We start from the raw sequence: 115,343 nt of genomic DNA on the forward strand, positions 1-115,343 counted from the left end.
ATACCAATCCTCACTGATCAGAACGCATGGGCCCATCGGCGCAGTCCGATGGACATGAGGCGCCAGGGTTGGGCGATGATCTTGTTCCAGGCATCGCAGCAGTGATCGAGGATGTCGTCGTAGGATTGGAAGATCCGGTTTCCGATCCAGTTGTCCCGCATGAACTGCCAGAGGTTCTCGACCGGGTTGAGTTCGGGTGAGCGCGCCGGCAGGGACAAGAGGGTGATGTTGTCGGGAACCGGCAGCTTGAGCCACGGTCGCCGAAATCTCTTCGAGATGATGGGCCATCGCTGACGTGGTGCAGCGGGGCATGACCAAGCCTGCCCCGACGCCCCGGGCCGGGCAGATCGCCCCGAAGATGTAGGCCGAGGCCGTGCGCTGGTCCTTGGGGGCCGAGGGTCGCGTTCCGCCCTTGGCCCAGCGTCGGGTCAGGGTGTTCTTCTGGCCGACACGGGCCTCGTCRCAGAACCAGACTTCTACCGGCTTGCCGCCGACAGCCTGCGCGATGTCCGCCAGACGGTCGGGGAAGTCTTTTTAAAAACAGCCGCGGCGCCCGGATCYTGGGCGTGATGGCGCGRGCGGGCCGAGAGCTTGSSGTAGCCCATGGCCCGCAAGACCCGGCTCAAGGTCTGCTCGGAGACCGACACGCCGTGATCCTCGGACRTGATTTGGGCCAGATCGCACAACCGCCACCGCACCACACCGTGTACGGCCGGCGTCGGTCCCTGTTCGACCAGYGCCTTGAGGACATCGCGCTGGTCGGCGTTCAGGCGCGGACGGGCCCCGGGGGCCTTGCCATCGATCAGCCCGTCCGGTCCATCGGCGTTGAAGGCCACGACCCAGTCGCGCACCGTTTGCAGCCCGACCCCGCCGATCTCGGCCGCCTCCGAKCGCAGACCACCCGCGGCGATCACCGACAGCGCCAACAGGCGGCGGGTCTGCGCCGGATCACGCGACCCCTTGRCCAGACCGCGCAAGGCTTGCGCATCGAAGTCCGATCGCAGCGGCACCGGAGCAGCCATCGCATCCTCCTCAGGCTCCAAACCCAGGAATGAATCACGACCGAGATGCCGACGCTACCCCGCGTGAGTCCTGCTCAGCGAGGCTTGGTATNAGGCTTGCGCATCGAAGTCCGATCGCAGCGGCACCGGAGCAGCCATCGCATCCTCCTCAGGCTCCAAACCCAGGAATGAATCACGACCGAGATGCCGACGCTACCCCGCGTGAGTCCTGCTCAGCGAGGCTTGGTATTATCCCTCTCGGAGAAAAATCGTCGTCGCGAGGGGCGGAATCGTCAGGGACACGGAATAGGGCTGGCCGTGGCTCGGCACGGCTTCGGCCTGAACGCCGCCCATGTTGCCGACGTTCGAACCGCCGTAACGCTCCGCATCCGAGTTGATCGCTTCTCGATAGAACCCCTCAGCGGGAACGCCGACCCGGTATCCCTCGCGCGGCACTGGCGTGAAGTTGGACACCACGACCGCAATCTCATTGTGCTCGCGACCTTTCCGGGCCCAGGCGATGACGCTGTTGTCCTGATCGTCCGACACCAGCCACTGGAAGCCACCGGCCTCGGTGTCCCGGCTATGGAGGGCCGGCGTCGCCGTGTAGAGGTGGTTCAGGTCGCGGATCAAATCCTTGACGCCCTGGTGCAGCCCGTCTTCCAACAGGTGCCAGTCGAGGCTTTGGTTGTGGTTCCACTCCTTCTCCTGGCCGAACTCGCAGCCCATGAAAAGCAGCTTCTTTCCAGGATGGCCCCACATGAAGCCGTAGTAGGCGCGAAGGTTCGCGAATTTCTGCCAGCGGTCGCCCGGCATCTTGCCGAGGAGCGAACCCTTCCCATGCACCACCTCGTCGTGGGACAGCGGCAGGATGAAGTTCTCCGAGAAGGCGTAGAGCAGACCGAAGGTCAGGTCGTGGTGGTGGTAGCGCCGGTGGATCGTCTCCTTCGAGACGAAGTTCAGGGTGTCGTGCATCCACCCCATGTTCCACTTGAATCCGAAGCCGAGGCCTCCCGTATAGGTCGGGTGCGAGACGCCCGGCCAGGAGGTGGACTCCTCAGCCACCGTCAGAGTGCCGGGTGCATGGGCGTAGGTTGCCTCGTTGGTCTTGCGCAGGAACTCGATGGCGTCGAGATTCTCGTTGCCACCGTAGCGGTTCGGAATCCACTCGCCCTGACGACGGGAGTAGTCGAGGTAAAGCATCGATGCGACGGCATCCACGCGCAGGCCATCGAGGTGGTAATGCTCGAGCCAGAACCGTGCATTGGCGGCCAGAAAGCTGGATACTTCCGTCCGGCCGAAATTGTAGATGTAGGTGCCCCAATCCTGGTGGAAGCCCTGCCTTGGGTCGGCGTGCTCGTAGAGGTGCGTACCGTCGAACTGGCCCAGGCCGTGTGCATCGAGGGGGAAGTGGCCCGGGACCCAGTCGAGCATGACGCCGATCCCAGCCGCGTGGGCCGCATCCACGAAGGCGGCGAAGTCGTCCGGCGTACCGAAGCGACTCGTCGGCGCGAACAACGACACCGGCTGGTAACCCCATGATCCGTCGAAGGGGTACTCCGTGATCGGCAGCATCTCGATATGGGTGAAGCCCATTTCCTTCACGTAGGGAATCAGGCGTTCACCCAGTTCCTGGTAGGTCAGGTAGCGGTTTCCCTCCTCGGCGACGCGCGCCCAGGAACCGAGATGAACCTCGTAGATCGAGATGGGGATATGGCGCGGGTCCTTCGCCCCACGCGTCGCCATCCACTTCTCGTCGTGCCACGCAGGATCGTTCGTACCCTGGAGAACGGAGGCGGTCTCGGGCGGCTTCTGGGCCGCGAAGGCGACGGGATCGGCCTTGAGGGGCAGAAGCGATCCATCGGCGCCACGGATCTCGTACTTGTAGTGCGCGCCGGCCTTCAGGCCGGGGATGAACAGCTCCCAGATCCCGCCATTCTGCCAGAGCCGCATGGGATGCCGACGGCCATCCCAGTTGTTGAAATCGCCAACGACGCTCACACGGCGGGCATTCGGTGCCCAGACCGCGAAGCGGAACCCATCGATGCCGTCGACGGGGCGATGCTGCGCACCGAGGATGCGGTAGGTGACGTTGCTGCCGACCTCGCGCAGGTTGTCGATGTCCTCCTGGCGCAGGGAGGAGCCGAATCCATAGGGGTCATGGCGCGAGCGCTCCACGCCATCCCAGGTCTCGACGGACAGTTCGTAGAGCGGGCGCCCCTCGCTCGGCAGGCGTGCGATGAAGAAGCCGTCCGGGTGCTTGCGCTCGAATGGGATGCGCCGGCCGCCCACGAGGAGGCTGGCGGATTTTGCCTCGGGCAGGACGGCACGGATCTCCCACTGACCCGGACCGACCTGATGGGGGCCCAGCACCGAGAACGGATCGCCATGGTTCGCCGCCATGATGGCGGCGATCGCGTCCGGGTGGAGAGAACCGGTCTCGGGCGCCGCCGCCTGCGGCGCCCGGGTGGCAACGGGCGCAACGTCCGCCGATTTGGAGGTGCCGGACGCTTGGCCCGTCCTGCTCGCGAACGTCTCGTCGATGCCCATCATTCAAACGCCTTTCTTGATCTCGTCCAGAATGTTGAGAACCCCACGGGCGGGGATTTCGATCCAGTCCGGACGGTTGTTGGCTTCGTAATCGACCTCGTAGAGCGCCTTCGTCAGCAGGGAGAGTTTGAGGAGGCGGCTCTCGGTCTCGGGATCGGTCACCGCGGCCCGGCTCACCGAGACGGCCTCGCGGTAACCGTCGAGGAAGGCGGCATCGATCATGCCGCGCCAGGCGATCGAGGCCCGACGGGCCCGCTCCTCGGAATCCGAGAAGCGGGCTGCGATTCCGCGAGTCACGGTCTCGGCGCCATACGCGAAGGAGCGCAGCATGCCGGCGACGTCGCGCAGGGGCGTCGATTTGATCCGGCGCTCGTCGGCCGGCCGCGAAGGTTCGCCCTCGAAGTCGACGATGATGAGATCGGCCTCGGCCGCCAGCACCTGCCCGAGGTGATAGTCACCGTGGATGCGGGTCTTCATGGCGCCCTGAGGTGCCTTGGCGGTGAGGGTCTCGATCGCCGCCTCGACCTCGTGGCGGCGACCCGCCAATTCGGTGCTCGCCGCGTTGGAGGCGCGGCCCGCGAGGCCGTCGAGACCGCGGAAGGCCCGCTCCGCCTGGCGGCGGGTGTCATCGCCGAGGGCGTAGAGGTCGGCGTGGTCGAAGGGCTCGGCCGCGAAGGCCGGGTCGTCGGTCTCGACCGCGAACGCGTTGTGCATCTCGGCCGTGCGGCGACCGAGCAGGATTGCCCAGCGCAGATGTGTCTCGAAGGCCTCGGCCGGGGACGGAGCTTCGCTCTCCGGAGCCAGCACTACGGTATCGAAGTCGCGGCGCAGGCCTTCCAGCATGAGCGTCCAGGCGTCGCCCTGGTTCGGCACGAATTTCTGCAGCACTGCGAGCGCCGTGCGGGTACCCCTTGCGTCGACGTGCTCGAGAACGCCGAGGAGCGCCGGCGTGTTATGGAAATGCGCGGTCTCGGTGAGGAAGCGACCGACCTCGATCTCCGGATGGATTCCGGTCTGCAGGCGGCGCAGCAGCTTGAGCATCATCTTCGATCCGATGGCGATCGAGGTGTTGCTCTGCTCGGCGTTGAGCGACCGGACTTCGCCGGCCTCGACGGTGACGTTGCTCTCGAAGGCGGAGGTGGTCGAGAACACGAGGCGCCCGGTCTCGGTGGGGATCTCGCGACCCTCGCGCATGCTCTCGATCATCGCGACCGCGAAGCTCGGCGAAGCCGCCGCGCCTAGCAGCAGGCCGGTGCGCGGACCGCGGCGTACGCGGGCCACGGCGTGCTGAAGCATCGCCTCGTCCTCGCGGCCCTCATCGACGGCCACCGGTACAAAGTAGTCCTGCCGCTCGCCGGTGGAGAGGTGGACCGCGACGCGGGGCAGAAGAAACTTCGCCTCGCCGGTGCTGTCCTTAAGCGCCGCGCTGTCGGTGACCTGCACCGACTTGATGCGCGAGCCCTTGGCGGCGAACCAACGGCGGGTGGCGATGAAGCGCGGAGCGACGGTCCGTTCGAACGCCGTGCGCTCGCGCCCGGCCATCAGGGTCTCGATGCCGCCGGTGAGGACGAGGGTGAAGAGTTCCGGCAGTTCCGGCTGCGGGCCGATGCTCCCGGCGTTGGCCGCGCTGAGGGAGAACCAGTAGAAGCCGTAGGACGGCAGGGTGAGCAGATAGGGTAGTTCGCCGATGGCCGGGAACTCCGAACCGCCGGTCAACTCGATCGGCACAGCGCTGCGGAGTTCCGACAGGTCGAGCTGCACCGCCTGCGGCGCCCGCGACAGGTTGGCGACGCAGAGGACGCGCTCGCCCTCGAACTCGCGAATCCAGGCCAGGACCTTGCGGTTCGAGGGATACAGGAACTGCATGCCGCCGCGGCCCAAAGCCACCGAATTGTTGCGGATCGCGATCATCCGACGCGTCCAGTTCAGCAGGCTGGTCTGCGACTGGGTCTGTGCCTCGACGTTGATCGCGTCGAAGCCGTAGATCGGGTCCTGCACGGAAGGCAGGAACAGCTTCTGCGGGTTCGCCCGCGAGAAGCCGCCGTTGCGGTCCGGCGACCACTGCATGGGCGTGCGCACGCCGTCGCGGTCACCGAGGTAGATGTTGTCGCCCATGCCGATCTCGTCGCCGTAATAGAGCACCGGCGTACCGGGCATCGACAGGACGAGGGACTTCATCAGCTCGATCTTGCGGCGGTCGTTCTCCAGCAAGGGTGCAAGGCGGCGCCGGATGCCGAGGTTGATGCGGGCGCGGCGCTCAGCGGCGTAGAACGACCAGAGGTAGTCGCGCTCTTCGGCCGTGACCATTTCGAGGGTCAGCTCGTCGTGGTTTCGCAGGAAGATCGCCCACTGACAGCCCTCGGGGATCTCCGGCGTCTGGCGCATGATGTCTGTGATCGGATGCCGGTCCTCCCGGGCGATCGCCATGTACATGCGCGGCATCAGCGGAAAGTGGAATGCCATGTGGCACTCGTCGCCGTCGCCGAAATACTGCGCGGTCTCCTCGGGCCACTGGTTGGCCTCGGCGAGCAGCATGCGGTCGGGATAGCTCGCGTCGAGCGCGGTGCGGATGGCCTTGATGACCGTGTGGGTCTCGGGAAGGTTCTCGCAGTTCGTGCCATCCCGCTCGATCAGGTAGGGGATCGCGTCGAGGCGCAGGCCGTCCACGCCCATGTCCAGCCAGTAGCGCATGACCTCGATGACCGCCTCGAGCACAGCCGGGTTGTCGAAGTTCAGGTCCGGCTGGTGGCTGTAGAAGCGGTGCCAGAAGTACTGCTTCGCGACCGGGTCCCAGGTCCAGTTCGAGACCTCGGTGTCGAGGAAGATGATGCGCGTGTCCGAGTACGGCGTGTCGGTGTCCGACCAGACGTAGAAGTCGCGCTCCGGCGAACCGGCCGGCGCCTCGCGGGCCCGCTGGAACCAGGGGTGCTGGTCCGAGGTGTGGTTGATGACGAGCTCGGTGATCACCCGCAGGCCGCGCTCGTGCGCGGCGTCCACGAACTTCCGGAACTCCTCCATCGTCCCGTAGGAGGGATTCACCTCGCGATAGTCGCCAATGTCGTAACCGTCATCGCGCAGGGGCGACGGATAGAACGGCATCAGCCAGATGGCCGTGACACCGAGGTCGCGGACATAGTCGAGCTTCTGCGTCAGGCCCTCGAAATCGCCGATCCCGTCGTTGTTGGAGTCGAAGAACGACTTGACGTGGATCTGGTAGATGATGGCGTCACGGTACCATTGCGGATCGCTGCGATCGATCATCGCGTCGTTGCCTCATGCGTCGAGTTCAAGGGCGTGTCCGGGGCATCCGCACCACTCTCAGCGGTGAGACTGGCGAGCGCGGCGTCCATCGGCGGGGTAGGCGCCGACAATCGGGCGACACGACGACGGCCCGCCTGGGCCGCCGGGTTTTTTGCTGACACGGGCACGCGGCTTACGCAACCCGGCTCGGGGCGCGAAGGCGCCAGATCACCGCCGAGCGCTCTGCGGGATCGAGAGCGATCCGGTGCGATTTCCCACGCAGCGCGAACTTGTAGCCGAGGAGCAGATCCTCGACCTCGACCGCGCCGTCATCGGGCTGTCCGAGCAGCCAGAGCGGCACCTCGTAGGTGCATTCCTGACGGTTGCGCGGGTCGAGGTTGACCAGCACGAAGATGCAGTTGTCCCCGTCCGGCGTCACCTTGGCGTAGCCGATGATCTGCTCGTTGTAGGCGCCGGTGAAGACGACGTTGCGGAAGTCCCATAGGGCCGGGTTGTCGCGCCGGATCTGATTCAGCTTGATGATGTGGTCGCGGATGTTGCCGGGGCGGTGGTAGTCCCAGGCCTTCAGCTCGTACTTCTCGGAGTTGAGGTATTCCTCCTTGCCTGGGTAGGGCTCGGCCTCGCACATCTCGAAGCCGTTGTAGATGCCCCAGACGCTCGACAGCGTGGCGGCGAGGGTCGCACGCACGACGAAGCCCGCCCGTCCACTGGTCTGCAGGTAGATCGGATTGATGTCCGGCGTGTTGGCAAAGAAGTTAGGGCGATAATATTCGCCCATCTCTCCGGCTAGCTCGGTCGAATAAGCAATCAGATCCTGCTTGGTGTCGCGCCAGGTGAAGTAAGTGTAGCTCTGCTGATAGCCGGCCTTGGCAAGCTTCTTCATCATCTTCGGCCGGGTGAAGGCCTCCGCGAGGAAAATCACGTCCGGGTAGCGGGCATTCACCTCGGCGATCATCCACTCCCAGAACGGGATCGGCTTCGTATGCGGGTTGTCGACGCGGAAGATCCGGGCGCCGAGCTCGGCCCAGCCCATGACGATGTCGCGCAGCTCGATCCAAAGGGACGGCAGCGCGCCGCCGTAGAAGTGGACGTTGGAGATGTCCTCGTACTTCTTGGGCGGATTCTCGGCGAACTTCAGCGTGCCGTCGGGGCGCCACTCGAACCATTCGGGGTGGTTCTTGATCCAGGGATGGTCGGGCGAGCACTGGATCGCAAAGTCGAGGGCGATCTCCATCCCGTAGGCGTGGCTCGCCGCCACGAGGCGGCGGAAGTCGTCGAGGGTGCCGAGATCCGGGTGCACGGCCTCGTGCCCGCCCTCTTCGGAGCCGACCGCGTAGACCGAGCCCACATCCCCGGGCAGGGCCTTGAGGGTGTTGTTCTTGCCCTTGCGGTTGGTCTTTCCGACGGGGTGTATCGGCGTGAAGTACAGCACGTCGAAGCCGAGTTCGCGGATCTCCGGCAAGCGTCGGATCACGTCGTCGAAAGTGCCATGGCGGTCGACGTCCATCGACTGGGAGCGCGGGAAAATTTCGTACCAAGCCGAGAATCGGGCGGCGAGACGGTCGGCGATCACCGGCACCTTCACCGGATAGCGCGAGAGGTTGTTGCGCGGGGCATGCCGACGGATCAGGTGCGCGTTGGCGGGCGCAAGCATGAGGTCGAGCTGCGCCGACGAGCCAGTCGGCTGCGCCGCGAGTTCGCGCACGAGCGCCTTCAGTCGGTCGCCGTCCGGGCCCTCGGCGTTCTCCACCGCGCCCATCACGAAGTCCACGCCCTCGATGGTCTCCAGACGGACGTCGACCCCGGCGTCGCGCTTCTTCAAGGTGTCGCGGACCCAGGACGAATAGCCATCGCGCCAGGCCTGGATCGTAAACTCGTAGCGGGCGTTGCGAAGGAGCGGGAAGTGGCCGCCCCAGCGATCGTTGTCCACGAAGACCATGCGGTCGGCCCGCCATTCGGTCTCGCCGACCACCCGCGAGAGAATCTCGGCGTCGATGATCTCGTGGCCGTCGCTGAAGATGTCGGCGGTGACGTGGACGCTCTCGCCGACGACGCGTTTGACCGCCGACCGACCGCCGTCGAGTTCCGGCATCACTGCCTCGATCACCACCCGTCCCTCACCGGTGGGCGTGCTCGGCTCCGGCTCAACCTGTACGTCCGCGCGCTCCGCGGCGAGAATGCGGACTTCTCCCGACGCCAGAGTCAGGGCGACGCCCGGGCGTAAATCGATGGGCTCCGCCTCAGGGGTCCGATCGACGAAATCGCCGAGCATGCCACCGGTCCGGGCCAGAAGGACACCGGGCTCCACTGGCACCGGAGCCTCCGTCGGATTGTACAGGACAAGCGTGGCGCTGCGCGCGGAGGCGCCATGTCCGGTGTCGAAGCGCAGCAGAGCCGCATAGGGCGCGTCCGGCGAGGAGATGCGCGCCTGGGCGCCCTCGACGTTGGCAGCCGGAAGTTCGGCCCGCAGTGCGTTGATCGCTGCGATCGAAGCCGAGATGTCGATTCCGGTGTTCGATTCCCGCGCTTCCGGCGTCGTGTCGACCACATGCAGGGCACGCTGGTAGCCCCATTCGTACCCGATCGGCATCAGCACACCGGCCGAGAAGAACGCCGACAGCGCATAGCGTGCCGTGAGATGACGGGCGATGGCCGCCGCGTCGCCGTCGAGGTCAGCCGCCAAGCGGGCCATGTCGTGGTTCTCGGGGAAAGCGATCGAGGGCGCGATGACGCGCAGGCGCTCGTACTGGTCCAACGCCCAGGATGCCTTCAAGTCCCACCAGGCGAAACTGTTGAAGAGGTAATCGAACCCGGCGCCGGCGGTGGATTGCGCCTCCTCGAAGGTGCAGCCGAGTGTCTCGGCCGCGAACAGGCAATCCGGCTCCAGCGCCTTGGCAGCACCGATGAGGTCGCGCCACACCGTAGCCGGGACCTTGTAGGCGGCGTCGCAACGGAAGCCCTGGACGCCGAGATCCTGCAGCCGATTGACGTAGCCCGACCAGAAGGCGGTGAGTTCGCGACGCGAACCGTCCGAATGATAGTCGAGTTCGGCAAGATCGCCCCAGACCGTGCGTATCGACGGATCGTCGGGGTCGACCGCGTAGGGGCTCTCGATCTGGCCTTCGGCATCCCGCACGAACAGGTCCGCACGCTGGCTGGCAAGGGGGCCATCCATCGCGGTATGGTTGATCACGAGGTCCGTCATCACGCTGAGACCGTGCGCCGCAGCAGCGGCGCAGAACCGACGGATCTGCTCGTCGTCCGAAGTTCCGTCCTGGTCGCGGAAGCGCTCGTCCAGACGGTCCGGATCGGCCACGGCGTAGAGGCTGCGCGACCCACCGGTCTGGTGGAAGGGATTGAGATAGACCCAGTTGAAACCGAGGGCGGCGATCCGAGGCAGTTCGGCGGTCCAGGCGGACACCCGGCCGACGAGAAGCGGGAAGAGGTTGTAGATGCGGGGCCCCTCGGCCCGGGGCGCGAGGGCGGCGGGAAGCGGCACCTGACCGGCGGCGGTCCGCTGGGCGGCGGTCGTTGCGGGACTGGGTGCGTTCATGCGTGCTCCATTTCGTCTCTGCGTGCACGGCTCTGGACCCCGGCAGGGACCGCTTGAACCGGCGAGCGGCTGTCCCAAGAAGGCGAAGCCGTGACGGGGAAGGCCGATCCCTCCCCCGTGTCGATCGTGTCGGTGCGCCCTCGCCATGCGAGACGCGTTCGACGCGCCGTCAGCGGATCCGCTTCAAGACGGCATAGGGCAGACGCGCGAAGGCCCGTCCGAGTTCGATCCGGCCATCCTCGGCAGCAATCTCGTCGCCGGTGACGAGATCGATCCAGGCCGAGGCCGGCGTCACCGCCACGCCCGTGCCCGCAAAAGCCTCACTCGACCAGAGGTCCTCGCCGACGAGGCCCGAGACAAGGCGCGGGACCGCCACGACGAGATCGCCTTCGCCCGTCGTCGCATCGGACCGTGTGAATGCGATGACATGCTCCGCCTGCGGACCGGACGCCGGAAGTGCCTGATAATCGGCGTCGGCGTAGAAGCTCGGGCGAGCGGCGCGATCGGCCAGAAGTCTGGCAAGAGTCGCCTGCTTGACGCGCCCGTCCGTCCAGTGTGCCAGCAGGTCGGCGGCGGGCAGGCCCTCCTCGAGCGCACGGGCCAGGGCCGGATAGTTCACGGGGCGCCGGTTGTCGGGATCGACGAACGAGAAATCCCAGAACTCGGTCCCCTGGTACGTGTCGGGCAGGCCCGGTAGGGTCGCCTTCAGCACGGTTCGGCCAAGACCGGCAATTATGCCGAGATGGGCAAGGCGCTTCGCGAAGGGGCGCAGCTGAGCCAGGAACGCCGACCCCGGCGCGATGAGCTGAGCGAAGAGGGCGTGGACCGCGCCCTCGTAGTCCTCGTCGACGTTGACCCAGCTCGACCGGCGCTTCGATTCACGCAGGGCCTTCTCGGCATAGGCGTCGAGGCGATGACGGAAATCCTCGATCGCCACGGGATCGTCCGTGTCCAAAAGCTCCAGCGGCCACGCACCGAGGATGGCCTGGAAGAACATCCACTGGTCGTTGGCGTCCGGCACCGGCTCCTTGTCGATTACCGTCAGGTGAGGCTGGGCGAGGTTCGTCCAGGCCTCCCACGCGGCGGCCCAATCCTGCGGGATTTCCGACAGGGCGAGCAGGCGGGAGCGGGCATCCTCACCGCGCTTGGTGTCGTGGGTCGCGGTTGTGATCATCGCGTTCGGCCAGTCGCGCGCCCGCGCCGCCTGGAGCGCATGGAAGTGCTCCGCGTCAAGGCCGTACTCGCCCGGATCGCCACCGACCTCGTTGAGGGCGAGGAGCTCCGCGAAACGGTAGAACAGCGTATCCTCAAGGCTCTTGGCCATCACCGGGCCAGTGAGCTGCTGGAAGCGGCGGCGGAAACGCAGGATCACCTCCGGGTCCGGCCTGCCCGGGCCCATCACGTCGATGCGGCCGAGCATGGCGTCGGCGGCGAAGTCGTGCACGGAGCGGTCCGGCAGCGCGCTCCAGCGCTTGGCCTTCTTCACCGCCGTCTCGATGAGGTGGATATCCTCGTCCTCGACATCGCTCTCGTCGAGGTCGCCCGGCAGGTAGCTGCGATAGGTCGGGAAGCGGGCGATGGTCTCGATGAGCGCCCGCCGGATGGCGTTCACCGAGAAGTCACGCGTCCGCCGGTCGGCATCTGCCACCGCCTTGAGGTCGGAGGTCATCACCTCGAGCTCGGAGGCGAAGCTGATCTCAAGGATCTCGGCCTTGGCGGCACGAAGCATGAACTTGTAGGGCTCGTCGAACTGCGTTCGGCTCTCGTAGAGCTTGCGGATCTCCGCGCGCTTACCCTTATCGACGAGAATACCGTCGAGCTGGTTCAGGACGTCGTAGCCGGTGGTGCCCGCCACGGGCCAGGGCCGCAGGCGCTCGCCGGGTTCGAGGATCTTCTCCACCACCACGTAGAAGCCCGGGCCGATGGCGGCCTGAAGAGCGCGCGCGTAGCCAAGGGGATCTGCGAGCCCGTCGATGTGGTCGATGCGCAGCCCATCGATCCGCCCGGCCGCGATGTGGTGGAAGATCGTCTCGTGCGATCGCCGGAACACGTCTGACTTCTCGACGCGCAGGCCGGCGAGGCCGTTCACGTCGAAGAACCGGCGATAGTTGATGTCGCTCGCGGCGATCCGCCAATGGGCGAGGCGGTAGGATTGCTGCTCCAGCAGGCGGTGCAGCGGGCCGAAGCTGTCGGGGTGCCCCTTTGCGCCGTTGAGAAGCTTCAGCGTGCGGCCGATCGCGGCCGCGATGGCTGGCGAGGCCTCAACGGCCTCCACGAGGCGATCCTTCAATTCCTCGGCCTCCGCCGGGAAGGTGCGACGGCGCTCGTCGGTCGTTTCCTCGCCCATGAGGCGCAAGCGCTCGGAGATGCCTAAGACTTCCAGGGCAGCTGCGTCCTCGATGTCGCCGAGGGCCGCAAGCGAGCGGTTCAGGATCGTCGGATACTGCAACGGGCAGATCGGGAATTCGTGCTCGTAGTGCCAGATGCTAAAGGCCCCCTTCTCCGGGTCGAACTTCAGCGCCAAAGTCCCCTTTTCCAGGGCCTCGCCGTAGCGGTCGCCGAGGAAGGGCACCACGAGCTTGTTCTTGGCGCCGAGCCGTGACCAGTCGATGTCGAAGGCCTCGGCCGAGGGGGAGAGGCCTCCCCATTCAAGCACGGAGAGCCACCAGGGATTGTCGGCGCCGCCCACGCCCATATGGTTCGGGACGATGTCGAGGAGGAGCTTGAGTCCGGCACCGTGCAGCGCGTCCGAGAAGCGGACGAAGTCCTCCTCGCCGCCGAGCTCCGGGTTGATGGTGGAGTGGTCGACGATGTCGTAGCCGTGCGTCGAGCCAGGCCGGGCCTTCTGGATCGGCGAGGCGTAAACGTGGCTGATGCCGAGCTTGGCAAGGTAGGGGACGATCTTCTCCGCATCCGCGAAGGTGAAATCCTTGTGGAACTGAAGGCGGTAGGTCGATCGGGGGGGAGCCGATGCGAGGCGCGCGGCGCCCGAGCGCGGCCCGCGATCCTCGGCGGCAAGGGAGGCGGCGAGCTTAGCGAGCGGCCCCCCTGAGGCGGCGATGCTCTCCAGGGTGCGATCGAGCTTACGCCGCCAGTTCGGATAGCCTTCCGTCGAGCCCGGGACGTTGGCTTGGGACAGCTCGGACACGACGTCTTCGTACTGGACCGCCGTCAGCATGGACGGCGCGCGCCCAAGATAACGGGCAGCAGCTTCGAACGGCGCGGCTTCGGGCGGATCATAGCTCGGCAGCAGCTGTTCAGCAGCGAGCGCCTCGGTGAGGCGGGCGCGCTCCTCGACGCGCTCGCGTCGCTCCGCATCGGCCCGCTCGGAATCGTAGAGTCCCAGCGCCTGACGTGTGTCGGTGTCGACGCCCCGCCACCATCCGACGAACGTCGGCAGGTCGTGCGTGGTGATGGCCGTGAGGGCATCGCGGGGATAGGCTGCCGGGGGCTTGAAGCGGGCGCCCTGCTCGCGCTCGAAGGCGAGGATCCGGTAGCTCAGGATGCCGGCCTGCATCAGGGCGTCTGAGAAGCCCTCCGGCGCAGTGCCAAGATCTTCCGCGATCACGAGGCACTTGGCGCGGTGGCTTTCCAGGCGCAGGACCGCGAGCATCGGCTCGAAAGGCATCGCGACGTAAGCCCCCTCCTTGGCAGATCGGCCGACCGGGATCAGGAACAGGCGCGCGAGCTGGAAGGCGTGGTCGATCCGGATCGCGCCGGCGTGGCGCATGTTCGCCACCACCAGGGCGCGGAAGGCCGCGAGCCCGTCGCGCTCCATCTCCAGGGGATGGAAGGCTGGCAGGCCCCAATCCTGACCCTTCGGCGCCAGAAGGTCCGGCGGTGCCCCGATGGAGACGCCGTTCGCGAACCGCTCGGGATGCGACCAGATCTCCGAGCCGCCGCGGTCGGCGCCGACGGCGAGATCGCGGTAGAGCCCGAGACGCATGCCGGTGGCGAGCGCGGTGTTGGATGCGTCCTCCAGTTGGCGATCCGCAAGGTACTGCAGCCAGATGTGGTAGGTCACGGTCTCGGCGTGGGCCTCGGCGAAGGCGCGCACGGCGGGCGTCCCGTTGCGGCGCATCTCTTCCGGCCAGTCACCGAGCCACTGGGCGCCCTGTGCCTGATAATGCTCGGCGAGCGCCTCGAAGGTGCCGTGGGCTTCGAGATCCGGGCCGCCGGCGGCCCGGAAGGCGATAAAGCCCGCGTCCATCCCGTCGCGCGCCGCGGATTCCTGCCAGAGGGCCTGAAGCACCGGCGAGAGCACGGCCCAGATGCCAGCATGCTCGACGAGCTTGGCCTCGCGCAGGCTCTCCACGCGATCCGCCATGGAGGCGAGGAGAGCGGCCGCCTTCGAGCCGACGAAGCCCGGCAGGACACCGGGCTCGATGAACAGGGTCTCGAGAAAGAGCCGTGACGACGGCGAGTAGGGCGAGATCTTTGTGCGGTCGGTGGCGAACAGCGCGTGGACGGGGCTGAGGCCCAGGAAGGACGCACCGCGCAGGCCCGCAGCCCTCGCTGCCCGCCCCGCATCGGCGTAAGAGCCGATCCCGAGGTTGTCGGGTGAGCGCAGGCCATAGAGTTGTGCCGCGAGCCCCCAATCGCGGGCTCCCTCATCGGCGTAGGCCCGCGGGCGCCAACAGCGCTGCGGCGCCGAGATCACCCAAGCATCCGAGCGATGCTCACCAAGCGCGACGGAAAGGCGGTGATAGCCGGGAGTAAGTGGCGGCAACTCGAAGCTGGAGCCCGTGACCGCGACACGACCCTCGCGGTGATGTCCACGCTCGTCGACCAGACGCCAGGACAAGGTCCCGCCGGCGCCTGCCACCTGGATCGGGACACTCGTGGCGCGGCGGGCCTCGGCTGGCAGCAGCGGCGGGATCAACCCGCTCCGCACGGCCGAGACTTCGGAGAGGCTCGCGGCGATATCCGCATCGGTCTCGGCGGGATAGCCGAGGGCGGTGATCATCCCGCGCCGGACGTCAAGAGCGGTCTCCACCGGCTGCCCGAAGGCGTCGGTGTAGCCGGCGGCGACGCCAAGGAGGTCGGCGAGGCGTTCGAGGTCGCGGCTCATCAGTTCACACCCGTCAGGAAAACACCCGTCCAAGACGGAAGTACGATCGATCCGTTGCCCGACCCGCTCGACCAGATGACCTGACCGCTCCCACGCTCGACGGTAAAATCCTCGCTGCCGACATTGGCCACGAAGCGAAGCCAGCCGCCCGCGTAGGTCCAGGTGCAGTCAACGATGTCGGGCCGCGGGAGGGTCGTCTTCGCGCCGAGGTAGCGGTTCTTCGTCAGCGGCACCACGCTCTGATGACGGATCTGAAGCAGGTTGCGCGTATCGGCGAGCACCGCGCGGTGCGGCGCATCCGAGCGCTCGGACCAGTCGATCCGCGAATCCGTAAACGTATTCGCTTCGGTGGGGTCTGGGATCACCGACGTGTCGTCGGCGAAGGCGGCGAAGCTCTTGAACTCCCGGCGGCGGCCCTCACGAACGGCCTTGTTCAATTCCCCGTCCGGCGCGAAATCGACGAAAAACAGGAACGGCGCGGTCGCCGACCACTCCTCGCCCATCCACAGCATCGGGATCTGCGGGCTCAGGATCAGCCCGGCCCGGGCAAGCGCAAGCTTCTGCGGATCGCAGAGGTCGCTCAGTCGCTCACCCAACGCCCGGTTTCCGACCTGATCGTGGTTCTGCAGGAAGGTGACGAAGGCCGAGGGCGGCAGGTGCGCTGAAGGCTCGCCGCGCGGATGGTTGTCGAGGGTCGGGAACGACTCGCCCTGATAGGCGAAGCCTTCCGACAGGCAGCGAGCCAGATGCTCAACCGGCTTGTCGGCGAAGTTAGCATAGTATCCGGCATCCTCGCCGGTCAGCAGCACATGCCAGCAATGATGCAGATCGTCGGCCCATTGTGCGTTGTGCTGGATCGCCTCACCCTGCGGATCGCGCTCAAGCCAGCGGGCTTGGTTCGCTTCGTTCTCGAGAACAAGGTGAATGTGGCGGCCGGGCAGCCTTGCGCGGATCGTCTCAGCGAGTTCTCCAATGAAGTGCTTCTCGGAATCGTCGAGAATCGCATGGACCGCGTCGAAGCGCAGACCGTCGAAATGAAACTCCTCGAGCCAGTACAGGGAATTCTCGATGAAAAAGTCGCGGACAACGCGTCCGCTGGTCTCGCCGTCGAAATTGATTCCGGCGCCCCAGGGCGTCTGGTGTCGTTCGGTGAAGAAGGTCTTGGCGTAAGCGTTGAGGTAATTCCCAGCCGGGCCGAAATGGTTGTAGACGGCGTCGAGGAATACCATCAACCCGAGGGCGTGCGCCTTGTCGATGAGGCGCTTCAGGTCGTCCGGTCGGCCGTAGACGCTGTCCGGCGCGTAGGGCAGCACCCCGTCGTAGCCCCAGTTGCGGGTGCCCTTGAAGTCGGCCAGCGGCAATAGTTCGATGGCCGTGACGCCGAGGTCGCGCAGATCCTCGAGCTTGCCCTCCAGCGCCGCGTAGGTGCCTTGCGGCGTTGCCGTCCCGACATGGAGTTCGTAGAGCACGACCTCCTCCCAGGGGCGTCCGGTCCAGGCACTGTCGGTCCAATCGTAGGCGCGCGGATCGATCACCTCGCTGAAGCCGGAGACGTCGTCGGGCTGAAACCGCGATGCCGGATCCGGTACGACGAGATCGCCGTCGATGCGATAGCCGTAGCGCGCACCACCGCCGGCGTTCGGAACCGTGAGCCGGCGCCAGCCTGCACCGGCTTCCGGCATCGGATGGTCGGCCCCGTCGAGGACCAGGCTCACTTCCTGGGCCGTCGGCGCCCAGAAGGCGAAGCGAACCCCGTCCTTCGTCACTTCGCTGCCGAAAGCCATGCTGTGGGCGCGCTGCATCAAGCCACCATCTTCCGTCTCTCGCACGCTTCGGGGGACATGAGCGTCCGTCGCACCTTGCAGAAGCCGGCGCGCACCGTGTTGTTCCCTGCGGGATCACCGTCGAGGTAAGGCGTGGCTCGGGAGCGACAACCACCGGCCGAAAGAGTTTTGTGCACCGCACCGGCTTCTCGGCGTCAATACGGGCACGGTCCGACATTTGCCTTATGCGCGACGGACACGCTCGCCCCTGCTCTTAGATCCGAAATGAAAGAAACTGTTGCAGTCCTGGTCCTGGAGAGGGCCAAGCTCAATTTCGCCCGGAAGGGTCACGCAGAGCGATGCTGGGACGCCGACGGCGCCGACGCCCACCCGACCTCCGAATGCGCTTTGCTACCGCTTTCGAATTCCGAACGCGAAGAGTTCCTCGAACAAGCGCGTCATCAGCTGTGCCATGAGGGATCGGCGGGATGAGCCCTCGTCCTAGCCCCGGCGACGATTTCGATCCGCCCTGCGCTTATACCCGATAGGCAGAAGCCGGCCTCGCGCGCAGGACGTAAATTGCCTGCGAATCGAGGCGGATCCCGGCCCCTGGCGGAAACAGAGCCTGTCCGGCCGGTACCGCACCGGTCTGTTTGGTGGTGTCGAAAACGAGCGTCCAGGGGCCGCCGATGATCGGCGCCAGGGTGAAGTCGCAGGGCTCCTCAGCCGCGTTGACGAGGATCAGCAGGCGATCCGCCTGCGGTAGGTCATTCCCGATCTGCATGCCGAAGGCTTGCCGCTCGGAATCCTCCCAATCGCAATCCGCCATCTCAGTCCCGCCCGGGGCAAGCCAATGAACGTCCCGTAGAGGCCCGTCATCGACCAGTGCTCCAGTGAGATAGTCGCGCCGACGAAGGGCGGGCTGCTCGCGGCGAAGGCGTGTCAGGTTGCTGACGAAGGTCGTGAGGCTCAGATCGGGATCGTTCTCCCAGTCCATCCAGCTGGTTTGATTGTCCTGCGCGTAGGCATTGTTGTTGCCGCGTTGGCTGCGCGAGCGCTCATCGCCCATAAGCAGCATCGGCACGCCCTGCGCGAGGAACACTGTCGCCAGGAGATTGCGCTTCTGACGGGCCCGCAGGTTAAGGATGACTGGATCGGTGGTCTCGCCCTCGACGCCGTAATTACGCGAGAGATTGTGTCCATGGCCGTCGCGATTGTCCTCACCATTCGCGAGGTTGTGCTTCTCCTCGTAGGCTACGACGTCGGCCAGGGTGAAGCCATCATGAGAGGCGGCGAAGTTGATGCTCGACAGCGGCCACCGCCCGGAGGCCGCGAAGATTTCGCGTGAGCCGGAGAGACCCTGCGTGACCTTGGCAAGGGTGCCGCGATCGCCGCGCCAGAAGCCCCGGATGCTGTCGCGGAACTGATCGTTCCACTCGCTCCAGCCGCGGGGATAGCCTCCGAGCTGATACCCCCCTGCGCCGATGTCCCAGGGTTCGGCGATCATCTTCACGTGGGCGAGGACGGGATCCTGCGCGACGGCCTGAAAGAAGGCCGCCTTGGGGCTGAAATCATACGGGTTGCGACCGAGACTCGTCGCCAGATCGAAGCGGAAACCTGCGACGCCGTAGGCGGTCACCCAGTGCCGCAGGGAGTCGAGCACCATCTGCATGACGCGCGGATGGTCGAGGTCGAGGGTGTTGCCACAGCCGGTACAGTCGATTTCCTCGCGGCGATTGTCCGGTTTCAGCTTGTAATAACTGGCGTTGTCGATGCCGCGGAACGACAGGGTTGGGCCGGTGTGATCGGCCTCCGCCGTATGATTGTAGACGACGTCGAGGATCACTTCGATCTCGGCGGCGGCGAGCTCGCGGATAGCCGCCCGCAGGCCGCCGATGCCGGCCGGGCCGCGGTAGCGTGGATCGGCGGCGAAGTAGTTCAGGGGCGAGTAGCCCCAGAAATTCACGAGGTTCTTCTCGACGAGGAAACGGTCGTCGGCGAAGGATTGAATCGGTAGGAGCTCGATGGCGGTGACGCCGAGTTTCAGAAGATGCTCGATGATCGCCGGATGGGCGAGCGCCGCATAGGTCCCGCGTGCCGCCTCCGGCACGTCCGGATGGGTCTGCGTGAGTGCCTTGACGTGCGCCTCATAGATCACCGTCTGCGACAGCGGTCGTCGAACCGGGCTCACCGCGAGGTCGGGCACCTCCGGCGGCGCCACGATGCCACGTGGCATGAATGCGGCACTGTCGCGCCGGTCGATCTGCTCCGCGCGCTGGAGTCCGCGGCGGTGACCGTAGAGCGAATCATGCCAACGGATGCGGCCTTGAATGTCTCGGGCATAGGGGTCGAGCAGCAGTTTGGCTGGATTGAAGCGGTGGCCCTGAGCCGGATCCCAGGGACCGTGGACGCGGTAGCCATAGAGCTGGCCCGGGAATACGCCGCGCAGGTAACCGTGCCAGACGTCGTCGGTGCGACAGGGTAGCCGGATTCGACGAGTTTCGTGGCGTTCGCCAGGATCGAACAGGCACAGGTCGACGGCCGTGGCATTCTGCGAAAACAAGGCGAAGTTGACACCGCGCCCGTCGAAATGCGCGCCGAGCGGCGCCGGCACGCCGTCATCGACGCCGATCATGTGGTCAGTTGCGATCAAGAATCTGGTGTCGTCCCGGGTTTAGGCGTCGCCGGACGACGCCGACAGATCATTCCGCAGCGGCGGCGGTACGGGGCGGCTCACGCTCGATCGTTCGAAAGTTCTCGAGTTCCGCCATGAAATTGCGCGCCCACCAGTCAACATCCTCGCGCGTCATACGCTCGACCATGGGCTTCCAGCGCTCGAGGCGCTCACCGCGTGGCATGTAGAGCGCGGTACGAATCGCCTCCGCGACTTCGAAGCGGTCATAGGGATTGACGAGAAGCGCCTCGGGCAACTGTCGGGCCGAGCCAGCGAATTTCGACAGCACAAGAACACCGGGATCCTCTTCCGTCTGCGCGACGACGTACTCCTTGGCGACAAGGTTCATCCCGTCGCGCATCGGCGTAACGAGACCGACGCGTGCAGCCCGATAGAGTCCGGCGAGGACAGGACGGGGATAGGCCTTGGTGACGTACTGGATCGGCGTCCAGTTCGGCTCGCCCAGTGTTCCGTTGATGTGTCCGACGGTCTCGTTCACCTCGCGGCTGAGGTCCTCGTATTCCGGAACTTCGGTCCGGGATTTCGGGGTGATCTGAAGATAGACCACGTTCCCGCGCTGGTCCGGGTTGGAGGCGAAGAAACGGTCCACCGCCTCCATCCGCTCCGGCACACCCTTGGAATAATCCAGGCGGTCGACGCCGATCAGCAGCTTGCGCGTCCGCAGGCCCGCCATCGTCTCGCGGACGGTACGGTTGGACCCGGCATTCTCGGCCGCTTCCTTGAAGCCGGCCACATCGATCCCGATCGGGAAGCTGCGGATGCGCGTGCGGCGGCCGTCCACCATGAGGGAGCCACCGCCGAGGGGAATCGCTCGAAGCTCGTCGATGAGATTGCGTGTCAGGTTGTGGACGTCCGGATCGGTCTGCAGACCGATCAGATCGTAATCCGCGATGCCGCGCAGAAGATCGCCACTGGCGGGGAGCGTGTTGAACACGTCTGCCGCCGGCCACGGGATGTGATGGAAGTATCCGATCGGATTGGCGATCCCGAGCCCGCGAAGCTCGGAAGCCAGGGGCAACAGGTGGTAGTCGTGCACCCAAATGATGTCGTCGGGTTCGACGAGGTTCGCGAGAGCTCGGGCGAAGATGCGGTTCACACGCTGATAACCGGCATAATCGGAGCGCGAGAAGGCTCCAAGGCCGAGCCGGTAATGCATGATCGGCCAGAGGGCGCGGTTGGCGAAGCCGCTATAATACTCCCGATGGTCCTGCGGTGACAGATCGACCACGGCGTAACTGATATGCCCCCGATCGATCAGGGTCGGTTCGCTGGATGGATTCTCGACGACATTGCCGCTCCAGCCGAACCAGAGGCCTTCATAGGCGGTGAACGCCTCTTTGACGGCCACCGCGAGGCCACCTGCCGCAACGGCTTTTCCCCCTTCCTCGGGGATTGCAACGCGGTTCGATACGATGACGAGACGTGCCACGAAGCCGGCTCCGGTCCTCACGGGTCCCGCGCAGAATTGCGCGCGACCAGACTGATACATTGGGTGAACGCGCGGAAGCCGAGCGCGATCCGTCGGTGCAGCCAAGCGCGTTCGATGGACCCGGGTCAAGACCTGAATGCGTGGGGTTCACGGCAAACAAACCCAGTTCAAAACCCGTCCTGTCTCATTCCGGCGCCCGGCGTTGCATCTCGCAGACATCGCCAAACACCCTACCGAACACCGCAACGCTCAAGCTTTCGCGCCTTGCCAGACCGCGGCTGAACGGAGCCTGACGCCGGTCGTCCCAGGCCTCGTCCGAGACGCGGTACCCCAAGGCGGAACCCTGTCTCTTCCGCTGCTGTTTAACCGTCGCAAATGCCGTTTCTTTTCAACTCGTGCCGAGGAGTATCACCGTGACCGCAAACCAACCCCCAGGCCCCATGGGCGCGGAGCCGGCGAACCAGGCGGCCGATTGGAAGACTCTGCGCGGCGATGTCGAGGGGATCGCGGATGTTGCGGCGGAGCGTGGCCGCAGCTTCGTCGAAGCGGCTCGTTCGCACGCAACCAACTACATCGACCAGCGCAAGGGCGACGCCGCGCGCTCCGTGACCGACCTCGCGACGTCCGTCCGGGAGTCCAGCAAGACCTTCGAGGCGCAGCCTAACATCAGGGCCTTCTTCGACAGTGCCGCCGATGGTCTCGAGCATCTCGGCACTTCGATCGAGGAACGCAGCTTCTCGGAATTCTACGAGGATGCAGAAGCGTTCGCACGGCGCGCTCCCGTGGCGGTTGCGGTCGCGACTTTCCTTACCGGCTTCGTGGTGGCCCGCTTCATCAAGTCGACGAGTGCCGCACCTCTGAACAGTACCCATCCGACCTCCCATCGCCTCTGAGGACCGTTCGATGACCACCGGTCCGCAATCCAGTATCCAGGGCCTGATCGGCGACGCCCTGCGGGAAACCAACGAACTTGCACGGAAGGAGATTGCCCTCTTCCGCAATGAGATGACCAGCAACGTCCGAGCGCTGTTCATCGGCCTTGGGCTCCTCGTCGGCGCCGCCGTCTTCGGCGTCGTCGCCCTCTTCGTCCTCGTCGATGCCTTGGTGAAATGGCTTGCCACCATGGTTCACTCGGAGGCGCTCGCCGCCTTGATCGTCGGCGGCGTCCTCCTCGTCGTCGCTGTGGCGCTTGCCTTGATCGGGCGAAATGCCATGTCGCTCTCGACCCTCGCCCCCGTGCGCACGACCCGCCAAGTCCGCGAGGACGCCCGTACATTGTCTGAGAGGGTCTCGGGATGACCGAATCGTTGAACGATCTGGAGAAGGACATCGAGGCGAGCCGTGCCCGTCTCGACCAGACCATTGACCAAATTCAAGAGCGGCTTTCAGTCTCCAGCATCGTCGACGAGATGCTGGGCAACGCTCGGCGTACGCCGCTCAGCGGCGCCTATGACGGGGCTCTGGAGGCGGTGCGGCGCAATCCGGTTCCGGTGCTCCTCATCGCCGCCGGAGTCGGCTGGCTTATCCACCGCATGTCGACCAATCCGACGACGCCGGGAATCCGCCGGCGCGCGCGCCTCGCGGTCGACGGCCTTCCAGTGACGAAGACGGGCGCCGACCGCGTCTACGATCCGGATCTTCCGACTCAGCATCCCGTCAACCATCTCGCCAGCGAAACCCAGATCTAGGCCCTCGCGGACAACCGCACGTGACCCGATCCGGCCCATGCGGCCTTCGGCGACTCTCAGGAGCAACCCATGAGTTCGACCCAGAAACCCGGTGACGAGCACCGCTCGCTCCCCGACGATATCGCTCTCGCCGCCGGGATGCCGCGCGGCCGTCAGGCCGAAGGCTCCCTGCACGATGTGCCGAGCCCGGGCTCCCACCACTCCGGCACCGAGGCACACAGCATCTACACGACGGAGGGCAGCCATGGCTCCTCGACCACCGACGAGGTGAAGGCCCGCGCCAGCGACCTCCGCGACCGCGCGGCTGAGACCGCAGGCGACGTCCGCGACCGCGTTTCCGACACGGTTCAGGACCTGCGTGAACGGGCTTCGGATGTCTACGACGACGCCCGAGGCTGGGCATCGGATACCCGCCAGGAGGGGCGCCGCCGCATCAACGATCTCAGCGAGCGTAGCAGTGCGCGCCTCCAGGATGGCCGCTCGGCCGTCGAGGACTTCGTATCTGAAAACCCGCTCCTCGTTGGCGTCGTCGGACTCGCGGCCGGTCTCCTCATCGGCGCTCTGCTTCCGCGGACCCGCACCGAGGACGAGAATGTCGGTCCCTGGGCGGACGAAGTGCGTGACCAGGGCCTTCGCTACGCCCGCGACGTTACCCATCGCGGACGGGACTTCGTCGCGAGCGCCCTCGATCCAGAGAACCTCAACGCCGCCGTTCAGCGGGCCGCCGGCAACGAGCAGCCGGAGACCGGCGCTCCGGCACAAGCTCGGTCACCGTCCTCCGCGCCCAAGGCGCATTGATCGATCACGCGGATCTTTCGCGTCAGGCACGAAAGGGGCGGCACACAATCGTGCCGCCCCTTTCCACATCGAGAATTTCGAACGACTCGACGACGCGGAGCCCCGCCGGTATCGCAGAGCCATGAAGATTGCCGACTGCGAGATCCTAATTTTGCCGGGCTATGCCGGCTCTGAAGGCGAGCATTGGCAGGCTCGCTGGGCCGATCGGCTTTCCACGGGTCGAATCGTTGTACAAGACGACTGGCATCACCCTGATGCTCAAGCTTGGCGCGCGCGGATCGTCGGGGCTGTGAACGGCGCGACCCGCCCCGTGATCCTGATCGCGCACAGCCTCGGCGTCGTGGCCGCGGTGCAGGCCGCCTCGGACTTCGCGCCGGGCGTTGTGCGCGGTGCGCTTCTCGTCGCCTTCCCGGACGTGGAGACGACGCCGAACCTGCCCGCCAGCGTCACCGCCTTCGCACCGGTGCCGCGCTCTCCCTTGCCCTTCCCGTCCCTGGTGGTCGCCAGCCGCAACGATCCCTATTGCAGCTACGCCCGTGCCGAGGACTTCGCTTATGCCTGGGGTGCCGTCGTGGTCGATGCGGGGGAGGCCGGGCACATCAACGTGGCGAGCGGGCACGGTCCCTGGCCGGAAGGCCTGATGCGCCTCGCCGGCTTCATGAAGACCCTGTAGCGATCAGCCCTTCGCCTCATCCGTCAGCGGCTTGAGCAGTTCGCCCGCCACGTCCGAAAGTCGCGGCGGCGCCTCACGCACGAACGGCAGCGGCCGGCAGACCGCCAGCGCGGCAAGGCCGAAGCGGGCCGTCATCAGGCCGTTAAGGACACCCTCGCCCAGCTTCGCCGAGACGCGGGCGGCGAGGCCGAGGCCGAGTACCTGCTGGATCATGCTTTCGCCGACCGCCATGCCCCCCGTCACGGTGAGATGGGCGAAAGCGGCGCGCGCCAAGCGCAGGAAGCCAAAGAAGCCCGGGCGTCCGCCATAGATCGTGGCGATCCGGCGCAACAGGCGCACGGCGGCAAAGATCACGAAGGCGACGTCGACGATGGCACGTGGGCTCAGGGCGGTCACCGCCGACACCTGCTTGGCCGAGGCCGCGATGGCGTTGCGAGCCTGGCGATCGAGGGGCGCGAGCAACTCGTGTTCGGCGAGGCCGATGCGGTCATCCACATCGAGGATCGCGTCGCCGAGGGTGGCGAGACGAGCACGGCCCGCCGCCAACGCGGTACGCTCGGCATAGAGACCCGTCAGGTCACGCACAACGGCCTGCGCGGCGGAATGGTCGCGGGTGGCAATCGCCTCGATCGCCTTGGCGCGGACCCGCTCGATCTGGCGCTCGCGCCAGATCCCCGACAACTCCCGGGCGACGAGGGCCAGGAATGCGACTGCCGCGACGGCCAGCAGGACCAGGGCGACGGTGCCGAGCCAGGGGGCGGCGCTGAACAGGTCTGCGATCAGGCGCTCCACCGACAACCCGACGCCGAGGGATACGAGACCTCCGAGAGCGATGAGAAGCAGGCTGAGCCACGGAGCGCGCGCCTTGGGGGCGACAGGCACCGCAACACCGTCGGCCGCATCGACGACCTCGAAGGGCTCCTCGACGATGCGGACATGGGCCGCCGCCGCGGGAGACGGCGCAATGCCGTCGGCGATCTCCTCGGATCCGCTCGGCGGAATGCGAAAGGCACGGGGGCGGTTGCTCGAGCTCATGACTGGGACATCCCGGAGGTCTTAGGCGAGTTTGTCGCCGATGAGGAACTGCATGGCGCGATCGAGCCGGATCTGCGGCAGGTTACCAGGCCGGCCGAGGGCATCGGGTTTCACGAGGGGCGGTCGGAAGCGGGGAAACCGTAAGGACCCGGGAGGGACGGCTCCTTCCAATACCAATTCCGGGCGCTGCGGCAGCTCACCGGGGAAGATCGCCGCCTCGCTCAAGCCGTCGAAGATCTCGTCCCCGACGCGCTCACCCGCTTCCGGCGTACCGGATACGGCACGGAGGATCTCGTCTCCGTCATGCACGGTGGTCTCACGCGTTGCCCGGACCGAGGCCAGGGCGACGGTGCCGACCCGTGCGCCCGCCGCCTCCGTCCGCCGCATCGCCCGCGAAACGAGCAGCCGTAGCAGGGCGTCGAGGCGATCGTGGCTCGTCTGGTGCAAATGGTCAGCCTTGGTGGCGGCGAACAGGATCCGCTCGGCGCGTGGCGCAAACAGCCGGGACAGAATCGTGTTGCGCCCGATGCGGAAGCTGAGAAGCACGGCATCGAGCGCCTCCTCGAGCTCGGCCAGCGCGGCCGGCCCGGCATCCACCGCCGCCAGGACATCGACGAGGACGATCTGCCGATCGACTCGCTGGAAGTGGTTGCGGAAGAACGGCTCGACGACCTTCGCCTTGTAGGCCTCGAAGCGGCGTTCCATGAGTCCGGCGAGACTGTCCGGCGCCAGGATCTCAGGCAGGTTGTCGAGGGGCGCGAAGGTCAGGGCCGGCGAGCCGGCGAGATCGCCAGGCATCAGGAAGCGTCCGGGCGGCGTGGTCGCCACGGCTTCGGGACCGGCGCGTAGGGCCGAGAGATAGGTCTTGAAACCGGTGCTGGCGCGCTCGGCCACCACCTCATCAAGGGGGCCGTGCGGGTCGAGACCCCTCAGCATCTCGAGCCAGGGCGCGGCCATCGCTCCGCGGCCACTTCGGCGCGTGCCCGCGATGGTGGCGCGCGACCAGGCGGTGTAACTCTGATCGATCAGTGCGAGGTCGAGAAGCCACTCACCCGGATAGTCCACGACATCGAGCATCAATGTGCCCGGACCGGAGCGCCAGCCTCCGGATCTCTCATACTCGATGGCGAGGCGGAACTGGCTGATCCGGTCGGTCGAGCGCGGCCAGAGTCGCTGCTCGGTCAGGGCAGCGTAGTGGTCCTCATAGGGAAAGCGCGGAATGTCGTCGTCCGGCTGCGGCACGAGGCGCGCCCGGCGCAGGCGGCCCTCGTGGGCCGGCGCAAAGGCCGGAAGGGCATGGGCTTCGACGAGGTGATGGATCAGGGCCGTCGTGAAGACGGTCTTGCCCGATCGTGCGAGACCGGTGACGCCGAGCCGCAGGGTGGGCTGGATCAGCAGGTCGCTCGATGCCTCGGCGAAGGCCTTGACCGCGGAACCCGCACGCGCGGCGAAGCTGTTCATGGCAACCTTCTCATGGGGCGGGTTGGGAAAGGCGAGGCTGGACGCCGCAGCGGTGTCGCTGAGGTGGCGCGACCACGACGCCGCTGCAAGACGTGCGGGTCAAGCCTCGCTGCTCAGGGTGCCGTGACCGGTGCGTTGGCGGCGGCAAGGGTGTTGGCATCGAGACGCTCAATGGCGGTCTCCACCAGGGCCGGGGCAGCGCGCAGGGCCCCGAGCTCCACGCTCGACATCGCCTGCATGACCGGGCGCAGGTTCGGCAATGGACGTCCGTCGGGTCCGAACAGCTCGAGGTCGTCTTCGACTTTCAGGCCGACGCTGGCGGCGATCCGCGTGGCATAGTTGCGGATGCGGGTCTCATCGTTGCCGCAGACCGGCGCCGGCACGCTCAGATCGAGAAGCGGCAGGCTCGACGCGCCCGCCGCAATCGCCGGCAGAGCGGCGGACTCCGCCACGAAACGCTCCTGAAGACGCGCCACCGACCCGGCTTTCGGGGGCGGCACACGCCGTTGGCCCGTCGATGCGGCACTGAGAACAGCGCTCGGCTCGACGAGAAGCACGGATGGCCTGGCGATCATCGTCGAGGGCTTCACCAAAATTTCGGAAGGGCGGACCAGCAGTGCCGATTTCGATGGGGTCGCCGCTGCCAACTTCGTGAAAGCTGGACCTTTGGCTGTCTCGCGCACCGGGCTCGGACGCCCCCGTAGGCGCGCCAGGGGCGACCAAGGCTGAATCCGCAGAGGGCCGCCCCGTCCCACAATGGCCGCGCGGGAGATGCCGCCGCGCGAATGGCGAGCCAGGAAGCGGGCCCGGAGCGTGCCGCCGATCCCGCGGGGCGCGATCTCCGGAGAAATCCTCGTGCCCGTTCGACGGCTCGCGAGGGGTGCGACCGACCCGCCGATCCGGCACTCTGCGGGAGCCCAGCGCCGCACGATGGCGAGGGCCGACCGGCGGCCGAATTCGCGATAGTAGCGCCGGAGCAGCTGCGCCGCCGCATCGGCGCCATCGGCCGCGGTGGCGAATCCGGTATGACCCTCGCTGTCCGCGCCGATCTCTCCGTTCCAGCGGGCCTTCTTGATGCACCAGTAATTGTTCAGCTTGACGCAACGGGCGACGAAGGCCGGGGCGCCGGACGTGTAGCGGGCCACTAGAGCGAGTGAGGCGGGGCGCAGGCTTTCGGCTGCCTCATAGCGCCAGTTCGAGACGGCCCGGCCCTCGGATTCGAAGACCGGGAAGGGCGCAGAATTCCTTTCGGATGCCGCAGATGCCATCCGCCAGCGCGTCGCGTCCGGTCGAAGATCTTCGATCGTCCCCTCCAGGCGCGGCAGCAGCGTCGAGAGGACGAGGAGCGTGGTCAGGAGCACGGGATCTGCGAAGCTTGTTCGGGATCAGGGCAACGGCGTCCGGGCCAGAAGGGTTCAATCCGCGATGTCGATGTCCCTCGGGGCGACGAACCGCTCCAGCCGTCCCATCCCGGCAGCGACCGCATTCCAGGCGTCCCCGTCGAAATCCAGGACCACCACGGAAGCGGTGGGAAACTCCAGCGCCAGCCGCTTGCGCCCGTCCTTGTCGCCGGAGCCGGCCAGCCGCATCGCCAGACCCTGCAGGCCGGGATTGTGACCGATCATCAGGAGGCTCCCCTTCATATTCGGCGTCGACCGCACGACGGCGAGCAAGGCCGTTTCCGGCGCCTCGTAAATCGATGGGACGATCTCGGCCTCGGGCCCCTGCAGGGCGCTCTGTATCGCATCCCAGGTCTCGCGGGTGCGCTGCGCCGGAGACACGACGACCGCCTCGGGAATCAAGCCTTCGGCCGAAAGGTACGCCCCCATCTGCGGGGCGGCGCGCTTGCCGCGATTGTTCAGCGGGCGATCGAGATCGGCGATGCCGGGCGGACGGTCGGACTTAGCGTGACGCAGGAGGATCAGGCGACGCATGCGGGCTTGGACTTTCAGGTGAATCCGACGACGGGATGCGGGGTATAGGGCGCTTCGAGGGCACTCACCTCCTCGCTCGTAAGGTCGAGATCAAGAGCCGCGACGGCATCCGCGAGATGGCTCGGCTTCGACGCGCCGATGATCGGCGCGGTCACCACCGATTTCTGGAGCAACCAGGCCAGGGCGACCTGGGCGCGCGGCACGCCCCGCGTGGTGGCGATGGTCGAGACCTGGACGACGATGGCCCGATCGGCCGCATCCGCGGAGGCGTAGAGATGCCGGCCGACCTCGTCGCTATCCTGACGCGCGCTGCGCACATCCCAGTCGCGGGTCAGCCGACCCCGGGCCAGAGGGCTCCAGGGCAGCACCGCGATGCCCTGATCCAGACAGAGCGGCAGCATCTCGCGCTCCTCTTCCCGGTGCAGCAGGTTGTAGTGGTCCTGCATCGTGGCGAAGCGGGTCCAGCCGTAGCGGTCGGCCGTGAAGAGCGCCTTGGCGAACTGCCAAGCGTACATCGATGAGGCGCCGATGTAGCGGGCTTTTCCGGCCTTCACCACGTCGTGGAGCGCTTCCAGCGTGACCTCGATCGGCGTCCCGTAATCCCAGCGGTGGGTCTGGAAGAGGTCGACATAGTCGGTGCCGAGGCGCTTGAGACTGGCATCGATGGAGGCGAAGATCGCCTTGCGCGAGAGTCCACCGGCATTGGGCTGGCTCTTCAGAGGAAAGAAACACTTGGTGGCGAGCACGACGGCGTCGCGGTCGGCATAGTCGTGCAGGGCGCGCCCGACGATCTCCTCACTGGTGCCGTCCGAATAGGCATTGGCGGTGTCGAAGAAGTTGATGCCGAGATCGAGCGCCCGCTTGATCATCGGCCGGCTCTCGTCCTCGCGCAGGGTCCAGGGATGGGGACCGCGCTCGGGAACCCCGTAGGTCATGCAGCCGAGGCAGAGAGGCGAGACGTCGAGGCCGGTGCGACCGAGCTTCTTCAGATTCATCGGAAGCGTTCCACTGGAGACGAACCTTGCGCGGGCCACCCGATCTATCTGGGTTCCGCCGATGCGCCGGGCCAGGGGCCGACGCCCGATGGTGCGGCTTAGTCACCGCGCTGCTCGCGCCGCATGAGGAAGGCGAGCTTCTCGAACAGCCCGACATCCTGCTCGTTCTTCAGGAGCGCACCGTGCAGCGGCGGGATCAGCTTGCGCCCATCGCGCTCGCGCAGGGTCTCGGGCGCCACGTCTTCGGAGACGAGAAGCTTGAGCCAGTCGAGTAGCTCGGAGGTCGAGGGCTTCTTCTTCAGACCCGGGACCTCGCGGGTCTCGAGGAAGACGCGCAGGGCCTCCTCGACCAGACGGTGCTTGATGCCCGGATAGTGTACCTCGACGATGGCCTTCAGGGTCTCGGCGTCGGGGAACTTGATGTAGTGGAAGAAGCAGCGCCGCAGGAAGGCGTCCGGCAGCTCCTTCTCGTTGTTCGAGGTGATGATGACGATCGGGCGCCGTTCGGCCCGAACCGTCTCGCCGGTTTCGTAGACGTGGAATTCCATCCGATCGAGCTCGGTCAGGAGGTCGTTCGGAAATTCGATGTCGGCCTTGTCGATCTCGTCGATGAGCAGCACCGGGCGCTCGGGGGCGGTGAAGGCCTCCCACAGCTTGCCGCGCCGGATGTAGTTGCCGATGTCCGAGACGCGCGGGTCGCCGAGCTGGCTGTCGCGCAGGCGCGAGACCGCGTCATATTCGTAGAGGCCCTGCTGCGCCTTGGTGGTCGACTTGACGTTCCAGGTGAGGAGCGGCGCACCGAGGCCCTTGGCGATTTCCTCGGCCAGCACCGTCTTGCCGGTACCGGGTTCCCCCTTCACCAGCAGCGGTCGCTCCAGCACGATGGCGGCGTTCACCGCCGTGGTCAGGTCGGAGGTCGCGACGTAGTCGGCGGTGCCGGTGAAGCGCATGGCGGAACTCGCGGGATGGGGACGCTGAGACATCCGGGGTTAGAGCGCGGCCGGGATCCCCGCAAGGCACCGTCCGCGGCCGACAAAGACCGGTCGTGCTAGAGCGTCTTTCCGTCGTGCCAGACGCAGTTCGATGCCAGGATGCCGAGGTTAACGTCGGATTTCTGCGGTTGGGGCAGCGTCTTTCCGTCCATAGCGAGATCGATCTTGATCTCGACCTGCCCCTTCGCCTCGTTCTGGCGCCGGGAGAAGTAGCAGTATTGCTGGAACGGCTGGTCTTCGTTCGCACGAAAGTTCCAGCCGGTGACGATTTGGCCGTCCATGTAGGGCACCTGCTTGAACACGGTGAAGGTGGTGTTCACGGGGGCCTTCGAGGCCGGCGCGGCGTCGTTGCCGAGCTGCGCCTTCGTCGGAATCGGCGCTCCACCCGCCTTCGGCACCCCGCCCTCGAGCTTGAGGACGTTATCCGTCAGTGTGACCTCGCCCTTGGTCTTCAGGGTCACGTCGGACAGGGCCGCCTGCATCGCGGCCGCAATCTTCTCCGCCGCCGAATCGAACTGGTTCATGTAGGCATAGCCGTAGGACGCCGCGCCAAGTCCGGCGCCGGCGAGAAGCAGGAAGGCGCCTGCCCCGATGGAGCGGAACAGGAAAGCGCGCGCGGCGATGATGCGCGCCTCGGCCCGAAGGCGTCCGTTCACGCTCTGAGCGAGGACGACATTCTCGGGGGTGCCGGAGGTATGGATGCTCACGCGCCGGCTCCTGCGCTTGCGGCCTGTGTCGAGCCACGTCGATCGATCGGGATTACCGCGCCGCCGGCCGCGGCCGTTGCCGGAGCAGGAGCCGCGGGGGCCGGCGCCTGGGCAGCGACGGAAGGCTCATCCGGCACGCCTCGAGGCTGGCTCAAGGCCATTTCCTGGCGCAGGGCGTCGGTGATCGAGTCGAGCATGTAGGGGGTCGCGGCCGGGTCGACGGTGGCACCGAGGTCATCCTCGTCCATGAAGGTCTTGCGCACCGACACGGCGCAGAGGGCGAGGATCGTCGACGCGAAAGCGGCACAGACCGCCGGCACGAACACGAAGATCCGCAGGAAGGCGTGGACCTGCGCCTCGCTCACGTCGATCGGGTCGACGCCGTAGACCATGGCGGTGAAGGAGTGCAGCTGCGAGCGGTTGACCGAGTTGCGATAGGCCTGCTCGGCGTCGGCGACCTTGCGCTCCGCCGCGCCCCGATCGAGGTCGCCGCGGGCCTTGCGTGCCTCTTCGAGCATCTTCGTCACGGCGCCCCGGTCGGAGCCGGCCTTCGCGACGCTCGCATTGAGGGTCGCCGTGCGCGGATCGGTGACGCACTTCATGTTCGAGTAGCGCTGACCACGGCTGTTGGTGCCGTAGACGCGTTCGCAGCGCTGCGCCGGCAAGCCGGCGAGCTGGCTGGCGTTCTCGGCAGCGCGCTTCTCGATCTGATCGAGCTCGGTCGTGTACTGCGCGACCCGCGCATCCGCCGTGGCGATGCGGTTGTCGATGGTGCCGCGATCAGCCTGTGCGTCCTTCAGGGCGGTCTTCGCCTTGGCGGCGTCCATCAGGCGCGGATGAAACATCATTTCGCCGAGCTGGGACACCGACTTGGTGGTAACGCCGGCAGCGAAGATGATGCCGACGATCGCCAGCGCGCGGATGAAATAAGAGCGCTGCGTGCGGGCCAGAATCCCGAGGGGGACGCGGCACAGCTCCACCGCCGCGTAGACCAGCGGGGCGAGGAGCATGAAGTAGAACGCCTGCGAGTCGCCGTCGCTGTAGACGCCAGCGAACAGCCACGCTCCCCAGAGCGAGGCACCGATGACCATGAACTCGACGAGATAGGCGATCGCGACGTAGCCCCACTTGATGCGGTAGCCCCTCTCGATGTGTCGTTCGTGAGTCCAGCGGTCGGACTCCCGGCGCCAGTCTCGGGCTTCACGTTGCACGTCGCGGTTGGGCGGCGTCTTTCGCATGGGGCACTCGTGTCTCGAAACGCGACGCTGCGCGCTTAACCGTCCGTTAAGGCTTTGCCTTATGCGCATATTGTGCCGTTTTTGCGCCGCATCAGCGGTGCTGACCAGCACGGTCTCCCCATCCGAATGGTCGCAGCCGACCATTTTGTTGTTTCCGCGTGTGTGCGCTGTTGCGCCGGGATGGCCCCGGTGCCCATGGTCATGGACGGACTGGGCCGGGGCGCGCCCGTCCATTGCTCCGGCCGCTGGAGACATCCCCGACTGATGACGGACGTGCACGCCGGCTCCTACAAGGAAGCGATCCTATTCCTCGTCACCGCGGGCGTGGTGGTGCCGTTGTTCCATCGGCTGCGCATCAGTCCGGTGCTGGGCTTCATCGGGGCGGGCGCACTCCTCGGTCCCTTCGGTCTCGGACGCTTCGCCGAGACGCACCACTGGGTCTCGACCTTCACCATCGCCAACCGGGCGGAGATCGCGCACCTCGCCGAGTTCGGCGTGATCTTCCTCATGTTCATGATCGGCGTCGAGCTCTCGTGGGAGCGTCTGCGAACGCTCCGCCGCCTCGTCTTCGGCCTCGGCTCCATCCAGGTCCTTGCCTCCTCGGTCGTGATCGGCCTGATCCTCCTGTCCCTGTCAGTGCCGCTCGCCGCCGCGATCATCGTCGGACTGGCCCTCGCTCTGTCCTCGACCGCGATCGTGCTGCCGGTCCTGGCGGACCAGAAGCGACTGAATACCCCGGCGGGCCGCGCAAGCTTCGCGGTCTTGCTGTTCCAGGACCTCGCGGTGGCCCCGGTCCTGTTTGCCATCGCGGTGCTCGGCAGGAACGACGGCTCGGATGTGGGGGGCGCCCTCGCCCTCGCTCTCGGTCAGGCGGCTGTCGCCATCGTGGTAATCGTCGTGGTGGGACGCGTGGCGCTGCGGCCGCTGTTCCAACTGGTGGCCCGAACGCGCTCGCCCGAGCTGTTCATGGCGGCCTGCCTCCTGGTCATCATCGGCACCGCCGTGACGGCTGCCGCCGCCGGGCTCTCGATGACCCTCGGCGCCTTCGTGGCCGGGCTGTTGCTGGCGGAGACCGAGTATCGCCGCGCGATCGAGGCGACGATCGACCCGTTCAAGGGCCTGCTGCTGGGGGTATTCTTCGTCTCCGTGGGCATGAATCTCGATCCAGCCCACCTCATGTCGGCCCCGGGCGCGGTGCTGGGGCTCGCCCTGGCCCTGATCCTCATCAAGGGCGCCATCATCGTCATCGCCGCGCGTTTCCTGAAGCTGTCCCGGGCAGTGGCCGTCGAAGCAGCCCTTCTGCTGGGTCCCGGCGGCGAGTTCGCCTTCGTGCTGATCGGTGGCGCCTTGGCGGGCGGGCTCGTGCCCGAGGAGGTCGGGCAGGCCGCCCTGGTCGTGACCACGGTGACCATGATCGCGATCCCGGCCCTCGCAGTGCTGGCACGACGCCTCGGCAAGCGGCTCTCGACCGCGCAGCTCGGCCGGGCGCGGGCCGAGCCGGTGCCGGATCGTCAGCAGAACCGGGTCATCATCGCGGGATACGGCCGCGTCGGGCGGCTCGTTGGCGAGATGCTGGTCCGACACAAGATCCCATATCTCGCCCTCGACGCGGATGCGGCCCGAGTCTCGGAACATCGGCGTCTGGGTAATCCGGTCTACTTTGGGGATTCGGCCAATCCCGAGCTGCTGCGCCGCTGCGACATCGCCAATGCCCGGGCCCTCGTCGTTACCCTGGACAATCCCAGGGCCGTCGAGGCGGTGGTGGAAGCAGCCCGGGCCGAGCGGCGCGACATCACCATCGTGGCGCGGGCGCGCGATGCCCGACACGCCACCGCGCTCTACGAGATGGGCGTCGATGATGCGGTTCCCGAAACCATCGAGGCATCGCTCCAGCTCTCTGAAGCCGTCCTCGTCGATGTCGGCGTGCCGATGGGGCTCGTGATCGCTTCGATCCACGAACGACGCGACGAGTATCGGGCGATGCTGAAGCGGAAGGAGACCGAGGTCCGGCCGGCCTTTCGGGCTCGCCGCACCGTCGGCAAGGTCGTGGAAGTCCGGGACGCGACGCCTGCGGACGAGGCCAAACCGGTCAGCAAGACCGCCTGAGGAACGAACCCGAGCGCTTCAGAGCAGCCGGCCCTGGCCACGGGGGGGCATCACGGGCACGGACAGGGAGTTCGAAGCGGATGGTTTGGATGGACCGGGGACCGTGCCGCTCCGCCCGGCCTTGAGCCCCGGTGGCGGCTTCGGAGATGCCGGCTTGAGGGCATCGGGCGGCTTCGGCGTTCGGGCCTTGCCCCGACGGACGGACGAATGGGCTGCCGGATCCATGCCGGGCGCGTAGCTGCAGCGATAGACGATCTCGTCCGGCGGACCGAGGCCGGTGTCGAGCGGGATCGTCACCGTATCTTCGTTGAAGCGCCATTTGCGCGTGCCCTTGTCCCAGTAAAGCCAGATCGTCGTCGGATGCCCCTGGATCGAGAAGATCGCCGCCTTCTTGGAGACCGCCCGGATGGTGCGCGGCTCGTACATTCCCTTGGCCCGGTAGGCGTCCGCGAAGGAGGCGGGTTGCCGGTCGATGAAGGTGTTGCGCACCACCTGAATCGTCGCGCCCGGCTCCGAAAGGAACCGCTTGAAATCGCTCAACGAGCGCAACGCGAGCGCCATGTCGGTCACTCCCAACTCAACCCGAAGACCATGCGCCCTGACGACTTGCCCTGACTTGCACGAGACCGTGGGGCCAAGATGTTCGATTCAGATGACAAGTCCTGTTCGCTGGAATAACGTCCGCTTGGCACTATCAACAGAAATCCTGGGTTATACCCAGCTTAACGTATGTGACTCGGCCAGGCGTCGGGCGCGGGTCGGGTCTTGACCACGACACCGGCTTCCCGCGTTGTCACCCCATGCTGCTCCAGTTCTTCACCGCCTTGCGCGACGCCAAGGTCCCCGTCACGCTGCGGGAGTTCCTGACGCTCCTGGGTGCGCTCGACCGGGACCTCGCCGAGAAGCGGATCGAGGAGTTCTACCTCCTGGCCCGTACGACCCTGGTGAAGGACGAGCGCAACCTCGACCGTTTCGACCGCGTGTTCGGCACCGTGTTCAAGGGCATCGAGACCCTGGGCGCGGCATCCGAACCGACGCCGATCCCCAAGGAATGGCTGCGCAAGCTCGCCGAGAAGTACCTCACCGATGCGGAGAAGGCGGAACTGCAGGCGCTCGGCTGGGACAATCTGTTCGAGACCCTGAAACAGCGCCTCGCCGAACAGCGCGAGCGCCACCAGGGCGGCAACAAGTGGATCGGCACCGGCGGCACCTCGCCGTTCGGGGCCTACGGCTACAATCCGGAGGGCATCCGGATCGGCCAGGACGGCAACCGCAACTTCCGCGCCGTGAAGGTCTGGGACAAGCGAGAATTCCGGGACCTGGACGACACGGTCGAGCTCGGCGCCCGCAACATGCGGGTCGCTCTGCGACGCCTGCGCCGCTTCGCCCGCAGCGGCGCGGCGGACGAACTCGACCTCGACGGAACGATCCGCGAGACCGCCGCCAAGGGCTATCTCGACGTGAGGCTCCGGCCGGAGCGGCGCAATGCCGTGAAGGTCTTACTGTTCCTCGACGTGGGCGGCTCGATGGACTTCCACGTGGCTTTGGCCGAGGAGTTGTTCTCCGCTGCCCGCTCGGAGTTCAAGCACTTCGAGCACTTCTACTTCCACAACTGCCCCTACGAGCGCGTCTGGCGCGAGAACCGGCGCCGGCACGACGAGACACTGCCACTCCTCGACGTGCTGCGGACCTATCCGCCGGACTATCGCGTGGTGTTCGTCGGCGACGCCTCCATGAGCCCGTACGAGATCGCCATGGCGGGCGGATCGGTGGAGCACTGGAACGAGGAACCCGGCGAGGTCTGGCTGAACCGCATCCTCGAGCGGTTTCCGAAGACGGTCTGGCTGAACCCCGTTCCGGCGGAACACTGGGCCTACACCCAGTCGATCGGGATGATCCGCCGGCTGATGGGAGAGCGCATGTTCCCACTCAACCTCGAAGGCATCGATGCGGCGATGCGGACTTTGGTCCGGTAAGTTACTCTACCGCCATCGGAAATCCGGCGCCGGGCTCGGGCGGCCTTGCGCGCTGGCGGGCTCCGAGCGCCCCTTCAGCCCTGACGCGCCGGCGTCGTGACGCTGAGCCCGTCCAGCTCCGGGGTGATGCGGATCTGGCAGCACAGCCGCGAGGTCGCGCGCACGTCGGAGGCGAAATCGAGCATGTCCTGCTCCATCGCCTCGGCGGGACCCACGACCTCGGCCCAGGCCGCATCGACGTAGACGTGGCAGGTGGCGCAGGCACAGGCGCCGCCGCATTCCGCATCGATCCCCGGTACGTTGTTGCGGATCGCCGCTTCCATCACGGTCGATCCCACGTCGCCCTCCACGGTCCTGGCCGTTCCGGCGTGGTCGACGTAGGTGATCTTGGGCATCGGGGGCTCCGGGCTCGGACAACGCGTAGTACGGCCGGTTGTGCGGCGCAGAGCCTGCCTTGAAGGGGCAGGCCTCCGAATGCAAGCGCGCTCGCCGACCGGGCGATGTTTCCTGCGCTTACGCCGCAGCGGCCGCGCCGTTCCATCGACGATCCGCGACGCGACGTCCGGGCTCGGTATTTCAGAGGGGTCGCGTCGAGGTCGCGAGGGTTTCGGCGATTGCGGCGGCGAGCGTTTCGGCGGGGACGTCCGTCCCACCGGCGCGCAGCGCGTCCTCGATCGCCCCCGAGATCCGGGCGACGCGGACCGCGCCGATCCCGAGAGCCGAGCCCTTCAGGGTATGGGCGAGGTCGGCCCGCTCGGCCGGCTCCCGGTCCGGATCGACGATTCCCGGCAGGAGGCGGTGGCACTGGGCCGCGAAGAGCCCGAGGAGCTCCGCGGCCAGCGCGGCGTCGCCGAAGGTCTGGCGCGACAGGTGGTCGGCATCGAGGAGCACCGCCGCCGACGGGTCTGGGAAATCCGGTTCTCGCACTGCATCCTCGCGCGCCTGCGGCGGCGGCCATCCTGGCTATCCACAGCTGAGCCCCGCCGTCGTTCGCTTCCGTCTACGCGTTGAGGCATCATGCAGAAAGACGACGGCGCGGTACCGGCCCTCGGCTTGGTAACCATTCCGTTAAGGTTTTTTGGGCGCTGCGGCCGGCTCGGGTATCCGAGCCCTGTGCCGAAGTCTAAAGTTCCTTGGTAAATTGGTAAAAGTAACCTTGATCGACGGGCGCGGCCGCCGATCGGGATACGCGTAACGAGGCGTTGAATGGCCACGGAAAAGAAGCTCAAGGACCCGGCCGAGGCGGCTCTGTCGGCGATCGAGCAGGCTCTCAACCTCGACGCTTTCGCTCAGGGCGACGAGGCATCCCGGGTGGAACCCCGCCTGCCGGATGTCGGCGACGGCGATCCCTTGCGCGATCCCAGCGGTCGCCTCGCGCCGCCCCGCCTCGACCTCGACCAGCCCCTCGCCTCGGACCTGCCGCCGCCGGACCGCAACCGGCCGCGCCGCGAAGGCGGCCTCCTGCCGCCCGACCGTTCCATGGTGGCCAACGACGATCGCCAGAACATCGGCATCCTGCAGCAGACCCTGCGCGTGCGCCCCTCGCGCACCCCCTACCTCATCGCCGCCGCGGCGGGCGCCCTCTGGATCGCCGGCCTCCTCGCCCTGGCCTGGGTGCAGTCCTCCGGCGACCTGCGCGGCTTCTTCCAGGGCCTGACCGCGCTCCAGGGCGCCGTGGCGGCGACCGCCCTCGTGGGCCCCGTGGTGCTGTTCGCCATCATGGGGATGCTCGCCGTGCGCGCCCAGGAGATGCGCCTCGTCGCCCGCGCCGTGGGCGAGGTGGCGATCCGTCTGGCCGAGCCCGAGAACTTCTCCACCGACGCGGTGCTCACCATGTCGCAGACCGTCCGGCGCGAGGTCGCGGCGGTCGGCGACGGCGTCGAGCGTGCCCTGGCCCGGGCGGGCGAGCTCGAGACCCTGGTGCGCGGCGAGATCGCGACCCTGGAGCGGGCCTATTCCGACAACGAGATCCGCATCCGCTCCCTCGTCGAGGAGCTCGTCGCCCAGCGCGAGTCGATCATCGCCAATGCCGAGCGCGTGCGCGGGGCCATCACGGGCACCCACCAGAGCCTGACGGCGGAGCTCGACGGCGCCGCCGAGCGCATCGTCTCCGCGGTGAACGGCGCCGGCGACCGGGTCACCAGCGCCCTCGATGCCCGCGGCGAGGCCATCACCTCGGCCCTCGGCGACCGCGGCGACGCGATCACCGCCGCCCTCGGCGAGGCCGGCGACCGGGTGGTCGAGCTGGTCTCCGGCCGCGGCGACGACCTCGTGCAGCGCCTCGCCTCCACCAGCGAGGGGGTGCGCGGCAGCCTCGCGGAGGTCGGCAGCGCCCTCACCCTGTCCCTGGAGACCCGGGCCGACGAGGTCACCCGGGCCTTCGAGCGCACCGGCGGCATCCTCACCACCACCCTGGCGGAGAATGCCGGGCAGGTGGCGCGGACCCTGGCCCAGACCGGTTCCGAGGTCATCGAGGCCCTGAACCGCCAGGGCGGCGAAGTCCGCCAGACCTTCGAACTGTCCGCGCGCGGCCTCGAAGAGGCCTTCCTGGCCCGCGGCTCCGAGCTGACGGCCCAGTTCTCCTCCACGGGCGGCGAGATCACCGCGCGCTTCGCCGAGACGGGCGATGCCCTGCGCGCCCACTTCGCCGAGACCGGCGCCGCCCTCACCCACGACATCTCCGTGCGCGGCGATGCCCTGCGCAGCGAGATCGAGACCGCCGGCACCGGCGTGTCCGCCCTCATCGAGGCCCGGGCCCGCGAGGCCCAGACGGGTCTGGCCGCCGCCGCCGGCAGCATCATCGAGACCTTCACGGCCCGCGCCGACGGCGTGCGGGAGGACCTCGTCCGCTCCGTCGACGGCATCGCCTCCGGCCTCGACACCCAGGGCGGCGCCCTGGCCGATCGCATCGAGACCGCCGCGGCCCGCCTGCACGAGACCATCACGGTCCACGGCTCGGAAGTCTCGAACCTGTTCGAGACCCGCGGCCGCGACACTCAGGCCGGCCTGGCGCTGGCCGCCAGCGCGATCATCGAGAGCTTCGGCGCCCGCGCGGACGCCCTCCGGGAGACCCTGATCGGCTCGGTGGAGGACGCGACGACCCGCCTCGACGAGCGCGGCGGCACCCTGGCCGAGCGCATCGAGGCCGCAGCCACCCGCCTGCGGGAGACGATCGACGTGCATGGCGGTTCGGTCTCCGAGCGCATCGACGCGTCGGGCCGCGAGGCCCAGGCCGCCCTGGCCCTTGCCGCCAGCGCCATCGTGGAGACCTTCGGCAACCGGGCCGGCGGCGTGCGCGACGACCTCCTCCGCTCGGTGGAAGGCCTCGCCAACGGTCTGGACCAGCACGGCGCGGCCCTGGCCGAGCGCATCGAGACGGTGGCGAACCAGCTGCATCGGACCGTCACGGTCGAGGGCGCGACCCTGGAATCCACCCTTGGGGCGACCGGCGATCGCGTCGGCGAACTCGTGCGCCTGCGGACGCAGGAAGCCACGCAGACGCTCGAGGGCGCCCTGTCGGCCCTCGGCTACACCTTCGAGACCCGGGCCCTGGAGGCGGTGGACAGCCTGCGCGCCACGGCCGCGACCCTCGAATCCGAGATCGGCAACCGGACGTCCGAGGCCGCCGACACCTTCCGCCGCAGCGCGGAGGAGACCACCGTGGCCCTCGGCGCCAGCACCACCGAGGCCGCGCAGTCCCTGCGCCGCGCCTCCGCCAGCGCCACCGGCGAGCTGGAGGCCCGCACCGTCGAGGCGGTGCAGATCTTCGAGACCCGGCTGGCCGCCACGTCAGCCGATCTCGCGGCCCGGACCGCCGAGGCGGCCGAGCTCCTGCGCAACGCCGCCGACGGCCTCGGCGGCACGGTGGGCAGCAGGGCCAGCGCCTCCATCGAGGCCCTGCGCAGCACCCTGGATGCCGTCAACGACGAGCTGGCCCGGCGCGCCGAGGAGGCCGCCGGCACCATCGCCCGCGCGGCCGACGGCCTCGGCGGCGATCTCATCGCCCGCATCCGCGACGTCGAGACGGTCTTCGACAACCACGGCCGGACCCTGGGCAACCTCATCGCCTCCCAGGCGCAGGACGCCCAGACCCAGCTCGCCAATACCGGGCGCGACATCGTGCTGGCCGTCACCGCGCAGGGCGCGCGGGTGAACGACGCCCTCAACCAGACCGGCGCCAGCTTCGCCGACACCACCGAGACCCGCGTCCAGGCGATCGACCGCGTGCTCAACGACCGCCTCGCGACCCTCCAGGAGACCATCGCCCGCGGCGACATCCTGGCCGAGCGCATCGCCCGCGACACCGCCGCCCTCACGGAATCCGTGTCCGGTCGCCTTGAGGAGATGGACCGCGTCATCACGGTGCAGGGCAAGGTGGTGGCCGACAGCATCGCCGCCCGCACCCGGGAGGCCCAGGAGACCGTCGAGAGCCAGCTCGGCGCCCTCGAGGAGCGCTCCGCCCGTCGTTCGACCGAGATCGGCGAGACCTTCGCCAACCTGGTCGCCCAGATCGACGGCCATCTCGGCGGCCGAGCCACCGCCCTGAACGAAGCCCTGATCGTGCGGACCGCCGAGATGGCCCGCGTCATGGCCGAGGGCGGCCGCGACCTGGTCCAGGCCCTCGACACGCGGGCGGACACCATGGCCCTCGACATCGCCCAGCGCGGCGCCAGCCTCGGCGACGTCCTCGGCGAGCGCTCGGCGGACATCGCCCGCCGCCTCGACGAGCAGACCCTGGAGCTGTCCCGCCGCCTCGACGAGGGCGCCGGCCGCTTCGATGCCGGCGTGCTCGGTCGCCTGGAAGCGATCGGCACCGCCCTCGAGGAGCGCAGCCGCCTCATCGAGGAGTCGTTCGGAGCCCAGGCCTTCGAGGCGATCCGCCTGATCGAGAGCCGCACCCGCGCGGTGGACGAGGATCTGGCGACCCGCACCCGCGAGCTCGTCGACATGATCGTCGAGCGCACCGGGAGCGCCAACCAGGCCCTCGACACCCAGGCCGTGGCCATTCGCGAGGCGTTCTCGCAGCGCGCCGACGAGCTCGTCCGCCTCATCGATGCCCGCACCGCCGCGATGGGCACCGAGCTCGACGAGAAGGGGCGCGCCGTGTTCGGCGCCCTCGGCGGCCGCATCACCGAGCTCGCCCGGCTGTTCGACCTCGGCAGCAATTCCCTCGGCGCGGTGCTGGAGCAGCGCGGCGAGACGATCCTCGCTCGCCTGCGCGACATGGTCACGGAGGCCGATCGCCAGCTCAGCGAGGGCGAGGGCCGCCTCGGCACCACCCTCGACCGCCGGACCTCCGACATCAGCTCGCTCCTCGACGAGGGCGTGCGCACGGTCCACCAGCTGCTCGACGACCGCACGGGGGAGATCCGCGCGCTGCTCGACAACCACGCCAGCTCCCTGGGCTCCAACTTCAGCGACCGCATCGCGCCGCTGCACGACACGCTCGACCAGCGCGGCCGGGCGTTCGTGGACACCATCGCGGCCAGCCTCGGCAGTGCCGCCGAGGCGGTCGAGGCGCGGACGCAGGCCCTGGCCACCCTCTTCGAGGAGCGCATCGAGCACCTCGACGAGGTGGTCGACCGTCGCGGCGGCAGCCTCGCGGACTCGGTCGAGGCCAGGACCCGCGCCCTCGCGGAGACCTTCGACCAGCGCATCGGTGTGCTCGACGAGCTCGTGGACACCCGCGGCAGGCGCCTCACCGAGACGCTGGGGGCCCAGGCCCAGAGCCTGGTCGAGCAGTTCGACCAGCGCCTCGGAAGCCTGGATGACGTGGTCGAGCGCCGGAGCGGCGAGATGGCCCAGGCCGTGGACGAGCGCACCCGCGCGCTCGCCAACCTGTTCGACCATCGCATCAACATCCTGGGCCAGCTCGTCGACCATCGCGGCGCACAGCTGACCGAGACCCTCGAGGGCCGGACCGAGGCCCTGACGGCCCTCCTCGACCAGCGCATCGGCGCCCTCGACGCGATCGTCGACGGCCGCGGCAACCACCTGACCCAGTCGCTCGACGCCCGGGCCCAGGGCCTGCGCGGCCTGTTCGACGAAGTCCTGAGTGCCCTCGACGGCCTGATCGACGGCCGCGCCGAGGCCCTGACCGACCGGGTCGAGACCCAGACGCGCGGCCTCACCACTCTGTTCGACGAGCGGCTCGGCGCCCTCGACCGCCTCGTCGACCACCGCACCGGCACCCTGTCCGACGAAGTCGATGCCCGCGCCCAGGCACTGGTCTCGCTCATCGACACGCGGGTCGGTGCCCTCGACCAGGTGGTGGATGAACGGGCGGGCGCCCTGCGCCAGCAGGCCGAGGCCATGGCGCAGGCCCTGGTCTCCCTCTTCGAGGAGCGCGCCACCGGCCTCGCCGCACAGGCGGACGACCGGACCCGCGCCCTCGTGGCGATCTTCGACGAGCGCCTGGGGGCCCTGGAGGGCCTGGTGGACGGGCGGGCCGGCACCCTGGCCGACCGCGTCGAGGAGCGGACCCGCACCCTCGCCTCGGTGTTCGACACCCAGCTCCGGACCCTCGACGAGACGGTCGAGCACCGGGCCGACAGCCTCTCCCGCCAGACCGAGGAGCGCGGCCTCGCGCTCGCGGCGATCTTCGACGAGCGCCTGCGTGCCCTCGAGAGCCTGGTGGATGGACGCGCCGGCGCCCTGGCCGACCGCGTCGCGGAGCGGACCCACACCCTCGCTTCGGTCTTCGACAGCCAGCTCCGGACCCTCGACGAGACCGTGGATCACCGCGCCAACGTCCTGGCCCAGCAGGCTGAGGACCGCGGCAGCGCCCTCGCGGCGATGTTCGACGAGCGGCTCACGGCCCTCGGCGGCCTCGTGGAGGCCAGCGCGGCGGAGTTCGCCCGCACCATCGACACGCAGGGCCAGGCCCTGACGGAGGCGGTGGACAGCCGGTCGGAGGCCTTCACGAGCCGCATCGACACCCGGATGAAGGTGTTCGCCACCCTCGTCGCCTCGCGCGGCGACGCCCTGGCCACGGCCTTCGACGACCGCCAGGACGCCTACGCGTCCCTGGTCGACCAGCGCACCGCGGCGATGCTGGCGGCCTTCGACGCGCGGGTCGACCGCCACGCGGCCCTCGCCGAGGCGCACAGCCAGGCCCTGGCCGCGGCCCTCGACCAGCGCAACGAGGCCGTGGCGGCCCTGCTCGACACCGGCACCGGCGCCATGACCGAGGCGTTCGACCGTCGCTCGACGGCCCTGGCCGGACTCATGGAGGCCCGTGGCCAGGCCCTCGCCCGCCGGCTGGCGGAGAGCGCCGAGACCATCACCCGCGCCATCGAGACGGGGGGCGGTGCCCTGGTCGAGACCCTCGACGGACGCGGGAACGCGGTGGTCGCCCAGCTGACGGACCAGTCCGAGCGCCTGCGCGAGATCGTGGACGGACCGGCGGCCCAGCTCGTGGAAGCCCTGGCGCTGCGCGGCGACGCCATCGAGCGCGCCCTGCAGGAGAGCGGCGCGCCGCTGGTCGCCGCCATCCGCGAGCGCACCGATGCCCTGGCCGCCCAGTCCCGCGCCTCCGCCGAGACGCTGCTCTCGGCCATCGACGGCGGTGCGACCCGGGCCATCGCTTCCCTGAACGACGCCAACGCCCAGATGCGCGGCGAACTCGCAGCCATCCTCGAGCGGATCGACGGGGCCAACGACGCCCTGCGCGAGCTCCTGGCGGGGACCGGCCAGAACCTCGGCCATATCGAGGCGGGCCTCTCGCACCGGATCGCCGACATCCGCGACGGCCTGGCGGCCGTGGCCAGCGAGACGGATCGGGCCAGCGCGGGCGTGTCCGAGCAGGTCCACCTTCTCCGGAACGTGGCCGAGGGCGCCCTGCGGGACGCCGCCGAGCTGGCGGCCTCCCTCGACGAGCGCGGCCGTGCCCTCGACGAGATCGGCCGCACCCATGCGGGGACCCTGCGGCAGGCCGTCGGCCACCTCGAAGGCGCCGCCGGGCAGCTGCAGGGCGCGGCCGGCCAGATCCAGGGCGCCGAGAGCCGCCTCGCGGACCGTCTGGGCGAGCGCGAGGCCGCCATCGCCAGCGTGCTGTCGCGGATCGAGGAGCGCTCCGGCACCCTCGACGCGCAGACCGCGCGCTTCGACGCGATGATCGGCGAGACCCTGCGCGCCGCCGAGGAGCGGGCGCGGGCCCTGGGCACCAGCCTGTCCGAGACCGCCGCGGGCGCCGGGACCGCCGTCGCCGCGGCGTTCGAGGGCCTGCGCGCCAGCGCCGACAGCGAGAGCGGACGCACTGCCGAGGCCGTGCGCACCGCGATCGAGGCGGCGTCGCAGCAGATGATGGGCGTCCTCGAAACCGCCTCCGGCCGCTTCGGGGACTCCGTCTCCGGCCTGCGCGAGATGGCGGCCGAGATCCGGCGCGAGCTCGATGCCACCCGGGCCGACCTCCAGCGCGGGGTGCTGGAAATCCCGCGCGAGACGCAGGACGCCACCGGCGAGATGCGCCGAGTGGTCTCCGAGCAGCTCAAGGCCCTGACCGAGCTTTCCGGCCTGGTCCAGAGCGCGGGCCGCGCGGTGGACGCGGCGGTTCCGCAGGTGTCGGAGCCGAAGCGCCCCGCCGCCCCGCCGCCGGCCCCCGCTCCCGCCGCGACCGCTCCGGCGAAGGCCGCCCCGGCCAAGCCGGCTGCGGCCCCGGCCAAGCCGGTCGCGGCAACGGCGACGAAGGCCGCGGCTCCGGCGGGCCGCCCCGGCACGTCGATGAACCTCGTCTCCGCCCCCGCGGCGGGACGGACCGGCCCGGCGTCCCGCGCCGAGGCCCGGCCGGGCGAAGGCCGCGGCTGGCTCTCCGACCTGCTGACGCGGGCCTCCCTCGACGAGGATGCGGACCCGGCGCCGGACGCGCCGGCTGCGGCCACGACGCAGCAGGCGGAAGCCCAGAAGAACGCCGCCGAGCGCGGGCGCACCGCCCTCGAGACGATCTCCAGCGACATCGCCAAGATGATCGACCACCAGACGGCGGTGGAGCTGTGGGAGCGCTATCGCCGGGGCGAGCCGAACCTGTTCGACCGGCGGATCTACACGGCGCAGGGCCGGCAGACCTTCGAGGAGGTGCGCCGCCGCTACGCCGCGGACGCCGATTTCCAGCGCACGGTCGACCGCTACGTGGGCGAGTTCGAGCGCCTGCTCGGCGACGTCTCGAAGAACGACCGCGACTCCTCGCGGGCGGATGCCTACCTCACCTCGGAGACCGGCAAGGTCTACACCATGCTGGCCCATGCCAGCGGCCGCTTCGACGGGGCGTAGGGCCCCGCACGCCCCGGACCGGACGAACGGACCCCCGCCCTCCCCCCGGAGGGCGGGGGTTTTTCCGTCGCGGACCGGCGCGCGTCAGATCAGGCCGAGGCCGGCGAGTTCGCGGCGCAGGGATTCCGGCATCTCGGCGAGCCCGCCCGCCGTGCGGGCGTCGAGGTCGGCCGGCGCATCCTCCGCCTTCAGGTAGCGCCAGCCCTGGAACGGCCGGCAGGGACGCGGCGACACGGCGGTGACGTCGGGCTGCAGGATCAGCCGGCAGCGGCCGATCCCGTCCGCATCCGTGAACGGCGTGATGGCGGTGATGGACTGGCGGCACAGCAGCGTGCCCTTGATGACCCAGTAGATCGAGCCGCGCCCGACGATCTCGGCGGCGCGGGTCGGCACCATGCGGGTGGTGTGCACCGGGGCGGGATCGCGCCCCTCGCGCAGCGCCGCCGCGCGGGTGTGGGCGATGCGCGCCTCGAGATCGCCGATGCTGGCGGGACCGACGCAGAGCTTCAGCAGGTGCAGGGTTTGGGCGGCGGGCATGAGGGCGGGCATGGCGGCGTTGTAGCAGCCGCGCCGCAGCCGCGCGCCTCCTTCCGTGGACGGCGCGACCCCGCGCCGCTCACGGGTTCGGTCCTCAGGAGAAGAGCGCGCGCTTCTCGTCCTCGGACAGCGCATCGATCTCGGCGAAGGCCGTCGCGATGTCGGTCTGCGCCTGCTCCGAGACCCGGATCGTCGCCGTCGGCAGCGTCTCGGGCAGATCCCCGGCCGGATCGGCCTCGTCTTCACCCGTCGGGCTCGGCTCGGCCTCGGGCTCCTCCGGCGCGACCATCGCCTCGGCCGCATCCGGGGCCGCGGGCTCGGCCGCTTCGGAGACAGCGAAGGCGGCCTCGCCGGGCGAGGGCGCGTCCTCGGCGTGCGGGTCGTCCGCGCGCGCGGACGCCTCCGGGGGCGCCGTCGCGGAGGCGCTGTCCGCCAGGGCGTCGGTCGCCTCCAGGAAGACGATGTCGTCCTCGGCGGACGGGTCGTCCGACAGCGGCGCCCGGGCGAAGGCCACGGGCGGCACCGGCTCCGCGGACGATCCGTCCATGTCGATGTAGCGGTCGACGTCGCTCTGGCAGAGATCGGCCTGAACCTCCGGCGCGCTCGACCCCCCGGGGCCCGCCGGGACCGGATCGAGGGCATCGCCCCAGATCGCCATCATGGCGGCGAGGCGCTCCTCGAGGTAGCGCAGGGTGTGGATGATGCGCGCCGTGCGCTGGGCGGTGAGGTCCTGGAACGAGCAGGCGGTGTAGATGGCGGTGGCGCGCCGGTCGAGCTCGTCGCAGATCGCGGCGTCGGAGCCGGATTCCCGCAGGGTCCAGGCGGCCTCCTGCACGTGCTCGGCGGCGCTGAGGATATCGGAGGTCGCGTTCTCGGTGGAGCGCACGATGGCGTCGAGGGCCGCGGAGGCGCCGCCGAGCCGGCTCTGATCCTGCTCGGGTGCGTTGATGGCGGCGATCTCGGCCTTCGTGCGGGCGATGGCGTGGGCCATGTCCATGAGGTCGCCGCGCACGCGCCCCATCTGGCTGCTCTCGCGATCGCGGGTGACCACGCTCTCCAGGCGGGCGATCGCGTCGAGGAGGATCCCGGTGTCGCTGGTGCGGTTGCGGCGGAGATAGGCGTCGAGGAACCAGCGACCGCGCTCGCTCTCGGTCATCGCCGCTTCGATGCGATCGTATTCCGAGATGTCGAGGGACGTCAGCGAATGGGAACTCGACATCAAGTACGTGTCCTTGGCCGCGGGGGCCGGCACGCGATGGCCGGGTCCAAGCCGTCTCAGGTTGACAGGATCGTTTTAACGCCGGCTTTACGCAGCGTCCGCCTGACGCGACGTTCCCACAGGCCCCCCTCGTCCCAGTCCGGTCGCTGTGTCTGACCCTTCTCCTGCTCCCCCGGAGCCGAACGCCTTTCGGCTCTCGGTGCTCTACGCCGTCGTCTTCGTCGAGATCGGCATCGCCATGCCGTTCATGCCGGTCTGGCTCAACGCCCTCGGGCTCGACGCGGCCGTCATCGGCGCCCTGCTGGCCCTGCCGATCGCGATCCGCATCGTCGCCACCGCCCCCCTGGTTGGGCTGATCGACCGGGGGATCGCCGCGCCGCGGATCCTGCTCGCCGGCAGCTTGGTCCTGGCCGGAACCTACGGGCTGATGCCCACGGGCGCCGCCCTCGGCTGGCCCGTGCTCGCCCTCCTCATCGCGCTGAATGCCGTCGCGGCCGCCCCCCTGGTGCCCAGCATCGACTACCTCACCCTGGGGGCCGTGCGCCGGAGCCGCCGGCTCGACTACGCGCGGATCCGGATGGCCGGTTCCATCGGCTTCCTCCTCGCCAACTTCGCCGGCGGCGCCGCCCTCGGGGCGATGGGCGAGCGCCTCGCCGTGCCCCTCCTCCTCACCGTGCTGGCGCTGATCGCCGCCGGGGTCGTGGCGGCGGCCCGCATCGACGCGCCCCCGGTCCCGCCCCGCCACCCCGAGGCCGGCCGGCCCGCCCTGCCCCGCGTCCTGTGGTTCTCGATCGGGGCGGCGGCCCTGATCCAGTCGAGCCACGCGGCGATCTACGCCTTCGGGAGCATCCACTGGAGCACCCACGGCATCGCCCCTGCGTGGATCGGCACCCTCTGGGCCATCGGCGTCGCCTCCGAGATCCTGCTCTTCGCCGTGGTCGGCCGCCTGCCCGCGCGCTGGCGCAACCCCTTCGTCCTGCTCGGCCTCGGCGGCGGTGCCGCCCTCCTGCGGGCGTTCGGCATGGCCGCGTTCGGGGATCGCCTCGGGGCGGTGATCGTCCTCCAGGTCCTGCACGGCCTCACCTTCGGGGCGACGCAGCTCGGCGCCATGGCGGCGGTGTCGCGCTTCGCCCCGGACGGCGCCCGCGGGCGGGCCCAGGGCACGGTCAGTTCCGCGGGCGCCCTCGCCTCGGCCAGCGCCACCCTGATGACCGGCGCCGCCTACCAGGCCGGGGGCGGGCCTCTCGCCTTCGTGTTGATGGTGCCCCTGGCCGGCCTCGGCTTGTGCCTCGCGGCACGCGCCGCGCAGGCCGCCCGCGCGTTCAGCCTTCACAGCACCACGATTGTGGGTCAGGGGGCAGGACAACCCGATTAACCTTGACCGTCCGGTAACCCGGATCGGTGTACCGTGACCGCGGCATGGAGTGCGGCGTCATTGGCTAGAGCCGAGATCAGGACCCTTCCGGAAGCTGCCGACGCCGCGATCCTCGCGGGCGGTCGCGTCGGCCTGTCCGGACGCTGGACCGCCGACCAGGGCGCGGCCGTGGAGGTCGCCGCCGCGCGCATCGCCGGCAGCGCCGCCGGCACGGCCCTCCTCGTCGATCTCAGCGGGGTCGCCCGCCTGGACACCCTCGGCGCCTGGGTGCTGGAGCGGACCCGCGCGGAGATCGAGGCCGCCGGCGGGCGCCTGGCCTATGCGGGCGCGACGCCCGAGCACCGCATCCTTCTGAGCGAGGTGAAGCTGCGCCCCGCCGAACCGCCGCCGCCCCGGCGCGGCCGCCTCTTCGGCTTCCTCGACGATCTCGGGCGGCGCGTGGTCGGCGCGAAGTCGGATTTCGTCACTGGGCTCGCCTTCTTCGGCGAGGTCGTCACCGCCTGCATCCGGGTCGCGGCCCGCCCCGGCACCTTCCGGGGAACCGCCCTCGTCAACCAGATCGAGCAGGTCGCCTTCCGGGGCGTGCCGATCATCGTGCTGATCTCGTTCCTCGTGGGCGGCATCGTCGCCCAGCAGGGCATCTTCCAGCTCCAGCGCTTCGGCGCCCAGAGCTTCGTCGTGAACCTGATCGGGCTCCTGATCCTGCGCGAACTCGGCGTGCTGCTCACCTCGATCATGGTGGCGGGGCGCTCCGGCTCGGCCTTCACGGCCGAGATCGGCTCGATGCGGATGCGCGAGGAGGTCGACGCCCTGCGGGTCATGGGCCTCGATCCCATCGAGATCCTGATCGTCCCGCGCATCCTCGCCCTGGTGATCGGCCTGCCGATCCTGACCTTCCTCGCCTCCCTGGCGGCCCTGGCCGGCGGCGGCCTCACCGCCTCGCTCTACGGCGGCATGACCGTCGACGCCTTCCTGGCACGCCTGCAGGCCGCGGTCTCGCTGCACCACGTGGCGGTGGGGCTGATCAAGGCGCCGTTCATGGCGCTCATCATCGGCATCATCGCGACCATCGAGGGCTTCGCCGTGGAGGGCTCGGCCGAGTCCCTGGGCCGCCACGTCACGGCCTCAGTCGTCAAGTCTATCTTCATGGTGATCGTCCTCGACGGATTGTTCGCCGTCTTCTTCGCTGCGATCGATTTCTGAGGCTCGGCCCGAACGTGTCCGCCCCGCACCCGCAGACGAGCCTCAGCCATCCGGCGCCCGCGGTCGCGCCGGAGCCGATCATCCGCGTGCGCGATCTCGTGGTCGGCTTCGGCAGCAAGATCGTGATGAAGGGGCTGAACCTCGACATCCGGCGCGGCGAGATCCTGGGCTTCGTCGGCCCCTCCGGCCAGGGCAAGTCGGTCCTGACCCGGACGATCCTCGGCCTCGTGCCGAAGCGGGCCGGCACCATCGAGGTGTTCGGCGAGGACGTGGACGGCCTCACCGTGACCCGGCGGCGCCAGATCGAGCAGCGCTGGGGCGTGCTCTTCCAGCAGGGCGCGCTGTTCTCGGCGCTCACCGTCAAGCAGAACATCCAGATGCCGATGCGCGAGCATCTGAACCTGTCCGACCGCCTCCTCGACGAGTTCGCCCGCCTGAAGATCGAGATGGTCGGGCTGAAGCCGGATGCCGCCGACAAGCTGCCCTCCGAACTCTCCGGCGGCATGATCAAGCGCGCGGCCCTCGCCCGCTCCCTCGCCCTCGACCCCGAGATCCTGTTCCTCGACGAGCCGACCTCGGGCCTCGACCCGATCGGCGCCGGGGAGTTCGACGAGCTCGTGGCGACCCTGAAGCAGACGCTGGGCCTCACCGTCTTCATGGTCACCCACGACCTCGACAGCCTCTACACCGCCTGCGACCGCATCGCGGCCCTGGGCGATGGCCAGATCATCGCGCAGGGCACGATCGCGGAGATGCTCGCGAGCGACCATCCCTGGCTGCGCGCCTACTTCCACGGCAAGCGCGGGCGCGCGGTCGTCTCGCCCGGCACGTCTCATGCGCCGGCCTGACGCCCGCCGCCCATGGCGTGCCGCCGCGCACCGCCCGCGCCCCACCCCGTCAAGGTATTGCTGATCCGATGGAGACTCGTGCGAATTACGCGCTGATCGGCGCCTTCACCCTCGCGGTCCTGGTGGCGGCCTTCGGCTTCGTGTTCTGGCTGCAGGGCGGGTCCCGGAGCCAGGTCCGGCAGGCCGTGCGCATCGTGTTCTCCGGCAGCGTCGGCGGGCTCGCCAAGGGCTCGACCGTGGCCTTCAACGGCATCAAGGTCGGCGAGGTCATGGACGTGCGCCTGCTGCCGCAGGACCCGCGCCGCGTCGTCGCCATCGTGGAGGTCGAGCGCACCACGCCCCTGCGCGCCGACACCCGCGCCCGCCTCGATTCGGCGATGCTCACCGGCGTCTCGACGATCTCCCTGTCGGGCGGCAACGCCGACGCCCCGGCCCTGACGCCGGGCTCGGGCGACCAGATGCCGACGATCTTCGCCGACAGCTCCGACATCCAGGACATGATGGCGGCGGCCAAGCAGATCGCCCAGCGCGCCGACGACGTGCTCCAGCGCCTCGACAAGGTGGTGGCCGGCAACGAGGGCGCGATCACCCGGACCCTGGCCAACGTGGAAACCTTCTCGAAGACCCTCGCGGAGGCCGGGCCGGCGGTGAGCGGCCTCGTGAAGGCGATCGACGGCCAGAAGCTGAATCGCGTGATCGACAATGCCGAGCGGTTTTCGAGCGCCCTCGCCGCCGGGAGCCCGGACATCGAGGGCGCCCTCAAGGACGCCCGGTCCCTGGCGGCCAAGCTCAACGCCTCCGCCGACCGCGTCGATGCCGTCCTGAAGGGGGCCGAGGGCTTCCTCGGCTCGGCCTCCGGCTCGGCCGGCACCAGCACCTTCACCGAGGTGCGCGAGGCGGCGATCTCCGTCCGCGACGCCGGGCGGGCCTTCCGGACCCTCTCCGAGAACCTCGACAAGCGGACCTCGAACATCGCCACCAGCTTCAACCGCCTGAGCGGCACCGGACGGCGCGAGGTGGAGGCGCTCTCGACCGACGGCCAGCGCACGCTCAACACCCTGAACCGCACGGTGAAGAGCCTCGAGCGGGATCCGTCGCAGGTCATCTTCGGCGGCAAGCCATCGTTGCCGGAATACAACGGTGGTCGTTGAAGCAACCGCTCCCCGGCCATGCGTGCTGCGGCGCACGGCAACATTCCGGACTTGAGTTAGTTTACCGCCACGCTGTGCGTCAGTGCGGCGACGGGTTTCCGGAATGCGTATGACACTTCACCAGACGGCCCCCGCGCTCGTCGCGATGCTTCTCGCCACCGGCCTCGGCGGCTGCGGCGGCGGCGCGGTGCCGCTCACCTTCGATCTCGCCGCGCTGCCCCCCAGCGGGCGGGCCGTCGGCGCGGCTCGGTCGTTCAGCGTGGCCGAGCCCGTGGGCATCCAGCCCTTCGAGGCGGACCGCATCATCGTGCGCGAGCCGGGCGGAGCCCTGTCCTTCCTCGGCGGCGGCCAATGGGCCGACCGCCTGCCGCGCCTGATCCAGACGCGGCTGATCCAGAGCCTGGAGAATTCCGGCCGCCTGAAGTCGGTGAGCCGCCCGGGCGACAAGATCGTGTCCGACTACCAGCTCATCAGCGAGATCCGGGCCTTCGACATCGCCGCCGGTTCCGGCGAGGCGGTGGTCGACATCTCCGCCAAGATCATCGCGGAGGGCACGGGCAAGGTGATCGCGGCGCGGATCTTCACCGCCCGCGTGCCGGTGCAGAAGGTCGATGCCGGCACCGCCGCCGTGGGCCTCGATGCCGCGCTGGCGCGGGTGCTGGGCGAGATGGTGGCCTGGGTGAATTCCGGCCGCTGAGGCTCGCGGGGCCGACGCCCTCCCGGCCTCATTCCATCACGGCCGCCTTCATGATGACGACCATGATGGCCTTGGCCGGCTCCGGCCCGACGCAGCGCACGGTGTGCGGCCGGTCGCAGCGGTAGCGCAGGGTCTCGCCGGCCCGGGCGCGCTGGACGGTGCCCGCGACCTCGACCTCGAGCAGCCCCGACGTCACCGTCAGCGATTCCACCGAGCCGCGCTGGTGCGGGTCGGAATCGAGCACGCCGCCCGGATCGGCGGTGAGGTCGTACCATTGCAGCCACTCGACGGTCTTGATCCAGCCGATGATGGCGAGGCGGACCCTGCCGTCGTCCGAGACCAGGATCGGCGTATCGGCGCGGGAGGTCTTCTCGATGAAGGGCTCCTCGTCGCTCGTCGCGAGCACCCGCTCGATCGAGACGTCGAGGGCCTGGCTCAGGCGCCAGATGGTGGCCAGGGTCGGGTTGGTCTCGTTGCGCTCGATCTGGCTGATGATCGACTTGGCCACCCCGGACTGCTCGGCCAGCTCCGACAGCGACAGGTTGTAGGCCTTGCGCAGGCGCTGGATCGTCTTGCCGAGCTGCCCGGAGAGCACCTGCGCCCCGGTAAGTATGTCCCGCTGCCGCCCGCGCTCGGGCGTCGTCACCTGGTCGTCCATCTGTTCCGAGATCCGCGCGTCCGTTCCGTTAACCGGACGCTTGTGCGGTACTTCAAACGCAAACGGCGGGGCGACGCAAGGCGCGGTCAGACCCAGAGGGCATGGAAATGGTGCACCGGGCCGTGGCCGTGCCCGACGGGAACACCGTCCGCCCCCGCGATGGCGGCGGAGACGTAGCGCTTGGCCTGCGCGACCGCCTCGACCATCGGCAGGCCCCGGGCGAGGCCCGCCGCCACGGCCGACGACAGGGTGCAGCCGGTTCCGTGGGTGTTGCGGGTGCGGATGCGCGGGGCGGCGAAGCGCCGGAGCGTGCCGTCGCCGCGCATCAGGTGGTCGACGCTCTCGTCGCCCTCGCCGTGGCCGCCCTTCACCAGGACGGCCCTGGCCCCGATGGCGAGGAGGCGGCGCCCCTGGGCCACGGCGGCGTTCTCGGTCTCGGCGGTGGGTTCGCCGATCAGGGTCGCGGTCTCCGGCAGATTGGGGGTGACGAGGTCGGCCAGCGGCAGGAGGTGGCGGCGCAGGGCCTCCACCGCGGCCTCCGAGATCAGCCGGTCGCCCGAGGTCGCCACCATCACGGGATCGAGCACGATCGGGATCCGGCCCGCGTGGCGGGCGAGGCCGGCCGCCACCGCCTCGATTGTGGCCACCTGCGACAGCATCCCGATCTTCACCGCCCCGACGGCGAGGTCGGAGAACACGCTGTCGATCTGCGCCGTCACGAAATCGGCCGGCACGTCGTGGATGGCCTGGACGCCGCGGGTGTTCTGCGCGGTCAGGGCGGTGACGACGCTCGCCCCGTAGACCCGCAGGGCCGCGAAGGTCTTCAGGTCGGCCTGGATGCCGGCCCCGCCGCTCGAATCGGATCCCGCGATGGTGACGGCGATGAAGGTCATGGCTTGGAGATCCCGGCGTTTTCCGCAGCTTAGGCCGCGACGCCCCGCGCGGCGAGGGCCGAATCGACCCGGAAGCGCAGGTCGCGGGCGCGCCCGGCCACCGACTCGCCGGAAAAGAGCGAGGAGATCACCGCGATCCCGTCGGCCCCGGCCTCGATGACGGCCGCCGCGTTGCTGGAATCGATGCCGGCGATCGCCCCGAGGGGGAAGGCGGCGCCGCGGGCGAGGCGCCCCCGGAAGACGATGCGGGCGAGGCCGTCGAGCCCCACCGGCGGGTCGGGATTGTCCTTGCTCGTCGTCGCGAACACCCCGCCGATGCAGGCGTAGTCCACCGGCAGGCGGTAGAGCTCGTCGGCCTGGGTGCCGGTCTTCAGGGTGAGGCCGATGATCGCCTCGCGGCCGAGCAGGCGGCGGGCCTCGGCCGGGTGCAGGTCGCTCTGCCCGAGATGCACGCCCTCCACGCCGGCGGCGAGGGCGAGGTCGACCCGGTCGTTGATCAGGAGCGGCACCCCCGTGCCCGCCAGCGCCGCGTGGATCGCCCGGATGCGGGCCAGGGCCGCCCGGGCATCCGCGATCGCCTTCTCCCGGTACTGCAGGAGCGTGCACCCGCCCTGCACGGCCTCCGCCGCCATCGCGGCGAGGCGCGCGCCGTCGGTGCCGGAGACGCCGGTATCGAGGAGGCCGTAGAGCCGCAGGTCGACCGGCCGGCCCCGTCCGATGGCTTCGTCCCGTCCGATCACGCTGCGTTTCCCCGGTTCCGTCGCTGGTGTGCCGCACTGTAGGGCTGCGCCGCCGCGATCGGAAGCTCCGGCACGGGCGGAGCTTTCCGGCGCGGTGTCGCGTTGCCACCCCCGAACCCGACCGCCAGCCAGCCAGACAGGGACACGCTCCGCGCATGGACCGCACGCAGAAGCAGAAGATGCTCGCCGGCGAGATCTACGATCCCGACGACCCGGAGCTTCACGCCGACAGCCATGCCTGCAAGGTCTGGATGCAACGCTACAACGCGGCCCTGGCGGAGACCCCCGCGATCCGCCGCGACCTCCTGCGCGAACGCCTCGCCGCGGTGGGCGACGGCGCGGTGATCCGGCCGCCGTTTCACTGCGATTACGGGCTGCACATCAGCCTGGGCGCCCACGTCTTCCTGAACTTCGGCTGCGTCATCCTCGATTGCGCTCCGGTCAGCATCGGCGACCGCACCCAGATCGGGCCCGGCGTTCAGATTCTCACGCCGGACCATCCGCGCGAGCCCGGTCCGCGGGAGGCCGGCCTCGAATTCGCCCGCCCGATCCGGATCGGCCGCAACGTCTGGATCGGCGGCGGCGCGATCCTGCTCCCCGGCATCACCGTGGGCGACCACGCCATCATCGGCGCCGGCAGCGTCGTCACCCGCGACGTTCCCGAGGGCGCCACGGTGGTGGGCAACCCCGCCCGCCCGCTGCCCCGCAGCCAGCCCTGAGGCGTCCGCCCCGATCCCGACTCGGGGCGTATGCACCGATACCCCCCTTGGGACGAATGCGCCGCGGCGGTTTTTCCACATTCATCACGCCGCCGCGATGTGCCATGAGCAGGGGTAGGCAAGGCGGACCAGACGGATAGCGGCGGGGATCGGGGCGCGTGACCACGGCGGAGGAGACCCAGCGGGATTCGGAGGGGGCGCTCTCCAATCCCTCCGCCGTCGGGCTCGTGGCCGTCATCGTCGCCGCCACCGACGGCGAGCCGCGCGCCCTCACGGTCCAGGTCGGAGGCCAGGCCAGGGGCCGCTCGGACGGCCTCCCGGCGGGGCCCCTGGTGCCCGAGCACCCGACGCTGGAGCGCGGCCTGCGCGCCTGGGTCGAGCGCCAGACCCACCAGCGCCTCGGCTACGTCGAGCAGCTCTACACCTTCGGCGACCGCGACCGGCAGGGTGACGATGCCGGCGGCCTGCACTCCCTGTCGGTGGCCTATCTCGCCCTGGTGCGCGAGGTACGTCCCGGCGGACTGGCGGAGGCCTCCTGGCGCAACTGGTACCGCTACCTGCCCTGGGAGGATTGGCGGGAGGGCCGGCCCGAATCCCTCGGCGAGATCGAGACCCAGCTCCTGGCCTGGGCCGAGCAGGCCCCCGACCCGAAGCTGCGCCGCCGGCGGGAGGACCGCCTCGGCCTGACCTTCGGCCTCTGCGGCGGCGCCTGGAACGAGGAGCGGGTGCTGGAGCGCTACGAGCTTCTGTTCGAGGCCGGCTTGATCCCGGAGGCGCAGGGCCAGTCCGGCGAGGCCCGCGAAGACGACCTCGCGATCACCGGCCAGCCCATGGCCCTCGACCATCGCCGGGTGCTCGCCACCGCGATCGGCCGCCTGCGGGGCAAGATCAAGTACCGCCCGGTGGTGTTCGAGCTGATGCCCCCGACCTTCACGCTCTTCCAGCTGCAGCGCACGGTGGAGGCCCTGTCCGGCACCAACCTGCACAAGCAGAACTTCCGCCGCCTCGTGGCGCAGCAGGGTCTGGTGGAGGAAACCGACGACGTCACCAGCGGCGCGACGGGTCGCCCGGCCCGCCTGGTGCGCTTCCGCCGCGAGGTTCTGCTGGAGCGCCCGGCCCCGGGCTTCCGCCTGCGCCCGGTCCGCCGCCCCGCCTGACCCCCCTGCCGGACCCGAATGACATTCGCGGTGCAGCGTCATTTTCGCATCGCAAAAACGTTATGCTCAAACCCTGTATATCTGGACAAGGCGATCGGGGCCGCCTACGTTAGTCGGCACAATGCTCAGTTTGAGCATAAGTGAGGACGCGTCAATGGCGGCGACCAGTCTCCCGATCGGCCCGGCTTCCCGAGGCCTTCCCGCGGGCTTTCCCCTGCCGGACATCTACGCCCGCGTGAGCCGTCACGTGCCGGCGATCGAGTGGCCCGCCCTGGCCGAGGACGTCGCCGCGATCCTCGAACTGAAGAAGACCCGCAACGCCGTCATCCTGGCCCACAATTACCAGGCGCCGGAGATCTTCCACACGGTGGCGGACATCGTCGGCGACAGCCTGGCGCTGGCCCGCGAGGCCGTGACCGTGGATGCCGACGTCATCGTGCTCGCCGGCGTCCACTTCATGGCGGAGACGGCCAAGCTCCTGAACCCGGGCAAGACGGTGCTGATCCCCGACAGCCGGGCCGGCTGCTCCCTGGCCGACTCGATCACGGCGGCGGACGTGCGCGGCCTGCGGGCGAAGTACCCGGGCGTTCCGATCGTCACCTACGTCAACACCTCGGCGGCGGTGAAGGCCGAATCCGACCTGTGCTGCACCTCCGGCAACGCCGTCGAGGTGGTGCGCTCGCTGAACGCACCGCGCGTGCTGATGATCCCGGACGAGTTCCTGGCGCAGAACGTCCAGGCGATGGTGCCCGAGGTCGAGATCCTGACCTGGGCCGGCCATTGCGAGGTGCACGAGCAGTTCACCCCCGCCGACATCCGCGAGGTGCGCGAGAGCTATCCGGGCGTCACCGTCATCACGCACCCGGAATGCCCGCCGGAGGTGGTCGCCGAGGCCGACTTCTCGGGCTCGACCGCGATGATGATGAACTTCGTCCTGGAGAAGCGGCCCAAGCAGGTGGTGCTCGTGACCGAGTGCTCCATGGGCGACAACATCGCGGCGGCCAATCCGGACATCGAGTTCATCAAGCCCTGCAACCTGTGCCCGCACATGAAGCGCATGAGCCTGAAGAACATCCGTCACGCCCTGGAGACCATGACGGAGGAGGTCACGGTGGAGCCCGCCCTCGCCGAGCGCGCCCGGATGGCGGTGGAGCGCATGCTCGCGGTGCGGACGCGATGAACGCGCACGCCCCGATCTCCTTCGCGCTTCCGGGCTCGGACCGGATCATCGTGGTCGGCGCCGGCATCGCCGGCCTCGCCACGGCCCTGCGCCTCGCGCCGCGCGCCGTCACCCTGGTCACCGCCGCGCCCCTCGGGTTCGGCACCGCCACCGGCTGGGCGCAGGGCGGCATCGCCGCCGCCATGGGGAGCGACGACGCGCCGGCCCTGCACGCCGCCGACACGGTGGCGGCGGGGGCCGGGCTGACCGAGGCCGACGTGGCCCTGCGCGTCGCCGAGGCCGGCCCCGGCCTGATCGACTGGCTCGTCGGCCTCGCGGCCCCCTTCGACCGGGACGCCGCCGGCGCCCTCGCCCTCGGCCTCGAGGCGGCACACTCCCGCCGCCGCATCGTCCGGGCCGGCGGGGATTCCACCGGCCGGATGGTGCTGGAAACCCTGGTCCGGGTTGTCGCGCGCACGCCCTCCGTCACCATCCTCGTGGCCTCGGCCCGCGACCTGATGCGGGATGTCCGCGGCGCCGTGGCCGGCGTGGTCTGCGAGCGCGACGGCGTGCGCTTCTCCCTGCCGGGCCGCGCCGTCGTTCTGGCCACGGGCGGGGTCGGGGCGCTCTATGCCTCGACCACCAACCCGCGGGGGGCCACCGGGCGCGGCCTCGCCCTGGCGGTCCGGGCCGGCGCCGTGCTGCGCGACATGGAGTTCGTGCAGTTCCACCCCACCGCCATCGCCACCGGCGCCGATCCGATGCCCCTGGCCACCGAAGCCCTGCGCGGCGAGGGGGCGCGGCTGATCGACGAGACCGGCGCGCCCGTCATGGCGGGCATCGCCGGGGGCGATCTCGCCCCGCGGGACGTGGTGGCGCGGGGCATCTTCCAGGCGCAGGCCCGCGGCGCGCGGGTCTTCCTCGATTGTCGCGGCGATCTCGGCGCCCGCATGGCCACGCGGTTTCCCACGGTCGCCGGCCTCTGCGCCGCGGCCGGCATCGATCCGCGAATCCAGGCGATCCCGGTCCGGCCGGCCGCGCACTACCACATGGGCGGCGTGAAGGTGGACGCGACCGGCGCCAGCACCGTGCCGGGCCTGTTCGCCTGCGGCGAGGTCGCCTCGACCGGGCTGCACGGCGCCAACCGGCTCGCCAGCAACTCGCTGCTCGAAGCGATGGCCTTCGCCCCGGCGATCGCCGAGGCCGCCTCCGCGGTCCCGGCCCCGGGCCAGGCCCGCGCCGAGGCCGCGACGCCCCGAAGCGAGGGCGACCCCGACGCCCTGCGCACCGTAATGGAGCGGCAGGTGGGCGTTGTGCGCGCGGCGGACGGTCTCGCCGAGGCCGTGCGCCACCTCGCCCCGGCGGCGCGGGGCGGCTGCGACGTCGCCCTGACCGGCCTCGCCATCGCGGCCTCGGCCCTGTCGCGGCGGGAGAGCCGCGGCGCGCACTGGCGCAGCGATCATCCCGCCCAGGAGGCGCCGGTACATACCGAGCTGGCGCTGTCCGACCTCTGGGCGATGGCCGAGGCGGTCGCGCCCGGCCGGGCCGTCGCCGCCGCCTGAGCCTCGCGAACCCGGTCCGGTCCCCAGGGGCGGGGCCGGCCCTCGTCCTCCATCCCGGAAGCTGGACCATGTCCGATCCCTCAGAGCTGCCTCCCCTGCCCCGCCTGATGGTGGAGCCCATCGTCCGCGCGGCGTTGCTGGAAGACCTCGGCCGGGCCGGCGACATCACCACCGACGCCATCGTGCCGGCCAGCGCCCGCCTGGAGGGCGTCATCGCCGCCCGCCAGGACGGGGTGATCTCCGGCGTCGACACCGCGATGATCGCCTTCGGGCTGATCGATCCGAGCGTCGCCGTCACGGTGGAGCGGGGCGACGGCACCCGGGTGAAGCCGGGCGACGTGGTGATCCGCCTCGCCGGCCCGGCCCGGGCCATCCTCACGGCCGAGCGCGTCGCCCTCAACCTGCTGTGCCGCCTATCCGGCGTCGCCACCGCGACCGCCTCCCTCGTCGAGGCGGCCCGGCCCCACGGCAAGGCCCGCATCGTCTGCACGCGCAAGACGACCCCGGGCCTGCGCGCCCTGGAGAAGCACGCGGTGCGCGCCGGGGGCGGCTCGAACCACCGCTACGGTCTCGACGATGCCGTGCTGATCAAGGACAACCACGTCGCCGTCGCCGGCGGCATCGTGCCGGCGATCACGCGCGCCCGGGCCTATGCCGGCCACCTCGTGAAGATCGAGGTGGAGGTCGATACCCTGGAGCAGCTCGCGCAGGCGCTCTCGGTGAAGGCCGACGCGGTGCTCCTCGACAACATGTCCCCGCAGCAGCTCACGGAGGCGGTGGCGATGATCGACGGGCGGGCCATCGCGGAGGCCTCGGGCCGGATCAACCGCGACACCGTGGGCGCGGTGGCGGCTTCCGGCGTCGACCTGATCTCGTGCGGCTGGATCACCCACAGCGCGCCGATCATCGACCTCGGCCTCGACGCCGTCTGAGGGACGCCCGCACGGCCAAGGTGCCACGGTGTTGCCATGAAATCACGACGCGGCGGCAAGCGTCGTTGCAGTGCGAATTCGGCTTGGCTTTGAAGCGTGAGCGTTTACGTCTTGGGCACACTTCGCACCGTAACGTGCGTCAAGTTTTCCAAGTCGTCTCCACAGACTACGTTCGCCTTTGAGAGGCTCCGATGCGCCGTTTCGCCCCCGCCCTGACCGGGCTCGTCTGCGCGCTGGGCGCGTGGGCGTCGCCCGCCGCCGCCTACGAGATCGACCCGCTCACCCGTCAGCCGCTGGATAACGCCCTGGTCATCCGGGTGCGGCCGCAGAACGAGCCCGTCGCGCTCCCCACCGCCAACGCCTCCCTGCCCGTCGCCGACCCGATGGCTCCGTCCTCGGCCGTGCCGCAGATGTCGGCGATCCAGCGCGAGGAAGTCGCCTATGCCGGCGGCTACGCCCCGGGCACCATCGTGGTCTCCACCGGCGAGCGTCGCCTCTACTACGTGCTCGGCGACGGCAAGGCCCTGCGTTACGGCGTCGGCGTCGGCCGCCCGGGCTTCACCTGGGGTGGCGTGCAGACCATCACCATGAAGCGCGAGTGGCCCGATTGGCGTCCCCCGGCCGAGATGCTGCGCCGCCGCCCCGATCTGCCGCGCTTCATGAAGGGCGGCATCGAGAACCCGCTCGGCGCCCGCGCCATGTATCTCGGCAACTCGATCTACCGCATCCACGGCTCGAACGAGCCGGAGACGATCGGCACCGCCGTGTCCTCGGGCTGCATCCGCATGACCAACGACGACGTGGCCGACCTCTACACCCGCGCCAAGGTCGGCGCGAAGGTCATCGTCCAGCGCTGAACGCGCCGTACGCGTCCTGACTTTCCCGAGGGGCCGGTGGACACACCGGCCCCTTTCTCGTGGGCGACGCGCTACTTCGACACCGCGAAGAAGCGGGACAGGAGCCAGAGGGGCACCACCACGACCGCGCCGGCCAGGATCCAGCGGCCGAAATCGTGGAAGGTGGCGAGACCGAGGTCGATCAGGGTCCGCACCGCGTCGTAGGCGTGCCAGAACAGCAGGCCGGGGGTGACGCCGAGGGTCGCCATCACGGCGCCGACCAGCACCGACAGGAACAGGAGCTTCATGAAGACGGCGGCGGGCGAGCCGCCGAGGAAGCGCCGCAGGGCCGAGCGCCGGCCCTGCTCCGGGATCGGTGCGCCGGCATAGGGCTGCCCCCCGTAGGGCGGCGGGCGGCGCGGATCGTGGTCGAGCGTCATCGGGTCCTATCCTTGGCCATGTTCTTCGCCGTGTCCTTGGCCGGGTTCTTGGTGGTGTTCTTGGCGGTGTTCTTGACCGTGCTCTCGGCCGGGTCTTCGGGCCGTGCCCTCGGGGCGGGCGGTGCCGCCTCTCAACCCGGCGAACCCGGCGGAACCGTGACGCGGGCGACACAGTTTGCACGAAACACGACACATGCGAGAGCGTTCGGCGTTTTCGCACGGGGGACGGATGGCACCGTCGCGTGCAGGGTCCCATCTTAACGATGCGATCTGCGTCGTCCCCGACCGCCCCTCGCCCCGCAGACTGACCCGTCCATGAAACGAACCGCTCCATGATCGACCACGCCCTGTTCGATCCGGCGATGATCGACCCCGAGACCCAGCGCCTGAACGCCGAGATCGTGGCCGCGCATGCCGCGCAGGCGGATCCCTGGTCGATCCCCATCACCGAGGTCCGGGCGCGCCGCCGCCAGGGCACGCAGGCCTCGCCGGCCATGCCGCGCAGCGCCCGGGCCGAGATCCTGACCATCGACGGGCCCGCCGGCCCCCTGCAGCTGCGCGTCATCCGCCCCGATGCGCGGAAATGGTCGAAGCTGCGCGGCGCCTACCTGCACATCCATCGCGGGGGCTGGGTCTGGGGCTCGGCCGACGAGCAGGACCCGTGGCTGGAGCGCATCGCGGACGTCTGCGGCTTCGTCTGCCTGTCGGTGGAGTATCGCCTCGCGCCCGAGCACCCCTACCCGGCGGCCCTCGAGGATTGCGAGGCCGCCGCCCTCTGGCTCGCGGGTCCCGGCCGGGCCGAGTTCGGCATCTCCGCCCTGACCATCGGAGGCGAATCGGCCGGCGCGCAGCTCGCCGTGATGGTGCTGCTGCGGCTGCGCGACAGGCACGGCCTGCCCCGCGCCTTCCGGGGGGCGAACCTCAATGCCGGCTTCTTCGACCTCGGCCTCACCCCGAGCGTGCGCAACTGGGGCGACGAGCGCCTGGTGGTGAACACCCGGGACCTCACCAACTTCGCCAACGTCTACGTCCGCGAGGGCATCGACCGGCGCCGGCCCGACGTCTCCCCGGTCTATGCCGACCTGAAGGGCCTGCCGCCGGCCCTGTTCACCGTGGGCACCCACGATCCGCTCCTCGACGACACGCTGTACATGTCGGCCCGCTGGGCGGCCGCCGGCAACGGCGGACACACGGCGATCTATCCGGGCGGCTGCCACATCTTCGTGCGCTATCCCGGGGCGATGACCGAGCGGGCGCTGGAGCTGATCGACCGCTTCCTGATGGCCCTGGCCTGAGCAAGCGCGCGGTCGCATCCCCGCTGCCGGAACGCTTCGCCGCGTGGTTCGCCGCGCGCGGCTGGACGCCCCGGCCCCACCAGCTCGAACTCCTCGACATCGTCGGGGGCGGCCGCTCGGCGCTCCTCGTGGCGCCGACGGGCGCGGGCAAGACGCTGGCGGGCTTCCTGCCGAGCCTCACGGCCCTGGCGGCGCGGCCGGCGTCGGCGAAGCCGCGGGGCCTGCACACCCTCTACGTCTCGCCCCTGAAGGCGCTGGCCGTCGACATCGCCCGCAACCTCGATGCGCCCATCGCCGAGATGGGCCTTCCCGTCCGCGTCGAGACCCGCACCGGCGACACGCCCTCGCACAAGCGCACCCGCCAGATCGCGCGACCGCCCGACATCCTGCTGACCACGCCGGAGCAGCTCGCCCTGCTCATCGCCCATCGCGAGGCGGCGGACCTGTTCGCCGGCCTGTCCTGCGTCGTCCTCGACGAGTTGCACGCCCTCGTCACCTCGAAGCGCGGCGACCTCCTGTCCCTGGCGCTCGCGCGCCTGCACCGCCTCAGCCCCGGGCTCACGGCCATCGGCCTCTCCGCCACCGTGCGCGAGCCGGACGAGCTGCGACGGTATCTCGTTCCGCAACACCCCCCCTCCTCCACCGAAGCGGAAGAGGGCGGCCCGGCCATGGCCGAGCTCGTGGTGGTGAAGGGCGGCGCCGCCCCCGACCTCCACATGCTGGAGACCGGCCTCACCCTGCCCCTGGCCGGCCATACCGCCTGGCAGGCGATGCCGGCGATCTACGACCTGATCGGGCGGCACCGCACCGTGCTGGTCTTCGTCAACACCCGGCTCCAGGCCGAGTACACCTTCCAGGAACTCTGGCGCATCAACGACGCCAACTATCCCATCGCCCTGCATCACGGCTCGCTCGATGCCACCCAGCGCCGGCGGGTCGAGGCCGCCATGGCGGCGGGCCAGCTGCGGGCGATCGTCTGCACCGCCACCCTCGACCTCGGCATCGACTGGGGCGACGTCGACCTCGTGGTGAATATCGGCGCCCCCAAGGGGGCGAGCCGGATCATGCAGCGCATCGGCCGCGCCAACCACCGCATGGACGAGCCGTCGAAGGCCTATCTCGTGCCGGCCAACCGGTTCGAGATGCTCGAGTGCCAGGCCGCCCTCGACGCCGTGGAGGCCGCCGCCCAGGATACGCCCGACGCCCGCCTCGGCGCCCCCGACGTGCTGGCCCAGCACGTCCTCGGCATGGCCTGTGCCGATGCCTTCGACGCGGTGCAGCTCTACGCCGAGATCGTCTCGGCCGCCCCCTACGCCACCCTGTCCTGGGAGGATTTCGAGGCGGTGGTCGATTACGTCGCCACCGGCGGCTACGCCCTTCGGGCCTACGAGCGCTTCGCCAAGATCCTGCGCGGGCCGGACGGCCTGTGGCGGGTGCGGGATGCCCGCATCGCCCAGCAATACCGGATGAACGTCGGCACTATCGTCGAATCCGCCAAGGTGAAGGTCCGGCTCGCCCGCGGCGTGCGCGGCAAGCCGGGCGCGATCCTGCCCCGCGGTGGCCGGGTGCTGGGCGAGATCGAGGAAGACTTCGCCGACACCCTGACGCCGGGCGACACGTTCCTGTTCGCCGGCGAGGTGCTGCGCTTCGAGGGCCTGTCCGAGGACGAGGCCCTGGCGACCCGCGCGGGGCCGGGCACCGACCCGGCGATCCCGTCCTATGCGGGGGCGAAGTTCCCGATCTCGACCTTCCTGGCGGCGCGGGTGCGTGCCCTGATCGCCGATCCGTTCGAATGGGACCGGCTGCCGCGCCAGGTTTCGGACTACCTCCTGCAGCAGCGGACCCGCTCGGTCCTGCCCGGTCCCACGGGACTGCTGGTGGAGACCTTTCCCCGCGCCGGGCGCTACTACCTGACGGCCTTTCCCTTCGAGGGGCGGCTCGCGCACCAGACCCTCGGCATGCTGCTCACCCGCCGCCTGGAACGGGCGCGGATGCGGCCCCTGGGCTTTGCCGCCAACGATTACGGCATCGCCATCTGGCTCAACCGCGATGTCGGCGAACGCATCGGCCGGGAACCGGACTTCCTCGAGACCCTATTCGCCGAGGACATGCTGGGCGACGACCTCGAGGCCTGGCTCGACGAATCCGCCATGATGAAGCGCACCTTCCGGCAATGCGCCGTGATCGCCGGGCTGATCGAGCGGCGCTATCCCGGCCAGGCCAAGACCGGCCGGCAGGTCACGATCTCCACCGATCTGGTCTACGACGTGCTGCGCAAGCACCAGCCGGACCACCTCCTGCTCAAGGCGGCGCGGCAGGATGCGGCAACCGGACTCCTCGACGTGAAGCGCCTCGGTATGATGTTGAGGCGCATCCAGGGGCGAATCATCCACAAGGCGCTCGATCGCGTCTCGCCGCTCTCCGTCTCCGTGATGCTCGAGATCGGGCGCGAACGGGTCTACGGCGAGGGCGCCGACGAGATTCTGGCCGAAGCCGAGGCGCAGCTGCTCGAAGAAGCGCTGGCCTGAGCGCGTGGTGAAACGCCCTGCCCCGAACGCAGAGGACGCGGTTTTGGCGCTCGGCCAGAGACTTGAGAAGACCATCCGGGCCCCCGGCCTGACCCTCGCCGGCGAAACCCTCGCCCTCGACCTCTGCGGCGGCCTCTGGCTCGCCCCGCACCGCACCCTGGTGGTGTCCGACCTCCACCTGGAGAAGGGCTCGGCCTATGCGGCTCGCTCCGGGCAGTTCCTGCCGCCCTACGACACCCGCGAGACCCTGGCCTGCCTGCACGAGGTGATCGCGCGGCTCGACCCCGCTTGCGTCGTCGCGCTGGGCGATTCCTTCCACGATTCCCGCGGACCGGAGCGCATGGAGCCGGGCGACCGCGCCATGGTGGCGGCCCTGCAGGAGGGGCGCGACTGGGTCTGGATCGCCGGCAACCACGACCATGCGGTCAGCGAGGGCGTCGGCGGCCGCTACGCCGAGACGCTGACGGTGGGCGCCCTGACCCTGCGGCACGAACCGACCGTCGATGCCCCGGAGGGTGAAGTCTCCGGCCACCTGCATCCCTGCGGAAAGGTCGCGATGCGCGGGCGGGCCGTGCGCCGGCGCTGCTTCGTCACCGACGGGCGCCGGCTGATCATGCCGGCCTTCGGCGCCTATGCGGGGGGGCTCAACGTGCGCAACGCCGCCTTCGAGCCGCTGTTTCCGGCCGGCTTCACGGCGCACCTCCTCGGCGACGGCCGCGTCTTCGCCATCGGCAAGGCGATGCTGAGCAAGGACTGAGCCTCTCTCCGGCCGAGACTTCCGGCGTTTTCAGTGCGCCGGTCCCCTCTCCTTTCGGGAGACGGGGCCCGTTCCCAGCAAGCCAAGCGAAGCGATCGACCGGACACGGTGCGAGGAGCCAAACGGGATTCAGGCCGCGATGAGCAGCGAGACCCCGGCGACCCCCGACAGGGCCAGGCGCAGGCGGCCGAGCCAGACCGGGACGAGGCCGCGGCGCGGCAGGTCCTGATCGATGAGGCCCCAGGCCAGCACGAGGATGCCGAGGATGCGCAGATCCCAGGGCATCGGGGCGGCGAGGGCCGCCCAGGCGATCAGCGAGGGCAGGATCGCGATGGCGTAGTCCGCGCCGCCCGAATTGCGCGCGGCCGCCGCGCCCCAGCGGATGCCGCCGAGGAACGATGCGATGACGGCGCCGTAGGTGGAGAGCATGAGGCGGGGGCTGAGGCCGATGGTGCCGAGGCCGCCATCGGAGCCGCTATAGGCGAGGAGGGCGAAGCCCAGGAACGGAATCAGCCCGGCGATCCCCAGGATCAGGGCGGCCGGTGGAACCGTCGTCACGCGCGCCATCGGCTCTCCGCTTGTCGGGCCGCCCGATGGAGGCGACCTGCGCTTCGAAATGGGTCACCCGATCACGACGGTCCGGCGATCACCGCTGCGACAACGCCGGGAACCGGGGGTTCGGCGCAAAAGCGGGAGGGCGTCAGAAGCTCGCATCCCCCGCGCGGCCGCTCAGATCCGGCGGGCCGGCGGAACGTTGCCGGAGGGCGGCGCCGCACCGAGCAGGCTCATTGAGTTCTCGGTGGGCAGCGGGGCCGGGATCTCGTTGGCCACGGGCTCCGGCACCTTAGGCTTGAAGGCCGTGACCTGCGCCCGCGCGGCACCCAGGGCTTTCGCGTCGAGCTTCGAGGCGACGTCGTCGCGCTTCTTCGCGGCGTCCTCGTCGCCCTGCGCGGCGGCGGCCGAGAACCACAGGAAGGACTGTCCGAGATCCTGCTGCACGCCCATCCCCCGGGCGTAGAGAACCGCGAGGTTGTACTGGCTGTCGCGGACGCCGAGCTCGGCCGCGCGCTTGAACCAGAGGGAGGCGGTGGCGAAGTCGGGCTTGCCGCCGGCCACCGGGTTCTCGGCGTAGATCACCGCGAGGTTGTGCATGGCGCGGGCATTGCCGAGTTCGGCGGCACGGCCGTACCAGAGTTTCGCCTGAGCCAGGTCGCGGGTCACGCCGACGCCCTTCTCGTACAGGCTCCCGAGCTTGTACTGCGCCGGCGCGAAGCCGCTGGCGGCGATCTGCTCGAACACCTTCACGGCGAGCGCCGGGTCGCGCGTCATGCCGCGCCCTTCGGCCGCCCGCATGCCGAGGTCGTAGGCGGCGGCGCCGTCGCCGCCGAGGGCGGCCTGGCGCAGCTTCACCAGGTTCGGCGGCACCGTTGCGAGGTCCGCGGTCAGTCCGGCCATCGTCGTCACGCGCGGCACCGCGGACCGAGCGGCCACGGCCGGCACCGTGCCCTTGGCGGGCGGGCTTTCGGAGAGACTCTGCGTCGTCTGCGGATCGGCCGGGGCGGGCGGCGCGCCCTTCGCCTCCGGCGCTTTGGCGTCCTGGGTCGTGGCGTCCGGCTGTTTGGCGGCCGCCTCGGCTGGGGGGCCGGCATCGGGTGCCGCCGCCGCGATGTCGGCGGGCACCGAGCGCGTCGCGACCGGCTCGGTCCCCGATGACGCGGTGTCCGCGGTCCGGCGGGCGGTCACGGCCTGGAGAGCGCCGAGCAGGAGCACCACTGCGGCGAGGCCGAGGAGGAGCGGTTTGCGGCGGCGGTCGATGCCGTCGCGGAAGCGCGCGAGGCGACCGTCGCGGCGCGCGGCGTCGGGACCGGTGCGGACACCGTCGCCCTCCTGCGCCTCGGCCTGCCCGGCGGCCTCTGCCTGCGCCGCCTGCGCGGCACGTCGGGCGGCGGCGATGAAGCTGGTCTTGATGTCGCTGTCGGCCGCGCCCGCGGCCTCGCTCGCCTCGACCCGGCTGCCCGGGCGCTCACGGCCGGGGCGGCCGGCGCCCGGCTCCAGCGGAAGATCGGGACCCGAGACCAGGGGGCGTTCGGTCCGGGCCGCATCCGGCCGGCGCGACGGTGCCCCCCCGGCGAGATGCTCGGCGCCCGGCTCCCGGAGGGACTCCTTGGCCGTGTCCCGCGACGCCAGATCCCGCGCCAGCATCTCCCGGGCCAGGATGTCCTTCGCGGACGCGTCCCGCGGGGTCCGGGCGCCGGTCAGGAGGGCGGCATCCGTGTCGCCGGTGCCGATCCGGCCGACCAGGCGCTCCAGGGCGGAGTAGACCCCGGTCAGCGTCGATTGCATCCGCTGCTCGGAGGCGACCTGATGCGCGCGCAGATCCGCGAGGCTGGCCCGCAGGAGAGCGACTTCGCCGGTCTCGGCGGCCGCGCCCATGGTCTCGGCGACCGCGTTGCGGGCGGCGCGCTCGACGGCGGCCTCCATCGGCGCCTCGGCCCGCAGGGCCGAGACCTGGTCGAGGAGGTCGGTCATGGTGCGCTCGAGCCCGGCCAGGGCCGGATCGGCGTCCCGGGTGTCGATGCGCTCGGCCAGCGCCAGGACCTGCTGCTCCAGGGCGTCGAGGCCCTCGTCGCGGGGACCCTCGCCCGTGCCGATGCGATCGAGCTTGACCGTCAGCTCGTGCAGCATGCCGTGGATCGAGGCGAGGTTCTCGTCGGGCAGTGCCGGCCGGCGCAGGGTCGCGCCGATGTCTTCGAGGCGTCCGATCAGGTCGCCCACGGGATTGATGCTGACCCGGTCGACCTTCTCCGACAGGGCATCGATCCGGTGCAGGATGACGTCCGAATCCTGGTGGGCGGCCATGGGGCCCGCGCCGCGCAGGGCGTCGAGCTTGGCGCCCATCTCCTGGATCTGCTCGCCGATGCCGGCCTCGGCGTTCGAACGCAGGCCGATCCGGATTTCCTCCAGCAGGGGGCGGAGCTCCGCCATGCTGGCGGTCTCGCCGGGCATGCCGGCCTGGAGCTGCGAAATCTGGGTGCTGATGGCCTGGAGGCCGTTGGCGAGGCTCTGGATCCGCTCGGGTCCGGCGAGGGCGCCGATCAGGCGGCGGATCTCGTCGAGCTCCCGGAACAGCCCCGCGACCACGTCCTGCTCGGCGATGCCGGAGGGCGCGCCCTGGAACGTGCCGTTCATCTTGGCGGCCAGGCGCTCGACATCGGCGGCGACGCGGGCGTGAACGTTGTCGGCGACGTCCTCGGCCAGGCGCTCGACCTGCACACGGATCGCCTCGATGGGGGCCGCGATGGCAGCGAGGTCGCCGGGGGCCTGCGCCTTCTCGACACCGGCCGCCAGGGTCTGCATCGCCGTCTCCAGCGCGCCGACGTCGCGGCTGCTGGCGAGGCTGCCGATCGATTCGCGCAGCCGCACCGTCTCGCTCTGGAGCTCGGCGATGACGGGGGCGGCCAGGGTCGGGGCGGCGTTCGAGACCGGGGCCGGGGCGGCGGCCTGGGCGGGCGCGGCGGGCGTACCGTCCAGTTCGCGCTGGCGCTGGCGAATCTCCGTGACCGCGTCGCGGATCTCGGTCACGACCGGGCGGCCGCGGCGGCCGAGGGGACGGGGCGCGGCCAGTTGCGCGCCGATCTCCGTCATCCGGCGCTCGATCTCCGCGAGGCGCTGGGCCATCTCGGAGGGCGGCGGGCTGGCCGGCTCGACCTTCGGGGCGGCGGGCGCCGGCGGCACGGGCGCCTCGGCGCCGATGCGCTGATCGATGCCGTCCAGGCGACGCATCATCTCGGTGAGGGCCGCGTTCTTGCCGGTCGGCCCGGTGGGCGCGGCGCTCGAAGACCGGACCTCGACCGGCGCCGGTGCGGAGGCGACGGGGGTCGGCTCGGCCGGTGCGACCGGGGCCGGCTGCGGTTGCGCGCTCCGTGATTCGGGTTCAGCCTTGTCCGCGAGCGCTCGGGGATCGACGATGGAGGCGATCCAGGTCTCGACCGGAATGCCGGCGCGGCGGGCGACATCCCGTGCCGCTTCGAGAACGTCCGGATCGAAGCCTTCGAGGTCGAGCGTCGCGTTGCGTGTCATCGTCCAACCTGACCCGGCGAAGTCCATGGTTCGATCCGCGAGCGCCCCCCGCCACACGAAAAGCGAGGGAGGGGTTAACGGCAGATCCGTCCGCCCCGACATTTGGTAGTCTTGGTAAACAGGCGGTTAAGGCCTGACCGATTGGTGGCGGATGACCGATTCCCGTTGGCACCCCGCGCGCCCCCCTTTCGTCCGCCGCGGATTAGTTTATATGTGAACCATCAGGTGCGCCGGCGGCCGGAAGTCCGACCAGGAACGCAACCGTTTCCGGGAGATGATGCGCGATGCCCAGCTACAAGGCACCGGTCGAGGACGTCCTGTTCCTGCTGAACGACGTGCTCGGGTTCCACCGCTACGACAACCTGCGCGGCTTCTCGGACGCCTCTCCCGACGTGATGGAGGCGGTGCTCAACGAGGGCGCCAAGCTCGCCGAGACCGTCCTGGCCCCCCTGAACGCCGTCGGCGATCGGGAAGGCTGCACCCGGCATCCGGACGGGAGCGTCACGACCCCGCAGGGCTTCAAGGCCGCCTACGACGCCTATGCGGGCGGCGGCTGGATGGGCCTGTCGATGCCCGAGGCCTATGGCGGGCAGGCCCTGCCGCACACCCTGAACACCGCGATCCAGGAATTCGCCTCCGGGGCCAACCTCGCCCTCGGCATGTATCCCGGCCTGACGCAGGGCGCGATGGCGGCCCTCCTGGTGCACGGGTCGGAAGAGCAGAAGGCGCTCTACCTGCCGAAGATGGTGGAAGGGGCCTGGACCGGCACCATGAACCTGACCGAGCCCCATTGCGGCACGGATCTCGGCCTCCTCAAGACCAAGGCGATGCCCAACGGCGACGGCTCCTACAGCCTGACCGGCACCAAGATCTTCATCTCGGCCGGCGAGCACGACCTCTCCGAGAACATCATCCACCTCGTCATCGCCCGCATCGAGGGCGCGCCGGCCGGCACCAAGGGCATCTCGCTCTTCGTGGTGCCGAAGGTCCTGGTGAACGCCGACGGCTCGCTGGGCGCGCGCAATCCCGTCTCCTGCGGCTCCCTCGAGCACAAGATGGGCATCCACGGCAATTCCACCTGCGTGATGAACTACGACGGGGCGAAGGGCTGGCTCGTCGGGCAGGAGAATCGCGGCCTGAACGCGATGTTCGTGATGATGAACGAGGCCCGCCTCGCGGTGGGCGTCCAGGGTCTCGGACAATCCGAGGTCGCCTACCAGAACGCCGTCGCCTACGCGAAGGACCGGCTTCAGGGCCGCGCCCTCACCGGCGCCAAGGCGCCCGAGAAGGCCGCCGACCCGATCATCGTCCATCCCGACGTGCGCCGGACCCTGATGGGCATCCGCGCCTTCAACGAGGCCGCCCGCGCCCTCGTGCTCTGGACCGCCCTCCAGGCGGATATCGGCCACCGGTCCGACGACGCGACCGAACGGCAGGCCGCCGAGGACCACATGGGCCTGATGACCCCGGTGGTGAAGGGCGTGCTGACCGACCGGGGCTTCGCCAACGCGGTCGAGGCCCAGCAGATGTTCGGCGGCCACGGCTACATCGAGGAATGGGGCATGTCGCAGTTCGTGCGCGATGCCCGCATCGCGATGATCTACGAGGGCGCCAACGGCATCCAGGCCATGGACCTCATCGGGCGCAAGCTGCCCAAGGACGGCGGCCGGGCCATGATGAGCTTCCTCGGCGAGGTGCAGACCTTCCTCAAGGACCACGGCGAGGACGAGGGCATGACGCCCTACGTCGCCCCCCTCCAGGCCGGGCTCAACGACCTGCAGGGCGCCACCATGTGGTTCATGCAGAACGCCTTCACGAAACCCGACAATGCGGGGGCCGGCGCCACCGACTACATGCACCTCCTCGGCCTCGTGGCCATGGGCTACATGTGGGCGCGCATCGCCAAGGCCGCCCTGGCCCGCCAGGCCGAAGCCGCCTCGGACGCCATGGCCGCCAAGCTGGTGGTGGGCCGCTTCTACATGGAGCGGATGCTGCCCGAGACCGCGACCCGGCTGGTGCGGATCAAGGCCGGCGCCGAGACGACGATGGCGCTCGGCGCCGAGGCGTTTTAGACCGGGACGACCGCGATCCGAAGACGCCGCGTCGGTCCGGGGCGCCCATAGGGCGAACCCGGAATCCGGAACCGCCGGCGCGGGCGACCTCGCCACGACCTGCGGTTCTGGCTTCCGGGCTCCGCGTCGCGGCCCCGGACTGACGGATCCGGACCGGATTTTTGAACGCCGTCGCCCCGAACGGGCGGACAACAGGGAAACGCGCATGCCCGAGGCCTTCATCTACGACCACGTCCGCACCCCGCGGGGCCGCGGCAAGCCCGATGGGTCGCTGCACGAGGTGACGGCCCTGCGCCTCGCCGAGGTGGCGCTCCGCGCCCTCAAGGAGCGCAACGACCTCGACACGCGCCGCGTCGACGACGTGGTGCTCGGCTGCGTCGATCCGGTGGGCGAGGCCGGCGGCGACATCGCCCGGGCGGCGGCCCTGGTGGCCGATTACGGCACGCACGTGCCGGGCGTGCAGATCAACCGTTTCTGCGCCTCGGGCCTCGACGCGGTGAACTTCGCCGCCGCGCAGGTGATGGCCGGGCAGCACGACCTGACGGTGGGCGGCGGCGTCGAGTCCATGAGCCGCGTCGGCCTCGGCGCCTCCGGCGGCGCCTGGCCCATGGATCCCGCCATCGCGATCAAGTCGTACTTCATGCCCCAGGGCGTGTCGGCCGACCTCATCGCCTCGAAATACGGCTTCAGCCGCGACGATTGCGACGCCTACGCGGTCGAATCGCAGAAGCGCTCGGCCACCGCTTGGGCCGAGGGCCGCTTCGCCGACGCGGTCGTGCCGGTGCGCGACATCAACGGCATCACGCTCCTGGCCAACGACGAGCACATGCGGCCCGCCACCGACATGCAGTCGCTTGGCCAGCTCAAGGCCTCCTTCGTCCAGATGGGCCAGATGGGTGGCTTCGACGCCGTGGCGATCGACGCCCATCCGGACGTCGAGACCGTCAACCACGTCCACCACGCCGGCAACTCGTCGGGCATTGTCGACGGCGCCGCCGCCGTGCTGATCGGATCGCGTGAGGCCGGCAGCGCCGCGGGCCTGAAGCCCCGCGCCCGCATCCGCGCCTTCGCCAATATCGGCTCGGACCCGGCCCTCATGCTCACCGGCCCGGTGGACGTGACGCGGAAGGTCCTGGCGCGGGCCGGCATGAGCCTGTCCGACATCGACCTGTTCGAGGTCAACGAGGCCTTCGCCGCGGTGGTGCTGCGCTTCCAACAGGCCTTCGACGTGGACCCGGCCCGGATCAACGTCTGCGGCGGCGCCATCGCCATGGGCCATCCGCTGGGCGCCACCGGCGCGATGATCCTCGGCACCGTGCTCGACGAGTTGGAGCGCACCGGCAAGGAGCGCGCCCTGGTGACCCTGTGCATCGGTGCCGGCATGGGCACCGCCACTATCATCGAACGGGTGTGAGCCTGCGCCGCCTCCCAAACGCGGGCCAAGTGGGGTAGAGGGCGGCGCCCGCCGCCACCCGGCGCCGGGCTCACGACAAGAATCTCTGAGGACACGCCAAGATGACGCGCCTGCTCGCCACCCTCTGCCTGACCACGGCCCTCTGCCTGCCGATGGCCGCCCGCGCCGACGATGCCGCCGAGCGCATCGCCGTCGCCAAGGACCTGGTGCAGAAGACCACGATCAAGAACCTGGAGGTCGGCTTCACGGGCGCCCTCGAGAAGACCGTGGCGCCGATGAAGGAGGACAAGGCCGAGGCCGTGCGCAAGGAGATCCGCGCCGAGTTCGACAAGCAGCGCGAGACGATGCTCGACGGCCTGTCGAAGGCCTATGCCGAGAAGTTCAGCCTCGACGAACTGAAGCACCTCACCGAAATCTACGGCGACAAGACCTACCAGAAGTTCCAGGCGGTCAATGCCGATCCAGCCTCCACCGTGACCACGATCTCGCAGGCCTCGGTGACCAAGCTCCTGAACATGCTGGCGATCGCCTCGGCCGGCGATTCCGCGGCCAACGGTGCGGCGGGTGCCCCCGGTGCGCCGATGCCGATGCCGGCGCGCTGAGGCGGACCGGCGGGGATCCCGATGGCCGGCTCACGCCACATGCGCGCGGGGGAACCCGCCCGCCGGAGAGCCGGCCACCGGGAAGCCGCGGACCGGGGGCAGCGCCTCCAGGTGGGGCTTGGCGAAGTGGTAGCCCTGGAACAGGTTCGCACCGAGGTCGCGCAGGGTGTCCAGCTCGGACGCCGTCTCGACGCCCTCGGCGATCACCGCGATGTCCAGGGAGCGGGCGATGCCGATGATGCCCGCCACGATGATCTGACGACGCTGGTCGGTGTCGATGCCGCGCAGCAGATCCATGTCGATCTTGATGAGGTCGGGCTGGAAGTTCGCCAGCAGGCTGAGGCCGGCGAAGCCCGCGCCGAAATCGTCCAGGGCGGTCAGGAAGCCCTGGCGGCGATACTCGGCGACGATGCGCGAGACGTGGGCGGTGTCGCGGAACTTCTCGTTCTCGGTGAACTCGAACATGATCCGGTCGTGGGCGAACCCCGCCTTGCGGGCCGCTTCCAGGGACGAGCGGATGCAGGCCGCCGGTTCGTAGACGGCGTTCGGCATGAAGTTGATCGACAGACGGGTCGCGTCGTCGGTGGGAAACAGCCGGCCGGCGAGCTCGATCGCCTTGACCCGCGCCGCCTGGTCGAACCGGTAGACGGTCTCGGGCGTCACGCGGCCGAGGATCGAGGCGGCGGATTCACCCCCCGGGCCACGCACGAGGGCCTCGTACCCCCAGACGCGCTGGGCGGCGAGGTCGAGAATCGGCTGGAACGCCATCGTGAACGTGAAGTCGAGTTCGGCTCCCTCGCGGCAGCCCTGGCAGCCGATCCGAGCAGTCATGGTCTTGTCCTGTCGCAGCAACATGCCCCCCGGCAATTCGAGATGCCACTGCAAGTTTTGACAAGAGCTTAAGCTTGCCCACCGAAGCCGCTCACCCGCCGCACATTCGAGGATCAGCGATGAATCTCACCAACTTCCGACTGGAAACCGACGCCGACGGGATCGCATTGGCGACCTGGGACATGCCCGGCCGCTCCATGAACGTCTTCACCGACGCGGTGATGGACGAGCTGAGCCAGGTGGTGGACGCCGTCGTGGCGGATCCCGCCATCAAAGGCTGCGTCATCGTCTCGGGCAAGGACAACTTCTCGGGCGGCGCCGACCTGACGATGCTCCAGGGCCTCGGCCGCGCCTACGAGGCCTTGAAGGCCGAGCGCGGCGAGGAAGAGGCGATGCGCCAGTTCTTCGCGGAGTCGCGCAAGCTAAGCCTCGTCTTCCGCAAGCTCGAGACCTGCGGCAAGCCCTTCGCGGCGGCGGTGAACGGCATCTGCCTCGGCGGGGCCTTCGAGCTCGCCCTCGCCTGCCACTACCGGGTGCTGTCCGATGATCCGAAGACCCGCGTCGGCCTGCCAGAGATCAAGGTCGGCCTGTTCCCGGGCGGCGGTGGCACCCAGCGCGTCGCGCGCCTGATGCAGACCGGCGACGCCCTGCAGATGCTGTTCAAGGGCGAGCAGATCCGTCCGCTGATGGCCCGCAACATGGGCCTCGCCCAGGAGGTCGCGGCCAAGGACGAGATCGTCGCCAAGGCCAAGGCCTGGATCGCCGCCGGCGGCTCGGCCGTCGCGCCCTGGGACCAGCCGAAGTTCAAGGCGCCCTCCGGCAAGGTCTACTCGCCCGCCGGGATGATGATCTGGCCGCCGGCCAACGCCATCTACCGGCGCGAGACGCACGACAACTACCCTGCCGCCAAGGCGATCCTGGCCTCCGTCTACGAGGGTCTGCAGCTGCCGATGGACCAGGCCCTGCGCGTCGAGAGCCGGTACTTCGCCCACATCCTGCGGACCAAGGAGGCGGCCGCGATGATCCGGACGCTGTTCCTCTCCATGGGCGAATTGAACAAGGGCGCGCGCCGCCCGAAGGGCGTGCCGGCCACCCAGGTCGGCCGCGTCGGCGTCGTCGGCGCGGGCTTCATGGGCGCGGGCGTCGCCTACGTCACCGCCCAGGCGGGCATGGAGGTCGTCCTCGTCGACCAGTCGGTGGAGGCGGCCGAGAAGGGCAAGGCCTACGCCCACAAGCTCGTCACCGACCAGATCAACAAGGGCCGGGCCAAGACCGCCGACCGCGATGCCCTCCTCGCCCGCATCCGCACCAGCGCCGACTACGCCGACCTCTCCGCCTGCGACCTCGTGATCGAGGCGGTGTTCGAGGACCCGGCGGTGAAGGCCGAGGTCATCGCCAAGGTCGAGGCCGTGATCCGGCCGGAGACGATCTTCGCCTCCAACACCTCCACGCTGCCGATCACCGGGCTCGCCAAGACCTCGGCCCGGCCGGAACAGTTCGTCGGCATCCACTTCTTCTCGCCGGTGGAGAAGATGATGCTGGTCGAGATCATCAGGGGCGACCAGACCGGCGACGCGGCGTTGGCCACCGCCCTGGACTACGTCCGTGCGATCAAGAAGACCCCGATCGTCGTCAACGATGCGCGCGGGTTCTTCGCCAACCGCTGCGTCGGCGCCTACCTGCTGGAAGGCCACAAGATGCTCAACGAGGGCATCCCGGCGGCGATGATCGAGAATGCCGGCCGCCAGGCGGGCATGCCGGTCGGCCCGCTCTCCCTGACCGACGAGGTCGCGGTCGACCTCGCCCTGAAGATCGTCAAGGCGACGGAGGCGCAGCTCGGGGCCGACGGCATCGACCCGGTGCAGAAGGCGCTGCTCACCACCCTCGTCGAGGGCGAGGGTCGGCTCGGCCGCAAGAACCGGAAGGGGTTCTACGATTACCCCGAGGGCGCGCCCAAGCGCCTGTGGCCGGGCCTCGCCGCCCTGCAGGCGACCCGAATCGATCCGGACGCGGTCGACTTCTCGGAACTGAAGCAGCGCCTTCTCGTGGTGCAGGCCCTGGAAGCCGCACGCACCGTCGGCGAGGGCGTGGTCACCGATCCGCGCGAGGCGGATGTGGGCTCGATCCTGGGCTTCGGGTTCGCCCCCTTCACGGGCGGCGCCCTGTCCTACATCGACTTCATGGGCGCCCAGGCCTTCGTGACGCTGGCGCAGGGGCTGGAAGCCAAGCACGGGCCGCGCTTCGCCGTGCCGCAGAACCTCCTCGACATGGCTGCCCGCGGCGGCACGTTCTACGGCGACGCGGCGGCGAAGAAGGCGGCGTAAGGCGGGGGCGCCGCCCGGCGCGGCTCCGGGCGGACCTCACGACGGGTGCGGCGGCGACCGCCTCACCCCACCGACGCAGCCGTCATCCGGACCCGCAGCACCGCGACGTCGTCGTGGTTGCTCGAGAGCAGGTCGGTGATGTCGCCGGCGAGCAGCGCCTTCACGTGGCGGCACCGTGTGCCGTAGCGGCCCGCCATGCAGGTGCAGCGCAGGTGAGGCCCGCCGGTGCGATCCTCCAGGGTCACGGCGTAGCGGTTGCCGCTGCTGCCGCGCACCGCGAAGTGCAGGCCCGGCGCCGAGGCCGGACGGGCGCCCGCGGCGAGGCGGGCCCGCTCGGTCAGGGAGCCAGGCCGGCCGCGCGGAGGCAGGGCGAGATCGGGACCCGCCGGGACCGTGGTGATCGGCAGGCGGAGGGCCTGCGACAGCCCGGGCACGTCCGGCGCGCCGGTCTCCCGCACGGCTGCCAGGGCGATCTCCGCGCAGGCATAGGCATCCTCGCCCGCATCGTGGTGCGCGAAGCGGATGCCGAGGCGCGCCGCCACCTTGCCGAGGCCGCAGCCCTCCTCCGCCGGAAACACCCGCCGGGCGATCTGCAGGGTGCAGAGATAGGCGAAGGCCGGCGGCCGGTGCCCATGCGCGGCCAGGGAGGCCCGCAGCACCCCGAGGTCGAAGCCGGCATTGTGCGCGAGGATCAAACCGGAGGCGAGGTCGGGCAGGAACTCCGCCATCACGGTGGGGAAGTCCGGCTGGCCGCGCACGTCCGCCGGCAGGATGCCGTGGACCCGGATGTTGCCCGGCGAGAAGCGCAGCTCCGGCGGGCGGATCAGCCGGGATTCCCGCCGGACCACCCGGCCGCCGGCGATCCAGGCGAGCCCGACGGCACAGGCGCTGTCGCGCCGCTCGTTGGCGGTCTCGAAGTCGAGGGCGATGACGGTCATGCGGAAATCGCGGGGCCCTGTCCCGGCCGGACGCGGCCAAGCGCCTGCGGGTGCAGGACCTCAAGTCTATGCGTCCGCGATTCGCGGCTCAAGCGCCGGCGACGAGCGCCAGCCATGCCTCCTCGCTGACGACCTCGACGCCGTGCTTCTGGGCGTCCGTCAGCTTGGAGCCCGCGCCCGGCCCGGCCACGACGAGGTCGGTCTTGGCCGAGACCGAACCCGAGACCTTGGCGCCCAGGCGCTCGGCGGTGGCCTTGGCCTCGGACCGGGTCATCCGCTCCAGGCTGCCGGTGAACACCACCGTCTTGCCGGCGAAGGCGGTGGCGGTGGCCGGGGCGGCCATCGGCTCGGTCTTCACTTCGGCGAGCAGGGCCCGGACCGCCGCGTCGTTGTGCGGTTCGGCGAAGAAGGCGATGAGCGAATCGGTCGCCACCGGGCCGATCTCGCCGTCGTCGGCGAAGTGGCGATAGGCATCGCCGGGGCGCTGCTCGGCCGCCCGCGCGAGGGCGGCCACGATGGCGTCCGCGTCACCGTAATGGCTCAGGAGGCTGGAGCGCTGGGGGGCCGACAGGCGCACCCGCTCCTGCGGCTGGGTCTCCGCCTCCTCGTCCTCTCCGGCCTCCGGCTCGCCACCCGCGCGGGGATAGCCCAGCTCCAACAGGCGGTCGCGGGTGGTCGGTCCGATGCGGGACAGGGCGGAGAGTTCGATCCAGTCCGCTCCGGCCTGGTCGCCGGCCGCGGCGGCGACGCCCGCCATCAGGGCGGGCATGTCGGGAAAGCGCTTGGCCAGGGCCTTGGCGGTGGATTCGCCGATCTCCGGAATGCCGAGGGCGAAGAGGAAGCGGTTCAGGGGCAGGCTGCGGCGATCCTCCACCGAGGCGAGGAGGTTCTTGATCGCCTTGTCCTCCTCCTCGCCCTTCTTCTTGGTCGGCTTCTTGGGGGCGGGGGTGCCCTCCGCCCGGCGCTCGGCGGAGAGCGCCTCGCGCCGCGCCACGATGGCGGCCTTGAGCGGCGCGAAGTCGAGGCGGAACAGGTCGGCGGGCTGGCGCACCAGCCCGGCCTCGAACAAGACCTCGATATAGGTCTGGCCGAAGCCTTCGAGGTCGAAACCGTTGCGGGAGACGAAGTGCTTCAGGCGCTCGACTCCCTGCGCCGGGCAGATCAAGCCCCCGGTGCAGCGGCGCACGGCGTCGGGCTTGCCCGTGCGCGGGTTGATCTCGCGCACCGCCCGGCTGCCGCAGGCGGGGCAGTGGTTCGGGAAGGCGTAGGGCTTCGACCCGGCCGGGCGCTTCTCCAACACCACGTCCATCACCTTCGGGATCACGTCTCCGGCCCGTTGCACCACGACGGTGTCGCCGACCCGGATGTCGCGCCCGTCGCGGATCGGCTCGCCGTCGGCCCCGACGCCCTGGACGTAACCCTCGTTGTGCAGGGTGGCGTTCGACACCACGACGCCGCCCACCGTGACCGGACGCAGCTTGGCCAGCGGATTCAGGGAGCCGGTGCGCCCGACATTGATCTCGATGTCCTCGACCACCGTGAGCGCCTTCTGGGCCGCGAACTTGTGGGCGAGCGCCCAGCGGGGCGAGCGGGAGACGAAGCCGAGGCGGCGCTGCAGGGCGAGGTCGTCGACCTTGTAGACGACGCCGTCGATGTCGTAGCCGAGGTCGGCGCGCTCGGCCTCGATGCTCCGGTAATGCGCGATCATCGCGTCCGAATCGGCACAGAGCTTCGTCCGGTCGTTGACCGGCAGGCCCCAGTCCGAAAACCGCGCCAGCACCCCGTGCTGCGTGCCGTCGAAGGCCGGCACCACCTCGCCCCAGGCATAGGCGAAGAACTTGAGCGGGCGCGAACGGGTGATCTCGGGGTCGAGCTGGCGCAGCGACCCGGCCGCCGCGTTGCGGGGGTTGGCGAACAGGGCCTTCCCGGCGGCTTCCTGGCGCGCGTTGATGGCGGCGAAATCCGCGTGGCTGAGATAGACCTCGCCGCGCACCTCGCAGACCGGCGGCACGTCCGTCCCGGCGAGCCGCTGCGGGATGTCCGACACCGTGCGGGCATTGGCCGTGACGTCCTCGCCGACCTCGCCGTCGCCCCGGGTCGCCGCCGTGACGAGGCGCCCGTCCTCGTAGCGCAAGGCCAGGGAGAGGCCGTCGATCTTCGGCTCGGCGGTGAAGGCCAGGGGATCGCCCTCCGGCCAGTTCAGGAAGCGCCGGACGCGGGCCACGAACTCCGCCACCTCCTCGTCCGCGAAGGCGTTGCCCAGCGAGAGCATCGGCACCGCGTGGCGCACCTTGGCGAATTTCTCGGAGGGCTTGGCGCCCACCGAAGCGCTGGCGGCCCCCGTTCCAGCGAGATCCGGAAACCGTGCCTCGATCTGCTCCAGGCGCCGGCGCAGGGCGTCGTACGCCGCATCCGTGATCTCAGGCGCATCCTCCTGGTGATAGAGCCGATCGGCCTCGGCGATCCGTTCGGAGAGGTCCGCGTGCTCGGTCCGCGCCGTCTCGGCGGTCATGGTCTCGAGGCTGTCGGCGGGGCTGTCTGCGGGCATGGGGGGCTTCGTGAGCGTTGGCGCGGCGTCGGCTTATAGCAATCGTCAACCGTCGCAGCACCGGCCAAGGTTCCGGGCTGCCCGAAGCTCTGCACAGGCCTGTAACCCCCGCGGCCGCCGAGCGAATACATCGCGACACCCCGACGCCCCGGTGGCTCGTCGGGACCGGCTGCGACCCCGCGCCGCCTCACGGATCCTCCCCGGCCCCTATCTTTCGATTCAACCGCTTCCCCGATCCTGGATCGCCATGCCAGCCCTGCCCGCCTTCTCCGCGCCCTGGCGCGACCGCGCCGGACGCGTCTCCGGCCTGAAGCTCGCCACCTTCCTGTTCGCCCTGGCCCCGGGCCTGTGGCTCGCCGGCGCCTACGCGGCCGATGCCCTCGGGGCGAAGCCCATCACGGCGCTGCTTCATGGTACCGGCGAGTGGGCGGTGCGCTTCCTCATGCTGTCGCTGGCGGTGACGCCCCTGCGCCGCATCGCCCACGCGCCGAAGCTCATCCTGGTCCGGCGCATGCTTGGCCTGACGGTTCTGGCCTACGGGCTGATCCACCTGTTGCTCTACGTCGTCGACCAGAACTTCGTGCTGACCAAGGTCGTCACCGAGATCGCGTCGCGGATCTATCTCACCATCGGCTTCGTGGCGCTTCTCGGCCTCGTGGTGCTCGGCGTCACCTCCACGGACGGGATGATCCGGCGCCTCGGCAAGGCTTGGCCGCGCCTTCACAAGTCCGTCTACCTCATCGCGATCCTGGGCCTGATCCACTACTACCTGCAGGCCAAGATCGACGTGTCCGATCCGGTCTTCTGGACCGGCGCCTTCCTGCTGCTGATGGGTCACCGCGCCATGCAGCGCTTCGGGTGGCCGACCAACCCGCTCACCCTGGCGGGCCTCGCTCTGGGGGCCGCCCTCGTGACCGCACTGCTCGAAGCGGCCTGGTACGGCGTGGCGAGCGGCATCCCGGCGAGCCTCGTCCTCTCGGCCAATCTCGACGTGCCGGACACCATCCGGCCGGCCTGGTGGGTGCTGGCCCTCGGCCTCGCGGTGCCGGTGCTCAATGCCGTCCGGGCGCGGATGGATAAGAGCGGACGCGGCAAGCCGAAGCGCGCACCGGCGCCGCGCCCCGCCCCGGCATCGGCACAGGCTGCGGCACGGGAGGCCGTGGCCGCGCGCTGACGGCCGCCGGCACGGACTTGCTCCGGGGCGACCGCACGCGCATGTAGCGCCTGTCGTTACGGAGGGGAAAACCCGCATGCGGACACGGATCTTGCGGGCTGCGGCCCTCGGCCTCGGCACCCTGCTGTCGATGAACGCGGCCCGCGCCGCCTGTACCCTGCCGGAACCGCCCCCGGCGACGTCCCGTCCGACCAAGCCCCCGATGCCGGCCAAGCCGGCCTGCCTCGACGCCAAAGGCGGCTGCCCGGGCTGGGAAGCCTACAGCTACAACGACGCGATCAAGGCCTACAACGAGAAGGCGGCCGCCTTCCGACCCCTGGCGGAAGCCTACGTCAAGGCGCTGAACGCCTACGTGAAGGCGAGCAGCGACTACGCGCAGTGCGAGGTGAAGACGCTGCAGTAGGAACGCGCGGCGCCTTCGGCACGGTCACATCGCAGGGTGCGCGGTCATTCCGGGGCGCCGCAGGCGAGCCCGGAATCCGGAAACGCCGACTGCGGAAGGTTTTGCACCACCTATGGTTCTGGATCCCGGGCTCCGCTGCGCGGCCCCGGGATGACGGGGCGGTGCGAGGGGAGTTCCGCCGTGACGCTTCGAACAGGTGATCGCATTGGCGGCGGCCGTCGCTTGACCCCCGCCAGGGGCGGTGCCACAGCCCGGCGCAGTTTCCGCTCACCGCCAGACTGGACGGCCCGATGCCCGAATCCCTCGACCTCCTCGTTCTCGGCAACGCCATCGTCGACCTCATCGCCCGCACCGAGGAGGATTTCCTCGCGGCACAGGGCGTACCGAAGGGCGCAATGCAGCTGATCGACGAGGCGCGGGCCGAGTCGCTCTTCGCCGCCATGGGTCCGGCCACCATCGTGTCGGGCGGCTCGGGCGCCAACACGGCGGTGGGCGCGGCGATGCTCGGGGCGAAGACCGGCTTCGTCGGCAAGGTCCGCGACGACGAGCTCGGCGGCCTCTTCGCCCACGATCTCAAGGCGACCGGCGTCCGCTTCCCCGTGGCCGCCGCCACCGACGGACCGGCCACCGCCCGCTGCTTCATCCTGGTGACGCCCGATGGCGAGCGCACCATGAACACCTATCTCGGCGCCTGCCAGGGCCTGTCGCCGGCCGATGTCGACGCGGCCACCGTGGCCGCCGCCCGCGTGGTCTACCTCGAGGGCTACCTCTGGGACCCGCCGGCCGCCAAGGATGCGTTCCGCAAGGCCGTGACCATCGCCCACGACGCCGGCAACGCCGCGGCCCTGACCCTGTCAGACGCGTTCTGCGTCGGGCGCTACCGGGAGGAGTTCCTGGGCCTGATCCGCGACGGCAGCATCGACATCCTGTTCGCGAATATCGGCGAGCTGCAGAGCCTCTACGAGACCGACGACGCCGAGGCCGCGATCCGCGCCCTGCGCGAGGAGAGCGCGGCCCGCGGCCGGGATCTGCTCGGCCTCGTCACCCGCTCGGCGGACGGTGCGCTCGTGATCCAGGGGGGCGCCGTGCAGGCCGTGTCCGCGTCGCCGGTCCACGAGCTCGTCGACACCACGGGCGCGGGCGACCTATTCGCGGCGGGCTTCCTCGCCGGCCATGCCCGCGGCCTCGACCACCGCGACAGCGCCCGCCTCGGAGCGCTCGCCGCCGCAGAGGTGATCCAGCACATCGGCGCCCGGCCCCAGCACGACCTCGTCGCCCTCGCCAAGGCGCAGGGCCTGCTCTGAGGCGGCCCCTTCGGCGGGACCGTCCCACCGTCCGCCTTCGCGGGACGAGGGAGGCGGGCCGCCGAACCGCTCGGGCGACCTCCCCTTACAGCCGCAGCAGTACCTTGCCGACGGCCTCGCGCCGCTTGAGGATGCCGAGGGCCTCCTCGTAATCGGCGAGGGGGTATTCGCCGTGGACCTTCGCGGTGAGGCGCCCCTCCGCCACCCAAGCGAGAAGCTGCTCCTGGTTGGCCCGGTGCGCCTCCGGCTCGCGCTCGACGAAGACGCCCCAGTGCACGCCTTGGATGTCGATGCCCTTGAGGAGCGCCAGGTTGAGCGGAATCCGCGGAATGTCGCCGGCCGCGAAGCCGATGACGAGGTAGCGGCCCTTCCAGCCGAGCGACCGCAGGGCCGGCTCGGCGTAGTCGCCGCCGATCGGGTCGTAGATCACGTCCACGCCCGCCCCCGCGGTCAGCGTGCGCAGGGCCTCGCGCAGGTTCTCGGCGGCGTAATCCACCGCCATCGTGGCGCCATGGGCCTGCGCCGTCGCCAGCTTCTCGGGCGAGGACGCGCAGGCGATGACACGGGCGCCCATGATCGCCCCGAGTTCCACCGCCGCGAGCCCGACGCCGCCGGAGGCGCCGAGCACCGCCAGGGTCTCGCCGGGCTGCAGGCGAGCCCGGTCGCGCAGGGCATGCAGCGAGGTGCCGTAGGTGATGGTGAGCCCGGCGGCCTGCGCGTCCGAGACCCCGGCTGGCACCGGCGTGAGGTGCCGGGTGGCGACGGCGATCAACTCGCGGCAGGTGCCGTATTTCTGGTGAACGATGACGCGGTCGCCCACCGCGAAGCCCTCGGCGCCCTCGCCCAGGGCCTCGATGACGCCGCAGGCTTCGCCGCCCGGCGAGAACGGCAATTCGGGCTTCACCTGGTAGCGCCCGGCGATGATCAGGGTGTCGAAGAAGTTGAGCGCCGCCAGGGTGATGCGCACCACGGCCTCGCCGGGACCGGCCACCGGGTCCGGCAGGTCGGCTAGGTTAAGATCCTCCGGCCCCCCGAGACGGGTACACAGCAGCGCCTTCATGCTCAAACCTCCCCTGGTCGTCCTATCGGCGCTTGCACCGACGGAGCCGCCCGCGCAAGCGGTCGACGCCGTCAGGGGCGTTCGTAGGTCCCGACGAGGCAGCCCTTGGCGAGGACGCGCCCCGCCATGGCCTCCAGCAGCGCGCCGCGACCGGGATGTTCGGGCAGCGCCAGCGCCCCGTCGAGGGCGTAGGCCTGGAACAGGTAGGCGTGCGGACCGTGGCCGGTGGGCGGGTCGGGCGGCAGCCAGCCCGGCTTGAGGAAGCTGTTCTTGCCCAGGTCGAGGCCGGATTCGGCCTGGCTCGCCGTGCCCTCCGCCAGGGGTGCGCCGGGATCGCAATTCCAGGCGATCAGGTGGACCAACGGGTTCGGCGTGGGGCTGCCGGCATCCTCGCAGAGGAGGACGATTCGCGCCGTGCCGGGGGGCAGGCCGGTCCAGGCCAGGGGCGGTGACGCGCCGGCCCCGTCGGCGGTGAAGCGCGCCGGCATCGCCGTCCCGTCCGCGAACGCGAGGCTGGTGAGGCCGAGGCCTTCGGGCACGCTGGCGAAGGTGGTCCGGTAGGCGGTCTTGTCGAGCCCGGCCTTCAGGCCGGACAGGGCGGCGCCCACGGCGTGCGGAATCTTTTCGAGCAAGGTCGGTCTCCCACGGGGTACGCCGACCAACCGCGTGCGCGCCCGAAGGTTCAGGCCGAATGCCCGCCTGCGGCCGGGGGCCCGGATGCGCCGGGGCGCTGCGCCGTGATCATGTAGTTGACGGCCGTGTCGCGGCTCGCCCGCCACGAGCCGTCCAGGGGATTGAGCACCACCCCGGTCGTGTCGGTGACGATGAGGCCGCCGGCCTCGACGGCGCGGGCGAGCTCGTCGGGCCGCACGAACTTCTCCCAGTCATGGGTGCCCCTGGGCAACCAGCCGAGGACGTACTCGGCCCCGACGATCGCCAGCGCGAAGGAGCGCAGGGTCCGGTTGAGGGTGGCGGCGAACAGGAGGCCGCCGGGCTTCACCGCCCGGGCCGCCTGCGCCACGAAGGCCGGCATGTCCACCACGTGCTCCACCACCTCCATGGCGAGCACGATGTCGAAGCGCTCGCCCCCGGCCACCACATCCTCGATGGTGCGGGCGCGGTAATCCACCGGCACGCCCTCGGCGTCGGCATGGGCCTGGGCCACCTTGACGTTGGTCGGCGCCGGATCGAGTCCGGTGACTCGGGCGCCGAGGCGCGCCAGGGGCTCGGACAGGACGCCGCCGCCGCAGCCGATATCCACCAGGGTCAGCCCCTCCAGGGCGAAGGGCGCGTTGCGGTCCCGTCCGAAATGCCGGCAGGCCGTGTCGCGGATATAGGCGAGGCGGACGGGGTTGAAGCGGTGGAGCACCCGCATCGGTCCGGCCTCGTCCCACCAGGTCGCCGCGATGGCTTCGAAGCGGGCGACCTCGTCGCGGTCGATGGAGGCGCCTGTGGGTCCGGTCATCGTCTCGGCATGTCTCGTGCGAGGTGGGCGCGTCCCATTGTTGACACGCCCGGGCGGCCCTTGTACCCGCCGAAGCCCTGTCCGGTACAGCAGCCAAGCGACGCGGCAGGCCGTGCGGGTTCCGGGAAATCCGTCCCGCGGCCCGCCGAATCCCGAGGTCACGCTCGATCCCCGGCTCAAGCGATGCGTCGCGGGCGCGACAGGCTCCGTCTGGTGAGAACATGCCCCGTCTGGTGATGAAGTTCGGCGGTACGTCCGTCGCCAATGTCGAGCGCATCCGCAACGTGGCGGCCCACGTGGCGCGCGAGGTCGCCGCCGGATACGACGTGGCCGTCGTGGTCTCGGCCATGTCCGGCAAGACCAACGAACTCGTCGCCTGGGTCAAGGACGCGAATCCGATCTACGACGAGGCCGAGTACGACGCGGTGGTCGCCTCCGGCGAGCTCGTCACCGCCGGGCTGCTCGCCATCGCCCTGCAGAAGAACGGCATCAAGGCCCGTTCCTGGCAGGGCTGGCAGATCCCGATCCTGACCTCGGACGCCCACGGCTCCGCCCGGATCGAGGGCATCGACGGCGCCCGCCTCGATGCCGGTTTCCGGCGCGGGGAGGTCGCGGTCATCGCCGGCTTCCAGGGCATGCACGAGGCCAGCGGCCGGGTGACCACCCTGGGCCGCGGCGGCTCCGACACCAGCGCGGTGGCCATCGCCGCTGCCATCGGCGCCGAGCGCTGCGACATCTACACCGACGTCGACGGCGTCTACACCACCGATCCGCGCGTGGTGCAGAAGGCCCAGCGCATGGAGCGCGTGACCTTCGAGGAAATGCTGGAGATGGCGTCGCTGGGCGCCAAGGTCCTGCAGGTCCGCTCGGTCGAGCTCGCCATGGTCCATCGCGTGCCGACCACGGTGCGCTCCAGCTTCGATCCGCCGGACAACGCCCGGCCCGGCACCCTCATCTGCGACGAGGACGACATCGTGGAACAGCAGATCATCACCGGGATCGCCTTCTCCCGGGACGAGGCGCAGATCACGCTTCGTCGCGTGAAGGACAGCCCCGGCATCGCCGCCGCGATCTTCGGACCGCTGGCCGACGCCAACATCAACGTCGACATGATCATCCAGACCGTGTCGGGTGACCAATCGACCACCGACATGACCTTCACGGTCCCGTCGGCCGATTACGACCGGGCGCGCAAGATCCTCGACGCGCAGAGCGGCGCGATCGAATTCGCGCAGATCGAGGGTGCCACCGACGTGGTGAAGGTCTCGGCCATCGGCGTCGGCATGCGCAGCCACGCGGGCGTCGCCGCCAAGGCGTTCCGGGCCCTGGCGCAGAAGGGGATCAACATCCGGGCCATCACCACCTCGGAGATCAAGTTCTCCGTGCTGATCGATGCCGCCTACACGGAGCTTGCCGTTCGCACGCTCCACTCGCTATACGGCCTCGACCAGGCCTGAAGACCCGGGGCGCGCGAACGCCTGCGCGCCAACCGGACACGAGGCCGAAGCCGGATCGAGGAGACCATGCCCGCTGCGCCCGGAGGCCCGCGCCTGCTTCTGCGCCGCCTCCGCGAAGCGATGGCGGAGCCGGTCAGTCCACAGGCTCGTCTCGACCGCATCGTCACGCTGATCGCCGCCAACGTGATCGCGGAGGTGTGCTCGGTCTATGTGCTCAGCGATGACAACATTCTCGAACTGTTTGCAACCGAGGGTCTGAACCGCGAGGCGGTCCACCTGACCCGGCTGCGGGCCGATGAGGGCCTCGTCGGCCTCATTGCCAAGACCGCCGAGCCGCTGTCGCTCTCCGACGCCCAGTCCCACCCGGCCTTCTCCTATCGGCCGGAGACGGGCGAGGAGGCCTATCACGCCTTCCTGGGCGTGCCGCTCCTGCGCGCCGGCAACACCCTCGGCGTCCTCGTCGTCCAGAACAAGACCTACCGGGTCTATTCCGAGGAGGAGATCGAGGCGCTGCAGACCACCGCGATGGTGCTCTCGGAGATGATCGCCTCGGGCGAGCTGCAGGCGCTGGCGCCGGGGGCCGGCTCGGCCGCGCGCCGCCCGGTGAGCCAGCGCGGCGTGGCCCTCGCCGACGGCATCGGACTCGGACACGTGGTGCTGCACGAGCCGCGTATCGTCATCAAGCAGCTCATCGCCGAGAACGTCGAGCGCGAGGTCGAGCGCCTGGAACAGGCCATCGGCGAGGTGCGCTCGGCCATCGACGACCTCGTCGAGCGCGGCGACAGCATCGGCACCGGCGAATCCCGCGAGGTGCTGGAAACGGTGCGCATGTTCGCGCACGACAAGGGCTGGCTGCGCCGGATGCGCGAGGCCGTGCATTCGGGCCTCACCGCCGAGGCCGCCGTCGAGCGCGTCCAGTCGGACAACCGCGCCCGGATGATGCGCCAGAGCGACCCGTACCTACGCGACCGCCTGCACGACCTCGACGACTTGGCGAACCGCCTGCTGCGCACGCTGATCGGCGCCGAGGGCAACGGCGCGCAGCGCGTCCTGCCCGAGAACGCGATCCTGGTGGCGCGCTCGATGGGTCCGGCCGCCCTCCTCGACTACGACCGCACGGCGCTCCGGGGCGTCGTGCTGGAGGAAGGCGGGCCAACGAGCCACATCGCCATCGTGGCCCGGGCGCTGGGCATCCCGGCGGTGGGCGAGATCGCCAACGCCACCGCCCTCTGCGATGCCGGGGACGCGATCATCGTCGATGGCGCCACCGGCGAGATCCAGGTCCGGCCCGGTCCGGAGATCGAGGCGGCCTATGCCGAGATGGTGCGCCTGCGCGCCCGCCGGCAGGAGCAGTACCGGGCGCTCCGCGACGTGCCGGCCGTCACCCTCGACGGGACGACGATCGGCCTGCAGCTGAACGCCGGCCTCCTCATCGACCTGACCCACCTGCACGAGACGGGCGCGGACGGCATCGGCCTCTTCCGCACCGAGCTGCAGTTCATGGTGGCCCAGCGCATGCCCTCGGCCGCCGAGCAGCAGGCGCTCTACGAGGCCGTCTTCGCGGCCACCGGCGACCTGCCCGTCACAATCCGCACCCTCGACATCGGCGGCGACAAGATCCTGCCCTACATGCCGGCCCTCGAGGAGGAGAACCCAGCCCTGGGCTGGCGGGCGATCCGGATCGGCCTCGACCGGCCGGCCCTGCTGCGGGTGCAGCTCCGCGCCCTTCTCAAGGCCTCCGGCGGCCGGCCCCTGAAGATCATGTTCCCGATGGTGGCGACGGTGGACGAGTTCACCCGCGCCAAGGCCATCGTCGAGCGCGAGAAGGCGCATCTGCGCCGGCACGGCCATGCCCTGCCGAGCGACTGCAAGCTCGGCGTGATGGTGGAGGTCCCCTCCCTCCTGTTCCAGATCGACGAGATCGCCAGGGCCGCCGACTTCCTGTCGGTGGGCTCCAACGACCTGATGCAGTTCCTGTTCGCCGTCGACCGCGAGAACCGCCGGGTCGCGGACCGCTTCGACACCCTGAGCGTCCCGGCCCTGCGCGCCTTCCGCGTCATCGCCGAGCGCGCCGCCGCCGCCGGCTGCCCCGTCACCGTCTGCGGCGAGATCGGCGGGCGTCCCCTCGAGGCCATGGCGCTGATCGGCCTCGGATTCCGGGCCCTCTCGATGTCGCCGGCCGCCATTGGCCCCGTGAAGGCCATGGTGCTGGGCCTCGACGTCAAGGCGGTGGCGGCGCTGCTCGACACCGAACTGACCCGCGCCGGAGACGGCGCCACCCTCCGCCCGGCCCTCGCGGCCTTCGCGAAGGCGCAGGGTGTGCCCATCTAGCGTCGGCGTGCCTATTTCCATGGGTCGTGCCGCGGCCCCGTCGTCGACCCGGCTTCCGGCCCGACGAGCCCTTGTTCAGATGAGAGTTTTCCACGGGCGATGACCCCCATTCCTGCAGAGCGTCTCGACGCGATCCTGACGCGCCACGACATCGTCACCGCCACGCTGAGCGCCGGCTCGGCGGATTCCGACACCTTCGTGCAGCTGTCGCGCGAACTGTCGGAGCTGGAGGGCGTCGTCGCCGCCATCCACGCCTATCGCGCGGCGGCGCAGAACCTCGCCGACATCGAGGCGCTGATCGACGAGCCGGGCAGCGATTCCGAGATGCGGGCGCTCGCGGCCGACGAGAAGCCGGAGGCCGAGGCCGGGCTGGAGGCGGCGCACCGTGCACTCCAGCTCATTCTGCTGCCGAAGGATTCCGCCGACGAGAAGAGCGCCATCCTGGAAATCCGCGCCGGCACCGGCGGCGACGAGGCGGCCCTGTTCGCGGGCGACCTCTTCCGCATGTACGGCCGGTACGCCGACGCCAAGGGCTGGAAGGTCGAGGTGATCTCCGAGAGCGAGGGCACCGTCGGGGGCTATCGCGAGGTGATCGCCGAGGTGAAGGGCAAGGGCGTGTTCGCGCGCCTCAAGTTCGAGAGCGGCGCCCACCGGGTGCAGCGCGTGCCGGATACCGAGACCCAGGGGCGCATCCACACCTCCGCCGCCACCGTGGCGGTGCTGCCCGAGGCCGAGGAGGTCGACATCGTCATCAACGATGCGGACCTGAAGATCGACACCATGCGCTCGCAGGGCGCCGGCGGACAGCACGTCAACAAGACGGAATCGGCCATCCGCATTACCCACATGCCGAGCGGCATCGTGATCTTCGTCCAGGAGGAGCGCTCGCAGCACAAGAACCGCGCCCGGGCGATGTCGCTGCTGCGCTCCAAGCTCTACGACGCCGAGCGCACCGCCAAGGACGCGGCCCGGGCCGCCGACCGCAAGTCGCAGGTCGGCTCCGGCGACCGCTCGGAGCGCATCCGCACCTACAACTTCCCCCAGGCCCGCGTCACCGACCACCGCATCAACCTGACCCTGTACAAGCTCGAGGAGGTCCTGGCCGGCGTGGCGCTGGACGAGCTCGTGGACGCCCTCGTCACCGAGCACCAGGCGGAGCTGCTGGCCGCCGAGGGCATGGCCTGAGCCCCGTGGACGGGCTGGAGCCGATGCGCCTCGACCCGGGGCTCAGCCGCACCGACGCCCTGCGGCGCATGAGCGAGGCGCTCGCCGCCCACGGCCTGCCGGCGCGCGACGCCCGCTTCCTCCTGCTCGACCTCCTCGGGCTCAGCGCGACCGACCTGATCCTGCGGGGGCACCAGCCCCTCGGCCCGGAGGGGGCCGCGACGCTCGAAGGGGCCGTCGCGCGACGCGTCGCCGGCGAGCCTGTGGCCCGGATCGTCGGCGCCTGGGAATTCTGGGGCCTGCCCTTCGGGCTGGCACCCGAGACCCTCGTCCCGCGGGCGGACACCGAGACCCTGGTGGAGGCCGCCCTCGCCCTGCATCCCGACCGCGGGCGCCGGCTGCGGGTGCTCGACCTCGGCACCGGCTCCGGCTGCATCCTCGTGGCGCTGCTGAGCGAGTTGCCGAACGCCACCGGCATCGGCCTCGACCGCTCCCACGCGGCCCTCGTCCAGGCCCGCGCGAATGCGGTGCGGAACGGCGTCGGAACCCGGGCGGCCTTCGTCTGCGCGGACTGGACCGCGGGTCTCAGCGGGGCCTTCGACCTCATCGTGTCGAACCCGCCCTACATCGCCCGCGACACGATCCGTGGGCTCGACATCGAAGTCAGGGGTCACGACCCGATGGCGGCCCTCGACGGCGGCCCAGATGGACTCGGGGCTTATCAGAGCATCGTGGCGGCCCTCAGCGTCGGGCCGGTCCGCCTCGCCCCCGGCGGCGCGCTCGCCTTCGAGGTGGGTTACGATCAGGCCGAGGCCGTCGGGATGCTCGGGACGCAGGCCGGGCTCGGCCCCGCCGTGCGTCATCACGATCTCGCCGGGCACGCCCGCGTCGTCCGCTTCGGACCGGTCTGAGCGGACGTCGACCCGAAAATCCTGCGGGAAACGCGAAAAAACTGCGCCCGTTGGATGCATCGAGGCAGAAAACGCTTGTTGCCCCCTCGGCAAGCCGCTAATGTCCCAGGCAGATCGCGAACGATCCATTAAGATGGGTTGTGGTAAGACGGGTGGCGGCTTTGGTCCGCGACGCTCTTAGACGGTCTCCCCACGATCAGGCTGGCGCGCGCGGGCAGAGGCGCAGGAGCTTGGTCAACTTCGTGCCTGAAAACCGAAGGACGCCTGGACGCTCAGAGCGCGCCTTGGTCAACGGACAGAGACGGCAAGCACGGCGAAATCGATCACGGACACACCGGACCCGGATCACGCGGCGCCAGCGACGAGCCTGATGACAGGCCGCGTCATGGCCGCCTGGAACCCGCCGCATCATCAGACGCTCCGAGACGAACGAGGGTCAATCGAGACCGATGAGACCAAACCAGAATAGACGGATGCGCGGTCGCAACCGCCCCAAAGGTCCCAATCCGCTTACGCGTTCCTACGAGTCCAACGGACCGGACGTCAAGATTCGCGGCACCGCCCAACACATCGCCGACAAGTATGCCCAGCTCGCGCGCGATGCGCAGGCCAGCGGCGACCCGGTGGCGGCAGAGAACTACTTCCAGCACGGCGAGCATTATTTCCGGATCATCTCCGGCGCCCAAGAGCAGACCCGTCAGCAGGTCGGCGGTTACGCCCGCGGCTTCGACGACGAGGGCGACGAGGGGGACGACGAGGGCCAGGGCGCCCCGCAGGGCTACGCGGCCTCGAGCTACGGCGCGAATGCCTACAACGAGGATTACGGCGACCCGAGCCAGCAGCCTCAGCCGACGGCGTACGAGCCCCGGCAGGACGCACGCCCGGAGTCCCGCCCCGAGAACGCCCGCTCGGACTACAACCGGCAGGATTCGAACCGACAGGATTCGGGTTCGGACGGCAACCGCCAGAACCGCCGTGACCGCTTCGCCAATCGCGGCGACCGTCCGCAGCGCTTCGACAATCAGCGCGACGGCAACCGGCCCGACTACAACAACCGTCGCGACGACTTCAGTCGCCCGGACGGCAACCGGCAAGACAACAGCCGGCAGGATTACACGCGACAGGATTCGAACCGGCAGGACTCGAACCGGCAAGACGGCAACCGCCAGGATTTCCGGGCGGACCAGAATCGCCAAGAAAGCCCTCGCCAGGAGAGTTCTCGTCAGGAGAGCCCTCGCCAGGACTACAATCGTCAGGATCAGCCGCGACAGGATTTCCGTCCCGCCCCGGCCCGCTCCGACGCGCCCCGTTACGAGAACGGGCGCACGGAGAGTCCGGTGAACGAGGCCCCGCGCGGTGAGTTCGGTGGCCAGGATTCCGGACGGCAGGAATCCGGGCGCCAGGAATCTGGTCGCCAGGACGCGCCCCGGGCCGCCCGCGCGAACGAGGCGCCGCCCCGGCGCAGCCGACGCCGCGACGAGCGGGATGCCGCCGGTCCGGCCGAGGACGTGGCCGCCCTGCCCGCCTTCCTGATGACGCCGCCGCGTCCGGTTCCCGTCGCCGAGCCGGCGGGGCAGCCCGACGCTCCCGAGGACTCGACCTCGGCGGCACAGGATGACGGTGCATCGGCCCCCAAGCCCCGCCGCCGCCGCCGCGCCCGGTTCGAGGGTTCTGACGGTGTCGTCGGCGCCGACGATCCGACACCGGTCACCGAGTAAGCGCGGTCCCACTGCGCGAACCGACTGGAAGCCGCCCCAACGGGCGGCTTCTTCGCGTTTCCAGGGGCCGCGCCAGTCGCGGAAGGCCTCGACCCGATGGATCAGCCGGCGGTGGCGCGTCGCCTCGCCAAAGGGCGCGAGGTCCCAGGTCCAGCGCCGGTCGGGCGTCCCCAGGCGCACCCCGTGCAACAGGTCGAGCCGCTCGGTCACGCGTCCGGTTCGGTCCTCCTCGATCTGTTCCACGTCCGTGACCAGGCAGACCCGGGCGCGCAAACCCGCGAGGCCGTCGAGATGGGCCCGGACGATCCGGTTTCCGAGATCCGGCGGCACGAAGCCGGGCCGGTCCAGGGGCAGGATCGGCAACTGCGACAGGAGATTGGCCGAGACCACGAAGTCGACGTCCGCGCTGCCGCACAGGGCGGCCAAAGGATCGGTCCGATCGGTTCGGAGGGCGAGGTCCGCGGTGACGAGCCGGACGTTGGGATGAGCCCGCGCCCGAAGGCGGGCCGGCCAGAGATGGACGGCATCCACGAGGTCGACGCGCGCGAAGCGCGCCGCGAGGTCCGCGAGCGGGACATCCTGGAGGAGGCCCGATCCGAGCACCACGGCGACGCGCCGCTGCGGAAGCCCGTCGCAGGCATCCAGGATCGCAGCCCGCGCCTGCGGCGAGATGGGGGGCCCAGGCGCTGCGGCAGCGGCGCCCCCGGGACATCAGCAGGACGCTCTCGCGCAGGTGGCCCCTCCGGCGATGGGCGAAGGGCACGGGCGTGACGAGGAGGTGGAGGAGCTCGACGAGCACTTGGGCCCCCGGATCAGCGGCCCGGGCCCGACGGATCCCGCGCGTCCGGCGCGCCGCCCGCCTGCGCCGAGAGGCGGACCACGCGCTGCGCCGTGGTCACCGACAGGGCCTGAAACGCGCTCTGGATCCCGGTCCAGGCCTCGGGCGGCCGCACCGGGCCGGATTTCGTCCGCAGGAACAGCTTCAGGGTTCCGAACCCGAGGCGGATCGAGCGCAGGAGAAACAGCAGGGGATCGTGGTCCGCCGCATCGTAGGCGCGCCGGGCGAAGGCGGGCGACACCGAGGCGAGGCGCGCGACCTCGGCCAAAGCCGTGTCGAGGTCGCCGGCCCGGACCAGGTCGTCGATGCGCCGTTCATCCGCATCCGTCGCGCGCGGAAGGGTCTGGCTCCCCCGCAGGCCGGCCGCCAACGCCGCAGGCTGTCCCCGCGGCGCGGCGCGGGTCACCAGCATGGCCCGCAGGACGGCGTCGCCACGGGCCCGTTCCCCGAGCGTGGTGTAGGCCGCGCCGGAGAATTGCGCGCCGGCATTGCCCGCGACCACGTGCACCGTCTGCCGGTCGCCACGGGCCACCAAGACGTCGGTGACCCGCTCGCCGAGCGTCGGCCGCTGCGCAACGGCCCGCAGGTGCTCCTGCCCCCGCGATTCGGAGACGGTGACGAGGTCGGCCTCGTCGAGGCGCGGCGAGCGCTGAAGGACGGGCCGGGCCACCGCGATATCCGGATCGAAGGCCAGGTCGCGCACCACGGCACGCGGTGCGTTGCGCACATCCGCCAAGCCGTCCGCCAGGAGGACGCGGGCGGCCCCATCGACCGCGCGGGCCAGGGGCAGCATCGCCGCGTCGAACACCTCCACCTGCGCCTCGCGCAACCCGGCGGCCCGCTCCGTGAAGAGCATCGACAGCCGTTGCAGCACCCGTCCGCGCTGGAGCAGGCCGCCGGAGCGGACCACCTGCTCGATATCGCGCATGAGGGTTTCGATCATACGCGGAATTCCTGCGCGGTCCGTCCTTCGGCAATGTCCAGACCATCCTGGGGACGCAGAGATTAAGAAACTGAAATTCCCGTCGGCCCGGCGGGGGAACCTGGCCGCGACGATCCCGTTGCGGTTGGGCGGTTGCGATCGCATTTCCGCGCGCGCCGCCTACCCGGAGTGACCGTGTCGAACCTCGTCCGCATCATCCTCGCGATCTTCCTGCCGCCGATCGCGGTCCTCATGACCACGGGCATCGGCCTGCAGTTCCTTCTCAACATCCTTCTGACGCTGATGGGCGTGCTGCCGGGCACCATTCACGCCCTGTGGCTGGTGCTGCGCGATCGCTGAGGGAATGCTAGCCTGCCGCGCGGGCTGATCGTCGAGCCACGGTCGCCGCGAACGGTCCGACGAGCGCGAGGGGAGCATGAGCACACGAGGTTTCACGGGGCGCAAGCCGCCCGAGGCGACCCGCGAGCGTCTGCCCCCCGGCCAGTACCTCACCGAGGACTTCCCGGTGCTCCAGATCGGCCCCAACCCGCGCATCGACCTCGCGACCTGGTCGTTCACCCTGCGCGAGGGGTCGCGGCCCCTGAAGAGCTGGAGCTGGGACGCCTTCAACGCCCTGCCCCGCACCCGCTGGGGCGGCGACATCCACTGCGTGACGAAGTGGTCGAAGTTCGACACCGCCTGGGAGGGCGTGCGCTTCGACGACCTCCTGGCCGATGCCGGCATCGCGGCGCCGAGCGCCTTCCTGCTCGCCGAAGGCTACGACGACTACACCACCAACGTGCCGGTCGCCGACCTGACGGGCGGCAAGGGCATGGTGGCGACCCACTACGACGGCGCGCCGATCCCGGTGGACCATGGGGGCCCGGCCCGGCTCTTGGTGCCGCACCTGTATTTCTGGAAGAGCGCCAAGTGGGTGAAGGGCCTGCGCTTCACCCAGCGGGACGAGGGCGGTTTCTGGGAGCTGCGCGGCTACCACATGTACGGCGATCCCTGGCGCGAACAGCGCTTCACCGGTGATTGATCCCGCCCCGGGCCCCCTCCCCTGGCAGACCGCGATCCTCACGGCCATCAGGCCGGTGACGCGGCGGGTGAAGAGCTACCGCTTCCGGGTCGCCTTCGATCGGCCGATGCTGGCCGGGCAGCACGTCGACGTGCGCCTCACCGCCCCGGACGGCTACCAGGCCCAGCGCAGCTACTCGATCGCCTCGCCACCGGACGGCGACGGCACCATCGAACTGCTGATCGAGGGCCTGCCGGACGGCGAGGTCTCGGGCTTCTTCGACGCGGTGGCGGCGGTCGGCGACACGATCGAGCTGCGCGGCCCGATCGGCGGTTCCTTCGTCTGGCGCCCCGAGGATGGCGGGCCCCTTCTCCTGGCGGGCGGCGGGTCGGGCGTGGTGCCCCTCCTGTCGATGCTGCGCCACCGCGCGGCGACGGCGCCGGCGGTACCCGCCCTCCTCCTCTATTCCGTGCGCGACGCCGGCGAGATCATTGCCGCCGAGGAGCTGGCGGTGCGCGCCCGCGACGAACCGCACTTCCAGCTGATGCTCAACCTGACCCGCGCCGGCGGTCGCCGGGTCGACGCGGCGATGATCGCGGAGGCGCTGGACCGGCTCGGACCGCCGCGCCATGCCTATCTCTGCGGCGGCAATCCCTTCGTCGGGGCGGTGGCGGACCTCCTCCTCGACGCCGGGGTGGACCCCGCCCGCGTCCGGACCGAGCGCTTCGGCGGCTGAGTTGCCATCGCGGGGCGCGGGCCGACCAGGTCCCGCCACGGATCACGGACCTGGAAGGTCTAGGCAGACGGAGGAAGACGCCATGTCAGCGCAGCTCGATCAGCGCGAGGGGCAGTGTCACTGCGGCGGCGTCCGGTTCCCTGCGACGCTGAGCGAGGGTCTCGACACGGTCCGGCGCTGCACCTGCTCGTATTGCCGGATGCGGGGGGCGGTCGTCGTCTCGGCCGAGACCGGCGGCGTCGAGATCCTGCAGGGCGCGGACCTGCTGACCCGCTATCGCTTCAACACCGGCGTGGCGCAGCACTTCTTCTGTTCGCGCTGCGGGATCTACACGCACCACCAGCGCCGCTCGAATCCCGACCAGTACGGCGTCAACGTCGCCTGCCTCGACGGGCTCAGTCCCTTCGACTTCGCCGAGGTCCCGGTGGTCGATGGCGTCAACCACCCGAACGACACCGGCGGATCGAGCCGGCTGGCCGGCACGCTGCGCTTCGTCCCCGCGCGCTAGTCGCCCCTCCCCGCCGCAACGAATCCGGCCGCGGCCGCGTCCCGACGGTCGCGGCCGGACGCATGCCCCAGGCCCCGAGGCATGGTACCGGTGGTCAGGGCGCGCGGGCGGGCGCGTGGAAGCGGGCGACGATCGCAGCGGGGCAAGGTCACAGCGTCGAGCGAATCGACTGCCGTCGCGGCGACGGGGCTGGCGCGGGCGGCCCGCTCGGCAGCGTCGCGGGCTCGTGCGCCGTTTCGCTCAGCCCCCGACGAGCCGATCCGCGACCTCCTCGGCCAGGGACAGGCTCGAGGTCAGGCCCGGGCTCTCGATGCCGAAGAGGTGGACCAGGCCGGGAAGCCCGTGCTCGGCCGGGCCGTCGATCCGGAAATCGGCGGCGGACTCGCCCGGTCCCGTCAGTTTCGGGCGGATGCCGGCATAGTCCGGGGTCAGCACCCCGTCGGGCAGGCCGGGCCAGTAGCGCCGGATCGCCCGGGCGAAAGCATCGGCCCGGGCGGGATCGACCCGATAGTCCAGGCTCTCCACCCACTCGACATCGGGGCCGAAACGCATGCGGCCGGCGAGATCGAGGGTCAGGTGAATCCCGAGACCGCCTTCGACGGGCGCCGGATAGATCAGCCGCGAGAAGGCCGGCCGGCCGGTACAGCCGAAATAGCTGCCCTTCGCCAGGACCTGGCGCGGGATGCGCGCGGCGGGATAGGCCTCGACCGCGCCGGCGACCCCCTGGGCCCCGAGGCCGGCGGCGTTGACCAGGGCCTCGAACGGCAGGGCCTCGCCGTTGACGGTGACGCTCCAGCCCGTGCGCGTCCGGGCGATCCGCGTCACCCGGCTGTCGAAGGCGATAGCGCCCCCGGCATCCTCGAGCTCGCCCTGGAGCGCCAGCATCAGCCCGTGGCTGTCGACGATCCCGGTGCCGGGCGCGTGCAGGGCCGCGACGCAGGCGAGGTTCGGCTCCAGGGCCCGGGCCTCGGCCCCGTCGAGGAGCGCCAGATCCGGAACCCCGTTGGCGTCGCCGCGCGCCTTGAGCGCCGCGACGGCGTCGCGCTCGGAGTCCGCGGTGGCCACGATGAGCTTGCCGCAGCGCCGGGTGGCGACGCCGTGGCTGTCGCAGAAGGCCGCGAGCATGGCCGCGCCGGCGACGCAGTGACGGGCCCGCAGGGAGCCCGCCGGATAGTACATTCCGCCATGGATCACCTCGGAATTGCGTGCCGAGATGCCCGTGCCGATCGCCCCCTCGGCCTCGGCCACGATGACGGCATGGCCCCGGCGCGCGAGGGCACGGGCCACGGCGAGTCCAACGATTCCGGCACCGACGACGAGGATATCCATGACGGGCCGGAGATGAGCACGAGAGGCACGGGGAACACAACACGAGGCGCGTCCGCTGCGGGTCCGGGCGCCCAGGGGTGGAGGGGCATGCATCCGCGGTCATGGCGCTGCGCCGCAGTTCCGGCTACAAGAGACGCCATCCGTAACCGTTCGAGGCCGGAATCACGTCGGTTTGGAGAGGATCGCGCCCGTCGCGACGGCTCCCCGGCGGGTTCTCCGCCTGCTTGCCCGCTAAGGCTTCCGTCACCGTGCCCTTCCCCACCCTGCCGGCCCCGCTCGCCCGAGCGCTGACCGCGCGCGACTACGAAGACCCGACGCCCGTCCAGAGCGCCGTCATCGAGGCGGCCGCGCAAGGCCGTGACCTCCTCGTCTCGGCCCAGACCGGCTCGGGCAAGACCGTCGCGTACGGCCTCGCCTTCGCCGAGACCCTGCTCGGCGACGCCGAGCGCTTCGGCCCCGCCGGCGCGCCCCTCGCCCTCGTCATCGCCCCGACGCGCGAGCTCGCGCTGCAGGTCGAGCGCGAATTGTCCTGGCTCTATGCGGAGACCGGCGCCCGCGTCATCTCCTGCGTCGGCGGCATGGACCCGCGCCGCGAGAGCCGCCAGCTCAACGACGGCGCCCACATCGTCGTCGGCACTCCGGGTCGCCTGCGCGACCACCTGGAGCGCCGCAACCTCGCGACGCAGGATCTGCGCGCCGTCGTCCTCGACGAGGCCGACGAGATGCTCGACCTGGGTTTTCGCGATGACCTGGAATTCATCCTCTCGGTGACCCCGAAGGAGCGGCGTACGCTGCTCTTCTCCGCGACCCTGCCGAAGGCGATCGCGACCCTGGCCGAGCGCTACCAGAACGACGCCCTGCGCATCGCCGTGAAGGGCCAGGAGCGCGGCCACGCGGACATCACCTACAAGGCCATCCGCGTGGTGCCGCGCGAGCTGGAGCACGTGGTGGTCAACACCCTGCGCTTCATGGATGCGCCGACGGCGATCATCTTCTGCAACACCCGCAACGCGGTGCGCCACCTCCAGGCGGTGCTCACCGAGCGCGGCTTCTCGGCCGTGGCGCTCTCGGGCGAACTCGGCCAGGGTGAGCGCAACGCCGCCCTCCAGGCGCTGCGCGACGGCCGGGCCAAGGTCTGCGTCGCCACCGACGTTGCCGCGCGCGGCATCGACCTGCCCACCGTCAGCCTCGTCATCCACGCCGACCTGCCGCACGATGCCGAGGTGCTGCAGCACCGCTCCGGCCGCACCGGCCGCGCCGGGCGCAAGGGCACCAGCCTCTTGCTGATCCCGGCCTCGAAGCGGCGCCGGGCCGAGCAGATGCTCATGATCGCCAAGGTCTCGTTCGAGTGGGCCGGCCCGCCCACCGCCGACGAGATCCGTCGCCTCGACGGCGAGCGCATGTGGCAGGATCCGATCTTCACCGAGGAGCCGGCCGAGGAAGACGTGGCCATGGCCGAGACCCTGATGGCGCAGCGCACGCCCCAGGAACTCGCCGCGGCCCTGGCGCGGATCTACCGCTCCCGCCTGCCCGCCCCCGAGGACGTCACCGATCCGGGCGCCGGCCCCGAGCGCAAGTCGCGCCCGGTCTACGATCCCGCCGACGTGGACCGCATCGACGCCCAGGGCCCGGCCGTGTGGTTCCGGCTCAATCTCGGCCGGCGCGACAACGCCGATCCGCGCCGCCTGCTGCCCATGCTGACCCGGCGCGGCAATATCGGCCGCCAGGAGATCGGCGCGATCCGCATCTTCGATCGCGAGACGAAGTTCGAGGTCCGGGGCGGAGCCGCCTCGCGCTTCGCCCAGACCTTCGCCAAGAACGGCTCGCCCGAGATCCAGGTTGAACCAATCCTCGACGAGGAGCCGGCCCGCGAGGAGAAGGGACCCAAGGGCTTGAAGAGCCCGCGGGGCGCGCGCCACGAGCGCGAGATCGCCAAGAAGCCCCGCGCCAGCCGGGCGCGCTGACCGGACGGGGGCGCCCGAAACCGGGCGCTCCACCTCGACGAAGGGCGCCCGAAGCCGGGCGCTCCGATCCGACGAAGGGCGCCCGAAGCCGGGCGCTTGCGCTAGAAGTGATCGGGCAGGTTCTTCACCGCATTGCCGAGGGCCTCGACGCTCTCGGCGATCTTGCGGCCGGCCGGGGCAAGCGACGGCACCTTCACGCCCAGGAATTCCGTCTGCTCCGGCTCGGGCTCCGCCTGCGCGACCGGGGGCGCCGACGCAGTCTCCGGCGTGCCGCTCGGTGCCTTGGCAACGAGAGGCTTGGCAACAACGGGCTTGCCGACCGAAGACTTGACGATCGAAGACTTGACGATCGAAGGCTTGGTCTCCGTCGCCTTGGCGACCGGGCTGTGCTTCGGCGCTTCCGGCGTCAGGGCCGTGAAGGTGCCGTTCGTCGCCCGCGACCGGGTCGTCTCGTTGGGCAGCGGCGCGATCAGGGTGGCGGTGCGCGTCACCGGGACCAGCGAGGCCGGACGCGCCGGCGGCAGCACCGCGGCGCTCTCGATCGGCGGCAGGCGCGCCGGCTTCGCGGCGACGGGCACCGCCGCCGGCTTCTCGACCGGAATCGCCTCAGGCGCCCGCACCGCGGGCGTCCGCGCTTCGGCGACCGTCACGCCGATGGGCTTCGCGTCCACGGTCCTGACTTCCCGGGGCCTCACTTCGGCGACCCGCGCCGCGGGCGGGGCGACCGCGGCCGGCGGACGCTCGGCCGTCGGAGCCGCGGACGGCTGATCCGGCGCGGCCGCGACGGACTTCGACCTCGCCGGCGCAAGGGCCGGGACGCCGTCGCGCAGGTCCGGCCATTCGGAGGCGTTGTGTCCGAGACTGGCGGGCGTCGCGGACGCCGTGGCGAGAGTCGGCCGGGTGAATTGCGGCCCCGCGAGGTTGCCGAGGGTCGCGAAGGCGAAGGCGGTGAAGCCGGCAAGGCCCAGGATGCCGGCGCCGGAGAGGAGCACCACCCGGAGTTTCACCCGGGACGGGCGCGGCGCCGGCGCGACGGGGCGCCGGGTCTCGGAGGGATCGATCGTTACGGACATCAGGGTCTCAGACATCTCGCACGCTTCAAGAGGTTCGGATTGACCGTTGCCGGTCGATCACGCGGCGCTGGTCGGGCACGACCGGCGCGGCGAGGCCCGAGGGGCGACGCCTGCGTGTAACGAAAGAGGCGCCGCAATGGGGCATGAAGATGTCCTTAACCCAATCCTTGAACAGGCTCGGATCAGACGCGTCACGAATCTGAATAGATCCAACAGGTTTAACGCGAGGTGTCTGGGCAGGACTTGGTTCCGTCCTGATTCGCCGCCGCCGCAGCCTGGACGTGAACGAGGCGCGAGACGGCGCGCGTCGCACGATTCGCCGTCATGGGCGCGAAGGGCTCGCCCGCGACCAAGCGCGCCTTGAGGCGGACCCGCTCCGGGTCGCCCCAGCGGGTCAGCATCGCCTGGAAGGCGGCATGCGTCCGATGATCGAAGGGGCGGGGCCGGCCCTGCCCGTCCCGGCAGGGATGCGGCGGCGTGAACTGGGCGACGGGCACCAGCCCGGTGGGAATCGGGGCGGTGGCGGCGTGGGTGCGGCCCAGGGCCAGGATCCTCGGGTCGAGGAAGGCCCGCGGCCCGTCCGACTGCGGGTCCGCGCCGGCATAGACCTCGATCCGGCCGAGGGGCGTGGTGACGACCACGTCCGCGGCGGCCATCAGGCTCGAAACCGCCTCGGGATCGTGTGCGACGGTCCGTCCGGCCAGGGCGGCGAGGCGCGCAAGCGCGTCCGGGTCGGCGGAACGCAGGAACAGGCGGCCCTGCGGCAGGTCGAGGCCGAGGTCGAACCACTTATCCCCAAGATTCCGCGGGCGCAGGGCCCCGTCGTCGCATCCGGCGGCGCGGATCGGCCCCGCCCCCGTCCGGGGGCAGAGCGCCATCGGCAGACACAGGGCGACGGCGTGGCTCCAGCCGCCGGTGAAGGCGGTCTCGTAGGCCACGGGAATCGCCTCCGCCGGCGCGAGGGCGATCCCGCCGAACGGGGTGATCCAGCCGAGGCGGCCGTCCGCCGGAGCGGCGACGACCTGAACGCCGCCGCGCCCGACGCTGGCGAGCGCGCCGAATCCCCCCATCGTCCAGGTGGTCTCGGGATCCGCCAGGGCTCCGGCCACGAGGCCCGAAACCGAATCGGGACGCTGCCATTCGGCGTCGGGTTCGCTACACACGGGGCGACGACCGCGCACGCTTTCCCCGACGGCCGCCACCCGAGTCGCCATGCCTCACGACGCCGCCTCCGCAGCCCGATCCCGATGGGGCCTGCCCCACCGCAACGGCGCCCCGCCCGCGGCGTCGGCGGAGGCGGGCCGCCGGTCGCTCTGGGCGTCGTGGCCGACGCGGACCCGGATGATCGTGCTGGTCCTCGCCATCGATGTCCTGGCCGCCCTGGTCTCGTGCGCGGTCATCGTCGTCAACGCCCGCTCCGCCGTCGAGGTCGAGATGCAGGCCGCGATGACGAATGTCGAGCTTCTGGTGTCCGATACCATCGACCTCGCCCGGGCGGGGCCGCCCGCCGGCATCCTCCAGACCCTGAACCTGCGCATCCACGATTTGCGCCACGTCCGCGTCACGGTGCTGGACGACGCCGGCAAGGTCGTCACCGGCGGCCTCGGCCGGGTCCGGCACGACCCGCACGCGGCGCCGGCCTGGTTCGCGGCCCTGATCGCCCCGGCGATCCGCGAGCACGACCTGCCGATCGTGGCGCAGGGCCGGCGCATCGGCACCGCCCGCATCACCACTCAGCCGCACGACGAGATCGACGAGGTCTGGGTCTATGCCCTGTCGCTCTCGCTTGCCAGCCTCTGCCTCAGCCTGGGGCTGCTCGGCGCCCTCACGGTGGCGTTCGGCCGCGTCCTGGCGCCGCTGACGGACCTCGCCGAGGGGCTGATCCAGCTGGAGCAGCAGGATTACACCGTCCGGCTCGAACCGCCGGCGTCGCGCGAACTCGCCGCCATCGCCACCCGGTTCAACCGAGTGGCCCAGGCCCTGGCGGAGACGCGGGCCGCCAACGGGCGGCTCAACCGCCAGCTCCTGTCGGCACAGGACGACGAGCGGCGCCGCACGGCCCTGGAGCTGCACGACGAGTTCGGCCCCTGCCTCTTCGCCCTGGAAGCGACCGCCGCCTCGGTGGTCCGCATGGCCGAGGCCGAGGCGCCGCCGGACCGGGCGCGCCTGAAGCAGCGCGCCCAGGACATCGCCAGCATCGTCGGCCAGGTCCAGACCCGGAACCGCGACCTCCTCAACCGGCTGCGGCCGCACGCCCTCGGGCAGGTGCCCCTGCCGGAATGCCTCGATCTGCTGCTGCGCGATTTCCGGCGCCGTCACACCGGGACGCGCTTCGCCGGGAGCTTCGAGGGCCTGGCCCGCGGTTACGGCGACGTGACCGACCTGACCGTGTTCCGCTGCATGCAGGAGAGCATGACCAACGCGGTGCGGCACGGCGGGGCGCGGAACGTCACCGTCCAGGTGCGGGACGAGGCCACCACCGCCGGGCGGGTCCTGCGCCTCGCCATCCGCGACGACGGCACCGGCATTCCGACCGGTCACAGCCTTGGACTCGGTCTTTCGGGGATGCGGGAGCGTGTGGAAGCCCTCGGGGGCACGTTCATGCTTGACAACGATCAGCCCGGCGCGGTTGTCCGGATCATGATTCCGCTCGATGATGAGCGGGACGTCGACACGAGTCCGATTCCCAGCGCATGAACGCGATCGCCACCACCACCGAGGCGCCGACCCTCGTCATCGACGATCACCCGATCGTACTCCAGGGCTGCCGGCGGGTGCTCGAGGATGCGGGGATCGAGCGGATCATCGAGGCCACCAGCGTGGTCGCGGCCTATCGCAGCTTCCTGCGCCTGCGTCCCGGGACGGTGATCTGCGACCTGACCTTTCAGGGCAGCGGCCTCGCCGGCCTCGAACTGATCCGGCGGATGCGCGACGCCAACCGGGCGGTGCGCATCCTCGTCTTCAGCATGCACAACGATCCGGTCATCGTCGCGCGGGCCCTGGAGGCCGGAGCCCTCGGCTACGTACTCAAGGACCACGCCTCCGGCGAGCTGTTCGAGGCCTTCGAACGGGTCCGGTCCGGCCGCCCCTACCTCGATCCGCGTCTGGCCACCGAGGTCGCGATGCTCCGCACCGACCCGAAGCGCACGCCCGAGACCCAGCTGACGCCGCGCGAACTGCAGATCCTGCAGCGCCTGGCACAGGGCAAGTCCTACGGCGCCATCGCGAGCGACCTGTCGGTGAGCTACAAGACCATCACCAACGCCTGCTCGATGATGCGCCAGAAGCTCGGCCTGCGCACCCTCGCGGAGCTGATCCACCTGGCGGTGACGCAGGCGCAGCGCCAGGGCTGAGCGGACGGCGGCTCAGCCGAGGCCGCCCATCGCGCGCACCACCGCCCACTCGGCCTCCGTCACGGGCTGGACCGAGAGGCGGGAATTGTTGGCGAGCACCATGGCGGCGAGGCGCGGCTCGGCCTTGATCGCCTCCAGGGTCACGGGGCGGGGCAGCGCTTCGACGGCGCGCAGATCGACCATGCCGAAGCGGCCGGTCGCGTCGGAATCATCCGGGTAGTAGGGCCGGATCACCTCGACGATGCCCACCACCGCCTTGCCCTCGTTGGAGTGGTAGAAGAATCCGCGCTCGCCCACCTCCATCGCCATGAGGTGCTTCTTGGCGACGTGGTTGCGCACGCCGTTCCAGTGCGTGCCGGCGCCGCCCGCGGCGACCTGCTGCTCCCAGGACCAGGTCGAGGGCTCGGACTTGTAGAGCCAGTAGGCCATGCGCTTCTCCAGAGACGCCGGCTCCATAGCACCGGCCAAGCGTGGCCGTCAGGCCCCCCGGAGCGCGGCCTCCCAGTAGCGCAGGCTCGTGGCGTTGATCGGGGCGCCGGCCTTCGCGTTCCGGGCAGTGACGAAGGCGTGGAACTCGGCCGCCGCCTCGGGCCCCAGGAGATCGGACAGGGCCGAGAGGATGCGGGTGATGCGTAGATGATTATGGTCGTGCGGCCGCAGCCAGCCGTCGGTCTCGGCATAGAAGCGGGTCATCCGCCCGAGGGCGGCGCGCAGGCCCGACAGGGCGGCCGGATCGGCGCGGATCGCCTCGGCCTCGGCCCGGCTCAGCACCGGCGCGCCGGGTACGGCGAGGCTCGCCTCGTGCAGGGGGAAGCACCATTGGATGAAGTCGTGCACGCCCTCGATATGAGCGTCGTCGAAGGCGAGGATCTCCCTCAGGCGCCGCCCGGCCCCGTCGTTGCCGGAGCCGGTCAGGAAGGCGCGGATGGGGTGCTGGCTCACTCGGCTTCTCCCCGCAGCGGCCGCGCCAGCAGGGCGGCGATGACGCCGTCGACGCTGGCGCCGCCCGAGACGATGGCGGCCACCGCCTCGGCCACCGGCATCTCGATACCCCGGGCGACGGCGAGGTCGACCAGGGCGGCAGCCGTGAAGGCGCCCTCCGCCAGCTTGCCGCCGGCCGCCGCCTCGGGCGAGGCCCCCGCGCCGAGGCGCTGGCCGAAGGCGAAGTTGCGCGATTGCGGCGAGGAGGCGGTGAGCACCAGGTCGCCGAGGCCCGACAGGCCCATCAGCGTCTCCGGCCGGCCGCCATAGGCGCGGGCGAAGCGCATGAGTTCGGCGAAGGCCCTGGCGATCAGCGCGGCCCGGGCGCTCTCGCCGAGACCGCGTCCGGCAACGATGCCCGATGCGATGGCGAGGACGTTCTTGCCGGCCCCGCCGATCTCGACGCCGCGCACGTCGTCGGTGTGATAGACCCGGAGCGTCGGCCCCGAGAGGGTGCCGGCCAGGCGCGCGGCGAGACCGGCATCTGCCGCCGCGAGCGTCACGGCGGTGGGCAGGTTGCGGGCGACGTCCGCGGCGAAGCTCGGGCCGGACAGGACCGCCACCGGGGCGGCGGCGCCCAGCTGCTCGGCTGCGACATCACTCATGAAGGCGTCGGTGCCGCGCTCGATCCCCTTGGCGCAGAGCACGATGGCGGCTTGGCGCGCGAAGGCGGCGCCCAGGTCGGCCAGAACCCCGCGCAGGGTCTGGGCCGGCGTCACCATCAGCACCGTCCCGGCCTCGGCGAGGTCGGAAGCTCCGGCGGTGACGGCGATGCGGGGGTGCAGGGGCACGCCGGGCAGGTAGCGGGCGTTCTCGCGGGTGTCCTGCAGGCGCGCCGCCGCCTCCGGGTCGCGCAGCCACAGGGTCACGTCGTGCCCGGCCGCGGCGGCCGCGTTGGCCAGCGCCGTGCCCCAGGCACCGCCGCCGACGACTCCGATCCGCTTCATGCGCTGGTCCCTCGCAATGTGACGTGGTCCGCCCGCAGACGATACAGGAGATGCGGCCGCAGCGGATGCCCCGGCGGCAGGGCCGGATGCGGGAAGCCGCCCTCCGGGCGCATGCCGAGGCGCTCCATCACCCGGCGCGAGGGCGTGTTTCCCTCGGCCGTGAAGGCGACGACCTCGGAGAGGCCGCAGCGGCCGAACAGGTCGGCGAGGGCGAGGCGAGCCCCCCGCGTGGCGATCCCGTGGCCCCAGGCCTCGCGCGCCAGGCGCCAGCCGATCTCGACGGTCTCGCCCGGCCGCTCGCCGCCCGGGAACGGCATGGGCCGCAGGAGACGCGCGCCGCCGATCATCCCGACGAACCCGCGTCCCTCCACCGTGACGGCCCAGGGGCCGAAGCCGTCCACGGCGAAGCGCCGGGCACAGGTCCGCGCCTCGGCCCGGCTCGCGGCCGCGTCCTTGGTGGCGGGGAAGTGGCGCATGACCTCCGGGTCGCCGTTGAGGGCGGCAAAGCGCGCTTCGTCGCCCGCCTGCCAGGGCCGCAACAGGAGGTTTCCGTCGCGAAGGCCCTCGGGCTGCGCCACCGCGTCGGCCTCCCGCACCTTGCCGCGCAGGGCCAACGAGCGCCGGTTCAGCGCGCGCAGGTCGGCCCGGCCGAAGAGGACCGCCTCGCCGAGTTCGGTGGCGGCCGCGAGCTGGCCGAGGGGCAGGTTCGCCCAGGCCGGGGCCGGCACGCTCTCGCGCCAGGGGCCGCCGCAGGTGTTGTCGAGGAGGATGCGCGCGAAGCAATGGTCGCAGTGCACCGGCCAGTCCGGGCGGGCCGCCTCGGGCAGGCGTCGCTCGACGAGGTCGCGCCAGCGCAGCCGCGCGGCCTCAGGCAACCGCCTTCGGCTCCGCGAAGGGCCAGCGGGCGCGGGCCGGCGCGGTGAGGTCGTCCACGAGGCCGAGGCGCAGGCGCTCGATACCCGCCCAGGCGATCATCGCGCCGTTGTCGCCGCACAGGGCCAGGGGCGGCGCCACGAAGGCGAGGCCCGCCTCGCCGGCCTGGGTGGTGAGCGCCCGGCGGATCGCGCCGTTGGCCGCCACCCCGCCGGCCGCCACCAGGGCGGTGGGATGGCCGGCCACGGAGGCGAAGTCGCGCATCGCCACCCGCAGGCGGTCGACCACCACGTCGACCACCGCCGCCTGGAAGCCGGCGCAGAGGTCGGCGACGTCGACGGAGGAGAGCGGCGCCATCTTCTCCGCCTCGATCCGCAGGGCGGTCTTCAGGCCGGACAGGGAGAAGTTGGCCTCACGCCGCCCCAGCATCGGCCGCGGCAGGGCGAAGCGCTCCGGATCGCCGGTCTCGGCCAGGCGCTCGACCTCGGGGCCGCCCGGATAGCCAAGGCCGAGGAGCTTGGCGACCTTGTCGAAGGCCTCGCCGATGGCGTCGTCGATGGTGGTGCCGAGGCGGACGTAATCGCCGACCCCCCGCACCGCCACGAGCTGGGTGTGCCCGCCGGAGGCGAGGAGCAGAAGGTAGGGGAACCCGATGCCGTCGGTGAGCCGCGCCGTCAGCGCATGCGCCTCCAGGTGGTTCACGGCGATCAGGGGCTTGCGCGCCACCAGCGCCAGGGTCTTGGCCGTGACGAGGCCGATGAGCACGCCGCCGATCAGGCCGGGCCCGGCCGCCACCGCGATGCCGTCGACCTGGGCCAGGGTCAGGCCGGCGCTGCCCAAAGCCCGGTCGATGAGCCGGTCGAGCACCTCCACATGGGCGCGGGCCGCGATCTCGGGAACGACGCCGCCATAGGCCGCGTGCTCGGCGATCTGGCTCAGCACCTCGTTGGAGAGGATGCGCCCGCGCCCGTTCTCGCCGGGGGCGACCACGGAGGCGGCGGTCTCGTCGCAGGTCGTTTCGATGCCGAGGACGTTCATGGACGGCGGATCATCTCGAAGGGGGCCTCGTCTGAGGGGTGCGGGGTGGCCCGGGGGATGCGCCGCACCCTATCGTCCGCCTCCTCCGGCGGCAACGACGGGTTGCCAGCGGCGGCGAGACCGGCATGGATGGGCGCGGGGTTCTGGGAGCGCGAAGCGGGATGCGGATCTGGGTGGCGCGGCCGGAACCGGGGGCGGCGCGGACGGGCGCGCGCCTCGCCGCCCTGGGACACCGGCCCCTCCTCGCCCCGGTCCTCACCGTCGCACCGACGGGTTTCCGCCTGCCGGAGGAGACCTTCGCCGGGCTGATCCTCACGAGCGCCAACGCGGCGGCGGCGCTGACGCCGGCGGAGCGCGCGCGCCTCCGCGCGGTCCCGACCTTCGCGGTGGGAGCCCGGACCGCCGCCCTCGCGCGGGAGCTGGGTTTCGCGGACGTCCGCGAGGCGGAGGGAGACGCGCGGGCCCTGGCCCGGCTGGTCCGGGCCTCCCTGCCCTCGGGCGCGCACCTCGTCCACGCGGCGGGGGCCGAGCGCAAGGCCGAGCCCGCCGCCTCCCTGATCGCGGCCGGATACCGCCTCGCGGTATGCGAACTCTACGCCGCGCGGGAGGTGGCGCGGCTGCCCGATGCGGCGGCGGACGCCCTCGCAGGCCGGCGCCTCGACGGGGCGCTCCACTACTCCCGGCGCAGCGCGCAGGCGGCACACGATCTCGCCACGGCGGCCGGGCTCGGCGGAGCCTTCGGAGACCTGACGCATTACTGCTTGTCGGCGGATGTCGCCGCGCCCCTGGTCACCGCCGGGGTCGCGGTCCATTTCGTGCCCGACCGCCCCGGGGAGGACGCGCTCCTCGCGGGATTGCCGGCCCCCGGGCCAACAGGATTTCGATAAGGGCCTCGCTCCGGCGGCGGCCCTGGTGCTAGGACGAGCGCAAGAAGCTGCGCCGCCAGCCTCGACCCACCGGGCGCCGGATGCGCCGAACGGGTCGGGCGGCGGGAGACGGGAAGGGAGCCTTGAACCGTGAAACCACCCAACAGCGACCCCAACCGCCCGGGTTCTCCCACCGGCAACCGGCCGGCCGAGCCCGGCAAGCCCGCCACGCCGGGCGGCTCCCTTCCGCCGAAGGTCGAGGCCTCGGCCAAGCCGGGTCAGCCCGGCGGCACGCCGGGTACGTTCGGCAAGAGTGAGCCGGGGAAAGGTGAGCCGGCAAAGGCAGAGCCGGTCACGGAAGGCACGAAGACGGACGCCGTGAAAACGGAAGCCGCCAAGGCCGCGATCCTCATGCCCGACGCTGGCAAAGCCGACACCGTCAAATCCGATGCTCCCAGAGCCGACGCCGTGAAGCCGGATGCCTCCAAGCCGGACCTGACCCGCCCCGATCCGCTCGCTGTCGGCGCCGCGAAGACCGAGACGATCAAGGCCGATGCGCCGAAACCGGAGGCCCTCAAGCCCGATGCGTCGAAGACTGACGCTGCCAGAACCGATGCTTCGAAGGCCGAGTCACCGAAGGCCGACGCCGGGAAATCCGAGTCGCCCCGCTCCGGCGCATTCGCGGGACCGCAGCCCGGCGCGCGTCCGGGCCAGTCCGTGACCGATGGCCCGATCATCGACCTGAAGGCCAAGCGCATGCCGGACCCCGTGCCACCGGCGAAGCCTGCCGGTGCTGCCGGTGCTGCCGGTGCTGCCGGTGCTGCCGGTGCTGCCGGTGCTGCCGGTGCTGCCGGTGCTGCCGGGGGAATGGCGAGCAAGCCGGCCGACGGCAAGACCTCTGATAGCAAGACGTCCGATTCCAAAACCGCTTCGGAGCTCCCGAAGGCGGGTGGTCCGACGACGCCCCGCATCACCCCGGCTGCCCCGGCTGCTTCGTCCGGGGCCGGCTTCGGCTCCCTCGTCACCGCCGGCCTCCTCGGCGGCGTGGTGGGGGCCGGCCTCCTGTTCGGCGTCGCGCGCAGCGGCCTGATGGCCCCGGGCGAGGATGCCCGCATCACCGCCCTCGACCAGCGGATCGCCGCCCTCGCCCCGAAGGATGCGGTGGCCGGCCTGGACAAGCGGGTCGCCGCGAACGAGGCCGCCCTCAAGGCCGTTCCGGAGGCGGTGTCGACGGCGCGCCAGGCCCTCGAGAAGGCGAACGCGGCCCAGGGCGGCGCGCCGGCTCAGGCCGAGGGAGCGCCCGCTGCGGCGGCGGCCCCGGCCGCCGTGCCGGCCGATCTCGTCGCCCGCCTCGACGCCCTGGATCAGCGCGTCTCGGCGCTCCAGGAAGAACCGGGCCGCGACCAGGGCGGCGACGCCCGGATGGCGGTGACCCAATCTGCGGGACCGCAGCTCGCCGCGCTGGAACAGCGCCTGAAGGCCATCGAGGGCAAGGTCGAGTCCGCGCCGAAGCCCGCCGCGCAGCCCGATCTCGCCCCGAAGCTCGCCGCCCTCCAGGGCGACGTCGAGGCCAAGACCAAGGCCAATGCCGAGGCCGCCCAGGCGCTGAGCCAGAAGGTGGCCGCCCTGCAGCAGTCGCTGGAGGCTCGCGTCCAGGCCGCCACCGAGGCGGTCCAGGCCGCGACCCAGGCGAGCGAGAAGGTCGTCGACGCGAACAAGACCCAGGCGGCCGAGGCGGCCAAGGCGGTGGAGCGCCAGCTCCAGGCCCAGGCCGACAAGATCGCCGGCCTCGACAAGGCCGTCTCCGAGCGGGCCGAGACCGCGACCCTGCAGGCCGCCCTGCGCGTCGTGTCGGCCGACCGGATCGTCACCGCCCTCAACACCGGCGCCCCCTACGCGGATGCCCTCTCGGCCCTGCGCGGGCTGGAGCCGGGCGACCCGGCCCGCCTCACGGCGGTGGCGGCCTTCGCCGACAAGGGGGCCCCGACCGCCCGCTCGCTCGCAGCCGAGTTCCGCCCCGTCGCCGAGCGAATCGCGGCGAAGCGCCGGGCGGCCCAGACCAAGGCCGTGGCCGAGACCGGCGACATCGGGACCAAGCTGATGAGCATGGCCGAGTCGATCGTCCAGGTCCGGCGCGTCGAGACCCCGGCCGCCGGCGGCACCCCCGGCGCGGCGGCCCCCGACACCGCCCCGAAGGTGCAGGACGCCCTCGACCGCGGCGCGATCAAAGAGGCCGCCGAGGCCTTCGCGGCGCTGCCCGAGGCGGACCGGGCCGAGGCCGGCGATTTCGGGACCAAGCTGGCCTCGCGCGTCGCCGCCGCCGACGCGGCCCAGGGCCTGCTCGCCGACGCCTTCAAGGGCCTGCCCGCAACCGGCGCCTCCCGTTGAGCGCGCGGCCGCGCGCCCTGTCCTCCGGCGGGATGCGCGGCCACCCGGATTTCGCGCGGGAGCGCCCAACGCTCCCGCCCCCGACTCTCGGTGTCGCCGGACCGGCCGACGCCACTCCCAGGAGTTTCTGATCCCATGTGGCGCGCCCTCGCCTTCCTGGCCCTTCTCGCGGTTGCCGCCTATGGCGCGACCTGGGTCGCCGACCATCCCGGCACCGTCACCATCGTGTGGAACGGCTACGAGGTGGCCACCAGCCTCGCCATCGGGCTGATCGGCGTCCTGATCGCCGCCATCCTGATCGGCTTCATCTGGGCCATCGTGCGGGGCTTCATCACCTTGCCGGAGACGCTGGTGCGCGGCTCGCGCGACCGGCGCCGGGCCAAGGGCTTCTCGGCCCTGTCCCGCGGCATGGTCGCGGTCGGGTCGGGCGATCCCCTCGCCGCCCGCCGCCACGCCAACGACGCCGAGCGCCTGCTCGGCGCCGAGCCGTTGACGCTGCTGCTCAAGGCCCAGGCCGCCCAGATCTCCGGCGACCGCGAGGCCGCCGAGCAGGCCTTCCAGCGCATGGTCAACGACCCCGAGACCCGCGTGCTCGGCCTGCGCGGCCTGTTCGTCGAGGCCCGCCGCCGCGAGGACGACGCCTCCGCCCGCGCCTACGCCGCCGAAGCCGCCCGCCTGGCGCCCAGCGTCACCTGGGCCAACGAGGCCGTCCTGGAGGCGCAATGCGCCGACGGCGACTGGAGCGGGGCCAACGAGACCGTGGAGCGCCGTGCCTCCCTGGGCCTCATCGACAAGTCGACCGCCCGGCGCCAGCGCGCTGTCCTGCTCACCGCCGCCGCGCAGGAGCGCGAGGCCGGCGAACCGGAGGCCGCCACCGAGCGCGTGCTCAAGGCGGTCAAGCTCGCCCCCGACCTCGTCCCGGCCGCGGTGCTCGCCGCGCGCCTGATGGTGCGCCGGGGCGACCTGCGGAAGGGCGCCAAGATCATCGAGGCCGCCTGGCGCGCCGGGCCGCACCCGGACCTCGCCAAGACCTACCTGAACCTGCGCACCGGCGATTCCGTGCGCGACCGCATGGCCCGCGCCGAGACCCTGGCCAAGATCTCGTCCTGGCACCCGGAGGCCCGCCTCGCCATGGCGCAGGCGGCCTACGAGGCCCGCGAGTTCGGCCAGGCCCGCGAAGCCCTGGCGCCCCTCCTCGCCGACCGGCCCACGGTCCGCGCCTGCCTGACCATGGCCCGCATCGAGGAGGCCGAGCACGGCGCCGGTTCGGGCCGGACCCGCGAATGGCTCTCCCGCGCCGCGCACGCCCCGCGCGATCCGCTCTGGATCGCCGACGGCGTCGCGTCCGAGACCTGGGCGCCCGTTTCGCCGGTGAGCGGCCGCCTGGACGCCTTCGTCTGGAAGACGCCGACCGAGCTGATCGCCGGCCCCGAGGCGCCGCACGACGAGGACGCAACGGCCCCCGAGGGCGTCCTCGCGGCCCCGATGCCGGCCGCTCCGGCGGCGTCCTCGCCGAAGCCGATGCCGGTGGCCTCGCCGAAGGCGGATGGTGCGGCCGAACCCAAGCCCGCGACGGTGCTGTTCCCGTCCGCCGCCAAGGAGACGGCGCCGGTGGCCGCCGGAATGGCGACCGCGGCCGCGCACCCCGCGTCGGGTTCCACCCCGGTCGGCCCGTCCCCGGCCGCGGCCTCGGGTCCGCTCTCCGCCAAGTCGCCGACCCCGGTGGTGTTTCCCCCGCCGAAGGCCGGCGACACCCAGCCCCGCCGCGCCGGCTGAGGGCGACCCCGGTCGCCGAGCCCGGTCGCGCCGCC

85 protein-coding genes and 2 pseudogenes are annotated in these 115,343 nt (G+C 70.6%); 44 read left to right on the plus strand and 43 right to left on the minus strand.

The window, feature by feature from the left end; translation table 11 throughout:
• Positions 1 to 17: 17 nt before the first annotated feature.
• From ASG51_RS25405 to ASG51_RS18650, 8 genes and pseudogenes are all read right to left on the minus strand, one after another.
• Positions 18 to 1,022: pseudogene (locus ASG51_RS25405) on the minus strand (IS630 family transposase).
• A gap of 228 nt (positions 1,023 to 1,250) precedes the next feature.
• The gene (gene glgB / locus ASG51_RS18620; protein WP_056382387.1) at positions 1,251 to 3,554 is read right to left on the minus strand and encodes a 1,4-alpha-glucan branching protein GlgB; all 2,304 of its coding nucleotides are present in this window, start codon (positions 3,552 to 3,554) and stop codon (positions 1,251 to 1,253) included.
• Complete coding sequence (gene treS / locus ASG51_RS18625; protein WP_056382389.1) at positions 3,555 to 6,812, minus strand: maltose alpha-D-glucosyltransferase; 3,258 nt, start codon at positions 6,810 to 6,812, stop codon at positions 3,555 to 3,557.
• Between the two features lie 172 nt (positions 6,813 to 6,984).
• Positions 6,985 to 10,365, minus strand: a complete 3,381-nt coding sequence (locus tag ASG51_RS18630) for a maltotransferase domain-containing protein (RefSeq protein ID WP_056382391.1) — start codon at positions 10,363 to 10,365, stop codon at positions 6,985 to 6,987.
• 169 nt (positions 10,366 to 10,534) lie between these two features.
• Positions 10,535 to 15,436: a malto-oligosyltrehalose synthase gene (locus ASG51_RS18635; protein WP_056382395.1), complete on the minus strand. Its 4,902-nt coding sequence runs from the start codon at positions 15,434 to 15,436 to the stop codon at positions 10,535 to 10,537.
• The gene (gene treZ / locus ASG51_RS18640; RefSeq protein ID WP_056382397.1) at positions 15,436 to 17,238 is read right to left on the minus strand and encodes a malto-oligosyltrehalose trehalohydrolase; all 1,803 of its coding nucleotides are present in this window, start codon (positions 17,236 to 17,238) and stop codon (positions 15,436 to 15,438) included. Before treZ ends, ASG51_RS18635 begins: the two co-directional genes overlap by 1 nt.
• Positions 17,239 to 17,734: 496 nt before the next feature.
• Complete coding sequence (glgX, locus tag ASG51_RS18645; RefSeq protein WP_056382400.1) at positions 17,735 to 19,834, minus strand: glycogen debranching protein GlgX; 2,100 nt, start codon at positions 19,832 to 19,834, stop codon at positions 17,735 to 17,737.
• 67 nt (positions 19,835 to 19,901) lie between these two features.
• Entirely contained in the window at positions 19,902 to 21,323 is a 1,422-nt protein-coding gene (locus ASG51_RS18650; protein ID WP_055954941.1) for a trehalose-6-phosphate synthase, read from the minus strand.
• A 440-nt stretch (positions 21,324 to 21,763) separates the two neighbouring features.
• On the opposite strand from ASG51_RS18650, the gene ASG51_RS18655 reads away from it, so the two are divergent.
• The 5 genes from ASG51_RS18655 (at position 21,764) to ASG51_RS18675 (ending at position 24,482) form a co-directional block, all read left to right on the plus strand.
• Positions 21,764 to 22,216 carry a hypothetical protein gene (locus tag ASG51_RS18655; protein ID WP_056269627.1) on the plus strand — a complete coding sequence of 151 codons (453 nt, stop codon included), beginning with the start codon at positions 21,764 to 21,766 and terminating at the stop codon, positions 22,214 to 22,216.
• Between the two features lie 10 nt (positions 22,217 to 22,226).
• The gene (locus tag ASG51_RS18660; protein WP_056217248.1) at positions 22,227 to 22,622 is read left to right on the plus strand and encodes a phage holin family protein; all 396 of its coding nucleotides are present in this window, start codon (positions 22,227 to 22,229) and stop codon (positions 22,620 to 22,622) included.
• The gene (locus tag ASG51_RS18665) at positions 22,619 to 23,011 is read left to right on the plus strand and encodes a DUF3618 domain-containing protein (RefSeq protein WP_056382402.1); all 393 of its coding nucleotides are present in this window, start codon (positions 22,619 to 22,621) and stop codon (positions 23,009 to 23,011) included. Before ASG51_RS18660 ends, ASG51_RS18665 begins: the two co-directional genes overlap by 4 nt.
• Before the next feature lie 69 nt (positions 23,012 to 23,080).
• Positions 23,081 to 23,809 (plus strand): hypothetical protein, encoded by a 729-nt coding sequence (locus ASG51_RS18670; RefSeq protein WP_082501103.1) that lies wholly within the window; start codon positions 23,081 to 23,083, stop codon positions 23,807 to 23,809.
• Between the two features lie 121 nt (positions 23,810 to 23,930).
• On the plus strand, positions 23,931 to 24,482 hold the full coding sequence (locus tag ASG51_RS18675; protein WP_056269633.1) for an alpha/beta hydrolase: 552 nt from the start codon (positions 23,931 to 23,933) through the stop codon (positions 24,480 to 24,482).
• A 3-nt stretch (positions 24,483 to 24,485) separates the two neighbouring features.
• On the opposite strand, the gene ASG51_RS18680 is transcribed toward ASG51_RS18675, so the two are convergent.
• The 8 genes from ASG51_RS18680 to ASG51_RS18715 all read right to left on the minus strand — a co-directional run bounded on the left by ASG51_RS18680 (position 24,486) and on the right by ASG51_RS18715 (position 32,844).
• Positions 24,486 to 25,517, minus strand: a complete 1,032-nt coding sequence (locus ASG51_RS18680; protein WP_056269636.1) for a TIGR01620 family protein — start codon at positions 25,515 to 25,517, stop codon at positions 24,486 to 24,488.
• A gap of 21 nt (positions 25,518 to 25,538) precedes the next feature.
• Positions 25,539 to 26,978 (minus strand): YcjX family protein, encoded by a 1,440-nt coding sequence (locus ASG51_RS18685; RefSeq protein ID WP_056269640.1) that lies wholly within the window; start codon positions 26,976 to 26,978, stop codon positions 25,539 to 25,541.
• Positions 26,979 to 27,091: 113 nt separating this feature from the next.
• Complete coding sequence (locus ASG51_RS18690; RefSeq protein ID WP_056382404.1) at positions 27,092 to 28,339, minus strand: hypothetical protein; 1,248 nt, start codon at positions 28,337 to 28,339, stop codon at positions 27,092 to 27,094.
• Between the two features lie 54 nt (positions 28,340 to 28,393).
• Positions 28,394 to 28,912 carry a histidine phosphatase family protein gene (locus ASG51_RS18695; protein ID WP_056382406.1) on the minus strand — a complete coding sequence of 173 codons (519 nt, stop codon included), beginning with the start codon at positions 28,910 to 28,912 and terminating at the stop codon, positions 28,394 to 28,396.
• 14 nt (positions 28,913 to 28,926) lie between these two features.
• Positions 28,927 to 29,907, minus strand: a complete 981-nt coding sequence (locus ASG51_RS18700; RefSeq protein ID WP_056382408.1) for an aldo/keto reductase — start codon at positions 29,905 to 29,907, stop codon at positions 28,927 to 28,929.
• A 98-nt stretch (positions 29,908 to 30,005) separates the two neighbouring features.
• Complete coding sequence (locus tag ASG51_RS18705) at positions 30,006 to 30,857, minus strand: MoxR family ATPase (RefSeq protein WP_056382409.1); 852 nt, start codon at positions 30,855 to 30,857, stop codon at positions 30,006 to 30,008.
• Positions 30,858 to 30,955: 98 nt separating this feature from the next.
• The gene (locus ASG51_RS18710; RefSeq protein ID WP_056269654.1) at positions 30,956 to 31,606 is read right to left on the minus strand and encodes a hypothetical protein; all 651 of its coding nucleotides are present in this window, start codon (positions 31,604 to 31,606) and stop codon (positions 30,956 to 30,958) included.
• On the minus strand, positions 31,603 to 32,844 hold the full coding sequence (locus ASG51_RS18715) for a hypothetical protein (protein ID WP_056382411.1): 1,242 nt from the start codon (positions 32,842 to 32,844) through the stop codon (positions 31,603 to 31,605). Before ASG51_RS18715 ends, ASG51_RS18710 begins: the two co-directional genes overlap by 4 nt.
• 264 nt (positions 32,845 to 33,108) lie before the next feature.
• Between ASG51_RS18715 and ASG51_RS18720 the strand changes: the two genes are divergently transcribed.
• The gene (locus ASG51_RS18720; protein ID WP_056382415.1) at positions 33,109 to 34,950 is read left to right on the plus strand and encodes a cation:proton antiporter; all 1,842 of its coding nucleotides are present in this window, start codon (positions 33,109 to 33,111) and stop codon (positions 34,948 to 34,950) included.
• Between the two features lie 18 nt (positions 34,951 to 34,968).
• Here the strand turns inward: ASG51_RS18720 and ASG51_RS18725 are convergent, their stop codons facing one another.
• On the minus strand, positions 34,969 to 35,511 hold the full coding sequence (locus tag ASG51_RS18725) for a hypothetical protein (RefSeq protein ID WP_244480195.1): 543 nt from the start codon (positions 35,509 to 35,511) through the stop codon (positions 34,969 to 34,971).
• A gap of 239 nt (positions 35,512 to 35,750) precedes the next feature.
• Here ASG51_RS18725 and ASG51_RS18730 point away from each other — a divergent pair, with 239 nt between their 5' ends.
• Complete coding sequence (locus tag ASG51_RS18730; protein WP_056382417.1) at positions 35,751 to 36,926, plus strand: VWA domain-containing protein; 1,176 nt, start codon at positions 35,751 to 35,753, stop codon at positions 36,924 to 36,926.
• A 74-nt stretch (positions 36,927 to 37,000) separates the two neighbouring features.
• Here the strand turns inward: ASG51_RS18730 and ASG51_RS18735 are convergent, their stop codons facing one another.
• Complete coding sequence (locus ASG51_RS18735; protein ID WP_055954982.1) at positions 37,001 to 37,321, minus strand: 2Fe-2S iron-sulfur cluster-binding protein; 321 nt, start codon at positions 37,319 to 37,321, stop codon at positions 37,001 to 37,003.
• A gap of 181 nt (positions 37,322 to 37,502) precedes the next feature.
• The gene (locus ASG51_RS18740) at positions 37,503 to 37,853 is read right to left on the minus strand and encodes an Hpt domain-containing protein (RefSeq protein ID WP_082514118.1); all 351 of its coding nucleotides are present in this window, start codon (positions 37,851 to 37,853) and stop codon (positions 37,503 to 37,505) included.
• A 279-nt stretch (positions 37,854 to 38,132) separates the two neighbouring features.
• On the opposite strand from ASG51_RS18740, the gene ASG51_RS18745 reads away from it, so the two are divergent.
• On the plus strand, positions 38,133 to 46,193 hold the full coding sequence (locus tag ASG51_RS18745; RefSeq protein WP_056382421.1) for a hypothetical protein: 8,061 nt from the start codon (positions 38,133 to 38,135) through the stop codon (positions 46,191 to 46,193).
• A gap of 84 nt (positions 46,194 to 46,277) precedes the next feature.
• On the opposite strand, the gene ASG51_RS18750 is transcribed toward ASG51_RS18745, so the two are convergent.
• Together ASG51_RS18750 and ASG51_RS18755 are read right to left on the minus strand one after the other, a co-directional pair.
• Positions 46,278 to 46,742 (minus strand): DUF1489 domain-containing protein, encoded by a 465-nt coding sequence (locus ASG51_RS18750; RefSeq protein WP_244480196.1) that lies wholly within the window; start codon positions 46,740 to 46,742, stop codon positions 46,278 to 46,280.
• Between the two features lie 82 nt (positions 46,743 to 46,824).
• The gene (locus ASG51_RS18755; protein ID WP_056382423.1) at positions 46,825 to 47,949 is read right to left on the minus strand and encodes a hypothetical protein; all 1,125 of its coding nucleotides are present in this window, start codon (positions 47,947 to 47,949) and stop codon (positions 46,825 to 46,827) included.
• A 148-nt stretch (positions 47,950 to 48,097) separates the two neighbouring features.
• Here ASG51_RS18755 and ASG51_RS18760 point away from each other — a divergent pair, with 148 nt between their 5' ends.
• From ASG51_RS18760 to ASG51_RS18780, 5 genes are all read left to right on the plus strand, one after another.
• Positions 48,098 to 49,324, plus strand: coding sequence for an MFS transporter (locus ASG51_RS18760; RefSeq protein WP_082514120.1), 1,227 nt, complete (start codon positions 48,098 to 48,100; stop codon positions 49,322 to 49,324).
• Between the two features lie 60 nt (positions 49,325 to 49,384).
• The gene (locus ASG51_RS18765) at positions 49,385 to 50,527 is read left to right on the plus strand and encodes an MlaE family lipid ABC transporter permease subunit (protein WP_056217196.1); all 1,143 of its coding nucleotides are present in this window, start codon (positions 49,385 to 49,387) and stop codon (positions 50,525 to 50,527) included.
• A gap of 125 nt (positions 50,528 to 50,652) precedes the next feature.
• Complete coding sequence (locus tag ASG51_RS18770) at positions 50,653 to 51,375, plus strand: ABC transporter ATP-binding protein (RefSeq protein ID WP_347379762.1); 723 nt, start codon at positions 50,653 to 50,655, stop codon at positions 51,373 to 51,375.
• 68 nt (positions 51,376 to 51,443) lie between these two features.
• The gene (locus ASG51_RS18775) at positions 51,444 to 52,526 is read left to right on the plus strand and encodes an MlaD family protein (RefSeq protein ID WP_056217193.1); all 1,083 of its coding nucleotides are present in this window, start codon (positions 51,444 to 51,446) and stop codon (positions 52,524 to 52,526) included.
• A gap of 109 nt (positions 52,527 to 52,635) precedes the next feature.
• A complete protein-coding gene (locus tag ASG51_RS18780) occupies positions 52,636 to 53,223 on the plus strand; it encodes an ABC-type transport auxiliary lipoprotein family protein (protein ID WP_244476276.1) in 588 nt (195 codons plus the stop codon).
• Positions 53,224 to 53,251: 28 nt separating this feature from the next.
• On the opposite strand, the gene ASG51_RS18785 is transcribed toward ASG51_RS18780, so the two are convergent.
• The 3 genes from ASG51_RS18785 to thiE form a co-directional block, all read right to left on the minus strand.
• A complete protein-coding gene (locus ASG51_RS18785) occupies positions 53,252 to 53,881 on the minus strand; it encodes an XRE family transcriptional regulator (RefSeq protein ID WP_056382424.1) in 630 nt (209 codons plus the stop codon).
• Positions 53,882 to 53,967: 86 nt separating this feature from the next.
• A complete protein-coding gene (gene thiD / locus ASG51_RS18790) occupies positions 53,968 to 54,774 on the minus strand; it encodes a bifunctional hydroxymethylpyrimidine kinase/phosphomethylpyrimidine kinase (RefSeq protein ID WP_056217182.1) in 807 nt (268 codons plus the stop codon).
• Between the two features lie 29 nt (positions 54,775 to 54,803).
• Positions 54,804 to 55,514: a thiamine phosphate synthase gene (gene thiE / locus ASG51_RS18795; RefSeq protein WP_056382427.1), complete on the minus strand. Its 711-nt coding sequence runs from the start codon at positions 55,512 to 55,514 to the stop codon at positions 54,804 to 54,806.
• 155 nt (positions 55,515 to 55,669) lie between these two features.
• On the opposite strand from thiE, the gene ASG51_RS18800 reads away from it, so the two are divergent.
• The 6 genes from ASG51_RS18800 (at position 55,670) to ASG51_RS18825 (ending at position 61,900) form a co-directional block, all read left to right on the plus strand.
• Positions 55,670 to 56,233 (plus strand): sugar O-acetyltransferase, encoded by a 564-nt coding sequence (locus ASG51_RS18800; protein WP_056382429.1) that lies wholly within the window; start codon positions 55,670 to 55,672, stop codon positions 56,231 to 56,233.
• A 158-nt stretch (positions 56,234 to 56,391) separates the two neighbouring features.
• On the plus strand, positions 56,392 to 57,390 hold the full coding sequence (locus ASG51_RS18805) for a hypothetical protein (RefSeq protein ID WP_056217172.1): 999 nt from the start codon (positions 56,392 to 56,394) through the stop codon (positions 57,388 to 57,390).
• Between the two features lie 154 nt (positions 57,391 to 57,544).
• Positions 57,545 to 58,570 (plus strand): quinolinate synthase NadA, encoded by a 1,026-nt coding sequence (gene nadA, locus ASG51_RS18810; protein ID WP_056269690.1) that lies wholly within the window; start codon positions 57,545 to 57,547, stop codon positions 58,568 to 58,570.
• A complete protein-coding gene (locus ASG51_RS18815; protein ID WP_056382432.1) occupies positions 58,567 to 60,111 on the plus strand; it encodes an L-aspartate oxidase in 1,545 nt (514 codons plus the stop codon). The genes nadA and ASG51_RS18815 overlap by 4 nt, the downstream gene beginning before the upstream one ends.
• Before the next feature lie 68 nt (positions 60,112 to 60,179).
• Entirely contained in the window at positions 60,180 to 61,043 is an 864-nt protein-coding gene (nadC, locus tag ASG51_RS18820) for a carboxylating nicotinate-nucleotide diphosphorylase (protein ID WP_056269696.1), read from the plus strand.
• 191 nt (positions 61,044 to 61,234) lie between these two features.
• Positions 61,235 to 61,900 (plus strand): L,D-transpeptidase, encoded by a 666-nt coding sequence (locus ASG51_RS18825; RefSeq protein ID WP_056217160.1) that lies wholly within the window; start codon positions 61,235 to 61,237, stop codon positions 61,898 to 61,900.
• A 71-nt stretch (positions 61,901 to 61,971) separates the two neighbouring features.
• Here ASG51_RS18825 and ASG51_RS18830 read toward each other — a convergent pair whose 3' ends face one another.
• Positions 61,972 to 62,319, minus strand: a complete 348-nt coding sequence (locus ASG51_RS18830; protein ID WP_056382434.1) for a DUF6460 domain-containing protein — start codon at positions 62,317 to 62,319, stop codon at positions 61,972 to 61,974.
• 332 nt (positions 62,320 to 62,651) lie between these two features.
• Between ASG51_RS18830 and ASG51_RS18840 the strand changes: the two genes are divergently transcribed.
• The 3 genes from ASG51_RS18840 to pdeM are packed head-to-tail and all read left to right on the plus strand — an operon-like array spanning position 62,652 to position 66,899.
• Complete coding sequence (locus tag ASG51_RS18840) at positions 62,652 to 63,614, plus strand: alpha/beta hydrolase (RefSeq protein ID WP_056382574.1); 963 nt, start codon at positions 62,652 to 62,654, stop codon at positions 63,612 to 63,614.
• Positions 63,611 to 66,142, plus strand: coding sequence for a ligase-associated DNA damage response DEXH box helicase (locus ASG51_RS18845; protein WP_056382575.1), 2,532 nt, complete (start codon positions 63,611 to 63,613; stop codon positions 66,140 to 66,142). The genes ASG51_RS18840 and ASG51_RS18845 overlap by 4 nt, the downstream gene beginning before the upstream one ends.
• Positions 66,143 to 66,185: 43 nt before the next feature.
• Complete coding sequence (gene pdeM / locus ASG51_RS18850) at positions 66,186 to 66,899, plus strand: ligase-associated DNA damage response endonuclease PdeM (RefSeq protein WP_056350395.1); 714 nt, start codon at positions 66,186 to 66,188, stop codon at positions 66,897 to 66,899.
• A 129-nt stretch (positions 66,900 to 67,028) separates the two neighbouring features.
• Here pdeM and ASG51_RS18855 read toward each other — a convergent pair whose 3' ends face one another.
• Complete coding sequence (locus ASG51_RS18855; RefSeq protein WP_056217143.1) at positions 67,029 to 67,466, minus strand: DUF3429 domain-containing protein; 438 nt, start codon at positions 67,464 to 67,466, stop codon at positions 67,029 to 67,031.
• Between the two features lie 162 nt (positions 67,467 to 67,628).
• The gene (locus tag ASG51_RS18860; protein ID WP_056382438.1) at positions 67,629 to 70,979 is read right to left on the minus strand and encodes a tetratricopeptide repeat protein; all 3,351 of its coding nucleotides are present in this window, start codon (positions 70,977 to 70,979) and stop codon (positions 67,629 to 67,631) included.
• A gap of 284 nt (positions 70,980 to 71,263) precedes the next feature.
• Between ASG51_RS18860 and ASG51_RS18865 the strand changes: the two genes are divergently transcribed.
• The 3 genes from ASG51_RS18865 to ASG51_RS18875 all read left to right on the plus strand — a co-directional run bounded on the left by ASG51_RS18865 (position 71,264) and on the right by ASG51_RS18875 (position 75,067).
• Positions 71,264 to 73,051 (plus strand): acyl-CoA dehydrogenase C-terminal domain-containing protein, encoded by a 1,788-nt coding sequence (locus ASG51_RS18865; protein WP_056382440.1) that lies wholly within the window; start codon positions 71,264 to 71,266, stop codon positions 73,049 to 73,051.
• Between the two features lie 205 nt (positions 73,052 to 73,256).
• Positions 73,257 to 74,465 (plus strand): acetyl-CoA C-acetyltransferase, encoded by a 1,209-nt coding sequence (locus tag ASG51_RS18870; protein ID WP_056382441.1) that lies wholly within the window; start codon positions 73,257 to 73,259, stop codon positions 74,463 to 74,465.
• A gap of 101 nt (positions 74,466 to 74,566) precedes the next feature.
• The gene (locus ASG51_RS18875; RefSeq protein ID WP_056217132.1) at positions 74,567 to 75,067 is read left to right on the plus strand and encodes a hypothetical protein; all 501 of its coding nucleotides are present in this window, start codon (positions 74,567 to 74,569) and stop codon (positions 75,065 to 75,067) included.
• A gap of 30 nt (positions 75,068 to 75,097) precedes the next feature.
• On the opposite strand, the gene ASG51_RS18880 is transcribed toward ASG51_RS18875, so the two are convergent.
• A complete protein-coding gene (locus ASG51_RS18880) occupies positions 75,098 to 75,898 on the minus strand; it encodes an EAL domain-containing protein (RefSeq protein WP_056217457.1) in 801 nt (266 codons plus the stop codon).
• Between the two features lie 119 nt (positions 75,899 to 76,017).
• On the opposite strand from ASG51_RS18880, the gene ASG51_RS18885 reads away from it, so the two are divergent.
• Positions 76,018 to 78,222, plus strand: a complete 2,205-nt coding sequence (locus tag ASG51_RS18885) for a 3-hydroxyacyl-CoA dehydrogenase NAD-binding domain-containing protein (protein WP_056382442.1) — start codon at positions 76,018 to 76,020, stop codon at positions 78,220 to 78,222.
• 62 nt (positions 78,223 to 78,284) lie between these two features.
• Here the strand turns inward: ASG51_RS18885 and ASG51_RS18890 are convergent, their stop codons facing one another.
• On the minus strand, positions 78,285 to 79,160 hold the full coding sequence (locus tag ASG51_RS18890) for a 3'-5' exonuclease (RefSeq protein WP_056350406.1): 876 nt from the start codon (positions 79,158 to 79,160) through the stop codon (positions 78,285 to 78,287).
• An 88-nt stretch (positions 79,161 to 79,248) separates the two neighbouring features.
• Positions 79,249 to 81,708: an NAD-dependent DNA ligase LigA gene (gene ligA / locus ASG51_RS18895; protein WP_056382444.1), complete on the minus strand. Its 2,460-nt coding sequence runs from the start codon at positions 81,706 to 81,708 to the stop codon at positions 79,249 to 79,251.
• 247 nt (positions 81,709 to 81,955) lie between these two features.
• Here ligA and ASG51_RS18900 point away from each other — a divergent pair, with 247 nt between their 5' ends.
• The 3 genes from ASG51_RS18900 to ASG51_RS18910 all read left to right on the plus strand — a co-directional run bounded on the left by ASG51_RS18900 (position 81,956) and on the right by ASG51_RS18910 (position 84,589).
• Complete coding sequence (locus ASG51_RS18900; RefSeq protein WP_056217121.1) at positions 81,956 to 82,882, plus strand: protein-methionine-sulfoxide reductase heme-binding subunit MsrQ; 927 nt, start codon at positions 81,956 to 81,958, stop codon at positions 82,880 to 82,882.
• Between the two features lie 76 nt (positions 82,883 to 82,958).
• On the plus strand, positions 82,959 to 83,285 hold the full coding sequence (locus tag ASG51_RS18905; protein ID WP_056382446.1) for a hypothetical protein: 327 nt from the start codon (positions 82,959 to 82,961) through the stop codon (positions 83,283 to 83,285).
• Positions 83,286 to 83,575: 290 nt separating this feature from the next.
• Positions 83,576 to 84,589, plus strand: a complete 1,014-nt coding sequence (locus ASG51_RS18910; RefSeq protein WP_056217114.1) for an adenosine kinase — start codon at positions 83,576 to 83,578, stop codon at positions 84,587 to 84,589.
• An 85-nt stretch (positions 84,590 to 84,674) separates the two neighbouring features.
• Here the strand turns inward: ASG51_RS18910 and ASG51_RS18915 are convergent, their stop codons facing one another.
• From ASG51_RS18915 to ubiG, 3 genes are all read right to left on the minus strand, one after another.
• Complete coding sequence (locus ASG51_RS18915) at positions 84,675 to 85,649, minus strand: NADPH:quinone oxidoreductase family protein (protein ID WP_056382449.1); 975 nt, start codon at positions 85,647 to 85,649, stop codon at positions 84,675 to 84,677.
• Positions 85,650 to 85,720: 71 nt separating this feature from the next.
• Positions 85,721 to 86,281, minus strand: a complete 561-nt coding sequence (locus ASG51_RS18920; protein ID WP_056269733.1) for a YbhB/YbcL family Raf kinase inhibitor-like protein — start codon at positions 86,279 to 86,281, stop codon at positions 85,721 to 85,723.
• Positions 86,282 to 86,331: 50 nt separating this feature from the next.
• Positions 86,332 to 87,114: a bifunctional 2-polyprenyl-6-hydroxyphenol methylase/3-demethylubiquinol 3-O-methyltransferase UbiG gene (gene ubiG / locus ASG51_RS18925; protein WP_056269735.1), complete on the minus strand. Its 783-nt coding sequence runs from the start codon at positions 87,112 to 87,114 to the stop codon at positions 86,332 to 86,334.
• A 221-nt stretch (positions 87,115 to 87,335) separates the two neighbouring features.
• Here ubiG and ASG51_RS18930 point away from each other — a divergent pair, with 221 nt between their 5' ends.
• From ASG51_RS18930 to ASG51_RS18950, 5 genes are all read left to right on the plus strand, one after another.
• The gene (locus tag ASG51_RS18930) at positions 87,336 to 88,571 is read left to right on the plus strand and encodes an aspartate kinase (RefSeq protein ID WP_056269738.1); all 1,236 of its coding nucleotides are present in this window, start codon (positions 87,336 to 87,338) and stop codon (positions 88,569 to 88,571) included.
• A 66-nt stretch (positions 88,572 to 88,637) separates the two neighbouring features.
• The gene (ptsP, locus tag ASG51_RS18935) at positions 88,638 to 90,902 is read left to right on the plus strand and encodes a phosphoenolpyruvate--protein phosphotransferase (RefSeq protein ID WP_056350418.1); all 2,265 of its coding nucleotides are present in this window, start codon (positions 88,638 to 88,640) and stop codon (positions 90,900 to 90,902) included.
• A gap of 99 nt (positions 90,903 to 91,001) precedes the next feature.
• Positions 91,002 to 92,087 carry a peptide chain release factor 1 gene (prfA, locus tag ASG51_RS18940; protein ID WP_056217096.1) on the plus strand — a complete coding sequence of 362 codons (1,086 nt, stop codon included), beginning with the start codon at positions 91,002 to 91,004 and terminating at the stop codon, positions 92,085 to 92,087.
• Between the two features lie 23 nt (positions 92,088 to 92,110).
• Positions 92,111 to 92,977 carry a peptide chain release factor N(5)-glutamine methyltransferase gene (gene prmC, locus ASG51_RS18945; RefSeq protein WP_056382577.1) on the plus strand — a complete coding sequence of 289 codons (867 nt, stop codon included), beginning with the start codon at positions 92,111 to 92,113 and terminating at the stop codon, positions 92,975 to 92,977.
• 473 nt (positions 92,978 to 93,450) lie between these two features.
• Entirely contained in the window at positions 93,451 to 94,695 is a 1,245-nt protein-coding gene (locus ASG51_RS18950) for a DUF4167 domain-containing protein (protein ID WP_056382451.1), read from the plus strand.
• Positions 94,696 to 94,764: 69 nt separating this feature from the next.
• Here ASG51_RS18950 and ASG51_RS25240 read toward each other — a convergent pair.
• Together ASG51_RS25240 and ASG51_RS18960 are read right to left on the minus strand one after the other, a co-directional pair.
• Positions 94,765 to 95,494 (minus strand): annotated as a pseudogene (locus ASG51_RS25240) (hypothetical protein); the annotation flags it as partial.
• Between the two features lie 13 nt (positions 95,495 to 95,507).
• Positions 95,508 to 96,476, minus strand: coding sequence for a DUF2336 domain-containing protein (locus tag ASG51_RS18960; protein ID WP_056382455.1), 969 nt, complete (start codon positions 96,474 to 96,476; stop codon positions 95,508 to 95,510).
• Between the two features lie 174 nt (positions 96,477 to 96,650).
• Between ASG51_RS18960 and ASG51_RS23655 the strand changes: the two genes are divergently transcribed.
• The 4 genes from ASG51_RS23655 (at position 96,651) to ASG51_RS18975 (ending at position 98,720) form a co-directional block, all read left to right on the plus strand.
• On the plus strand, positions 96,651 to 96,815 hold the full coding sequence (locus ASG51_RS23655) for a YqaE/Pmp3 family membrane protein (protein ID WP_082487210.1): 165 nt from the start codon (positions 96,651 to 96,653) through the stop codon (positions 96,813 to 96,815).
• Between the two features lie 76 nt (positions 96,816 to 96,891).
• The gene (locus tag ASG51_RS18965) at positions 96,892 to 97,497 is read left to right on the plus strand and encodes a sulfite oxidase-like oxidoreductase (protein ID WP_056217080.1); all 606 of its coding nucleotides are present in this window, start codon (positions 96,892 to 96,894) and stop codon (positions 97,495 to 97,497) included.
• On the plus strand, positions 97,490 to 98,212 hold the full coding sequence (locus ASG51_RS18970; protein ID WP_056269754.1) for an FAD-binding oxidoreductase: 723 nt from the start codon (positions 97,490 to 97,492) through the stop codon (positions 98,210 to 98,212). The genes ASG51_RS18965 and ASG51_RS18970 overlap by 8 nt, the downstream gene beginning before the upstream one ends.
• 82 nt (positions 98,213 to 98,294) lie before the next feature.
• Complete coding sequence (locus tag ASG51_RS18975; RefSeq protein WP_056382457.1) at positions 98,295 to 98,720, plus strand: GFA family protein; 426 nt, start codon at positions 98,295 to 98,297, stop codon at positions 98,718 to 98,720.
• Between the two features lie 240 nt (positions 98,721 to 98,960).
• Here ASG51_RS18975 and ASG51_RS18980 read toward each other — a convergent pair whose 3' ends face one another.
• Positions 98,961 to 100,049: an NAD(P)/FAD-dependent oxidoreductase gene (locus ASG51_RS18980; RefSeq protein ID WP_056382459.1), complete on the minus strand. Its 1,089-nt coding sequence runs from the start codon at positions 100,047 to 100,049 to the stop codon at positions 98,961 to 98,963.
• 248 nt (positions 100,050 to 100,297) lie between these two features.
• Here ASG51_RS18980 and ASG51_RS18985 point away from each other — a divergent pair, with 248 nt between their 5' ends.
• Positions 100,298 to 102,013, plus strand: coding sequence for a DEAD/DEAH box helicase (locus ASG51_RS18985; protein ID WP_056269986.1), 1,716 nt, complete (start codon positions 100,298 to 100,300; stop codon positions 102,011 to 102,013).
• Positions 102,014 to 102,114: 101 nt separating this feature from the next.
• Here the strand turns inward: ASG51_RS18985 and ASG51_RS18990 are convergent, their stop codons facing one another.
• Complete coding sequence (locus tag ASG51_RS18990; protein WP_156389792.1) at positions 102,115 to 103,086, minus strand: hypothetical protein; 972 nt, start codon at positions 103,084 to 103,086, stop codon at positions 102,115 to 102,117.
• A gap of 218 nt (positions 103,087 to 103,304) precedes the next feature.
• Positions 103,305 to 104,249, minus strand: coding sequence for a hypothetical protein (locus ASG51_RS18995; RefSeq protein ID WP_056382461.1), 945 nt, complete (start codon positions 104,247 to 104,249; stop codon positions 103,305 to 103,307).
• Between the two features lie 49 nt (positions 104,250 to 104,298).
• Here ASG51_RS18995 and ASG51_RS19000 point away from each other — a divergent pair, with 49 nt between their 5' ends.
• Together ASG51_RS19000 and ASG51_RS19005 are read left to right on the plus strand one after the other, a co-directional pair.
• Entirely contained in the window at positions 104,299 to 105,783 is a 1,485-nt protein-coding gene (locus tag ASG51_RS19000) for an ATP-binding protein (protein WP_056217060.1), read from the plus strand.
• Positions 105,780 to 106,439: a response regulator transcription factor gene (locus ASG51_RS19005; protein WP_056269772.1), complete on the plus strand. Its 660-nt coding sequence runs from the start codon at positions 105,780 to 105,782 to the stop codon at positions 106,437 to 106,439. Before ASG51_RS19000 ends, ASG51_RS19005 begins: the two co-directional genes overlap by 4 nt.
• A 12-nt stretch (positions 106,440 to 106,451) precedes the next feature.
• Here the strand turns inward: ASG51_RS19005 and ASG51_RS19010 are convergent, their stop codons facing one another.
• The 5 genes from ASG51_RS19010 to tsaD are packed head-to-tail and all read right to left on the minus strand — an operon-like array spanning position 106,452 to position 110,278.
• Positions 106,452 to 106,868, minus strand: a complete 417-nt coding sequence (locus tag ASG51_RS19010) for an EVE domain-containing protein (RefSeq protein ID WP_056217054.1) — start codon at positions 106,866 to 106,868, stop codon at positions 106,452 to 106,454.
• 48 nt (positions 106,869 to 106,916) lie between these two features.
• Entirely contained in the window at positions 106,917 to 107,381 is a 465-nt protein-coding gene (locus ASG51_RS19015) for an opioid growth factor receptor-related protein (protein ID WP_056382465.1), read from the minus strand.
• Positions 107,378 to 108,367, minus strand: a complete 990-nt coding sequence (locus ASG51_RS19020; RefSeq protein ID WP_056382466.1) for an NAD(P)H-dependent glycerol-3-phosphate dehydrogenase — start codon at positions 108,365 to 108,367, stop codon at positions 107,378 to 107,380. Before ASG51_RS19020 ends, ASG51_RS19015 begins: the two co-directional genes overlap by 4 nt.
• Positions 108,364 to 109,242, minus strand: coding sequence for a GNAT family N-acetyltransferase (locus tag ASG51_RS19025; RefSeq protein WP_056382468.1), 879 nt, complete (start codon positions 109,240 to 109,242; stop codon positions 108,364 to 108,366). The genes ASG51_RS19020 and ASG51_RS19025 overlap by 4 nt, the downstream gene beginning before the upstream one ends.
• A complete protein-coding gene (gene tsaD, locus ASG51_RS19030; protein WP_056382469.1) occupies positions 109,235 to 110,278 on the minus strand; it encodes a tRNA (adenosine(37)-N6)-threonylcarbamoyltransferase complex transferase subunit TsaD in 1,044 nt (347 codons plus the stop codon). The genes ASG51_RS19025 and tsaD overlap by 8 nt, the downstream gene beginning before the upstream one ends.
• 161 nt (positions 110,279 to 110,439) lie before the next feature.
• On the opposite strand from tsaD, the gene ASG51_RS19035 reads away from it, so the two are divergent.
• The 3 genes from ASG51_RS19035 to ASG51_RS19045 all read left to right on the plus strand — a co-directional run bounded on the left by ASG51_RS19035 (position 110,440) and on the right by ASG51_RS19045 (position 115,308).
• The gene (locus ASG51_RS19035; RefSeq protein ID WP_056382470.1) at positions 110,440 to 111,165 is read left to right on the plus strand and encodes a uroporphyrinogen-III synthase; all 726 of its coding nucleotides are present in this window, start codon (positions 110,440 to 110,442) and stop codon (positions 111,163 to 111,165) included.
• A gap of 129 nt (positions 111,166 to 111,294) precedes the next feature.
• A complete protein-coding gene (locus tag ASG51_RS19040; RefSeq protein WP_056382472.1) occupies positions 111,295 to 113,532 on the plus strand; it encodes a hypothetical protein in 2,238 nt (745 codons plus the stop codon).
• 135 nt (positions 113,533 to 113,667) lie between these two features.
• Positions 113,668 to 115,308: a heme biosynthesis HemY N-terminal domain-containing protein gene (locus tag ASG51_RS19045; RefSeq protein WP_056382474.1), complete on the plus strand. Its 1,641-nt coding sequence runs from the start codon at positions 113,668 to 113,670 to the stop codon at positions 115,306 to 115,308.
• Positions 115,309 to 115,343 lie beyond the last annotated feature (35 nt).

The sequence above is a fragment of the Methylobacterium sp. Leaf465 genome, assembly GCF_001424705.1.
In the GTDB taxonomy this organism is placed as follows: Bacteria; Pseudomonadota; Alphaproteobacteria; order Rhizobiales; family Beijerinckiaceae; genus Methylobacterium.

Coding starts and splice junctions, on each gene's coding strand:
- ASG51_RS18965 (WP_056217080.1), top strand. CDS start 96,892: ATGAGCACACGAGGTTTCACGGGGCGCAAGCCGCCCGAGGCGACCCGC.
- ASG51_RS18930 (WP_056269738.1), top strand. CDS start 87,336: ATGCCCCGTCTGGTGATGAAGTTCGGCGGTACGTCCGTCGCCAATGTC.
- ASG51_RS18725 (WP_244480195.1), bottom strand. CDS start 35,511: ATGGCGCTCGCGTTGCGCTCGTTGAGCGATTTCAAGCGGTTCCTTTCG.
- ASG51_RS18670 (WP_082501103.1), top strand. CDS start 23,081: ATGAGTTCGACCCAGAAACCCGGTGACGAGCACCGCTCGCTCCCCGAC.
- ASG51_RS18825 (WP_056217160.1), top strand. CDS start 61,235: ATGCGCCGTTTCGCCCCCGCCCTGACCGGGCTCGTCTGCGCGCTGGGC.
- ASG51_RS18885 (WP_056382442.1), top strand. CDS start 76,018: ATGAATCTCACCAACTTCCGACTGGAAACCGACGCCGACGGGATCGCA.
- nadA (WP_056269690.1), top strand. CDS start 57,545: ATGGCGGCGACCAGTCTCCCGATCGGCCCGGCTTCCCGAGGCCTTCCC.
- ASG51_RS18775 (WP_056217193.1), top strand. CDS start 51,444: ATGGAGACTCGTGCGAATTACGCGCTGATCGGCGCCTTCACCCTCGCG.
- ASG51_RS18960 (WP_056382455.1), bottom strand. CDS start 96,476: ATGATCGAAACCCTCATGCGCGATATCGAGCAGGTGGTCCGCTCCGGC.
- ASG51_RS18750 (WP_244480196.1), bottom strand. CDS start 46,742: ATGCCCGCCCTCATGCCCGCCGCCCAAACCCTGCACCTGCTGAAGCTC.
- ligA (WP_056382444.1), bottom strand. CDS start 81,708: ATGCCCGCAGACAGCCCCGCCGACAGCCTCGAGACCATGACCGCCGAG.
- ASG51_RS18900 (WP_056217121.1), top strand. CDS start 81,956: ATGCCAGCCCTGCCCGCCTTCTCCGCGCCCTGGCGCGACCGCGCCGGA.
- ASG51_RS18675 (WP_056269633.1), top strand. CDS start 23,931: ATGAAGATTGCCGACTGCGAGATCCTAATTTTGCCGGGCTATGCCGGC.
- treZ (WP_056382397.1), bottom strand. CDS start 17,238: ATGCAGCGCGCCCACAGCATGGCTTTCGGCAGCGAAGTGACGAAGGAC.
- ASG51_RS18830 (WP_056382434.1), bottom strand. CDS start 62,319: ATGACGCTCGACCACGATCCGCGCCGCCCGCCGCCCTACGGGGGGCAG.
- ASG51_RS18665 (WP_056382402.1), top strand. CDS start 22,619: ATGACCGAATCGTTGAACGATCTGGAGAAGGACATCGAGGCGAGCCGT.
- ASG51_RS18915 (WP_056382449.1), bottom strand. CDS start 85,649: ATGAAGGCGCTGCTGTGTACCCGTCTCGGGGGGCCGGAGGATCTTAAC.
- prmC (WP_056382577.1), top strand. CDS start 92,111: ATGCGCCTCGACCCGGGGCTCAGCCGCACCGACGCCCTGCGGCGCATG.
- prfA (WP_056217096.1), top strand. CDS start 91,002: ATGACCCCCATTCCTGCAGAGCGTCTCGACGCGATCCTGACGCGCCAC.
- ASG51_RS18800 (WP_056382429.1), top strand. CDS start 55,670: ATGGACCGCACGCAGAAGCAGAAGATGCTCGCCGGCGAGATCTACGAT.
- ASG51_RS18680 (WP_056269636.1), bottom strand. CDS start 25,517: ATGAGCTCGAGCAACCGCCCCCGTGCCTTTCGCATTCCGCCGAGCGGA.
- thiD (WP_056217182.1), bottom strand. CDS start 54,774: ATGACCTTCATCGCCGTCACCATCGCGGGATCCGATTCGAGCGGCGGG.
- ASG51_RS18910 (WP_056217114.1), top strand. CDS start 83,576: ATGCCCGAATCCCTCGACCTCCTCGTTCTCGGCAACGCCATCGTCGAC.
- ASG51_RS18635 (WP_056382395.1), bottom strand. CDS start 15,436: ATGAGCCGCGACCTCGAACGCCTCGCCGACCTCCTTGGCGTCGCCGCC.
- ASG51_RS18770 (WP_347379762.1), top strand. CDS start 50,653: ATGAAGGGGCTGAACCTCGACATCCGGCGCGGCGAGATCCTGGGCTTC.
- ASG51_RS18840 (WP_056382574.1), top strand. CDS start 62,652: ATGATCGACCACGCCCTGTTCGATCCGGCGATGATCGACCCCGAGACC.
- ASG51_RS18660 (WP_056217248.1), top strand. CDS start 22,227: ATGACCACCGGTCCGCAATCCAGTATCCAGGGCCTGATCGGCGACGCC.
- ASG51_RS18730 (WP_056382417.1), top strand. CDS start 35,751: ATGCTGCTCCAGTTCTTCACCGCCTTGCGCGACGCCAAGGTCCCCGTC.
- ASG51_RS18780 (WP_244476276.1), top strand. CDS start 52,636: ATGACACTTCACCAGACGGCCCCCGCGCTCGTCGCGATGCTTCTCGCC.
- ASG51_RS18755 (WP_056382423.1), bottom strand. CDS start 47,949: ATGTCGAGTTCCCATTCGCTGACGTCCCTCGACATCTCGGAATACGAT.
- ASG51_RS18715 (WP_056382411.1), bottom strand. CDS start 32,844: ATGCGAAAGACGCCGCCCAACCGCGACGTGCAACGTGAAGCCCGAGAC.
- ASG51_RS18905 (WP_056382446.1), top strand. CDS start 82,959: ATGCGGACACGGATCTTGCGGGCTGCGGCCCTCGGCCTCGGCACCCTG.
- ptsP (WP_056350418.1), top strand. CDS start 88,638: ATGCCCGCTGCGCCCGGAGGCCCGCGCCTGCTTCTGCGCCGCCTCCGC.
- ASG51_RS19035 (WP_056382470.1), top strand. CDS start 110,440: ATGCGGATCTGGGTGGCGCGGCCGGAACCGGGGGCGGCGCGGACGGGC.
- ASG51_RS18695 (WP_056382406.1), bottom strand. CDS start 28,912: ATGCGTCGCCTGATCCTCCTGCGTCACGCTAAGTCCGACCGTCCGCCC.
- ASG51_RS18685 (WP_056269640.1), bottom strand. CDS start 26,978: ATGAACAGCTTCGCCGCGCGTGCGGGTTCCGCGGTCAAGGCCTTCGCC.
- ASG51_RS18990 (WP_156389792.1), bottom strand. CDS start 103,086: ATGTCCGTAACGATCGATCCCTCCGAGACCCGGCGCCCCGTCGCGCCG.
- ASG51_RS18630 (WP_056382391.1), bottom strand. CDS start 10,365: ATGAACGCACCCAGTCCCGCAACGACCGCCGCCCAGCGGACCGCCGCC.
- ASG51_RS18815 (WP_056382432.1), top strand. CDS start 58,567: ATGAACGCGCACGCCCCGATCTCCTTCGCGCTTCCGGGCTCGGACCGG.
- treS (WP_056382389.1), bottom strand. CDS start 6,812: ATGATCGATCGCAGCGATCCGCAATGGTACCGTGACGCCATCATCTAC.
- ASG51_RS18870 (WP_056382441.1), top strand. CDS start 73,257: ATGCCCGAGGCCTTCATCTACGACCACGTCCGCACCCCGCGGGGCCGC.
- ASG51_RS18735 (WP_055954982.1), bottom strand. CDS start 37,321: ATGCCCAAGATCACCTACGTCGACCACGCCGGAACGGCCAGGACCGTG.
- ASG51_RS18875 (WP_056217132.1), top strand. CDS start 74,567: ATGACGCGCCTGCTCGCCACCCTCTGCCTGACCACGGCCCTCTGCCTG.
- ASG51_RS18975 (WP_056382457.1), top strand. CDS start 98,295: ATGTCAGCGCAGCTCGATCAGCGCGAGGGGCAGTGTCACTGCGGCGGC.
- ASG51_RS19045 (WP_056382474.1), top strand. CDS start 113,668: ATGTGGCGCGCCCTCGCCTTCCTGGCCCTTCTCGCGGTTGCCGCCTAT.
- ASG51_RS18855 (WP_056217143.1), bottom strand. CDS start 67,466: ATGGCGCGCGTGACGACGGTTCCACCGGCCGCCCTGATCCTGGGGATC.
- ASG51_RS18700 (WP_056382408.1), bottom strand. CDS start 29,907: ATGAATCTGAAGAAGCTCGGTCGCACCGGCCTCGACGTCTCGCCTCTC.
- ASG51_RS18720 (WP_056382415.1), top strand. CDS start 33,109: ATGACGGACGTGCACGCCGGCTCCTACAAGGAAGCGATCCTATTCCTC.
- ASG51_RS18865 (WP_056382440.1), top strand. CDS start 71,264: ATGCCCAGCTACAAGGCACCGGTCGAGGACGTCCTGTTCCTGCTGAAC.
- glgB (WP_056382387.1), bottom strand. CDS start 3,554: ATGATGGGCATCGACGAGACGTTCGCGAGCAGGACGGGCCAAGCGTCC.
- nadC (WP_056269696.1), top strand. CDS start 60,180: ATGTCCGATCCCTCAGAGCTGCCTCCCCTGCCCCGCCTGATGGTGGAG.
- ASG51_RS18705 (WP_056382409.1), bottom strand. CDS start 30,857: ATGCGCTTCACCGGCACCGCCGACTACGTCGCGACCTCCGACCTGACC.
- ASG51_RS18980 (WP_056382459.1), bottom strand. CDS start 100,049: ATGGATATCCTCGTCGTCGGTGCCGGAATCGTTGGACTCGCCGTGGCC.
- ASG51_RS18785 (WP_056382424.1), bottom strand. CDS start 53,881: ATGGACGACCAGGTGACGACGCCCGAGCGCGGGCGGCAGCGGGACATA.
- ASG51_RS19020 (WP_056382466.1), bottom strand. CDS start 108,367: ATGAAGCGGATCGGAGTCGTCGGCGGCGGTGCCTGGGGCACGGCGCTG.
- ASG51_RS19005 (WP_056269772.1), top strand. CDS start 105,780: ATGAACGCGATCGCCACCACCACCGAGGCGCCGACCCTCGTCATCGAC.
- ASG51_RS19000 (WP_056217060.1), top strand. CDS start 104,299: ATGCCTCACGACGCCGCCTCCGCAGCCCGATCCCGATGGGGCCTGCCC.
- tsaD (WP_056382469.1), bottom strand. CDS start 110,278: ATGAACGTCCTCGGCATCGAAACGACCTGCGACGAGACCGCCGCCTCC.
- ASG51_RS18890 (WP_056350406.1), bottom strand. CDS start 79,160: ATGACCGTCATCGCCCTCGACTTCGAGACCGCCAACGAGCGGCGCGAC.
- glgX (WP_056382400.1), bottom strand. CDS start 19,834: ATGATCGGCGTCGATGACGGCGTGCCGGCGCCGCTCGGCGCGCATTTC.
- ASG51_RS18745 (WP_056382421.1), top strand. CDS start 38,133: ATGGCCACGGAAAAGAAGCTCAAGGACCCGGCCGAGGCGGCTCTGTCG.
- ASG51_RS18860 (WP_056382438.1), bottom strand. CDS start 70,979: ATGACACGCAACGCGACGCTCGACCTCGAAGGCTTCGATCCGGACGTT.
- ASG51_RS18950 (WP_056382451.1), top strand. CDS start 93,451: ATGCGCGGTCGCAACCGCCCCAAAGGTCCCAATCCGCTTACGCGTTCC.
- ubiG (WP_056269735.1), bottom strand. CDS start 87,114: ATGACCGGACCCACAGGCGCCTCCATCGACCGCGACGAGGTCGCCCGC.
- ASG51_RS19010 (WP_056217054.1), bottom strand. CDS start 106,868: ATGGCCTACTGGCTCTACAAGTCCGAGCCCTCGACCTGGTCCTGGGAG.
- ASG51_RS18880 (WP_056217457.1), bottom strand. CDS start 75,898: ATGACTGCTCGGATCGGCTGCCAGGGCTGCCGCGAGGGAGCCGAACTC.
- ASG51_RS18655 (WP_056269627.1), top strand. CDS start 21,764: ATGGGCGCGGAGCCGGCGAACCAGGCGGCCGATTGGAAGACTCTGCGC.